Origin of the sequence: Streptomyces zaehneri (assembly GCF_032248645.1) — a bacterium.
GTDB lineage: Bacteria > Actinomycetota > Actinomycetes > Streptomycetales > Streptomycetaceae > Streptomyces > Streptomyces coriariae.
The window spans coordinates 57,672-144,692 of record NZ_JASTTJ010000026.1 but is presented as its reverse complement, the minus strand read 5'-3'; the positions used below and the strand labels follow the sequence as shown (position 1 = coordinate 144,692).

The 87,021-nt window shown below is 70.9% G+C and carries 71 protein-coding genes and 5 pseudogenes (1 of these 76 cut by a window edge); 36 read left to right on the top strand and 40 right to left on the bottom strand.

Annotation, left to right across the window (positions count from 1 at the left end):
• Positions 1 to 83: 83 nt before the first annotated feature.
• Positions 84 to 761, bottom strand: a complete 678-nt coding sequence (locus QQM72_RS33850) for a potassium channel family protein (RefSeq protein ID WP_314224646.1) — start codon at positions 759 to 761, stop codon at positions 84 to 86.
• Positions 761 to 1,429, bottom strand: a complete 669-nt coding sequence (locus tag QQM72_RS33845; protein WP_314224645.1) for a potassium channel family protein — start codon at positions 1,427 to 1,429, stop codon at positions 761 to 763. Before QQM72_RS33845 ends, QQM72_RS33850 begins: the two co-directional genes overlap by 1 nt.
• Before the next feature lie 413 nt (positions 1,430 to 1,842).
• Here QQM72_RS33845 and QQM72_RS33840 point away from each other — a divergent pair, with 413 nt between their 5' ends.
• Together QQM72_RS33840 and QQM72_RS33835 are read left to right on the top strand one after the other, a co-directional pair.
• Positions 1,843 to 3,936: an APC family permease gene (locus QQM72_RS33840; RefSeq protein ID WP_314224644.1), complete on the top strand. Its 2,094-nt coding sequence runs from the start codon at positions 1,843 to 1,845 to the stop codon at positions 3,934 to 3,936.
• Between the two features lie 138 nt (positions 3,937 to 4,074).
• Positions 4,075 to 5,415 carry a class I SAM-dependent RNA methyltransferase gene (locus QQM72_RS33835; protein WP_314224643.1) on the top strand — a complete coding sequence of 447 codons (1,341 nt, stop codon included), beginning with the start codon at positions 4,075 to 4,077 and terminating at the stop codon, positions 5,413 to 5,415.
• A 492-nt stretch (positions 5,416 to 5,907) separates the two neighbouring features.
• Here QQM72_RS33835 and QQM72_RS33830 read toward each other — a convergent pair whose 3' ends face one another.
• The 3 genes and pseudogenes from QQM72_RS33830 to QQM72_RS33820 all read right to left on the bottom strand — a co-directional run.
• Positions 5,908 to 6,084, bottom strand: coding sequence for an Hsp20/alpha crystallin family protein (locus QQM72_RS33830; RefSeq protein ID WP_314224656.1), 177 nt, complete (start codon positions 6,082 to 6,084; stop codon positions 5,908 to 5,910).
• Positions 6,081 to 6,470, bottom strand: a complete 390-nt coding sequence (locus QQM72_RS33825; RefSeq protein WP_399079638.1) for a TetR-like C-terminal domain-containing protein — start codon at positions 6,468 to 6,470, stop codon at positions 6,081 to 6,083. Before QQM72_RS33825 ends, QQM72_RS33830 begins: the two co-directional genes overlap by 4 nt.
• 106 nt (positions 6,471 to 6,576) lie before the next feature.
• A pseudogene (locus tag QQM72_RS33820) lies at positions 6,577 to 6,825 on the bottom strand (helix-turn-helix domain-containing protein); the annotation flags it as partial.
• Between the two features lie 149 nt (positions 6,826 to 6,974).
• Between QQM72_RS33820 and QQM72_RS33815 the strand changes: the two are divergent.
• Entirely contained in the window at positions 6,975 to 7,475 is a 501-nt protein-coding gene (locus tag QQM72_RS33815) for an SDR family NAD(P)-dependent oxidoreductase (RefSeq protein WP_314224654.1), read from the top strand.
• A gap of 113 nt (positions 7,476 to 7,588) precedes the next feature.
• Here QQM72_RS33815 and QQM72_RS33810 read toward each other — a convergent pair whose 3' ends face one another.
• The 12 genes from QQM72_RS33810 to QQM72_RS33755 form a co-directional block, all read right to left on the bottom strand.
• Positions 7,589 to 8,716, bottom strand: a complete 1,128-nt coding sequence (locus tag QQM72_RS33810; RefSeq protein WP_314224642.1) for an XdhC family protein — start codon at positions 8,714 to 8,716, stop codon at positions 7,589 to 7,591.
• A 170-nt stretch (positions 8,717 to 8,886) separates the two neighbouring features.
• Positions 8,887 to 11,082 (bottom strand): xanthine dehydrogenase family protein molybdopterin-binding subunit, encoded by a 2,196-nt coding sequence (locus tag QQM72_RS33805; protein ID WP_314224641.1) that lies wholly within the window; start codon positions 11,080 to 11,082, stop codon positions 8,887 to 8,889.
• On the bottom strand, positions 11,079 to 12,059 hold the full coding sequence (locus QQM72_RS33800) for an FAD binding domain-containing protein (protein WP_314224640.1): 981 nt from the start codon (positions 12,057 to 12,059) through the stop codon (positions 11,079 to 11,081). The genes QQM72_RS33805 and QQM72_RS33800 overlap by 4 nt, the downstream gene beginning before the upstream one ends.
• 12 nt (positions 12,060 to 12,071) lie before the next feature.
• A complete protein-coding gene (locus QQM72_RS33795; protein WP_314224639.1) occupies positions 12,072 to 12,722 on the bottom strand; it encodes a (2Fe-2S)-binding protein in 651 nt (216 codons plus the stop codon).
• 406 nt (positions 12,723 to 13,128) lie between these two features.
• A complete protein-coding gene (locus QQM72_RS33790) occupies positions 13,129 to 13,542 on the bottom strand; it encodes a (R)-mandelonitrile lyase (protein ID WP_314224638.1) in 414 nt (137 codons plus the stop codon).
• 36 nt (positions 13,543 to 13,578) lie between these two features.
• Entirely contained in the window at positions 13,579 to 14,346 is a 768-nt protein-coding gene (locus QQM72_RS33785; protein WP_314224637.1) for an SDR family NAD(P)-dependent oxidoreductase, read from the bottom strand.
• 96 nt (positions 14,347 to 14,442) lie between these two features.
• Positions 14,443 to 15,210 carry an SDR family oxidoreductase gene (locus QQM72_RS33780; protein ID WP_314224636.1) on the bottom strand — a complete coding sequence of 256 codons (768 nt, stop codon included), beginning with the start codon at positions 15,208 to 15,210 and terminating at the stop codon, positions 14,443 to 14,445.
• Positions 15,211 to 15,279: 69 nt separating this feature from the next.
• Complete coding sequence (locus QQM72_RS33775) at positions 15,280 to 16,536, bottom strand: MFS transporter (protein ID WP_314224635.1); 1,257 nt, start codon at positions 16,534 to 16,536, stop codon at positions 15,280 to 15,282.
• A 192-nt stretch (positions 16,537 to 16,728) separates the two neighbouring features.
• Positions 16,729 to 17,076, bottom strand: coding sequence for a cyclophilin-like fold protein (locus tag QQM72_RS33770; protein WP_314224634.1), 348 nt, complete (start codon positions 17,074 to 17,076; stop codon positions 16,729 to 16,731).
• Between the two features lie 164 nt (positions 17,077 to 17,240).
• Positions 17,241 to 17,924 carry an SDR family NAD(P)-dependent oxidoreductase gene (locus QQM72_RS33765; protein WP_314224633.1) on the bottom strand — a complete coding sequence of 228 codons (684 nt, stop codon included), beginning with the start codon at positions 17,922 to 17,924 and terminating at the stop codon, positions 17,241 to 17,243.
• Between the two features lie 112 nt (positions 17,925 to 18,036).
• Positions 18,037 to 18,933: an alpha/beta hydrolase gene (locus QQM72_RS33760; protein ID WP_314224632.1), complete on the bottom strand. Its 897-nt coding sequence runs from the start codon at positions 18,931 to 18,933 to the stop codon at positions 18,037 to 18,039.
• 111 nt (positions 18,934 to 19,044) lie between these two features.
• Positions 19,045 to 20,061 carry a zinc-dependent alcohol dehydrogenase family protein gene (locus QQM72_RS33755; RefSeq protein WP_314224631.1) on the bottom strand — a complete coding sequence of 339 codons (1,017 nt, stop codon included), beginning with the start codon at positions 20,059 to 20,061 and terminating at the stop codon, positions 19,045 to 19,047.
• 172 nt (positions 20,062 to 20,233) lie between these two features.
• Between QQM72_RS33755 and QQM72_RS33750 the strand changes: the two genes are divergently transcribed.
• Entirely contained in the window at positions 20,234 to 21,115 is an 882-nt protein-coding gene (locus QQM72_RS33750) for a helix-turn-helix domain-containing protein (protein ID WP_314224630.1), read from the top strand.
• Between the two features lie 653 nt (positions 21,116 to 21,768).
• Positions 21,769 to 21,909 (top strand): annotated as a pseudogene (locus QQM72_RS33745) (XdhC/CoxI family protein); the annotation flags it as partial.
• Positions 21,910 to 22,248: 339 nt separating this feature from the next.
• On the opposite strand, the gene QQM72_RS33740 reads toward QQM72_RS33745, so the two are convergent.
• The 4 genes and pseudogenes from QQM72_RS33740 to QQM72_RS33725 form a co-directional block, all read right to left on the bottom strand.
• A complete protein-coding gene (locus QQM72_RS33740; protein WP_314224629.1) occupies positions 22,249 to 23,409 on the bottom strand; it encodes a DUF418 domain-containing protein in 1,161 nt (386 codons plus the stop codon).
• A gap of 295 nt (positions 23,410 to 23,704) precedes the next feature.
• On the bottom strand, positions 23,705 to 24,823 hold the full coding sequence (locus QQM72_RS33735; RefSeq protein WP_314224628.1) for a sensor histidine kinase: 1,119 nt from the start codon (positions 24,821 to 24,823) through the stop codon (positions 23,705 to 23,707).
• Positions 24,820 to 25,362: pseudogene (locus QQM72_RS33730) on the bottom strand (response regulator); the annotation flags it as partial. The gene QQM72_RS33735 and the pseudogene QQM72_RS33730, both read right to left, overlap by 4 nt.
• Positions 25,342 to 26,152, bottom strand: a pseudogene (locus QQM72_RS33725) (helix-turn-helix domain-containing protein); the annotation flags it as partial. The pseudogenes QQM72_RS33725 and QQM72_RS33730, both read right to left, overlap by 21 nt.
• A gap of 180 nt (positions 26,153 to 26,332) precedes the next feature.
• Between QQM72_RS33725 and QQM72_RS33720 the strand changes: the two are divergent.
• From QQM72_RS33720 to QQM72_RS33700, 5 genes are read left to right on the top strand one after another with little or no spacing between them, the layout of a single operon-like run.
• A complete protein-coding gene (locus QQM72_RS33720) occupies positions 26,333 to 26,842 on the top strand; it encodes an ATP-binding protein (RefSeq protein WP_314224627.1) in 510 nt (169 codons plus the stop codon).
• Positions 26,843 to 26,873: 31 nt separating this feature from the next.
• Positions 26,874 to 28,484: a TIGR02677 family protein gene (locus QQM72_RS33715; RefSeq protein ID WP_314224626.1), complete on the top strand. Its 1,611-nt coding sequence runs from the start codon at positions 26,874 to 26,876 to the stop codon at positions 28,482 to 28,484.
• Positions 28,481 to 29,737, top strand: coding sequence for a TIGR02678 family protein (locus QQM72_RS33710; RefSeq protein WP_314224625.1), 1,257 nt, complete (start codon positions 28,481 to 28,483; stop codon positions 29,735 to 29,737). The genes QQM72_RS33715 and QQM72_RS33710 overlap by 4 nt, the downstream gene beginning before the upstream one ends.
• A gap of 8 nt (positions 29,738 to 29,745) precedes the next feature.
• A complete protein-coding gene (locus QQM72_RS33705) occupies positions 29,746 to 33,984 on the top strand; it encodes a TIGR02680 family protein (protein ID WP_314224624.1) in 4,239 nt (1,412 codons plus the stop codon).
• Positions 33,981 to 35,342, top strand: a complete 1,362-nt coding sequence (locus QQM72_RS33700; RefSeq protein ID WP_314224623.1) for a TIGR02679 family protein — start codon at positions 33,981 to 33,983, stop codon at positions 35,340 to 35,342. Before QQM72_RS33705 ends, QQM72_RS33700 begins: the two co-directional genes overlap by 4 nt.
• A 220-nt stretch (positions 35,343 to 35,562) precedes the next feature.
• Here the strand turns inward: QQM72_RS33700 and QQM72_RS33695 are convergent, their stop codons facing one another.
• Genes QQM72_RS33695 through QQM72_RS33680 form a run of 4 tightly spaced genes read right to left on the bottom strand, consistent with a single transcriptional unit; the run spans position 35,563 to position 42,167 of the window.
• Complete coding sequence (locus tag QQM72_RS33695) at positions 35,563 to 36,321, bottom strand: hypothetical protein (protein ID WP_314224622.1); 759 nt, start codon at positions 36,319 to 36,321, stop codon at positions 35,563 to 35,565.
• Between the two features lie 7 nt (positions 36,322 to 36,328).
• Positions 36,329 to 41,095 (bottom strand): putative T7SS-secreted protein, encoded by a 4,767-nt coding sequence (locus QQM72_RS33690; protein WP_314224621.1) that lies wholly within the window; start codon positions 41,093 to 41,095, stop codon positions 36,329 to 36,331.
• Between the two features lie 2 nt (positions 41,096 to 41,097).
• Positions 41,098 to 41,754: a hypothetical protein gene (locus QQM72_RS33685; protein ID WP_314224620.1), complete on the bottom strand. Its 657-nt coding sequence runs from the start codon at positions 41,752 to 41,754 to the stop codon at positions 41,098 to 41,100.
• Entirely contained in the window at positions 41,751 to 42,167 is a 417-nt protein-coding gene (locus tag QQM72_RS33680) for a hypothetical protein (RefSeq protein ID WP_314224619.1), read from the bottom strand. The genes QQM72_RS33685 and QQM72_RS33680 overlap by 4 nt, the downstream gene beginning before the upstream one ends.
• A gap of 472 nt (positions 42,168 to 42,639) precedes the next feature.
• On the opposite strand from QQM72_RS33680, the gene QQM72_RS33675 reads away from it, so the two are divergent.
• Entirely contained in the window at positions 42,640 to 43,287 is a 648-nt protein-coding gene (locus QQM72_RS33675; RefSeq protein ID WP_314224618.1) for a TetR/AcrR family transcriptional regulator, read from the top strand.
• Between the two features lie 391 nt (positions 43,288 to 43,678).
• On the top strand, positions 43,679 to 45,397 hold the full coding sequence (locus QQM72_RS33670; RefSeq protein ID WP_314224617.1) for an MFS transporter: 1,719 nt from the start codon (positions 43,679 to 43,681) through the stop codon (positions 45,395 to 45,397).
• A gap of 92 nt (positions 45,398 to 45,489) precedes the next feature.
• Here QQM72_RS33670 and QQM72_RS33665 read toward each other — a convergent pair whose 3' ends face one another.
• Positions 45,490 to 46,107, bottom strand: coding sequence for a MarR family transcriptional regulator (locus tag QQM72_RS33665; RefSeq protein ID WP_399079620.1), 618 nt, complete (start codon positions 46,105 to 46,107; stop codon positions 45,490 to 45,492).
• Between the two features lie 116 nt (positions 46,108 to 46,223).
• Here QQM72_RS33665 and QQM72_RS33660 point away from each other — a divergent pair, with 116 nt between their 5' ends.
• The 9 genes from QQM72_RS33660 (at position 46,224) to QQM72_RS33620 (ending at position 56,590) form a co-directional block, all read left to right on the top strand.
• Entirely contained in the window at positions 46,224 to 46,739 is a 516-nt protein-coding gene (locus QQM72_RS33660) for a YceI family protein (protein WP_314224616.1), read from the top strand.
• A 945-nt stretch (positions 46,740 to 47,684) separates the two neighbouring features.
• Complete coding sequence (locus tag QQM72_RS33655; RefSeq protein ID WP_199825100.1) at positions 47,685 to 48,074, top strand: cell division protein SepF; 390 nt, start codon at positions 47,685 to 47,687, stop codon at positions 48,072 to 48,074.
• 312 nt (positions 48,075 to 48,386) lie between these two features.
• Positions 48,387 to 49,706, top strand: a complete 1,320-nt coding sequence (locus QQM72_RS33650) for an ATP-binding protein (protein ID WP_399079615.1) — start codon at positions 48,387 to 48,389, stop codon at positions 49,704 to 49,706.
• A complete protein-coding gene (locus QQM72_RS33645; RefSeq protein ID WP_314224614.1) occupies positions 49,703 to 50,032 on the top strand; it encodes a nucleotide pyrophosphohydrolase in 330 nt (109 codons plus the stop codon). Before QQM72_RS33650 ends, QQM72_RS33645 begins: the two co-directional genes overlap by 4 nt.
• Positions 50,033 to 50,317: 285 nt before the next feature.
• Positions 50,318 to 50,797, top strand: coding sequence for a DUF6099 family protein (locus tag QQM72_RS33640; protein WP_314224613.1), 480 nt, complete (start codon positions 50,318 to 50,320; stop codon positions 50,795 to 50,797).
• 261 nt (positions 50,798 to 51,058) lie between these two features.
• Positions 51,059 to 51,982 carry an LLM class F420-dependent oxidoreductase gene (locus tag QQM72_RS33635; protein WP_314224612.1) on the top strand — a complete coding sequence of 308 codons (924 nt, stop codon included), beginning with the start codon at positions 51,059 to 51,061 and terminating at the stop codon, positions 51,980 to 51,982.
• 170 nt (positions 51,983 to 52,152) lie between these two features.
• Positions 52,153 to 52,341: a DUF4232 domain-containing protein gene (locus QQM72_RS33630; RefSeq protein WP_399079646.1), complete on the top strand. Its 189-nt coding sequence runs from the start codon at positions 52,153 to 52,155 to the stop codon at positions 52,339 to 52,341.
• A gap of 200 nt (positions 52,342 to 52,541) precedes the next feature.
• On the top strand, positions 52,542 to 54,011 hold the full coding sequence (locus QQM72_RS33625) for a 3' terminal RNA ribose 2'-O-methyltransferase Hen1 (protein WP_314224653.1): 1,470 nt from the start codon (positions 52,542 to 52,544) through the stop codon (positions 54,009 to 54,011).
• On the top strand, positions 54,008 to 56,590 hold the full coding sequence (locus tag QQM72_RS33620) for a polynucleotide kinase-phosphatase (protein ID WP_314224611.1): 2,583 nt from the start codon (positions 54,008 to 54,010) through the stop codon (positions 56,588 to 56,590). The genes QQM72_RS33625 and QQM72_RS33620 overlap by 4 nt, the downstream gene beginning before the upstream one ends.
• 98 nt (positions 56,591 to 56,688) lie before the next feature.
• Here the strand turns inward: QQM72_RS33620 and QQM72_RS33615 are convergent, their stop codons facing one another.
• Both QQM72_RS33615 and QQM72_RS33610 read right to left on the bottom strand, forming a co-directional pair.
• Positions 56,689 to 57,606 (bottom strand): hypothetical protein, encoded by a 918-nt coding sequence (locus QQM72_RS33615; protein WP_314224610.1) that lies wholly within the window; start codon positions 57,604 to 57,606, stop codon positions 56,689 to 56,691.
• On the bottom strand, positions 57,603 to 58,772 hold the full coding sequence (locus QQM72_RS33610; protein WP_314224609.1) for an SPFH domain-containing protein: 1,170 nt from the start codon (positions 58,770 to 58,772) through the stop codon (positions 57,603 to 57,605). Before QQM72_RS33610 ends, QQM72_RS33615 begins: the two co-directional genes overlap by 4 nt.
• Positions 58,773 to 58,958: 186 nt before the next feature.
• Between QQM72_RS33610 and QQM72_RS33605 the strand changes: the two genes are divergently transcribed.
• Both QQM72_RS33605 and argF read left to right on the top strand, forming a co-directional pair.
• Positions 58,959 to 60,182, top strand: coding sequence for an arginine deiminase (locus QQM72_RS33605; RefSeq protein ID WP_314224608.1), 1,224 nt, complete (start codon positions 58,959 to 58,961; stop codon positions 60,180 to 60,182).
• A gap of 224 nt (positions 60,183 to 60,406) precedes the next feature.
• A complete protein-coding gene (argF, locus tag QQM72_RS33600) occupies positions 60,407 to 61,420 on the top strand; it encodes an ornithine carbamoyltransferase (protein ID WP_314224607.1) in 1,014 nt (337 codons plus the stop codon).
• A gap of 152 nt (positions 61,421 to 61,572) precedes the next feature.
• Here argF and QQM72_RS33595 read toward each other — a convergent pair whose 3' ends face one another.
• Positions 61,573 to 62,034 (bottom strand): ATP-binding protein, encoded by a 462-nt coding sequence (locus QQM72_RS33595; protein ID WP_314224652.1) that lies wholly within the window; start codon positions 62,032 to 62,034, stop codon positions 61,573 to 61,575.
• A gap of 320 nt (positions 62,035 to 62,354) precedes the next feature.
• Between QQM72_RS33595 and QQM72_RS33590 the strand changes: the two genes are divergently transcribed.
• On the top strand, positions 62,355 to 63,182 hold the full coding sequence (locus QQM72_RS33590) for an enoyl-CoA hydratase family protein (protein ID WP_314224606.1): 828 nt from the start codon (positions 62,355 to 62,357) through the stop codon (positions 63,180 to 63,182).
• 2 nt (positions 63,183 to 63,184) lie between these two features.
• Positions 63,185 to 65,572 (top strand): bifunctional salicylyl-CoA 5-hydroxylase/oxidoreductase, encoded by a 2,388-nt coding sequence (locus tag QQM72_RS33585; RefSeq protein WP_314224605.1) that lies wholly within the window; start codon positions 63,185 to 63,187, stop codon positions 65,570 to 65,572.
• 135 nt (positions 65,573 to 65,707) lie between these two features.
• Here QQM72_RS33585 and QQM72_RS33580 read toward each other — a convergent pair whose 3' ends face one another.
• From QQM72_RS33580 to QQM72_RS33570, 3 genes are all read right to left on the bottom strand, one after another.
• On the bottom strand, positions 65,708 to 66,535 hold the full coding sequence (locus QQM72_RS33580; protein ID WP_314224604.1) for a PaaX family transcriptional regulator: 828 nt from the start codon (positions 66,533 to 66,535) through the stop codon (positions 65,708 to 65,710).
• Positions 66,532 to 68,289 (bottom strand): AMP-binding protein, encoded by a 1,758-nt coding sequence (locus tag QQM72_RS33575; protein ID WP_314224603.1) that lies wholly within the window; start codon positions 68,287 to 68,289, stop codon positions 66,532 to 66,534. The genes QQM72_RS33580 and QQM72_RS33575 overlap by 4 nt, the downstream gene beginning before the upstream one ends.
• A 241-nt stretch (positions 68,290 to 68,530) precedes the next feature.
• Positions 68,531 to 68,833: a hypothetical protein gene (locus tag QQM72_RS33570; RefSeq protein ID WP_314224602.1), complete on the bottom strand. Its 303-nt coding sequence runs from the start codon at positions 68,831 to 68,833 to the stop codon at positions 68,531 to 68,533.
• A gap of 32 nt (positions 68,834 to 68,865) precedes the next feature.
• Between QQM72_RS33570 and QQM72_RS33565 the strand changes: the two genes are divergently transcribed.
• Together QQM72_RS33565 and QQM72_RS33560 are read left to right on the top strand one after the other, a co-directional pair.
• A complete protein-coding gene (locus QQM72_RS33565; protein ID WP_314224601.1) occupies positions 68,866 to 70,029 on the top strand; it encodes an acyl-CoA dehydrogenase family protein in 1,164 nt (387 codons plus the stop codon).
• Positions 70,026 to 70,424, top strand: a complete 399-nt coding sequence (locus tag QQM72_RS33560; protein ID WP_314224600.1) for a RidA family protein — start codon at positions 70,026 to 70,028, stop codon at positions 70,422 to 70,424. Before QQM72_RS33565 ends, QQM72_RS33560 begins: the two co-directional genes overlap by 4 nt.
• A 264-nt stretch (positions 70,425 to 70,688) precedes the next feature.
• Here the strand turns inward: QQM72_RS33560 and QQM72_RS33555 are convergent, their stop codons facing one another.
• Positions 70,689 to 70,892: a DUF5999 family protein gene (locus QQM72_RS33555; RefSeq protein ID WP_314224599.1), complete on the bottom strand. Its 204-nt coding sequence runs from the start codon at positions 70,890 to 70,892 to the stop codon at positions 70,689 to 70,691.
• 230 nt (positions 70,893 to 71,122) lie between these two features.
• Between QQM72_RS33555 and QQM72_RS33550 the strand changes: the two genes are divergently transcribed.
• On the top strand, positions 71,123 to 71,551 hold the full coding sequence (locus QQM72_RS33550; RefSeq protein ID WP_314224598.1) for a DUF6299 family protein: 429 nt from the start codon (positions 71,123 to 71,125) through the stop codon (positions 71,549 to 71,551).
• Positions 71,552 to 72,040: 489 nt separating this feature from the next.
• Here the strand turns inward: QQM72_RS33550 and QQM72_RS33545 are convergent, their stop codons facing one another.
• The 4 genes and pseudogenes from QQM72_RS33545 to QQM72_RS33530 all read right to left on the bottom strand — a co-directional run bounded on the left by QQM72_RS33545 (position 72,041) and on the right by QQM72_RS33530 (position 75,378).
• Positions 72,041 to 73,249, bottom strand: coding sequence for an ABC transporter ATP-binding protein (locus QQM72_RS33545; protein ID WP_314224597.1), 1,209 nt, complete (start codon positions 73,247 to 73,249; stop codon positions 72,041 to 72,043).
• On the bottom strand, positions 73,246 to 74,106 hold the full coding sequence (gene modB, locus QQM72_RS33540) for a molybdate ABC transporter permease subunit (RefSeq protein ID WP_314224596.1): 861 nt from the start codon (positions 74,104 to 74,106) through the stop codon (positions 73,246 to 73,248). The genes QQM72_RS33545 and modB overlap by 4 nt, the downstream gene beginning before the upstream one ends.
• Positions 74,103 to 74,930, bottom strand: a complete 828-nt coding sequence (gene modA / locus QQM72_RS33535) for a molybdate ABC transporter substrate-binding protein (RefSeq protein WP_314224595.1) — start codon at positions 74,928 to 74,930, stop codon at positions 74,103 to 74,105. The genes modB and modA overlap by 4 nt, the downstream gene beginning before the upstream one ends.
• Positions 74,931 to 74,989: 59 nt before the next feature.
• Positions 74,990 to 75,378, bottom strand: a pseudogene (locus tag QQM72_RS33530) (TOBE domain-containing protein).
• A 276-nt stretch (positions 75,379 to 75,654) separates the two neighbouring features.
• On the opposite strand from QQM72_RS33530, the gene QQM72_RS33525 reads away from it, so the two are divergent.
• On the top strand, positions 75,655 to 76,095 hold the full coding sequence (locus QQM72_RS33525) for a molybdopterin-dependent oxidoreductase (RefSeq protein ID WP_314224594.1): 441 nt from the start codon (positions 75,655 to 75,657) through the stop codon (positions 76,093 to 76,095).
• Between the two features lie 40 nt (positions 76,096 to 76,135).
• Positions 76,136 to 76,261, top strand: coding sequence for a hypothetical protein (locus tag QQM72_RS33520; RefSeq protein ID WP_314224593.1), 126 nt, complete (start codon positions 76,136 to 76,138; stop codon positions 76,259 to 76,261).
• 233 nt (positions 76,262 to 76,494) lie between these two features.
• Here the strand turns inward: QQM72_RS33520 and QQM72_RS33515 are convergent, their stop codons facing one another.
• The 3 genes from QQM72_RS33515 to QQM72_RS33505 form a co-directional block, all read right to left on the bottom strand.
• Entirely contained in the window at positions 76,495 to 76,890 is a 396-nt protein-coding gene (locus QQM72_RS33515; protein ID WP_054243411.1) for a TOBE domain-containing protein, read from the bottom strand.
• 88 nt (positions 76,891 to 76,978) lie between these two features.
• Positions 76,979 to 78,508 (bottom strand): UDP-N-acetylglucosamine 1-carboxyvinyltransferase, encoded by a 1,530-nt coding sequence (locus QQM72_RS33510; RefSeq protein WP_314224592.1) that lies wholly within the window; start codon positions 78,506 to 78,508, stop codon positions 76,979 to 76,981.
• Positions 78,509 to 78,572: 64 nt separating this feature from the next.
• Positions 78,573 to 78,773 (bottom strand): DUF4236 domain-containing protein, encoded by a 201-nt coding sequence (locus QQM72_RS33505; RefSeq protein ID WP_314224591.1) that lies wholly within the window; start codon positions 78,771 to 78,773, stop codon positions 78,573 to 78,575.
• 343 nt (positions 78,774 to 79,116) lie between these two features.
• On the opposite strand from QQM72_RS33505, the gene QQM72_RS33500 reads away from it, so the two are divergent.
• The 6 genes from QQM72_RS33500 to QQM72_RS33475 form a co-directional block, all read left to right on the top strand.
• Entirely contained in the window at positions 79,117 to 79,374 is a 258-nt protein-coding gene (locus QQM72_RS33500) for a hypothetical protein (RefSeq protein WP_314224590.1), read from the top strand.
• 239 nt (positions 79,375 to 79,613) lie between these two features.
• Positions 79,614 to 82,331: an aconitate hydratase AcnA gene (gene acnA / locus QQM72_RS33495; RefSeq protein WP_314224589.1), complete on the top strand. Its 2,718-nt coding sequence runs from the start codon at positions 79,614 to 79,616 to the stop codon at positions 82,329 to 82,331.
• Between the two features lie 375 nt (positions 82,332 to 82,706).
• Positions 82,707 to 83,432: a response regulator transcription factor gene (locus QQM72_RS33490; RefSeq protein WP_314224588.1), complete on the top strand. Its 726-nt coding sequence runs from the start codon at positions 82,707 to 82,709 to the stop codon at positions 83,430 to 83,432.
• Positions 83,433 to 83,662: 230 nt separating this feature from the next.
• Positions 83,663 to 85,090: a HAMP domain-containing sensor histidine kinase gene (locus tag QQM72_RS33485; protein WP_314224587.1), complete on the top strand. Its 1,428-nt coding sequence runs from the start codon at positions 83,663 to 83,665 to the stop codon at positions 85,088 to 85,090.
• A gap of 485 nt (positions 85,091 to 85,575) precedes the next feature.
• Positions 85,576 to 85,806, top strand: a complete 231-nt coding sequence (locus QQM72_RS33480; RefSeq protein ID WP_314224586.1) for a DUF3500 domain-containing protein — start codon at positions 85,576 to 85,578, stop codon at positions 85,804 to 85,806.
• A gap of 239 nt (positions 85,807 to 86,045) precedes the next feature.
• Positions 86,046 to 87,021, top strand: the 5' portion of a protein-coding gene (locus QQM72_RS33475; RefSeq protein WP_314224585.1) for a lytic polysaccharide monooxygenase auxiliary activity family 9 protein. It continues 89 nt past the right edge of the window; 976 of the gene's 1,065 nt are visible here — the first part of the coding sequence; its start codon is at positions 86,046 to 86,048; the stop codon falls past the right edge of the window.

The window sequence follows — 87,021 nt, the reverse complement described above, 5'->3', positions numbered from 1 at the left end:
GGGGGGGGGGGTGGACCGAGCCACAGGGGCGGGGGCGCCCGGAGATCTCCGGGCGCCCCCTCACGTGTGTCTCGGACCGAAGGTCAGCTGCCGGTGTCCTCCTTGCGGACCGACAGCAGGTCCTCCAGCTGTTCCTCCCTCGCCTGGGCGGCCACGAAGAGCAGCTCGTCGCCCGGCTCGAGGGAGTCCTCGCGGGTCGGGGTCAGGACCCGGGTGCCGCGGATGATGGTGACCAGTGAGGTGTCCTCCGGCCACTCCACGTCGCCGACCTGGGTGCCGGCCAGGGCCGACTCCTCGGGGAGGGTCAGTTCGACGAGGTTGGCGTCGCCGTGGCTGAAGCGGAGCAGCCGGACCAGGTCGCCGACGCTCACCGCCTCCTCGACCAGGGCCGACATCAGACGCGGGGTGGAGACGGCCACGTCCACGCCCCAGGACTCGTTGAACAGCCACTCGTTCTTCGGGTTGTTCACCCGGGCGACGACGCGCGGGACGCCGTACTCCGTCTTGGCCAGCAACGACACGACCAGGTTGACCTTGTCGTCGCCGGTCGCGGCGATCACGACGTTGCAGCGCTGCAGGGCCGCCTCGTCGAGGGAGGTGATCTCACAGGCGTCGGCCAGCAGCCACTCGGCCTGCGGGACGCGCTCGACCGAGATGGCGGTCGGCGCCTTGTCCACGAGCAGGACCTCGTGGCCGTTCTCCAGCAGCTCGGCCGCGATCGAGCGGCCGACGGCGCCGGCTCCGGCAATGGCGACCCTCATCAGTGACCGTCCTCCTTGGGGCCCTCGGCGAACGAGGCCTCGACCTTCTCGACCTCGTCGCTCCGCAGCATCACGTGCACCAGGTCACCCTCCTGGAGCACCGTCTGGGAGGTGGGCAGGATCGCCTCGCCGAGGCGGGTGAGGAACGCGACGCGGACGCCCGTCTCCTCCTGAAGCCTGCTGATCTTGTGGCCGACCCAGGACGGGGCGGCGTGCACCTCGGCGAGCTCGACGCCCCCGGTGGGGTCGCGCCACAGCGGCTCGGCGCCCGAGGGGAGCAGCCGGCGCAGCATCTGGTCGGCCGTCCAGCGGACGGTGGCGACGGTGGGGATGCCGAGGCGCTGGTAGACCTCGGCGCGCCGGGGGTCGTAGATGCGCGCGGCGACGTTCTCGATGCCGAACATCTCACGGGCCACCCGGGCGGCGATGATGTTGGAGTTGTCGCCGCTGGACACGGCGGCGAAGGCGCCGGCCTCCTCGATGCCCGCCTCGCGCAGGGTGTCCTGGTCGAAGCCGACTCCGGTGACCCGCCGGCCACCGAAACCGGAGCCCAGTCGTCGGAAGGCGGTGGGGTCCTGGTCGATCACGGCGACCGTGTGCCCCTGTTGCTCCAGGGTCTGCGCGAGGGCGGAACCCACCCTGCCGCAGCCCATGATGACGATGTGCACGACCGTCCTTCCGAGGTCAAGAAGTCAAGAAGTCAATAAAAATTCTGGCTTGGCTTTGAACAGGGTCTCAGACCGTCGCCCAAGCTACACACGTGCGGTCGGCGCAGGGCACCCCCGTGCACGCTTTACGTGATCAGCGGCGGCTGATGCTCCAGAGACTGAGGAAGGTAAGGATTCCGAGGCCGACGAGGGTGCCGACGGCGCCGATGATCTCCGCGGTCGTGTGCATGGACCCTCCAAGGGGACGGCAGCGGGCGGGGATTGTCATATAGACATGGGGATCGGCACGGTCGCGGAATCCGCAGCACGGGCATGGCCGAATTCACCCGGGAGGCAGACGCGGCACGCCGTCACCCGGCTGAGCCCGGGGGAGGGTGGGCGGTCCCGTGTTCGAAGGCCTACGATCCTCTGTTGTGTCCAAACTGACCGACGTGCCCAAACGGATTCTGATCGGGCGCGCACTGCGCAGTGATCGGCTCGGAGAAACGCTCCTGCCGAAGCGCATCGCCCTGCCCGTCTTCGCTTCCGACCCGCTGTCCTCCGTGGCCTACGCGCCCGGGGAGGTGCTGCTGGTCCTGTCCATCGCGGGCGTGTCGGCCTACCACTTCAGCCCCTGGATCGCCCTCGCGGTCGTCGTGCTGATGTTCACGGTGGTCGCCTCCTACCGGCAGAACGTCCACGCCTACCCCAGTGGCGGCGGCGACTACGAGGTGGCCACCACCAACCTCGGTCCCAAGGCCGGCCTGACCGTCGCGAGCGCGCTGCTCGTCGACTACGTCCTGACCGTCGCGGTCTCCATCGCCTCCGGCATCGAGAACCTCGGCTCCGCGATCCCCTTCGTGGTCGAGCACAAGGTGGCCTGCGCGGTCGCCGTGATCGTGCTGCTGACGCTGATGAACCTGCGCGGCGTCAAGGAGTCCGGCAAGCTCTTCGCGATCCCGACCTACGTCTTCGTCGCGGGCGTCTTCATCATGATCGCCTGGGGTGCCTTCCGCGGGCTGGTGCTCGACGACACCCTGCGGGCCCCGACGGCCGAGTACACGATCAAGGCCGAGCACCAGGGCCTGGCCGGGTTCGCCCTGGTCTTCCTGCTGCTGCGCGCCTTCTCCTCCGGCTGTGCCGCGCTCACCGGCGTGGAGGCGATCTCCAACGGCGTCCCCGCCTTCCGCAAGCCCAAGTCGAAGAACGCGGCGAGCACGCTCGCGGCGATGGGCCTGCTGGCCGTCACCATGTTCTGCGGCATCATCGTGCTGGCCCTGTTCACCAAGGTCCGGATGGCCGAGAACCCGGCCGTCGACCTGCTGCACAACGGGGTCGCGGTCGGCGCCGACTACGTCCAGAACCCGGTGATCACCCAGGTCGCCGAGGCCGTCTTCGGCAAGGGCAGCTTCCTCTTCATCGTGCTCGCAGCGGCCACCGCCCTGGTGCTGTTCCTGGCGGCGAACACCGCCTACAACGGCTTCCCGGTACTCGGCTCGATCCTGGCCCAGGACCGCTATCTGCCCCGTCAGCTGCACACCCGCGGCGACCGCCTCGCCTTCTCCAACGGCATCGTGCTGCTCGCCGGCGCGGCCATGCTGCTGGTCATCATCTACGGCGCCGACTCCACGCGGCTGATCCAGCTGTACATCGTCGGTGTGTTCGTGTCGTTCACGCTCAGCCAGATCGGCATGGTCCGGCACTGGAACCGCCACCTGGCGACCGAGACCGACCAGGCCAAGCGCCGCCACATGGTCCGCTCCCGCGCGATCAACACCTTCGGCGCCTTCTTCACCGGCCTGGTCCTGATCGTCGTCCTGGTCACCAAGTTCACGCACGGCGCCTGGGTCGCCCTGCTCGGCATGGTGATCTTCTACGGGACGATGAGCGCGATCCGCCGTCACTACGACGGCGTCTCCGCGGAGATCGCCGCTCCCGAGGGCCCCAGCGACGACACCGTCCGGCCCTCGCGCGTCCACTCGGTGCTGCTGATCTCCAAGATCCACCGTCCGACGCTGCGCGCCCTCGCCTACGCCAAGCTGATGCGCTCCGACACCCTCGAGGCGCTCACCGTCAACGTCGACCCGGCCGAGACGAAGGCGCTGCGCGCAGAGTGGGAACGGCGCGGGATCGACGTACCGCTGAAGGTCCTGGACTCGCCCTACCGCGAGGTCACCCGGCCGGTCATCGAGTACGTCAAGAGCCTGCGCCAGGAGTCGCCGCGCGACGCGGTGTCGGTGATCATCCCGGAGTACGTGGTCGGCCACTGGTACGAGCACCTGCTGCACAACCAGAGCGCACTGCGGCTCAAGGGCCGGCTGCTGTTCACGCCGGGCGTGATGGTCACGTCCGTCCCGTACCAGCTCCAGTCGTCCGAGGCGGCCAAGAAGCGGGCCCGCAGGCGCTCGGAGTGGAACGCCCCGGGCTCGGTACGACGCGGTCCCGCGCAGCAGGGTCACCCGAAGGAACCGTCGGGCAGCGGCTCCGGCAGCGCCCCGGGCTCCTCGGGGCCCGACCCGAAGAAGTGACCCCCGCGCCGGGCGGGCCTTCGGGGCCTGCCCCTTGACCCTCGCCCCGGCGCATGGTGAACGGCCGGACGACAGCCACGTAGACTGGTGGGCTGTTGTCCGGCCGTTCCTCGTTCGACGTTGTGGAGTCACCCCGCCATGCAGGCAGAACCGAAGAAGTCGCAGGCGGTGTCGCTCGTGGGGCAGGAATACGAGGTCGAGATCGGCCCCGTCGCCCACGGCGGCCACTGCATCGCCCGGACGGAAGCCGGCCAGGTGCTGTTCGTCCGGCACACGCTGCCCGGCGAGCGGGTCGTGGCCCGGGTGACCGAGGGCGAGGAAGGGGCCCGGTACCTGCGCGCGGACGCCGTACAGGTGCTGGAGGCGTCCAAGGACCGCGTCGAGGCACCCTGCCCGTACGCCGGACCCGGCCGCTGCGGCGGCTGCGACTGGCAGCACGCCAAGCCGGGCGCCCAGCGCCGGCTCAAGGGCGAGGTGATCGCCGAGCAACTGCTGCGCCTCGCGGGCCTCACGCCCGAGGAGGCCGGCTGGGACGGCACCGTGATGCCGGCCGAGGGCGACAAGCTGCCGGCCGGCGAGGTGCCCGCATGGCGCACTCGCGTGCAGTACGCGGTCGACGCCGACGGCAACGCCGGGCTGCGGCGCCACCGCTCGCACGAGGTCGAGCCGATCGAACACTGCATGATCGCGGCGCCGGGCGTCAGCGAGCTGGGCATCGAGGACCGCGACTGGTCCGGGATGGCGTCCGTCGACGCGATCGCCGCGACGGGTTCCCAGGACCGCATGGTGATCCTCGAACCCCGCCCCGGCGCGCGCCTCCCCCTCGTCGAGCTCGACCGGCCCGTCTCGGTCATGCGCGTCGAGGAGCACGACGGCGGCATCCATCGCGTCCACGGCCGCGCCTTCGTGCGCGAGCGTGCCGACGGCCGGACGTACCGCGTCGGCAGCGGCGGCTTCTGGCAGGTCCATCCCCAGGCCGCCGACACCCTCGTCAAGGCGGTCATGCAGGGCCTGCTGCCGCGCAAGGGCGACATGGCGCTCGACCTGTACTGCGGCGTCGGCCTCTTCGCGGGCGCCCTCGCCGACCGCCTCGGCGACAAGGGCGCGGTGCTGGGTATCGAGTCCGGCAAGCGTGCCGTCGAGGACGCCCGGCACAACCTCGCCGGGTTCGAGCGGGTGCGGATCGAGCAGGGCAAGGTCGAGGCGGTGCTGCCGCGCACCGGGATCACCGAGGTCGACCTGATCGTCCTCGACCCGCCGCGCGCGGGCGCGGGCAAGAAGACCGTCGAGCACCTGGCTTCGCTGGGGGCCCGGAAGATCGCGTACGTGGCGTGCGACCCCGCGGCACTGGCCCGCGACCTGGCGTACTTCCGGGACGGCGGCTACAAGGTGCGGATGCTGCGGGCGTTCGATCTGTTTCCGATGACGCATCATGTGGAGTGTGTCGCGATCCTTGAACCGGCCGCAAAGGGCTCCTGACCTGCGGTTTTGCGCGTGCGCATTATGTGCGGTGTGGGCGTTACGGGCGATATCCTGACGCTGAAATGACGCTCGTGACGCTCATTTGACGCTCGTTCTGACGGGGTGGCACTGACTGATCGTGTAGCCCCCGGCGTGCCGCGGCCGGCGATGGTCGCGAACTCGCTCTGCGACTTCAAGGTCCTGGGCATCTCTCGGCTCGCCGCCCAGCACGACGAGATTGAGCGGTTGCGCCGACAGATCACAGAGAGTGGCACCGTGCGGCAGCTGCCGCACGGTGCGAGCCGAAAGGCGCCGTACGGTTCCTGCAGTTGACACAACCCCGGGCTTGAAGATCCCGAAGGATGATCCTGCGGGTGGCGCCGGAGCCAGCAGGCCAGTTCCGTTCCGAGCAGCAGCTGATGCGCAAGGAATCGGAACCGACGTTTTTCCTCTCGTCGGTCTGTTCTCGCTTCTCTACCGCCTCTGTGCCGCTTGCCTCGGGAGGCGCGTTCAACCGGTGACGTCCTTCGCGTCGCCTTCTCCTCTGCTGATCTCGATTCGGCGGGGCTTGGGTTCCTCCATCAGCGGGAGGCGCAGGGTGAGTACGTCCACGTCGCTCACCCTCGGGGCGACCGCCGCGACCCAGAGTTCGTTGGCCTGCCTGGCGTCCGGCGAGGGTGGGGTCATGAGCCGGATACGCGCAGGGCGGCCAGGGTGAGGTCCACGATCTGTTCGGCCCACTCGGGGCGGCTGCCGCGTCCGACCAGGTATTCGGAGAAGTATGAGCCGTGCAGCGCGGACGCGGCCGTTTCCAGGTCGGCGTCTTTCCGGATCTCTCCCCGGTCCTGAGCCTGTTCGAGTGCCTGGCGCAATAGGGCTCGGCGGGGTCCGATGGTGCGTTCGCGCAGCAGGGTGATGAGTTCGGGGGTGTGGGCTTCCTCGGCAAGGCAGGTGCCGATCAGGGCGATGCCGTTGACGCGCTCCATGTTGGCGGCGAAGTCCTTCAGGATGGCCACCAGGTCGGTGCGGATGTCGCCGGAGGGCGGTGGAGCGTACGAGGGCGGGGATGGCAAGAGCGTCCAGGACGCGCTGGACGGCGGGACGTACCTGTGCTCTGGCGGCCCGGCGTGGCCGGGTGGTGGCGTTCGCGGCGCGGACCAGGTCGAAGAGGTGGGTGCGTTCGGCCTCGGTGAGTTTGAGCGCTCGCGCGATGTTGTCCAGGACGTTGTCGGAGACCCCTCGGGCGTTGCCGCGTTCGAGCTGCGTGTAGTAGTCGACGCTGACTCCGGCCACGAGCGCGACCTCTTCGCGGCGAAGGCCCGGCACCCTCCGGGAGTCCTTGCCATAGACGGGCAGCCCTGCTTGGTCGGGCGTGATCCTGGCCCTGCGGGAGGTCAGGAATGCACGGATCTCTTTGCGCCTGTCCATTCTTCGAGGTTAGGTCCCCTGCCGACGCGCTGGGGGGTGCTGTCAGTGCCTGGGCCAGCAGGCTCTTCCTCGACTGCCGCCCCGCCTGTTGCATGACCGTGCACCGCAAGGGGTGCTGTCACCGCCAGGGATGCCACTTTCCGGTGTCGATGCCGACCCGTATCCGCATGCTGCGGGAGAACCTCCTCGACCCGGCCGACCTCCCCGTCGCCGAGGACCACGTCACCGTCAACCTGCTCGGCACGATCCGGATGACGTACGCCTTCCTGCCCCTGCTCGTCGGCAAGGACGACGCGGTCGTCATGAACGTCACCTCGTCGCTGGCGTTCGTGCCGCTGGCGGGCACCCCGGCCTACAGCGCGACCAAGGCCGCGCTGCACTCCTTCTCCGAGAGCCTGCGCGTGCAGCTCGCCGACAGCAGCGTCCAGGTGATCGAGGTGATCCCGCCGGGCGTGCGCACCACCCTCCTCGGCCAGCAGGACGACGAGAGGTCCATGCCGCTGGAGGACTACCTCACCGAGACCGCGGACCTTCTGCGGGAGAAGCCCGACGCCAGGGAGATCGCCGGCGAGCGTGCCCGGTTCTTTCGCGACGCAGTGGCGAACGGTACCTACGACGAAGTCCTGGCCATGCTCAGCGACTACCGCTGAGCGGCACCCGGTGCTGGCCGAACGGACTGATGCAGGTGACAGGTTGTTTCCAGGGAACGTTCAGGAACAACCCAGGCTCGATGTGAAACGAGTGCAGAGGTCATGAGTCGGGCCTACCGGTAGCTCGTCAACCTCGGCGGCCGGTGGATCGGGCCGGTGATCCGGGTCAGGGGCCGGCCCGTGCCCTGGTTGGCCTGAGCGATGATCTCCGCGGTGATGGAGACGGCGGTCTCCTCGGGTGTGCGGGCTCCGAGGTCGAGGCCGATCGGGGAACGCAGCCGCGCCAACCGCTCTTCCGGCACGCCCTTCTCGCGCAGGAGCCGCAGGCGCTCGTCGTGGGTACGCCGGGAGCCCATGGCTCCCACGTAGGCGACGGGCAGGTCCAGGGCCAGGCGCAACAGCGGGATGTCGAATTTGGCGTCGTGGGTGAGGACGCAGACGGCGGTACGGGCGTCCACGGTCGTGTGTTCCAGGTAGCGGTGGGGCCAGTCGACGACGACCTCGTCGGCGTACGGAAAACGAACGGGTGTGGCGAAGACGGGGCGGGCGTCACACACGGTGACCCGGTAGCCGAGGAAGCGGCCGGCCCGGCTGAGCGCGGCGGCGAAGTCGACCGCGCCGAAGATCAGCATGCGGGGGCTGGACGCGTGGACGTGGACCAGCACGGAGAGCCGTTCCGGGCAGGTGTCGGCATCCCCGCCGACCTCCGACCTGGCCGTGCGTCCGGCCCGCAGCAGTGCCCACGCCTGTGCGCCGACCTCCCGTCGCACCGCTCCGGCCAGAGTGCCGGGATGGATGCCTCCCGCCGCGTCGACGTACAGCATTCCGCCCATCAGCTCTTCGGGACCGTCGACGACCTGGGCCACAGCGGCGGGCCGGCCCTCCGCGATGTCGGTGAGGGCGGTGGTGAGGTGCGGTTGTGCGGTGGGGTCGATGCGCTGGACAAGGACGTCGAGTTCGCCGCCGCAGGTCAGCCCTACGGCGAAGGCATCGTCGTCGGAGTAGCCGAACCAGGCGCGCTGCGGGGCGCCCCGGTCGCTGAGTAGCTGTCGGCACAGTTCGTAGACCGCGCCCTCGACACAGCCGCCGGAGATGCTGCCGATCGCGTTGCCGTCCTCGTCCACCGCGACCGAGGTGCCGACGGGCAGGGGTGCGCTGCCGGTGACGTCGACCACGGTGGCCAGGGCGAAGGGGCGGGCTTCGCGGCACCAGCGGTGCAGTGCGCCCGCGATGTTCAGCATGAGCGGGTCCTTCGTCCAAGGGGTGTGGGGTGGGCCGCCGCCACGCCGCCGGAAGAGCGGCTCCGCGTGGCAGCGGCCCCGGGAGGTCCGGCAGCGGAGCGGGGGATCGCTGCCGGACGGCTCGGTGGGCGCTCCGGTCGGTGGGCCGCTCGCCGGCCGGAGCGCGGGCGTCAGAGCAACGCCTCTGCCGTGATGGGGATTTCGCGGACGCGGCGGCCGGTGGCGTTGAAGACCGCGTTGCCGATGGCGGGCGCCACGCCGACGATCACGAGTTCGGCGAGGCCCTTCACGCCGAGGGGGTCGGCGTCGTAGTCCTCCCCGTCGAGGTAGATCGCCCGGAGATCAGGGACGTCGGCGTTGACCGGGACGAGGTAGTCGGCGAGGTTGGCGTTGACGATCCGGCCGTCGCGGTGGTCCGTGGCCGTGTGCTCCAGCAGAGCCGCGCCGATGCCGCCCACCATGCCGCCCAGGGCCTGGCTGTCGGCGAGCTTGGGGCTGATGATCCGGCCCGCGTCGTACACGGCGAGCATCCGCCGTACCCGCACCAGACCCAGCGTCGAGTCCACCGCCACCTCGGCGAACACAGCGCTGTAGGCACTGATGGAGCGCCGCTCCCCCTGCGGCGGGGAGAAGGAGGTGCTCGCTTCGAGCCGGGCGCGGCCGTTGCGGGTCAGCAGTCGCCGGTACGTCTCACCACGTGCCGGATCGCTCTGCACGTGCAGTCGGCCGCCCCGGACCACGATCTCGTCGGCCCGCACCCCGTACAGCGGCGATTCCTCGTCCTCGACGGCCAGTTGGATCGCCTGCCGGCGGAGCTGATCGCAGACGTCGAGGGTGGCGGAGCCGACGCTCGCCATGGTCATCGAGCCGCCGTGCGGCGGGGTCTGGGGATACAGGGAGTCGCCGAGCCGGTATGCGACCGCGTGCATGGCCAGCCCGAGCGCGTCGGCGGCGACCTGTGTCTGGGCGGTGTATGTGCCCGGGCCCATGTCGCTGGTGGCGGACTCGACCACCGCCGTGCCGTCGGCGTTCAGACGGGCCCGGGACTGGGCCGGTGCGACTCCGGTGTGGTAGACGCCCGCGGCCATGCCCATGCCGATCAGCCAGTCGCCGTCCCGCCTCGATCGCGGCTTCTGCTTGCGCCGCTGCCAGCCGAACTCGCGGGCACCGACCGTGTAGCACTCGAGCAGCCGACGCGTGGAGAACGGCGTGTTGTTCGACGGATCCTGGGCCGGCTCGTTGCGCCGGCGCAGTTCGATCGGGTCCATGCCGAGTTCATGGGCGAGTTCGTCCATGGCCGACTCCACGGCGTAGACCCCTGTGGCAGCACCGGGACCACGCATCCAGATCGGGCTGTTCACATCCAGCGGCACCGTCCGGTACGCCTGGCGGACGCCGGGCGTGGTGTAGAGCATCTGCCCGGGTGCCATGACGGCCTCGGTGAACGTCTCGTACGACGAGGTCTCCGCGTCGATCCCGTGGTCGGCGGCGGCCAGGCGGCCGCGCCGGTCGCTGCCGAGGCGCAGCCGGTACTCGTACGAGGGCCGGAAGCCGGTGCCGAAGTACATCTGCCTGCGGGTCAGGACCAGTTTGACCGGACGGCCCGTCTCCCGCGCGGCCAGCGCGGCGACCACGGTGTGCGGCCAGCAGCGCAGCCCGCTGCCGAAAGCGCCCCCGACGAACGGGTTGATGACGCGCACGGAGTCCAGCGGCACGTCGAACACCGTGGAGAGCTCCGTCTGCGTGCCGCCCGCCACCCACTGGGACTTGTCCCACACGGTGAGCCGGTTGCCCTCCCAACGGGCGATGGTGGCGTGCGGCTCCATCGGGTTGTGATGATTGCGCGCCAGCTGGTACGTCAGGTCCAGCAGTACGGCCGCGTCCCGCAGCCCGGCTTCCACGTCGCCGCGCGCGTAGTTGACCGGCGGGCCCGGTTCGGCCTCGTGCAGTTCGGTCGAGGAGTCTTCAGCGTCGTAGCCGACCTTCACCAGGCTCGCGCCGTGCTGCGCGGCCTCCAGGGTGGTGGCCACCACGACGGCGACCGGCTGACCGTGGAAGAGCACCCGGTCGTCCTGGAACACACGCAACTTGCGGCCGGGCAGGTTGTTCGATCCCGGATTGTCGCGGTACGGAAGCGTCGGCGCGTTGCCGTGGTGGATCACCCGCAGCACCCCCGGGTGGGCGAGCGCGGCATCCGTGTCGACGCCGGTGACACGGCCGCGTCCGATGCTCGCGTCCACGATGACGGCGTGCACCACCCCGTCGACCTCGTGCTCGGCGGCGTACGTCGCCTGGCCGGTGACCTTCAGCCGGCCGTCCACCCTCGACAGCGGCGCGCCCACGGATGCCTGCGGCTGGGGACTCACTTGGTACCTCCTACGACGCGCAGCTGGCGCTCGACGGTCCGCTTGAGCAGCTCGACCTTGAACCGGTTGTGGGCGAGCGGCCGGGCGCCCTCGGCGGCCTTCGCGGCCGCCGCCGCCCACAACGACTCCGAGGGGCGCTCGCCGACGAGGTGCTGCTCGACTGCCGACAGCTTCCACGGCACCGTGCCCACCCCGCCGGCGGCGACCTTCGCCTCCCGGATCAACCCACCGCGTACGTGCAGCGCGACGGCCGCCGAGGTCAGGGCGAACTCGTACGACTGCCGGTCGCGCACCTTCAGATAGCCCGACCTCAGCGGGCGCGGAAGTGCGGGGATCTCCACCGCCGCGATCAACTCGCCGCGCCGCAATGCCTGTTCACGGTGGGGCGAGTTGCCCGGTCGCAGCAGGAAGTCTGCGAAGGGGACTTGGCGCTCCCCGTCCGGGCCCAGCAGGTGCACCCGCGCTTCCAGCGCCGCGAACGCCACGGCGACGTCGGAAGGGTGGGTGGCCACGCAGGCGTCCGAGGTGCCCAGGATGGCGTGCGTACGGTTGACGCCCTCCAGCGCGGCACAACCGGAGCCCGGTTCGCGCTTGTTGCAGGCAGCGGTCACGTCACGGAAGTACGTGCAGCGGGTGCGCTGCATGATGTTGCCGCCGATGGTCGCCATGTTGCGGAGCTGGGCCGAAGCGCTCAGCTCCAGTGCCTGCGAGACGACCGGGTACAGGGTGCGGATCTTGGGATGGGCGGCAGCCTCGGACATGGTGACCAGCGCACCGATCCGCAAGCCCCCGCGCTCGGTGACGGTCACGTCGTGCAGGGGCAGGCCGACGATGTCGACCAGCGTCTCGGGGCGCTCGACGGCCTCACGCATCAGGTCGACCAGGGTGGTGCCGCCGGCGATGTAACGTCCGCCTCTGCGACCGGCGTTGAGGGCTTCGCGCGTATCGGAGACGCGGGTGTAGGAGAAGGGATGCACAGCGGCCGATCCTCACTTCCGGGCCGCGGTCTGCTCGACCGCGCGCACGATCTTGACGTAACAGCCGCAGCGGCAGATGTTGCCGCTCATCCACTCCCGGATCTCCTCCGGCGAGCCGGTGTGCCCCTCCTGAATACAGCCGACACCGGAGACGATCTGGCCGGGGGTGCAGTAGCCGCACTGGAAGGCGTCCTCGTCGATGAACGCCTGCTGCAACGGGTGGAGTTGGTCGCCCTTGGCCAGGCCCTCGATCGTGGTGACCTTGGCGCCCTCCAGCCGGACGGCGAGCGTCAGGCAGGAGTTGACCCGGTGGCCGTCGACCAGCACGGTGCACGCCCCGCAGGCCCCGGCGTTGCAGCCCTTCTTGGAGCCGGTCAGCTCGAAGTGCTCGCGCAGCAGGTCCAGCAGCGAGGTCCGGTTGTCCACCGTCACCGTCCGCCGGGTGCCGTTGACCGTCAGGGAGACACGGCTGGAGGGCGGCCGCTCGGCGGCCGTCGCCTCCTCCGGGCCGAGGAGGGAGGTCCCTCCGATCACTCCCCCCGCGACGACAACGCCGCCGACCGCGGTACTCGTGGCGATGAACGTGCGGCGACTGGGCACCGGGGAGGGCTCGCCGGCTCCGGTGGAGGGCGGAACGGCAGACTCAGGGAGTTCAGTGGACATACGTACGCCTTCGTATCGCGGACGGATCGGCCGTACACACAGCGGGACGGAAGACTGGATCGTCGTCACCGCGGGGAACTGGGCCACTGCGCGCTTCGGCAGCGGCGACTGGTCACCTGGGGAGTCTTGCACCACCGGCGACGTCGTGGCAGGGAGACTTTCCTCCCCCCCTTACGCTCCGTCAGGAGCGGGTGGCCGACATCATCGGGGGCACTTTCGCGCGAGGCGGGACAGAGCCGCGTCGACTCGCCGGTTGTGGGTGCGTCCGCGTCGCTCACCACTTCGGCGTGCGTTGCGGACTGATCGTCCGCTTCGAGAAGGTCGCCGGCACGGTCCTGGCACGGCCCTCCTCCGGGACGCTCTGACGTCCTGGGTGAGCCCGGGTGGCGTGATCGATGGGCCGGGGCTACTGGTTGCGGGTGCGGGGGCCGTTGTACTGCTGGTCGGTGACCGGTTCGGCCCAGGTGGTCTCGGGGGTGCCGTCGCCGGTGCCCTCCCACATGGCGAGGTGCTCCATGAACCGGTCGGGGGCGGCGCCGTGCCAGTGTTCCTCGTGCGGCGGGCAGGTGACGGTCTCGCCGGGGTGGGCCTCGAAGACGGTGCCGTCCCGTGTGCCGATCAGCGCGATGCCGGAAACGATGTGCAGGCTCTGGCCCAGGGCGTGGGAGTGCCAGTCGGTGCGGGCGCCCGGTGAGAAGCGGACCAGGTTGACGCGCATCCGGGACGGCTCCTGGCCGGCCACGATGACGTCCCACCACACGTCGCCGGTGAACCAGTCCGCCGGGGCCTTGCTGCTGGGCTGCTGCTCGATGAATTCCATGGTGTCTCTCCTGTGTTGTGGGTGCGTGGGCTGTCCCTAGCGGGCGACGTAGCCGCCGTCGACGGGCAGGGCGACGCCGACGACGAAGGCCGCCCCGGGGCTGCACAGCCACAGAACCGCCTGGGCGATCTCCTCGGCGGTGCCGAGCCGGTTGACGGGCTGGTTGGCCTCGGCCTCGGCGCGGTCGAGTTCGCCCTTGGCGATCATGTCGCTGACCATCGGGGTGTCGATGGTGCCGGGGCAGACGGCGTTGACGCGGATGCCGCGCGGGGCGTGTTCGAGGGCGGCGCTGGCGGTCAGGCCGATGACTCCGTGCTTGGAGGCGTGGTAGGAAGCGCGGCCGGGGAGGCCGACGAGGCCTCCGAGGGAGGAGCAGTTGACGATGGCGCCGCTGCCACGGGCGCGCATGTGGCGCAGTTCGTGCTTCATGCAGGCCCAGACTCCGCGGAGGTTGATGGCGTTGACGCGGTCGAAGCGTTCGGCGGGTTCGTCGGCGGCGTCGCTGGGCGGGATCTGGATGCCGGCGTTGTTGTAGGCCATGTCGAGGCGGCCGAAGGTCTCCACGGTGCGGTCGACCGCGGCGGCGACCTGGTCCTCGTCGCTGACGTCACAGGTGAGGGCGAGGACCTGGTGGCCGGCGTCGGTGAGTTCCGTCGCGGCCGCGTTCAGGGCCGCTTCGTCGATGTCGGTGAGGGCGACGGCGGCTCCGGACGCGGCGAACGCGCGAGCGGTCGCCAGGCCCATACCGGCGCCGGCGCCGGTGACGAGCGCGACCCGGCCGGTGAAGTCGTACGTGGGGTTCACGTCGTGTTGTCCCTTCGGGCGCGGTGGTGTGGCGGCGCGAGCGGTGTCGGGGCTGCCCGGAGGAGCTGCGGCGGCCGGGCGTCTGCCGCGCCGCCGTCAGACGGTTTGGCCGCCGTCGACGACCAGGGCGTGGCCGGTGGCGAAGGAGGCGGCGTCCGAGCAGAGCCAGAGCACGGCGGCGGCGATCTCGTCCGGTGTCCCGAGGCGTCCGATGGGCTCGTCCGCGATCAGGGCGTCCCGTCCGCCGGGTGTGCTTTCGGCGAAGCGCTGGATCATCTCGGTGTCGATGATGCCGGGGCAGACGGCGTTGACGCGGATCCCGGATGCCGCGTAGTCGAGGGCGGTCGAGCGGGTCAGGCCGATGACGCCGTGCTTGGCCGCGGCGTAGGCCGCCTGTCCCTTGAAGCCCTTGACGCCGGCGCCGGAGGAGGCGTTGACGATCGCGCCGCCTGCCTGCTGGAGCATCAGGGGGATCTGGTGCTTCATGCACAGGAACATCCCGGTCAGGCTGACGCCGATGACGCGGTCCCACTCGTCCTTCGCGATGTCCGCGGCCGGCTTGACCGGCTGCTCGACGCCGGCGTTGTTGAAGGCGGCGTCCAGTCGTCCGAACGCCTTAATGGTCGCGTCCAGGGCGGACCGCACGTCCTCTTCGCTGGTGACGTCACAGGCCAGGGCCAGAGCCTGCCCGCCCGCTTCCTCGATGAGCCGTGCGGTCTCCCGCAGGCCGTCCGGGGACCGGTCGGCGAGGGCGACGCGGGCGCCCGCGCGGGCGAAGGCGACGGCGGTGGTGCGGCCGATGCCGGAGCCGGCTCCGGTCACGAAGGCCACCTTGCCGGTGAAGGCCGCGTTGTTCACAGTCACGTGCGGAGTCCTCTCGCTTGCTGGTACGTCGTCGGGTCCGTATCGCCACTGCGCGGATCCGGGCTTGCGTCAGTGCCGCGAGGGCACCTGCGCGGGTTCCTCGTGTCGTGACTTCGTGGGCGCGCCGCTCCGGGCCACGATCCGGCCCCTGCGGGAGGTGCCGTGGACGGCGAGGGCGATCAGGGGCAGCAGCGTGAGGGCTGCGATGACGGTGCCGACCAGGGGCGGTCCGGTCAGGCCGAGGGAGGAGTCCAGGGCCGTACCGGCGATCAGCGAACCGGCGGCGACGCCGGTGTTGAAGGCGGAGGTGGTCAGCGCCGAGGTGAGGGTGGGGGCATCGCCCGCGAAGCGCATGGCGAGGGCGGTGACGACCGGGTTGACCGTGAAGCCGGTCAGACCCATGAGGAAGACCAGGAGGGTGGCTGTCACCGGGTTGCCGGACAGCGGGATCATCAGGAGCAGGACCAGGGCGGTGGCCGCGGCGGCCGTGATGGTGGTGACCATCGGCCGTCGGTCACCCAGACGGCCTCCGATGGTGGTTCCGCCCAGCGCGCCGACTCCGAACGCGATCAGGACGAGCGAGACGGCGCCCGCGGGGATGCCTGCACGGTCGGTCAGCAGCGGCGTGATGTAGGTGTACGTCGCCAGCACACCGCCCATGATCAGCATCGCGGCGCCGAGCGCCAGCCACAGCCGGCCCTGCCGCAGAGCGCGGACCTCGGCCCGGAGGGACACCTCGGCGCGCTGCTCCTGGGCCGGGATGAAGCGGCCGATGAACACGGCGGCGAGTCCGGAGAGGACGGCCAGGGCCCAGAAGGGGCCGCGCCAGCCGGTGAACTGTCCGGCGAAGGAGCCGACCGGCACACCGACGACGTTCGCCAGGGTCAGCCCGCCGATCATGACACCCGTGGCACGGGTGGCGTTGCGCGGTCCAGCGGCGGTGGTGGCGACGACGAAGCCGACGGACCAGAACGCTCCGGTGGCCAGGGCCGTGACGACACGGGCGGTGACGACGACCGTGAAGGATGTGCTGAGGGCCGCGACCAGATGTCCGAGGCAGAAGACCGACAGGGCCAGGATCAGCGTCTGGCGCTGCGGCAGGCGCAGCGTCGCCATGGCCATGGTCGGCGCCCCGATGATCATGCCGATGGCGAAGGCGGTGATCAGCAGGCCGGCGTGGGAGACGCTGACTCCGAGGTCACCGGCCAGTTCCGGCAGCAGGCCGGCGACGACGAACTCGGTGGTCCCCATCAGGAACGTGCCGGCGGCGAGCACCCAGACGACGCAGGGAAGCTTGCCGGGGGTGGTCCCGGATGCGGATGGCATACGTGTGATCTCTCCTTGCGTGGAAGTCGGCGGATCAGGGGGCGGCTGGGGCCGTCGCGGCGGCCGGCGGACTGCCCGGCCACGCCTTCGACGGTTCCATGGACCGGACCGGTCGAAAAGGGGAGAATCTCCTCCCCCCTTCGTGCGGGGCACCCGTCAGGTGCGCCCGCGCGGGGCGAGCGCTGGGGCGGATCAGGGCGCGACTTCGATGGTGATCTCGTCGGCGGTGGCGAGCTGCTCGGCGCCGCCGTCGGCCATGTGCCCGAGGAGGACCAGGCCGGCCGCATGGGGGGCGTCGCGGTAGTAGGTGGCGAGCTGGTTCCAGGGCGCGTAGTACGCCAGGTCTCCGACCTCGGGGTCGGCGCCTTCCGGCGCGCCGGAGGTGGACAGCTTGCGCGGCAGGTCGGCGATCTTCTCGGCCTCGTTGAAGTCGCGCAGCGACAGGGTGAGCGGGAGCTGTGCGGCGAAGTCGCGGGCGGTGTCGTTGTCGTTCAGGGTGGCGTCGAAGCGGTGGCCGTTGATGGTGAGCCGGATGTTCATGGCGGGTGTCCTGCCGGTTGATGCGGTGGCGGCCGAGGCTGTCGAAGCCTGAGGCGACGCTGGCTCGGAGGCGGAGGACGGGGAATCGCTGGCACAGGCGGTCACGACCAGCAGCAGGGCGGTGGCCGGGACCACACGGGCGAGAGTGCGAAGGAGCGCCGGGTTCACGGGTTGTCCAGTGGCTGGTCTGGCAGAGGCTCGGCGTAGTGGCGGAAGCCGTCCCGCTTGGCGTGGATGTCGTACAGACGCTGGGCCAGGACGCCGGGGCTGCTGTGCTCGGCGTCGGGCCGGATGGCTCCGGGAATGATCAGCTGGGCGGCGTGGATGTTCTCCCCCGCGAGCGCGTCGTGCAGCAAGCGGGCGTACGCGCTCTCGGCGGCGAAGGCGATCGAGGTCCCGGCCACGTTCGGATTGGGGCGTACGGCGCTGGAGCCGTTGACGAACAGCAGGGTGCCGCGGCCGAGGGCGCGCATACCGGGCAGAACGGCGTTCACGGCGGTGACCGCACCTTTGACGGAGAAGGCGAACGGGGCGTCGAGGTCGTCGGCGCCGGTGTCGAGGACCGGCTTCATGAAGTCGGCGCGCGGGACGGGGCTGTACTGGAGGATCTCGATGGGCCCCAGAGCGGATGCGGCCGCGTACAGGGCGTCGGTCAGGGACTCGATGTCGAGAACGTCGGCGGTGAAGCCGTGGGCCCGAATGCTGTCGCGGGCCAGCTCGGCGGTCATCTCCTTCAGGCGCTCGGCGTTGCGTGCGATGAGGGCGACGGTGTGGCCGGCGGCTCCGAAGCGGCGGGCCGTGGCCAGCCCGAGCCCGGGGCCGGCGCCGATGAGCGCGAAGGTCGTCATGGGGTTCGTCGTTTCTTGGGTGAGGTGGGACGGGGTGGGCTCCCGCCCACGTCCGCGCTGCCGGTGATGTGGCCCGGACCGTGCGGAGGCGGGTGCGGGGCCAGGCGTGCGCTCAGGCCAGGCTCTTGGTGAAGAACTCGTCCAGTTTGTCGAACGGGATCAGGTCCGTCCTGTCGTAGAGATCGACGTGTCCGGCCTTCGGGACGACGTGGAACTCCTTCGGTTCGGCCGCGAGTTCGTAGGCGTCCTCGCTGAAGTACCGCGAGTGGGCGTTCTCGCCGACGACGAACAGAACGGGCCGCGGCGAGATCCACTCGATCTTCGACAGCAGCGGGAAGTTCATCAACGACATGCCACTCGTCAACGTGAACTGGGTGATGGAGTTCGGGTGGTAGCCACGGGGAGTGGAGTAGAACTCGCCGAACTCGCGGCCGACGGGGTTGGTGTTCTCGTCGAATCCGATGGGCGCGCCGCGCGGGGTCAGGGCGGGGGCGTGGGCCTCGAAGTCCGCGTACCGCTGCTCGGCGATCGCGTCGAGCATGGCGCCTCGTTCCTCCGCGGTGAGGGAGCCCTGCCAGCCCTCCGAGGCGATCCGGGCGATGTCGTACATGACGACCGTGGCGACCGCTTTGATGCGCCGGTCGACCTGGGCCGCGCTGAGCGCGAAGCCGCCGCTGCCGCACATGCCGACGACGCCGATGCGGTCCCGGCTCACGAAGTCACGGGTGCCCAGGTAGTCGACGGCCGCATGGAAGTCCTCGGTGAAGACGTCGGCGGAGGAGACGTGTCGAGGGTCGCCGCCGCTGTAGCCGTTGTAGGAGGGGTCGAAGGCGAGGGCCACGAAGCCGCGCTTGGCCAGGTTCTGGGCGTAGATGCCCGGGCCCTGCTCCTTCACGCCGCCGTACGGTGCGCCGAGGATGAGCGCGGGGTGTTCCTGGGAGGCGTCGAAGTCCTTCGGCCGGTAGAGGTCCGCGGAGATGGTGATCCCGTACCGGTTCTTGTACGACACCGGGATAGGGTGACGTTCTCGTCCAGGTCGAAGATGTAGTTGTCTGCTGCAGGCATTTCTTCGTCTCTTTTCTGCGGTGCTTGCCCAGGGCAGCCGGTTACCGGCCGAGGGTCAGGGCTTGAGCAGGGTCTTGATGGCGCGGCGTTCGTCCATGGCTCGGTAGCCCTCGGCGACCTGGTCCAGGGGCAGGGCGAGGTCGAAGACCTTGCCCGGGTTGATCCGGCCGGTCAGGACCCGGTCGATCAGGTCGGGCAGGTAGCGGCGTACGGGGGCGGGGCCGCCGCGCAGGCCGACGTGGGAGAAGAACAGCTCCTGGCCGTCGATCGCCACCTCGTGCGGGACGCCGACGAAGCCGACGTTGCCGCCGGGCCGGGTCGAGTGCAGGGCCTGCCGCATCGATTCGGCCATGCCGACGCACTCCAGCACGGAGTCGGCGCCGATGCCGTCGGTGAGGTCCTTGACGCGGGCGATGCCTTCGTCTCCGCGCTCGGCGATGATGTCGGTGGCACCGAACTCCAGGGCCAGCTGCTGTCGGGACTCATGACGGCTCATGGCGATGATCCGCTCGGCCCCCAGCTCCTTGGCGGCGATGACGCCGCACAGGCCGACCGCGCCGTCGCCGACGACCACGGCCGTCGAGCCAGGCTTCACCTCGGCGGCGAGGGCGGCGTACCAGCCGGTGCCCATCACGTCGGAGACGGCCAGCAGGCCGGGCACCGCCTCGGCGTCAGGGTGTTCCTCGGTGGCGACGAGGGTGCCGTGGGCGTTGGGGATACGGACGTAGTCGGCCTGGCAGGTGGACATGAACTCGCGGTGCAGGCAGTTGGACTGCCAGCCGTTGCGGCAGTTCGCGCAGGTGTTGTCCGAGGTGGCGAAGGAGCCGACCACGAACTGGCCCGGCTTGACGTTGGCGACCTCGCTGCCGACCTCCTCGACGATGCCGACGTACTCGTGGCCCATCGGGTGCGGGTCGCCGATGGGTTCCGCGCCGCGGTAGGGCCACAGGTCCGAGCCGCACACACAGGTGGCGACCGTGCGGATGATCGCGTCGGTCGGCTGGATGATCTTCGGGTCGTCGAGGTTCTCGAAGCGCACGTCGCCGGGGGCGTAGATGACTGCTCCGCGCATGGGGATGCTTCCTTCGGTGCGAGGATCGGTGAGCCGCAGCCGATGATCTCGATCGGCTGCTCGATAGCGAGCCTCACACGCGAGGGCAGGCGCGAAAAGCGGAGAGATTCATCCTGGGAAGGGAACATCCTGGGAGTAAATCCTCCCCCCTTTCCCGGGTGGAATCGGTGTCATGCTGGGAAGCATGACCGCCAACATCCCCCTCAATGAGCTGGGAGAATTCCTCAAGAAGCGCCGCTCGGAGCTGAGCCCGCGCACGGTCGGACTGCCCGAGACCGACAGGCCCCGCCGGGTGGCCGGGCTGCGCCGCGAGGAGGTCGCCCAGCTCGCCAGCATCAGCACCGACTACTACACCCGTCTCGAACAGGGCCGTATGCAGGCATCGGCGCCCGTGCTGGACGTACTGGCCCGGGTACTCCATCTGGACGACGACGAGCGGGGCTACCTCTTCCAGCTCGCCGGCAAGACCACCACCCGCACCCGGCCACGCAGCAGGCAGAAGGTCCAGCCGCAACTGCAACGGGTCCTGGACGACCTCACCGCCACCCCGGCCATCGTGCAGGGCAGGCGCGGCGACATCCTGGCCTGGAACGCGCTGGCCGCCGCCCTGGTCACCGACTTCTCCCGCATCCCGGAGAAGCACCGCAACTATCCCCGGATCCAGTTCACCGACCACGCCATGCGCACCCTGTACGTCGACTGGGAGACCTCCGCGCACATCTCCGTCGCCCAACTGCGCATGGAGGCCGCGAAATACCCCGAGGATCCCCGCCTGATCGAGCTGGTCGGTGAACTGTCCATGCGCGACAAGCAGTTCGCCCGCTGGTGGGGCGATCACCGCGTAGCGGCCCGCACCGTGGGCACCAAGACCCTCAACCATCCGGTCGTCGGCGAGCTCGTCCTGGACTGGGACACCCTCACCGCCAACACCGACCCCGACCAGCACCTGACCGTCTGGACCGCCGCCCCGGGCTCCCCCACCCACGAACGGCTCCGCATCCTCGCCTCCTGGGCCGCCGACCAGAACCTGCCGGCCTCCTCCCCCCTCACCTGACCGCGACGGGCCGCCGCTGCAGGAGCGGCCGGTGGACCGTGCCGGTAGCCTGTCGCAGCGGTAGACCCGTGACCTGGTCGGTGTGGGCGATGATCTCCGCGGGGATGGACACCTCCCCGTCCCCGGCTGTGCGCGCACCCGAGATCAAGGCCGATCGGCGAGCGCCGCATCAGAGGCACCGTCCAACGGCAGGCGGCGGCCGGCCCCGAAAACAGGAGGTACGGCTGTTCCGACGCGGAACAGCGGAACACTGGGGAGAGAGCTCCTCCGCGATGTCGTCAGGAGATGTCCTGACGGCCGGCCGCGACCGTCTGGGCTACGCCTGTTCCTGGCGTTCCTGACGTTCCTGACGTTCCTGACCTGGCTTGGGAAGCGGTGCGCCGGAACGGGTGGCGCGCACGGGTCCACGCCTGGGACAGGGAGTTGAGGCTGCCGATCGTCACCGTCCGCTCGTCGATCACCGCGATCCTCTGGTGCATGACGTTGACGGGGACGACCGTGTGGACGACGGCCCGCAGGTCCGCGATGAGGCTCTGGCTGTCCGGGCGGGCCTGGAGCTGGTCCTGTCGTCGCGGATGAACACGGTCACTCGCATGCCGCGTCCGGCCGCGGCGTGCAGCGATGGCTGGATGCCGCGCACCCGGTTCGCGACCCTCGGAGCCCGCACGCCCGAGGAGACGGCCGTCTCCATCGCCGCGGAGATCATCGCCCGGGTCCACCAGGGCACGGGCCGACCTCTGACGCGGCTGAGCGGCCCGATCCACCGGCTGCCGAGGCCGACGAGCTACCGGTAGGCACAATCCGTCCGGCAAGCACCAGGTGCCGCTCAGCCGTGCCCGAGTGGGCAGGACGGGCAATCGGTCGTGACGCCCGTTTGCCGCTCTGGGCGTCCGCACGCCTCGCGATGAGCCGAGAAAGCGGCTCTGAACTGGTTCTTTCCCTCAGTCGCGGGTTCAGCGCCCCTGCCGCACCACCCGGGGTAGGGCACCCCGCTCGCACTGATCGTGCCCAGCCCCTCGGCGCGGGAGATGCTGCGGGTCACCGGCGTAGCTCGGGTTGTCGACGCCTTCGCTTCGCTGGACGCCGTCCCCAACCGCTGGGGCGGAGTGTGGAGGCGTCCCACCCCCCGGGTCTCATCGGATGTGCTTCGCCGGCTTGGTGGCGGTGTTGAGCAGGTACTCCAGGGGGCCGCGGCGGAAGAAGCGGGACCAGACGGCGGCGAACAGGATCGCACCGAGGACGAACATGGTCACCGGCGCCCATGACTGCTGGGTGCCCGTTCCGCCGGCCAGGGGCAACGCGGACTGCACGAGGAAGTGGCCGACGTAGGCGGTCAGCGACATGGTGCCCACGGCGACGACCGGTTTCGCCAGGCGGTGCAGTCGCGGGAGGCGGTCCATCGCCGCCGTCGCGCCCACGATCACGAGGATCGCGACTCCGACGCTGCCGATGATGTCGAACGTGGTGCCGCTGTGCGGTCCGGCCGTCAGGAACGACGACGCCGGTGTGTCCGGGAACGAACCGCTGTCGAGGGGCACGGACCCGCTGCCGGGGGGAAGCGACCCGGAGCTGCCGGACGGCGGCCCGTCTTCGGCCGTGCTCCGCAACGCGTCCTTGCCGGCGAGCAGCAGGGACATGCCGTACGCGGCCACGGTGAGGGCGGCGCCGAGGGCGGCCAGGCGCCACTGGACGGCGGTCGCGGACAGGTCGAGGCGGGCCAGCGCCATGCCGGCGATCACGAACGGAATCCAGGTGATCGTCGGGTAGAAGCCGGTGAGCAGCAGATCGAGCACGCCCACGTCGCTGAGCCGGTGGAGCGGATCGTAGGCGTTGACGCTCTGCTGGACCGACTCGGTCAGCAGCGAGTTCAGGGCGAACGCCAGCTGGGGTGTGACCAGGGCGAGTGCGGCCGCGATGATCGCGAGCGTTCTGGCCGACAGTCGCACCAGGGGCAGGGCGAGAAGGAAGTAGACGCCGTGGAAGCCGAGGATGATCACTCCGCCGTACTCCATGGCCATCGCGGTGCCCAGTGCCAGCAGGATCACGGCGCGGATCGCGATGCGAGCCTTCGCCTGGCGGCCGGCCGGCCCGGTCTTCGGCTCCCGGCGGCCGGCGATCAACATCAGCGAGAATCCGGCGAGGGTGGCGAACAGGACCGACGAGTGACCGTCCGCCATGTACCGGACCCAGCTGCCGAGGCCGTGGGTGCCCGACAGCGGGGGGCCGATGTGCACGACGTACATGCCGAACACCGCCAGCGCTCGGGCCAGGTCCACCCCGACGAGGCGTCCCATCGACGGGTCCGGAGAGGCCGGCACGGCGGACTCGGGGGAGGTTCGGGGCTGCGGAGGCGAGTTCTCCTGCGGAGCTGACGTCCCCCGCGGCGGTTGTGTCTGTGTCATATGGAGAATCTCGCGTCGACGTCAGGGGACGGACCATCCGTCAGGCTTCGGTAACGGCCCCGCCGGTCGGCGGGTACCGCCCTGCCGACCGGCTGAGTCCCGTCCCGACCGGTCCGGGGCGACCGGACGGCTGATGCTCCAGCCACTTGGGCGCAAACCGACTGGGCCGGCGGCAGGTCCTGGGCGGTCAGTCCCCGCTGAGGGGAATCCGCAGCCGCACCCGGTAGCCGCCCTCCGTGGTCGGGCCCGCCTCCAGTGTCCCGTGCAGGATGTCAGCCCGTTCCCGCAGGCCGACCAAACCGTGCTGTGATCCGGGGAGGGACAGAGAAGGGCGCATGGGCGGGGTGTTGGCGACGGTCACGCCGACGTGGTCGCCGTCCTGCCAGACCTCGACGCGGGCCGTGGCGCCGGGGGCGTGCTTGCGGACATTGGTCAGCGCCTCCTGGACCGTGCGGTAAAGAGCCCGTTGGGCCGGTGTGCCCACCGTGGGCGGAAGTTGGCCCTTCAGCTGTGCTTGAGTGCCGCTTGACTCCACGAGCTTGTGCAGGTCGGCCAGGGTGGGCTGAGGTGTCAGCTCGGTGGCTCGGCCGCCGGAGGCACGCAGCAGCGTGACCATGGTGCGCAGTTCGTCGAGTGTGGTGACGCTCAGCGAACGGATCGCACGGGCGGCCTCTTTGGCGTTCGGGTCCTTGGCGGCGACCTGCATGGCTCCGGCCTGTACGGCGATCAGGCTGACCTGGTGGGAGACCACGTCGTGCATCTCACGGGCCAGCTGGGCGCGTTCGCGGGCGAGTACGGCCTGGGCATGCAGGGCCCGCTCGTGCTCCCTGGCCTCCTCGATCTCCGCCAGCCGCCGCGCCAAGTCCCGGTGCGCCTGTAGGAGTTGCCCGAAAAGAACCGGGGCGACAGCGGTGGCCAGGCTGTACACGAAGTCGATCAGCGTCATGGTCCGGCCGGCCTCGGCGAAACTGGACAGGGGCCACGGAACGCTGCTCGCCACGGCGGTCACAGCGACGCACCCCGAGAGGAGAGGACGGCTGCGGGAGCGTTCGGCCAGGGTGAACAGCGCCACGAGCGGGGCGAGGGCGACCTCTTGCGTCAGTGCGATGGGCAGGGTGAGCAGGAAGACGCCGAGCGGGAACCTGCGACGGAAGACCAACGCGGCACAGCCGAGCGTGGCCAGCGCGACGCCGAGGCGCGTGTGGTCCCACATGGTCAGCCATACGTCCTCGGCTGCCACCGCCACCAGGACGATGTCGACGACCGGCGCGGGCACCCGCTCCCACAGGGCGCGTGCCCGGCTCATCGTGTGGCCTCGGGCTGCGGGCGCTCGTCGAGCAGCCCGGCCCGCTGCGCCAGCAGCGCGGCCTGCACCCGGCTGGTCACCCGCAACTTGGTGAGGATCGAGCTGACATGGTCCTTGACCGTGCTGGTACCCAGGTGGATGCGCGCCCCGACTTCGGCGTTCGACAACCCCTCGGCCACCAGGACGAGGACGTCGCGCTCGCGGGCGGTGAGCAGCCGGACGCGGGCGGCCTCCTCGTCGACGGCCGCCTCGGTGCCGGGGTGGCTGTGCAGCAGGCTCCGGGACGCCTTGGGGGACAGCACCACACCGCCCGCGGCCAGAGTACGCACCAAGTGGGCGAGCTGCTCCGGCTCGGTGTCCTTGAGCAGGAAACCGGCCGCGCCGGAGTTGAGCGCGGTCAGGATGTACTCGTCGGCGTCGAACGTGGTCAGCATCGCCACGACCGGGGAGTCCGGCATCGTCCGCAGTTCGCGCAGGACGGTCAGCCCGTCGACGTCCGGCATCCGGATGTCCAGCAGCACCACGTCCAGCGACTCTCGCGGAGTGAGAGCCTGCGATCGGATGATCCCATAGCGGGCGGCGGCGAGAACCGTCTGCTCCGAGTCGGTGTCGAGGGTGCTGGTCGCATGCGCCTCGGAGTACACGAACCTCTTGCTGTCCTTATGCGTGAGGACCGTGAACGGACAATTCACGCCCGCGTTGTCCTCGCAGTCGACCGGCATGACTTGAAGCTCCACGTTCCGCTTGTCGCCGATCAGCAGAAGGTGCTCCAACTGCCCCCGTAGTACGTCCTTGCCGCCGTAGCGGTGTCGCAACACTGCCTCGTCCATCACGAAGCTCAGCAAGGGTGCGGGCCGACGGTCGAAGATCTCCTGCCGGGCCAGTCGGGCGGTCACCCGCTGCTCGATCGTCTCCTGGTCAAGGGGCGGACACCGCATGGCGAGCAGGGCCCTCATGTACTCCTCGGTCTGCAGCAGGCCGTTGACCACATGGGTGTCGTACATGAGCAGCTCCAGAGCCCCCTTCTCCAAGGCCGCCATGCCCTGGAAGAAACACCGGATACTGAGCCCGCTCCACCTGCTCCTTCCACACCGTCAGCAACCCGCCGGCGTCCAGGACGTCGTCCGCCCGCTCGATGGTCCTGGGTGCGGGGATCCGCCGGCCCTGCTCGTACGACGCGACCGTGGACGCCGAGTATCCGATCCGCCGTCCGAACTCCTCGCGCTCCAGGTCCGCCCGCACCCGCAGCGTCTTCATCGTCTGCCCGAACGCGATGACCACGGCCTGGCCGGACGTGTCCGCTGTCGCCTGTCCCGCGTCGCCTGCCATCACGGTCTCGGACCCGTCGTCCGCGCCCTCGGTCATCGCTACCGCCTCCCTGGCTCAACGCCGTCCCGGTGGCCTCGTCACGCCGCGCATCTCGTACTCGTTCCGGCGCGATGCGTACAACGGGCCGTGTCGGTGCGTCACTGCTGGTCACGCTACGCCACCAACGGGACCGTTGTCGGTATGACGAGCAAGCCCGGCAGTCCCAGCCGTACCACCCAACGCATGCGCCCCACCGACTACTTGGCCGCCCCACACGACCTGCTCGATCACACCTTCGAGATGCGCTTCACCTCCACGCCCCGGGGCGCCCGCCTCGCCCGGAGACTGGCCGCGCACCGACTGGACGTGTGGGGGATCCCGTACGACACCTACGCGCACGACGTGATCGTGCTGGTCGTCGCAGAGTTGACCGCCAACGCCGTACGGCACGGCCACGTCCCCGGCCGGGACTTCCATCTGCTCCTGCGCACGAGCGAATCCGCCGACACGGTCAGGATCGAGGTCACCGACACCCGTACCGATCGCACGCCGCCTCAGCCGGAAGCGCTGCCCGCCCCCGGCTCAGAAACCACCAGCGGCCGAGGGTTGCTGCTGGTGGCGGGTCTCGCCACCAGCTGGGGCTGGCATCTGCGGCCCGGAGGCCCGGGCAAGACCGTCTGGGCGGAGTACGTGTTCGCAACTCCGACGTGAGCCCGTGAACGCGGTGGAAGAATGTGCCGAGATGACCTCCAGCGACTACAGTCCGTTCGCCCACCTCACCGCCCCCAACGCCCTCCTCTACCGTCAGGTCATGCGGGCCTTCCTTGTCGCCAAGGAGAGGTTCGCGGTGCATCTGCGGCCGGAGGACGTGTACGCCGCCCTGGACGCGGGGAACCGGCCCGCCGACCTCGAGGCGGTGACGCAGGCGCTGGACAAGCTCGTGGACTGGGGGAACCTGCGGGCCGACCCGGACCATGCGCGGGTGACGGCGGTCGAGGACTTCTACCGCAGGCGGTTCATCTACCAGCTCACCCGGGCCGGTGAGGCGGCCGAGGCGGCGCTGGGGACGTACGACGAGGTGCTGGGGCGGCGCGGGGAACTCCAGGCGGTCGCGCTGCACGACATCGTCACCCAGCTGCGGGCACTCCTGGTGATCGCCGCGGAGGACGAGCCGGACCCGGCCAAGACGTACGTGGCCCTGTCCGTGCTGACGGCACGGTTCGCCGATCTCGCCGACAACGCCCGTGCTTTCATGGGCTCGCTGCAGCGCACCATCGACCTGCACGACATCGAGGTCGAGGCGTTCCTCGCCTACAAGGACCGGCTGATCCAATACCTGGAGCGCTTCATCCAGGACCTCATCACCCTCGGCGGGCGGATCGCCCTGCTGATCGGGGAGCTGGAGGAGCGGGAGCGAGTCGGTCCGCTGCTGCGGTGCGCCGCGGCCCGTGAGGCCGCCGACGCCGCTCCGGAGGAGGCCGAGCGGGCGGAGGCGGTGGCGTACGAGCGGTGGGCCGCGCGATGGTCCGGGCTCGCCGAATGGTTCGTGTCGGGGGAGGGGCGGGAGTCGCAGGCCAGGCTGCTGCGCGGGCGGGCGCTCAACTCGATCCCGCAGCTCCTGGCCGTCGTACGGCAGCTCAACGAGCGGCGGGCCGGACGCTCGGACCGCTCGGCCGACTTCCGCACCCTGGCGCGCTGGTTCGCCCAAGCGCCGGACGACGCGGCACGGCACCGGCTGTGGCGGGTGGCGTTCGGGCTGCACTCCGCCCGGCACCTCACCGTCGACGCCGACACCCTCGCCGAACGGACGGCTTCCCCGGAGCCGGCCTCCACTCCCTGGAGCGAGGCGCGGCCGCTGAGGATCAGCCCTCAGCTGCGCCGCACCGGCAGTTACGAACGGCGTGGCAAGCCGCGCAAGGTGGCCGACCGGGGGGAGGCGAAGCGCCGGCTCGCCGAGATCGCCGCCCGGCAGACCGACGAGACCAGGCGGGCACGGGACCGGCTCGTGACGGGCGGGCCGGTGCGGTTGTCCCGGATCGGTGAACTCGACCCGCTCGCCTTCCAGTTGTTCCTGCGGCTGCTCGGCGACGCGCTCGCCACCTGGCGGCCAGGTACGACCACCACCGCGGCCACCAGCGGGGACGGTTCGATGGAGATCCGGCTGACCGCCCTCGACGACGGATCGACGGCCGAAGTGCGCACCCCCGACGGTGTGTTCAGCGGTCCCGACCACCTGATCGACATCGTCGACCTCACAGTGGGGCACGATGACCGCGCCGCACCGGCGTCGGCACCCGTCCCCATCCCTGTTCCCCGACGGGCCACCGCTCGCCAGCTCACGGAGGACCGATGAGCGGCCCCCTCGCCGAGGTCCTCGACGGCCAGCGGCAGGCCGACCTCCGGAAAGCCGCCCGCGCCCTGCTGAAGGAGCCGCTGCTCACCGCTGACGGGCCGTACGCCGACGAGTTCCGGCTGGTGCGCCGGCACGCCGCCGAGCTGCGGGAGTGGTTCGAACGCAACGTCGGCTGGACGCTGCGCACGGACGCCGACGCCGCACGGCTGCGCAAGACGCCGGGCACTCTCACCGACGCCACGCACCCGGCGCGCGAGGCCGCCCGCAGTGCCCTGCCCTTCACGCGCCGCCGCTACGTCCTGCTCTGCCTGGCCCTGGCCGCGCTGGAACGGGGCGAGTCGCAGGTGGCACTCGGACGCCTCGCCGAGCAGGTCGTCCTGGCCGCCGCCGATCCCGAACTCGTCGCCGCCGGGATCACGTTCACGCTGGAGCGGCGCGATGAGCGCCTCGACCTCGCGGCCGTCGTCCGCCTACTGCTGCGGCTCGGGGTGCTGCGGCGGGTGGCCGGCGACGAGGACGCCTACGTCAGCGGAGCGGGTGACGTGCTGTACGACGTGCGGCGGCGCGTGCTGGCCGGGATGCCGGCGTCCCTGCGGGGTCCCTCCATGGTCGAGGCCGAGGGCTTCGAGGAGCGCCTGGTGGAGATGACGGCCTGGACCGCCCTCGACAGCGACGAGCTCAGGTTCCGGGCGGTCCGCTGGAAGCTGACCCGCATCCTCTTGGACGACCCGGTGCTGTACTACGACGACCTGGCCGACGACGAACTGGCCTACCTCACCCGCCAGCGCGGCTTCATCACCGCCCGCATCAACGAGCTGACGGGACTCGTCCCGGAGGTCCGGGCCGAGGGCATCGCCATGGTCGACCCGATGGACGACCTCACGGACGCGCGCATGCCGGAACAAGGCACCCACGGTCACATCACGCTGCTGCTGGCGGGGCACCTGGCACAGGCGGGCGGGCCCCTGGAACCGGCGGAGCTGGCGGCCCGCGTACGGGAACTGGCCGCGGAGCACGGCGGGTTCTGGTCCAAGTCGGCGAGGGAACCGGGAGCCGAGCCCGAACTCGTCGAGCAGGCACTGACCAAGCTGGTGGCGCTGGGACTGGCCGAGCGCACCGAACGGGACGTCGTACCGCGGCCCGCCCTCGCGCGGTACGCGGTCGGCGAGCCTGTCGTCAGGGAAGCCGGACGGGTCCGCAGACCCCCCGCCACGACCGTGCAGCCCGCGCGGCCCGTGCAGGACGAAAGGTGAACCGTTCCGTGACCGCGCTCCCCGGCCCCGAGTCGCCCGGCCCCGCGCTCCCCGCTCCCGCCCCCGGCCGGTGGCGGCCCCTGCGCATCGGGCTCGTCGATCTCTTCCACTACGACGTCGAGGAGTTCTGGTTCCGCGACGGCCGACTGCTGCTGCGCGGCAACAACGGCACCGGCAAGTCGAAGGTGCTCGCCCTCACCCTGCCGTTCCTCCTGGACGGCGACCTCTCCGCCCGCCGCGTCGAACCCGACGGCGACCCGGGCAAGCGCATGGAGTGGAACCTGCTCCTGGGCGGCGCCCACCCGCATCCCGAACGGCTCGGCTACACCTGGATCGAGTTCGGACGGCTCGACGGCGCCACGGGCGAGGCGCACTTCCGCACGCTGCTGTGCGGACTGAAGGCGGTCGCCGGACGAGGCATCGCCCGCCACTGGTTCGCGGTCACCGACCAGCGGATCGGCGCCGGCCTCGACCTGCTGGACGCGACCGGGACGGCACTGTCCCGGGACCGGCTCGCCGAGGCCGTCGGCAGCCACGGCATGGTGTACGACACGGCGAAGGCCTACCGCAGAGCGGTCGACGAAACCCTGTTCGGGCTCGGGGAGCGGCGCTACGGCGCCCTCGTCGACCTCCTGATCCAGCTGCGCCAGCCCCAGCTGTCCAAGCGCCCCAGCGAGGCCGCCCTGTCCCGGGCGCTGACCGAGGCGCTGCCGCCGATGGACCAGGCGGTCGTCGCCGACGCCGCGGAGGCGTTCCGGTCGCTGGACGAGGAGAAGGAGGAACTGCGGGCGGCCCGCGAGGCCGAACAGGCGTCCTCGGCGTTCCTCGACCACTACCGCCGCTACGCCCGCCTCGCCTCCCGGCGCCGCGCCCGCCTGCCCCGCCGCGAACACGCCCGGTACGAGAACCTGCAACGGGAACTCGCCAGGGCACAGGCGGACCGGGACCGGGCCTCGGCGGAACGCGAGGAGGCCGCGACGAGGGGCGCCGCCCTCGACGAGCGGGCCGCGCGGCTGGCCGCCCAGGAAGCCGCGCTGCGGTCCCGTCCTGAGATGCGTGACGCCCGTGCGCTCGATCGGGCCGCGTACGACGCCTCCCGCACGGCCGCGGAGCTGAAGCGGGCCGAGGCCGACCGGCGTACGGCGGCCGAGGCGCACACCCGGGCCCTGGGCCGGCTCGCCACCGCGGACAACCGGCTCACGGCAGCCCGGGAGGCGCTGGACGGCATCAGGGACCGGGTGGCCGAGAGCGCCGCGGCCGCCCGGCTCGACCTCCCCAGGACCGAGGGAGCCCCCGACGCGGTCCTGCGCCGGGAGGCGGACGAGGCGACCGCGAGCAGGCGGCGCGCCGTCGAGCACATGGCGGAACTCGTCACGCGCGCCGAGCAGGCCGAGGAGCGCCACCGTGCCGCTCGGCTGCGCGTCGACGAGGCCGACGAGGAGGTCGTGCACGGGGAGGAGCGGCTGGCCGAGGCGGACGAGGACGTCGCCCTGGCAGGGCGGGCCCTGGTCACAGCCGTGCGTGAGCGTCTTTCCGGGTGCGTCGAGCTGCGGGTGCCCGGGCTGCCCGCGGTCCTGGACGCAGTACAGGACTGGGCGAGCTCACTGGACGGCCCACTGCCGGCCCGTACGGCCGCGAGCGAGGCGCATCGCGCCGCCGCCTCCCGCCTGGCCGACCGGGCGGCCGGACTGGCCCACCGCGAGGCGGCGACGGCGGAGCGGCAGCGGTCGGCGGTGGAGGAACTGACCGCCCTCGAAACGGGTGGGGAGCGCGGCCCCGCGGCTCCCCCGACGCGCACACCCGGCGTGCGGGACCGGGGCCCCGGTGCTCCGTTGTGGCGGCTGGTCGACTTCCGTCCGCACCTCACCGAGGCCGACCGCGCGGGACTGGAAGCCGCGCTGGAGGCGTCCGGACTCCTCGACGCCTGGGTGCGGCCGGACGGCTCCTCGGTCGCGGCGGACGGCCATGACCTACTGCTCGACCCGGTCGGGCTGCTCGGCGGAACCGGCCTGGACCGCGCGCTGTGGCCGGCGGTCGACCCCGCCGACGCGGGGGCCGCAGCCGTGGGGGAGGAGACGGTCGCGCGCCTGCTCGCCTCGATCGGGCTGGCCGCGGACGACGGCGACGGGCCCGGCGAGGCCTCGTGGGAGGCCGGCGGCCACGACACCTGGGTCTGCGCGGACGGGCGCTTCCGGGTCGGGGCGCTCACGGGAAGCTGGGCCAAGGACAGCGCCCAGTACGTGGGGGAAGGAGCGCGGGAGCAGGCGCGTCGCGTCCGTATCGGGGAACTGCGCGCCGAGATCGACGGCTTGGCGGCGGAGCGGGAACGACTGGCCGAGGAGTCCCGCGCCGTGGCCGGGCGCCGTGCCGTGCTGGACGCCGAACTCGCCGCACTGCCCGGCGACGACGACCTGCGGCACGCCCACGCACGCGTCACCGCCGCGACCGAAGCGGTCCGTCGCGCCCGCGCCCGGCGGGACGAACGGGCCGCGGAACTGGCTCCGGCGGCGCGATGGGCCGAGCGTGCCGCGGCCGAACTCGCCGGCACCGCGGCCGCCCTGAACCTTGCCACCGACCACACGGCACTCGGCGCCGTTCGCCAGGCGCTCGCCGACCACACCGCCCTCCTGGCGGGCCTGTGGCCCGCACTGCGCGAACGCGCGGAGGCCGAGCGCGCGGTGACCGGCGAACAGGAGGAGACCCACCGGGCCCAACTCCTCGTGTCCGAACTCGCGGAGCGCGCCACGGAGGCGGCCCGGGTGGCCGCGGCGGCGGACGAGCATCTCTCGACGCTCCGCTCCACTGTCGGAGCGGCCGTAGCCGAGCTTCAGCGGCAGCTGGAGGAGACGGCCGAGGCGGCCCGGGTCTGCGAACAGGAACAGCAGCAGGCCCGGGCGGAGTACAGCGACGCCGACCGACGGGCCGGCCGCGCCGAGGGACGCATCGAGCGGCTCGCCGAGGACGTCACCGAGGCGACCGCCGCGCGGGAGGAAGCCGTCGCGGCGCTCCAGCGGTTCGCCGCGACGGGACTGCTCACCGTCGCGCTGCCCGACATCGATGTACCGGACGACGGCGCAGGGACATGGGCGGCGACCCCCGCGATCGCCCTCGCGCGGGCCGTGGAGTCACGCCTCTCCTCGATCGACGACACCGACGCGGCCTGGGAGCGCGTGCAGAAGCGGCTGAGCGAGGAGTTCGGCAGGCTCCAGGACGCGCTGTCGCGGCACGGCCACACCGCCACCGCCCGCCCGAGCGAGGACGGCATGCGGGTCGACATCGTCTACCAGGGCCGGGAACGGGCCGTGCCCGAACTCGCGGAGGCACTGGCCGTGGAGGTGGCGGAACTGACCCGCATCCTGTCCGCACGCGAGCGTGAGATCCTCCAGACCCATCTGATCACCGAGGTCGCCGGGACGCTCCAGGAACTGATCGGGGCGGCCGAACGGCAGGTGGCCGCCATGAACAGGGAGCTGGAGGAGCGCCCGACCTCCACGGGCATGAAGCTGCGGCTGGTGTGGAGAGCGTCCCGCCGGGCCCCGCAGGGACTGGCCCAGGCCCGCGAACGGCTGCGTCAGTCCGCCGACGCGTGGTCGCCCGAGGACCGGGCCGCGGTCGGCGCGTTCCTCCAGGAGCAGATCGCCCACCGGCAGGCCGACGACAGCGCCGGCAGCTGGCTGGAGGACCTCACCGCCGCCCTCGACTACCGGTCCTGGCACGAGTTCGGCGTCGAACGCCACCAGCACGGCAAGTGGGTGCCGGCCACCGGCCCCGCCTCGGGCGGGGAGCGGGTCCTGGCCGCGTCCGTGCCCCTGTTCGCCGCCGCATCCTCGCACTATGCGAGCGCGGGCGGCGCGCACGCCCCGCGCCTGGTCACCCTGGACGAGGCGTTCGCCGGCGTCGACGACGACTCGCGCGCCAAGTGCCTCGGCCTGCTGCGCGCCTTCGACCTCGATGTCGTCATGACCAGCGAACGCGAGTGGGCCTGCTACCCCCAGGTGCCGGGCATCGCCATCGCCCAGCTCTCCCGCGTCGACGACATCGACGCCGTACTGGTGACGCGGTGGGAATGGGACGGCGGCGAACGCAGGCGCGGCACGGAGCCCGGTGCCCCGCCGGACGCGCTCGGGTCGGCTGCCGGTGCCGGCGACTTCGGCGAGGGGGCCGACGGGCCGGTGAGTCCTTTCGGTGAGCCAGGGCGGACCGCCTCCGTCGACAACGCCGGCGGACAGGGGGCCCTGTGGGGGTGAACCATTCGACGACCTCGTCCGACCGCGACGGAGTCCGGGCGGCGGCCGGACGCATGACACCGCCGGACGCCACCCCGGACGCGGTGCCGACCGGGCCGCCACCGGCGGAAGCCCGGACCGACATCGATACCGAGCGCCTCGGACGTCTGCTCGGCGATCCCGGCCTCGCCTGGTTCGTGGACCGCGTGCGGCAACGCATGGCACGCGGCCGGCCGCTCACCAGGTCCGTCACCTTGTCCGACCCCGACGAATCCCAACGGCGCGCCGCCGATCGCCTGCTGGGACGAGCACCGCGACCCAGTGGCTCCCTCAGCATCCGCCTCGCCACCGTGGACGAAATCCTGCGGCGCTCCGGTGTCAGCCCCGACGGACTGGCGGTGGCCGTCGTCGCCCTCACCGGTCCGGTCGTACTCCACGCCGAGACACGGAACAGAGAGGAAAGGGCCTGGCAGGAGGCGTACGCCCCGCTCGGCATCCTCGACGCGGAGCTGGCCCGCTGGGCCGAGCGGATCCGCAGTGACGGTCTCGTACGGCGCCTCGCCCGCACACCGGAGGCGGCGGGCCCCCTGGTGGAGGCCGCCGTGCGCACGTTGCGTGCGCTGCCCGCGTCACCCCCGACATCGAGGGCGACGTTCGCGGCACAGAACCTGGCGGGCGCCCATGCCCTGGACGAGGGGACTCCGCTCGCCACTCTCGTGCTGTCCGGCATCCGTTGCCTCACCGGCTTCCCCGACGGCTCCGGTGCGCAGTGGCGGCGGGAGGCGTGGGCCTCGGCGGGCTTGCTCAAGGACGACCTGTCATCGACGGTTCTCACCCTCAACCTGCGCGGTACTCCACCCCTCGACTGGTTGGCCGACGCGGGGGAGCCGACGGTGCTGACGCTCCGCTCCCTCACCTGTCACGCACCGGTTGTCTCCGTTCCGACGACGGGAACCGTTCACATCTGTGAGAACCCGGCCGTGCTGTCCGCCGCCGCCGACACCCTCGGCCCGGCGTGCCCACCCATGGTGTGCCTCCAGGGGCAACCGTCGGCCGCCGCGCTCACCTTGCTGCGCGAGCTGTCCATGCGCGGAGCCCGCCTCCTCTACCACGGCGATTTCGACTGGGGCGGAGTGCGCATCGGCGCAGCACTGGCGCGAAGCGTCCCTTGGCGACCATGGCGCTACACGGCCGCCGATTACCGAGCCGCAGTGACCGCGGTGACCGAAGTGACCGCAGCCTCGCACCTGACGGGCCCGCCCGCCGCAACTCCTTGGGACCCTGCCCTGGCCGTCGCTCTCGCCGAGCGCGGTCTTCGGGTCGAGGAGGAATCGGTGCTGGACGACCTGCTCAGGGATCTTGGGCGGGGGTTTCGCTGAGGCGCGTCCGCAGAGGTCCGCATCAGCCGGCCTTGGTGACGTTGTGAGCCGGCGGCCTTGCTGGGGTGATCGCTCCGGCCCGGCCAGGACGGCCCTGACGCCCGGGCTCGGTCGTCAACGTGGCCTGCGTCGAAGTGCCATGGGCCGCCCCCGCCATGGCGGAGCGGTGGGGGACCTGCCCTCGCCCTCGGAGGTGTACTCGCCGATGGTCGGGGCTTCGTCACCCCTTCCCGTAGTCCTCGACCAGTGTGGCGATCAGCGCGAGCAGCGCGTCCGCCCGGTGCCGGTCCTCGCGCTGGTCGCGCAGGGACTCGTCGGCGGCCCGGAGCCGGGCCAGGGCGAGCGGTTCGCCGTCCACCACGTCGTCGACCAGCGGCATGGTGAGCAGGTCCAGGCACTCGGTGAGCAGACGGCGGGTGGCGGGCGAGGGCGGGCCGGGGGCGGGGTCGGCGTACGTGGTGGTCAGGTACCGCGCCGGGTCGGTGAGGCTCCAACCGGCGACGGTGCCGTGCTGGACGAGGAGCGCCACGTCGGGGGCGACGCCGATGCGGGCCTCCAGGGGTTCGTCGAGGACGCCGAGGTCGCGCAGACAGATCAGTTCGGCGTCCCCCGGAGCACGGCACAGCACCGTGCACGTCTCGTGCCGGAAGTCCCGGACCTCGTCCGCGCGGAGCCCGCCCCGGCGTACGGCGGGCAGGACGGGAAGGCGGGTGGAGGTCTCGGCGTCGGCGGACACGTACGGCAGCTGGAGTTCGACCCCGACCAGCTTCCGGCTGTCCGGGTCGAACCGGAAGACGTCAGGTGTGTCCCACAGCCGGTCCCGGCTGCCGAAGGTCTGCGCGAGGAACCGCTCACGCTCCTGCACGTCCGCGTACCGCGTGACATCCACGGAGTCGCCCGTGAAGCGGGGGGTCATGGGCAGCGGATCGTCCGTCACCGTTGCGCGCCAGTCGCCGTCGAACGACAGTCTCGTGGTCATTCCTGCCTCATCTGATCTGCTTCGCCGGGGCCAAGTAGCCGTCCTCGGTGGGAATCCTGCCCTGCACGATGTCCTCGTGGGTCACCGGAGCGCCGGGGTCGCTCGGACTGCCACCGAGCGCGTCCGCGCCGGAAGGACCCTTGATGCCCGAGTCTCCGTAGGCCGTGATGGCCTGACCCTGCTTGGAGCCGGGACCGTAGACCACGGCGATGTCGTCGTCCTTGCGGAAGATGAAGTTTCCGGCCTGGCCCTGTGACTGGTACACGGCATCGGGGTTCTTCAGGATGTCCAGGACCTGTTCGTCGGTGAAGCCGTGCATCGTGTCGCCGTGGTACTTGGGATGCTTGTTGATCTCACCGTTGCGCGCCCTCTCGGCGATGTCGTCCAGGATCTTGTCGACCCGTTTCTGCGCCTTCTCCTCCTTCGTGTACTTGGGCATGAGGCCCAGCGGGTCGCACCCGCTGTGCGGGTTGTCCACGTACGCGAGGGGGTTCGGGGCGGGAGCCAGGCCGAGGGGGTCCGGCGAGGTGTAGCGGCCGGTCCCGGGGTCGTAGTGGCGGAAGCAGTTGTGGTGCAGGCCGGTTTCGGGGTCGTAGTACTGGCCGGGGAAGCGGAGCGGGGTGTAGGCACTGCTGTCGCGGGACCAGGCCGTGGTGCCCCAGAGCGTGCTCCGGGTGCGCCAGGCGATGCCGCCCGTCTCGTCGATGAGTTCGGTCGGTGTGCCGACGAGGTCCGTGGCGATGGCGAAGAACCGCCGGTCGATCTCCTCCTGGCGGTCGTCGGCCGTGAGGATCCGCTCGGTCTGGGCGAGGGGGACGACATCACGGTGGTCCCAGGTGAGGGCGACCGTGTTCGGGGCGTCCGGCCGGTGGCTCGTCTGTTCGCACAGGGTCAGGCCGTCCCAGGTGAACCGGACCTCCTCGGCCACGCTCTCGCCGTCGGCCGCCAGGCGCTGTTTCGCGGTGCGACGGCCGAGGGGGTCGTAGCGGTACCTCCACCGGGTTCCGTCGGGGGTGGTCACGGAGGTGAGGCGGTTCTCCGGGTCCCAGGAGTAGCGCCAGGTGTCCGGCTTGCGGGACAGGCGGGTCCGCTGCCGCAGGACGACCCGGCCGAGGGCGTCGTGCTCGAAGCGGACGTCTCCGGCGCGGGTGAGGGTGGTGCCGGTGTAGGCGCGCGATCCGGTGGCCTCGTGGCCGGGGTGGCCGGAGGGCCAGGACGCCGAGGTCTGGTTGCCGGCGTCGTCGTAGGCGTACCGCTCCGTCCATCCCCGGGCGTGGACGGCGGTGACGCGGCCCACCCGGTCGAGATCGAAGGTGCGGGAGCCCGACAGCCGGTCCACGACCGAGGTCAGCCGACCATCGGCACGGTAGGAGTAGGCACGGCCGTTGACGAAGCGGCCTTTGGCGGTGATCCGCTGTGTGGCGAGCCGTCCGGCTTCGTCCCAGGCGGACGTCATGGTGATCGCGTCGCCGAAGACGCGGGCGACCTCCCGGCCTGCGGCGTCGTGCGTGAAGTCGATGCGGTGACCGCCGCTGGTCAGGCGTTGGGGCAGTCCGTCGGCGCCGTAGGAGCAGGAGGTCACGTGACCGGTGGGCGTGGTGCGGCGCGTGCGGCGGCCCAGGACGTCGTAGGCGTACAGGACGGCCCGGCCGTCGACGAGTTCCGCCTTGGTGAGTCCGCGGCGGTCGTACTGGTAGCGCAGTTCGCCGTCCGGTCCGGCCGCTTCCAGCAGGCGCCCGGCCCGGTCGTAGACGTAGGTCGTCACCCGGCCGTCGACGTCCTTGGTGACCACCTGGCCGAGTCGGTCGCGCTCGAACGAGACGGTCCCGCCGAGCGCGTCGACGCGGGCGGCCAGCCGGCCCGCCGCGTCCGTCCGGTAGGTGAGGGTGCGGCCGTCGAAGTCCGTCTCGGAGACGATGTTGTCGGCGGCGTCGTACTCGTAGGTCCAGGCCAGCCCCTGCGGGTTCGTGACGCGGGTGAGGCGCAGCCCGGCGTCGTGCTCGAACTCGTAGCGCGCGCCGTCGGGTCGGACATGGGCAGCCGCCAGGTCGAAATGGGTGTACTCGAAGCGGGAGACGCCACCGGACGGGTCGGTGCGGGTGAGCAGGTTGCCCTCGCCGTCATAGGTCCACGACTCGGTGGAGCCGTCGGGACCGGTGCGCCGGGCGAGTTGCCCGTCGGCGTCCCACTCCAGGCGGGTGACGCCGCCCGCCGGATCGGTGACGCGGATCGGCCTGCCGAGGGCGTCCCGCTCCGTGCGGGTGAGGGCGCCGACCGGGTCGGTCACCTCCACGGGCAGGCCCGCCGCGTCACACACCACGTGTGTCGTGGAACCGAGAGGGTCCGTGATCGAGGTGAGCCGGCCGGTGTGGTCGTACGTATAGCGGGTGGTTGCGCCGGCCTGGTCGGTGACCGCCGTGCGGTTGCCGCGTTCGTCGTACGCGTGGACCATGCGGGTGCCGTCGGGGCCGATGACCTCCACCGGCAGGCCGAACGGCCCGCGCACGGTGCGCAGTTCGCTGCCGTCAGGGCGGACGGCCGAGACGACCCGCCCCTCCTCGTCGTAGGAGAAGACGGTGGTGAGGCCCAGCGGGTCGGTCCGGGTCACGAGGTTGCCGCCGCCGTCGTAGCCGAACCGGGTGGTGTGGCCGAGCGGGTCGGTGAGGGCGAGCCGACGGCAGCCGGGGCCGTACAGGTGGCGGGTGACCCGCCCGTCCGCGGTGGTCAGGACCGTCGTGCGGTGACCGGTCTCGGCGTCCGGTTCGGTGTAGGACAGGGTGATCTGGACGTGGCCGGCCTCGCCGCCCTCCGCCACGACGCGGTCGCGGTCGTCGTAGACGTAGTCGTAGCGACTCGAGTTGGAGTCGATCCAGGCGATGACGCGGCGGCGGTCGTCGTAGACGAAGGTGGTGACGGCGCCCGACGGTTTGGTGACCGTGGTGAGGTCGCGGTCCCGGTAGCCGTAGCGCATCAGCGGCAGATCCGCCCCGCCCTCGCCCGCGCCGGCCAGGGACAGGCCGGTCACCAGGCTGTCGGCGACGGACAGGGTCACCCGATGACCCGCCGAGTGGACCAGGGCCAGCGGCAGTCCGTCCGCGCCGCGGTCGACCTCGACGGCGTGGCCGTTGCGTTCGGTGACGGCCGACAGCCAGGCGACGCCGTCGGCCCCCGGTTCGCCGCCGGACGGGGCGGCGAAGTGGAAGGTCAGACCGCTGTCGAGGGCGGTGACCGTGTAGCCGCCGTCGGTGTCGCGGGCCAGGAGCGTGCGGGCCCGCTCCGTCTCCGGCCGGGTGGGGGAGCCCGGAACGGGGTGCGGATACGGCACCAGAAGTCCCTCGGCGGTGACGTGGACGACACCGATCGCGTCGATCTCCAGACGCTCGTCGACCGTGGACGTCCACGCGGGCCCCAGGAAGCGGCCGGTCGCGGTGCCGGACTCGGTGCGGCGGGTGAAGACCAGCGGGAGGACACCGGGGATCTCGAGGTCGGTCTGGGGCAGGAACATCCGGCCCGAGGCGAGGTCCACCGGGTCGGTGCCGTCGGTGGGGCGTTCGCCGTCCGGGCGGCTGTGGGTCCCCTCCGGGGCGTCGTCGATCAGCCGGCGCAGCCGCGCGGCGTCGGCGGCCTCCTCGGCGATCCGCACGCCCTTCACCGCGGCGCCGCCGCCCCCGGTGGCCACGGTCAGCGCGACGTCGGGCAGCAGCCGGCCGAAGCCCTCGGCCGGGTCCTTCATGAAGTCGCTGATCATCTGCTTGCCGGTGCCGACCGGGTCGTTGGCGGCCACCACCAGGCCTGCGGCCAGGCTGTTGAGGGACGTGGCGTACTCGGCCGGGTGCGTGATGTTGTACGGGTCCAGGGGGTTGACGCCGCGGACGAAGTTCAGCAGCCCCGCCGTGCCCTTGACGACACCGCCGCCGACGTGGTCGCCCATGAGCTGGAGTTCCTGCATCCCGTCGCCCAACTGCTCGGCGTAGGACGGCTTCTGCGGAGCCATGTCGCGGGCGGCGCGCACCGCCGTGCGCGCGGTCTCCGCCGCCGAGTTGCGCTGCTTGCGGGCCTCGGCGAGGAGGTCCTGAGCGTCCTGCATCAGCTTCCTGCCGGGATCGTCGAACGTCGCCGCGGGCTTCGGCGGCAGCGAGGCCGGGTCGCGCTTGTCCGCGGGCTGGGCGTTGTAGCGATCGACGGCGCCGTTGTAGTCGTCGACCTTCTTGCGGTGGGCGTCGGCGGCGTCCTCGGAGGCCTTGACGCCCTCCTTCCACTTGTCGATCGCGGTCTGCGCCTGCCCCTGTGCCCAGGTGACGGTGCCGGCGAACGCGTCCAGCGCACCGACCGCCTTCGCGCAGGCGTCGGCGGCGGCGTACCACTTGGGCGGCTGGGTGCTCACCGCGGTACGCAGCGCCTCGGCCGTCTCACCCTCGAGCCGGGACGAGTCGAGCCCCTTGAGCCCGTCGCCTGCGTCGTCGAAGGCCGACTGGAAGGCGCGGAGCTTCGTGGCGGTGGCGTTGATCTCGCTCGGGCTGCCGTAGACCAGCTTGGTCTTGTCCTCGGTCTGCCCGAGGTCCATCTCGTCGACCTCGGCGCCCAACCGGTCGGCGACCGAACGGGACTGTTCACGCACCCAGTCCGCGCCGGACTCCCAGCCGACGTCGTCCAACCGGTCGGCGGTCCAGTCGCCCGCGTCCTCGACCCGGTTGCCCACCCACTCGACGCCGTCCTCGACCGCGTCCTCGACCGAGTCGGGCGTGATGTCACTGATGAAGTCGCCGATGCCCACCGTCAGTTCCCCCCGGACTCACCCTGCTGCTGCTCCTGCCGGGCGCGTTCCTCCGGCGACGGGCCGAAGGTGTCGTCCAGCGCCTGGTTCCACCGGTCGTCGGAGATGCCGAGAGCGTCGTTGAGCACCTGCGACTGCTGACCGCCGTGGCCCTCGGTGAGAACGGTGCGGCCGGTGTCCTTCCAGGTCTGTTCCATGTCCTGACCGGCCTTGTCGAAGGACTCGGCGCTCCAGTCCGGGTTGAGGTAGTCCGGCGTGAAGATGTCGCCCCAGTTCTGCCGGGCGATCTCCTCCTCACTGGCGTGCGGGTTCCCGCCGAACAGGGAGTTGGCGCCCACCTTGAGCGTGGCCGCGACGTACTGGTCGTGCTCCCACTGGGTGCCCGCCGCCAGCCCGAGACGGTTCGCGAGCGCACTGGCGTCGTGCACCAGGGCGCGCACACCCCACTCCCAGCGCTCGCAGAAGTCCTCGAAGTCGACCGCGAGGCCGTGGTGCCCGGCCTCCATCGCGGTCATCGCCAGCTCCGAGAAGCCCTTTCCCAGCACCGATCCGGTGGCGCCGCCGAGTTCACCGAGCTGGTCGATGGTCGCGCCCACACCCTGGGTGAACTTGGCGACGGACGCCTTGTCGAGCCGCAGGTCCGGTCCGTCACCGCTCATGACCGCGGCCCCTCTCCCGCCGCACCGGCGTCGACGGCGACGGACTCCGGCACGATGCCGACGACCGGCGGGAAGAACATCGACCCGTCCTCGGTGGCGATGTCGACGGCGAGACCGGCGGGCTCGCCGAGGGCGGGCACGAGCTCGTCGACGATGCGCGCGCCCAGCAGCGCCGCGTAGTCCATGGGCTGCTCACCGCGCGCGTGGCGCAGGGCGAACCGGGCCAGGGCGGCCTCGTCGGTGAACCCGCAGATCCACCGCACCCCGCCCGAACGCACCGACCAGAGACCTCCGTCGGCCATCGGCACGAGGAGGACCGAGCGGCGCATCTCGCCGACCAGAGCACGCGGGTCGTCGCCTCCGCCTCTCCGCTCGGCGATGCGTTCGGCGAGCGCCGCCTTCGGCTGCTGCACGGTTCCTCCCCGGTCGTAGGTGACTGATGGCACCGTAGAGCAGGACGCGCGCGAAGAAGCGGGCGGTTCTGGTGAGCCCCGCCCTGTCCGACAGGCGCCTTGCGAGGACGGGATCCCGCCGATCGCCGATCGCCGGCGTCCGGCGTCCGACGTCCGGCGTCCGACGTCCGACGTCCGGCGTCCGGCGTCCGATCTCCTGGCCGGGCTGGCCCGGCCGTGGCAGGGACACGGGGAACCGGCCGCTTCGGTCTGGCGAGGCTGTCGGTGGGACGGTGTTCTCGATGTGACGGTGCTCTCGGTGCTCTCGGTGTGACGGTTTTGTGGTGACGGTGCTTTCGGTGAGGCGCTCCCTCGTTTCGGGTCGTACCCGAGTCGCCCCCGCGGAGAGGATCGGCCACAATGGGCGCCCGTCGTCCGTTCGTCCGTTCGTCCGATCGTCCCTTCGTCCGTACCGAACCACCCGAGGTTTCCCGTGACCCACTCCGTGGCCCGCGAGCCGCAGCGGCGTAATTCGCGGTCCAACCGGGCGCGCATTCTGGCCACGGCCCGGCAGGAGCTCGGCCGGAACCCGGACGTCACCCTGGAGGAGATCGCGCGGGCCTCCGGCGTCGTACGGCGGACGCTCTTCGGCCACTTTCCCGGGCGGGCGGCGTTGCTGGAGGCGCTCGCGGAGGAAGCGTCCGAGGCGTTGCGCGGCGCGCTGGCGGTCGCGACGGCCCCGCGGGAGCCGGCCGAGCGGGCGCTCGCGCACTTCGTGCACACGATCTGGCCGGTGGGCGACCGCTACCGGCTGCTCCTGGCGTTGGCCCGGCGTGACCTGGGCGACGAGCGCGTCACCGAGATCCTCGCCCCCGCCCGCGACGAGGTCACCGCCATCCTGGCGCGCGGGCAGCGCGACGGTGTCTTCCACACGCAGCTGCCGCCCGCCGTGCTGAGCGCGGGGCTCGAGGCGATGCAGGTCGCGCTGCTGGAGGAGGTCAACACCGGGGCGCTCGAGGACGACGGGACCCGGACGGCCGTCGTGACGCTCGTCGCGGCCGGGGTGCCGGAGGAACGGGCCCGGGCCGTGGTCGGCGAGGTCGTGTCCGGCGGCGACAGCGGTAGCGACAGAGGGTGCTGAGCCGGGGGCCTGAGCCTGAGGTGTCCGGATCGCCATAGCTTCCTGGTTCCCCGGTCCCCTCGTTTCTCAGTTCCCAAGGGGCCGGTACGGGACGGCCATGTCCCTTGCCGTGGTGAGGAGTTCACCGAGCCGGGCGACGTCGAGGTCCTGAGCCCGACGAACGAGAGGCGGTGAGCGAGCCCGGTGAGCGAGCCCGGTGAGCGAGCCCGATGAGCGAGCCCGATGACGAGCCCGATGAGCGTGCGAAAGCGGTCGTTCACCGTGCACAAGGTGAGGGCGGAGCGTGCTCGGGGCGGGGAGCAGTGCGCCGTCGAAATATTTGCACACTAATGGGCAATAAATTAGTCTGCACATCAACGGGCAATTAAATCGTCTTCTGAGGAGCCCTCCCATGCCCTTCCCCGTCAACACACCCGTCGAGAAGATGACCGGGCCGTACGCCAAGCGCTGGTCGGCGCTGATCGTGCTCTGCCTGAGCCTGTTGATCGTGGTCATGGCGAACACCTCACTGATCGTGGCCGCGCCGGCCATGACCACGGACCTGGGCCTGAGCAGCAGTGACCTCCAGTGGGTCATCGACGGCTACACCGTCCCGTATGCGGCGCTGATGCTGGTGTTGGGGTCCATCGGCGACAAGTACAGCCGTCGTGGCGCCCTCGTCACCGGGCTGTTGGTCTTCGCGGGCGGTTCGGTGATGGGCAGCCTGGTGGACGAGACCGGGCTGGTCATCACGGCCCGCGCGATCATGGGTGTCGGTGCCGCGGTCGTCATGCCGGCCACGCTGTCGTTGCTGGTCGCGATCTTCCCGCGGCGTGAGCGGGCCAAGGCCATCACGGCCTGGACGGCCACCTCGGGGCTGGCCATCGCCGTCGGTCCGCTGGTCGCGGGCTGGCTGCTGAAGGACCACGCGTGGGGCTCGACCTTCCTGATCAACGTCCCCATCGCGGTCGTCGCCGTCTTCGGCGCGCTCGCGCTGGTCCCGCCGTCCAAGGCGGCGGGCATGGGACGGATCGATTTCGTCGGTGGACTGCTGTCGATCGTCTCCGTCGGCTCGCTGGTGTACGCGACCATCGAGGGCCCGCACTTCGGCTGGGGCACCGGCCCGATCGCCGCAGCCGTGGCCGCAGGAGTGGGTCTGGTGGGGTTCGTGGCCTGGGAGCTGCGCCATCCGCACCCGATGCTGGACGTCCGCAAGTTCCGGCTGCGGCCCTTCAGCGGCTCGATGCTGGCGGTGCTGTTCTTCTTCTTCGGCACCTTCGGCGCCATCTACTACGCCACCCAGTTCCTCCAGTTCGTCCTGGACTACGACGCGTTGGAGACGGGTGTACGACTGCTGCCGCTGGCCGGTGCGGTCTTCGTCGGCGCCGCGGTGACCGGGCGGCTGACCCCGAAGCTGGGCGTGCGGGCGATGGTCGTGTCCGGCATGGTGATCGGCACCGCGGGCGTGTTCCTGCTCACCAGGGTCGACACGGGCTCGACGTACGCGGACTTCCTCGCGCCGATGATGATGCTGGGCTTCGCGATCGGCCTGAGCGTCTCCCCGGCCACCGACACGATCATGGGTTCGTTCCCGGAGAGTGAGCTGGGTGTCGGCGGCGGCGCCAACGACACCGCACTGGAGCTGGGCGGCTCGCTCGGCATCGCGATCCTCGGCTCGCTCCTCGGCACCGCGTACCGTGACGAGCTGACCGACCTGGTCGGCGGCAACCTGCCGGCCGCCGCGCTGGAGACCGCCAAGGACTCGGTGGGCGGTGGCCTTGCGGTCGCAGGGCAGGTCGCGAAGGACCCCGCAGGCGGTGCGCAGCAGGCGCGGGCGCTGGTCGAGGCGGTGCACGAGGCCTTCGCGCACGGGGTCGTCCAGACCAGCCTGGTCGGCGGGATCATCATGGCCGCCGGCACGCTGATCGTCTTCGCGGTCCTGCCCGGCCGTAAGTCCTCGGCGGACGCGGCGGACGCGGCGGACGCGGCGGACGCGGCGGACGCGGAGGGGGCGGAGCGGTCGGAAGGGACGGAAGGGTCGCAGGGGTCTGATGAGTCGGCGGGGTCGGCGGGGTCGGCGGGGTCGGAGAAGGCCGCGCCACTGGAGGAGTACTCCGACGCCTCCCGGTAGGACGACCCGCTTCGCTGCCCTGCTGCCCGCTCGCCCCGCCGTGCCGTGGTGTTCCTCGGAACCCCGCCGGTGGGGCGTCCGGCGTCCGGACTTCAGCCGGAGAGGGTGGAGTGCTCCGGATCCCACTCCGACTCCGACTCCGGTGTCGGTGCCGGTGCCGGTGCCGGTGCCGGTGCCGGTTTCGGGCCCGGCACCGGAGCCGTGGCTGTAGCTGTAGCTGTAGCTGTGGCAGTCGTCGGTATCAGCCCGCTCATCGCGGCGCACTGCTCGGGACCCATGACATGGGCCAGCGCCCCCGTCACCGTCTCGGCCAGGGTGCCGGACGCCTCCCGGAGCATGTCCCGGGCCTTGTCGGTGAGGGCCACCTCCACGCCGCGCTTGTCGCCGCAGACCGACTTTCGGGTCACGAGGCCGGCGTGCTGAAGGCAGGCGATCTGGTAGGTCAGCCGCGTCTTGGGTCGCCCCAGCAACTCCGCGATACGGGTCATGCGGAGGCCTTCCCGGGGCTGCTCCGCCAGCAGGCACAGGACCAGGAACTCGTCGTGCGACACATCGAGCCGTTCCTTGACCACCGAGCGCAGCCGCTGTTCCACCGCGCCGGTCGCGGCCAGCAGCAGCATCCAGCCGCGCAGTTCGGCCGGCAGCAGGCCCGCGCCCTGCGCGGACGGGCATGAGGGCAGGTCGGTGGGGTGTTCAGCGGGGTCTGCCATAGCTACGAGTGTATCCGTTGTCCAAATTTGCACCACTGGGTTGTTCAGCTTTGGATTACCGGCTAGCGTGAGTCGCCCCGGCTTCATCCAAATTTGGATTATCAAGGAGAACGGCCATGACCGTCGCCGTGCAAACCGGACTGTGGCAGCTCGACTCGGGCGCCTCCACCGTCGCCCTGAAGCACAAGGCGATGTGGGGCCTGGTCACCGCCAAGGGTGTCTTCGCCATCGTCAGCGGCGGGGGTGAGGTGGCCGCCGACGGAAGCGTCACCGGCACTCTGGTCCTGGACGCGGCCTCCATCGACACCAAGAACGCCAAGCGGGACACGCACCTGCGTAGTGCGGACTTCTTCGACGTCGAGAAGTACCCCGAGATCACCTTCGCGGTGCGCGCCGCCGAACTCGGCGGCGACGGGGTCGTGAAGGTGTCCGGCCAGCTGACGGTGCACGGCATCAGCCGGCCGCAGAACTTCACCGCCCGCCTGAGCCAGGCGGACGCCGACGCGGTCACCCTGGACGCCACATTCACCGTGGACCGGAACGAGTTCGGGATCACCATGAACCAGCTCGGCATGATGGGCGGCCTGACGACGATCACCACCACGCTCCGCTTCACGCGCACGGTCGCCTGAGATATCGAGCCAAAGGCATTGCCTGACGCGTGGTCAGTTGGCCCTCGTGTGAATGGCTTTGCGTGAGAAAGTGAACTGTCTTGCGAAGTGGTGCCCGAGGGCGTCGACTTCGGTGTTGTTCATCTCATGTCGTCATGCGTGACACGGCAGTTGTCGAGGCGCGGCAGGCCGAAGCGACCCCCATGCGCAGCGGGGGCGTCATCCCGCAGCGGCAACTGTCTTACGCGCCAGGGGCCGGGGCGACGATCAGCGCGTCCGCTGTGAGTCGACGCGCGGATCCGCCCAGGGATCCGGCGCGGGGGTCCGGCGCGGGGGTCCGGCGCGGTGAGTCGACGCTGTGTACCCGGTAGCGCTCGCGCCGCGAACAGTCGACGCGGGCATCCGGGTCGGCAGGCCGGGTCGGCCGCCGGTGCGCCCCCGCCGGCCGGCCGGGGCGAGGCTGCCCGGTGGGTGCACACTCCGGCGGGAGCGTGGTGATCGTGGCGCCCACCCGCAGCGGTGTCATCAACAGGCTGTGGCAGCCCTGAGGTCGTGTCGCCACGAAGGGAATCGACCGGGCGGATCGGTAACCGTCGGACCGAGCGCCGTACGAACTCCGACGCCGGCAGTACCGACGGCGTCAGCGCCGCCGCTGCCGCTGCCGGAATGCTCGCGTGCACACACCGCGAGCCGCTCGTTGCTGTCTGGTGGACGTCACAGGATCTCGCTTTCGGCGTGGGTTAGGTGTTACCAGCGCGGTTTCTGCCGAGCAAGCGGTTTCACAACGTTATCGGGGCTGGTGAGCGGGGTGCGCCTGGACGTGAGGATTCCGGTGCGGCCGCGATGGGAAGCCGTTGCGCGGCACCGGAGGCGGTGGCGGACCGTGTCGCTGTTGGGCTGAACGGGTGACTTGGCGTAAGAATGGCTGGTGCAGGCATTGAAGGCGAGTCAGTTCGGGGGGTGCCGGTGAACCGTTACGACGTCACCGATGAACAGTGGGAAGGGCTCGCTCAGGTTGTTCCGCTGCGGGGCCGGGACGCTTGGCCGTCGGCGGTGAGCCACCGCTCGCTCCCCGACGCGGAGACGGAGACCCGGCGCCGTTTCGTCGTGCTGCGGGTCAACGTCTTCGCGGATGCCCGCGAGGTCGCCGAGACGCTGATGGCGGGCATCCCGGTGCTGCTCGACCTGACGGGCGCGGAGACCGACACCGCCAAGCGTGTCCTGGACTTCTCCACCGGAGTCGTCTTCGGCCTGGCCAGCGGCATGCACCGGGTCGACCGCAACGTCTTCCTGCTGACCCCACCGGGCACCGAGGTCAGCGGGATCATGGAAGGCGCGGGGATTCCCGGAGTCTGAGCGGTGCTCGGTGCTCGGTGCTCGGTGCGTCGAGCGGCCGCACCGGGCACGGCGCTCGGCGATATCCGGGCGCGTCGGCTCGCCGATGCGCCCGCCCCCGCCGCTGTCGCTGTCGCACTCCGCGACGATCGTCGGAGCTGTCGGAGCTGTCGGAGCTGTCGGAGCCGCCGGAGGCGTACCGGGTCCTCGGGCGCCTCCGGCTTGTCCGGATCGGCGTGGTCGTCGGGTGGGCGTGGTCGTCGGGTCGCTCGATCGTAGGAAGCTTTTCGGGGCGGAACGGTTCGTCTGGTGACGGAGTCCTACGGTCCGGATATGCCCTCGCCATTTGCGTCCTCCGCTGCCTCCGCCGCTGCTTCCTCCGCCACGCCCGTACCTCACCCGGCCTTACCGCAACCGGTATCCGACCAGCCACCGCCGGGGGACGTCTCCCGTACCGTGCCCGCGCAGGCGCCGTCCGTGGCGGAGCGACATGGTCCGTCCCCCGCGCCGGCTCTCCGTACGGCGTCCGCCCAGGTGCGGTACGTCCGGCCCTGTGTCACCGAGCTGCGGCTCTCCGCCTTCGCGGGGCATCGGCGGGCCCGGTTTCCGCTGGGGCCGGTCACGCTGTTCGTCGGGGCCAGCGGGAGTGGCAAGAGCAGCGCGCTGCGGGCCTACGAGGCGCTGGCCCGCCTGGGGGGCGGGGCCCCGCTGGGGGAGGTGTTCGCCGACCCGGCCGCGTGTGTGCCGCAGGGGGCGCGGCCCGATGCCGAGCGTCGTCGGGGGTTCCGCATCGGATGCACGGCCGACGGTCCCGGCGGCCCGGTTCTGCTCGACGTCGCGGTGCAGGCCGAACCCGAGCTGCGCATCGTGGGGGAGCGGCTGAGCGCGGCGGGCGTCGTGCTGCTGGAGACTGCGCTGCGCGATCCCGGCCGCCGCGCGGTGCAGGCGGCCTGGCACACCGGCGGCGCCGCACCCGTGACGCGCGCCCCCCTGCCCGACGACCGGCTGGGCACCGCATTGCTGCCGCTGCGCGTGGCCGGCAAGACCGACGGACAGCGTCAGGTGCTCGCCGCCGCCGAACAGATGGTCGTCGCCCTGCGGTCCGTCTTCGCCTGCGATCCGCAACCCGACTGGATGGGGGTCCCCGTCCCCACCGGCTCCGGCCGACTGCTCACCGGCTGCGACAACCTCGCCGACGTCCTCTGGCGCACCCGCGAGGAGTGCGGAAGGCGGCACGCGCAACTGGTGGCCGCGCTGTCCGCCGGATCCACCGGACCGGTCGTGGACCTGCGCGCCGAACCGCTGGCCGACGGCACGGTCCGCGCACTGCTCCACCGCGCCGACGGCAGCCGCACGGAGCTCGCCCGGCTGGGATACGGCGAACTGCGCTACGTCGCCCTCGCGCTGGTGCTGCTCACCGGACCGGGCGTCCTCGACGTGGACCCGGCCGGCGAGGTGCCCGCCGCGATGCAGACCCTCACCCTGCTCGCGGACGGCCTCGACCGCGGCCTCGACGTACGGCAGCGCGCCGAACTGCTGCGGCTGGCGGTGCGCATGGCGGAGCGCGGGCACATCCGCTGCGTCGGCGCGGTCGGCGACGGGTACGGGGCCACCCGGACCGAGGGGGTGACGGTGGTACACCTGGGTCCGTGACAGAACAACATCTCGACGTGGCGAAGCTCCAGCGCAGACTCGCCGAGTTCGCGGCCGCGCGGAACTGGCAGCCCTTCCACACCCCCAAGAACCTCGTCGCCGCGCTCAGTGTGGAGGCGTCGGAACTGGTCGAGATCTTCCAGTGGTTGACGCCTGAGGAGTCGGAGAACGTGATGGAGGACCCGGAGACCGCCCACCGGGTGACGGACGAGGTCGCCGACGTGCTCGCCTATCTGCTCCAGCTCTGCGAAGTGCTCGGTGTCGATCCGCTGGCGGCGCTGAACGCGAAGATCGACCGTAACGAGCACAGGTTCCCGGCGCCGTAGCCCGTGCCCCCGGGGGCGGCCTGGAGGTGGCCTGGGGCGGTCCGGAGGTGGCCTGGGGCGGCCCGGCAGCGACGTAACGGCGCCGTGGCGGCTTCCCGGAGGGAGCCGAGCAGTCCGTTTTCACTCTCCGCAGTCAACGAGCGGGCCGAAATCGATTTGTTGTCCACAGATTTCGGTCTTCCTCTGGCTTTTCGTCCCACAGGCCCTCACTCTGGGTAGTGGACTGGTGGACACGGGTGTTCGGACGGACGTGCGGGCAGCACGTCGGGCAGACGGGGGCAGCGCATGGACGCGGTGCGGCTCATCCTGACGAGCAGGCGCGCGCTCGCGGGCAGCGGCGAGGGAGCGGGGATCCTCGAGGAGGTGTGGCAGGCACAGGCCCTGGCGCAGGCGATCGGCAGTCGCCTCGCCGTCTCCGGCCCGCCCGAACTGCGTGGCGAGGCACTGGGGCTGACCGAGCTGGCGGGCAGAGGCTGCGGTGTGCTGGGCGCGCCGGACCTCGATCCCGGGGACCTGCTCGCCGCCCGGCTCACCGAACTGGACGACGCCCGCCGGGCGCTGCTCGACCTGAGCGGCCTGCTCGGAGAGGTCGGCATCGCCCTGGTCGGCCTCGCGAGTTCGGCGGACGACCAGGGCACTTACTGGAAGTGCATGGAGGCCATCGACGCGGCGGACGAGTCCAGGGACCGGGTCCTGGAGATGCTGCGCAAGCTGGCGGCGAGAGAGGAACGGGAGGAGAGAGAGGGCGCGTTGCCGGAGAGGTGAGGAGAGCGGACCTGTCCGGCGCTCGGCCCTGGGCGGCCCCCCGTGAGGAGGGCCGATGGGGGTGACATCCCGGCGCTGACCGGCCGGGCACGGGCACCGGGCGGTCCGGCTCCGCCCGCCCAACGATCACCAGGGGGGCGGTTCACCGGCCCGGACACACGCCCCCCACGCACGGCACAGACGATTCTCCCCCGACCGAGGACGGCCGGGGGAGAGGGGACCGGTGGGGTTGACGAGACGGCCGGAGTGCAGGATGGAGGTATGGATCTGCGTATCTTCACCGAGCCCCAGCAGGGGGCGACCTACGACACCCTCCTCGCCGTGGCGAAGGCCACCGAGGACCTCGGGTTCGACGCCTTTTTCCGGTCCGACCACTATCTGAAGATGGGCGACGCGAGCGGCCTCCCGGGCCCCACGGACGCCTGGATCACCCTCGCCGGGCTCGCCCGCGAGACCAAGCGCATCCGCCTCGGCACGCTGATGACCGCCGGCACGTTCCGGCTGCCGGGCGTCCTCGCCATCCAGGTCGCGCAGGTGGACCAGATGTCCGGCGGGCGGATCGAACTGGGCCTGGGCGCGGGCTGGTTCGAGGAGGAGCACACGGCGTACGGGATCCCCTTCCCGAAGGAGAAGATCGGTCGGCTGGAGGAGCAGCTGGAGATCGTCACGGGCCTGTGGGCGACGGAGCTCGGCAAGACGTACGACTTCCACGGCACGTACTACGACCTCACCGACTCGCCCGCGCTGCCCAAGCCCGCGCAGGCGAGGATCCCGGTGCTGATCGGCGGCACCGGCGCGACCCGCACGCCGCGGCTGGCCGCACGGTTCGCCGACGAGTTCAACATGCCGTTCGGCTCGATCGAGGACAGTGAGCGCCAGTTCGGCCGGGTGCGGGCCGCCGCGCAGGAGGCAGGCCGCGCAGCCGACGCCATCACCTTCTCCAACGCCCTCGTCGTCTGCGTAGGCAAGGACGACCAGGAACTCGCCCGGCGCGCCGCCGCGATCGGCCGTGAGGTCGACGAGCTGAAGGCCAACGGACTGGCCGGTTCTCCGGCCGAGGTCGTCGACAAGATCGGCCGTTACGCCGAGGCCGGCTCCCGGCGGTTCTACCTCCAGGTCCTCGACCTGCACGACCTGGACCACCTGGAGCTGATCTCCGCGCAGGTGCAGGCGCAGCTGAAGTAGCACGGCGATCGGGGACGTGCCCGGCGGCGCGCCCGGCCCGGCTTGGACTTCGCCCGCTTCGCCCGCTTCGTTGTAGTCGTTGTAGTCGTTGTAGTCGTTGTAGTCGTTGTCTTCGATGTCCGGACGGCCGGGACGCGCCGCCGATCACCTGTGACACGGCTGTGACCGCGATGGGGCTGCGCGTCGTGGGACTCGTCCTGGAGAACTGCGGCGAACGGGACTACACGCTGGACGGCTACCCACAGGTGAGCCTCCTGGACGAGGACCACGAGCCGACCGACGGCGTCAAGATCTTCAAGGGAAGCGGCGGCATCTCCACCGTCACCGGCTTCGACGACCCGCCCCGGCCCGTCACCTGAAGCCCGGCGAACGCGCGAACGCCGGCCTGATGTGGCGCAACACCACCGCCCCCGGCGCCCGGTGTCTGACCAGCGCGGACGGCCGTCGGCCGGCTGGGAAAATGGCGAGTGGCGCGGAAGCGTTCTCTGTACGTTGTAGGGGTGCGCGAGCGCACGATCAGCGCTTCCGCTCCTTTTTCCGAACCCACCGAGGCACCCACGTGTTCCTGACGATCAGCACCACCGGCACCCCTGAACGCCCCGCCACCGATCTGGGCTTCCTGCTGCACAAGCATCCCGACAACGCGCAGGCGTTCTCCACCTCGTACGGCAAGGCCCACGTCCTCTATCCCGAGGCCGATGCCGAGCGCTGCACGGCGGCGCTGCTGCTGGAGGTGGACGCCGTGGCGCTGGTCCGGCGCGGCAAGGGCAAGGGCCGGGGCGGTGCTCCGGACGCGGCCCTCGCCCAGTACGTCAACGACCGCCCCTACGCGGCCTCCTCGCTGCTCGCGGTCGCGCTGAGCGGCGTGTTCTCCAGCGCGATGCGCGGCGTGTGCGCGGCGAAGCCCGAACTCCCGCAGCAGGCGAGGCCGTTGCGTGTCGAGGTACCCGCACTGCCCGCCCGCGGTGGCGTCGACCTCGTCCGCGGTCTCTTCGAGCCGCTCGGCTGGGCCGTGAGCGCCGAACCGGTGGCCCTCGACACGGAGTTCGAGGAATGGGGGGACTCGCGGTATGTGAGCCTGGTCCTGGAGGCCGAGACGCTCACCGTCGCCGAGGCCCTGCGTCACCTGTACGTCCTGCTGCCCGTCCTCGACGACGCCAAGCACTACTGGGTCTCCTCCGACGAGGTCGACAAGCTGCTGCGCGCCGGTGAGGGCTGGCTGTCGGATCACCCCCAGCAGAAACTGATCACCAGCCGTTACCTCTCCCGCCGCTGGTCGCTGACCCGCCAGGCGATGGAGCGGCTGGAGCTGGTCCGGCTCGCCGAGGCCGACGACAGCGAGGTCGAGGAGATCGACAACGCGGTCGCGGCGGAGGCCGAGACGGAGGAGCGCCCGACCCCGCTGGCCGTGCTGCGCCGCGAGGCGATCGTCACGGCGCTGACGGAGTCCGGGGCCGCCCGGGTCCTCGACCTCGGCTGTGGACAGGGCCAGTTGGTGCAGGCACTGCTGAAGGACCCGCGCTTCACCGAGATCCTCGGCGTCGACGTCTCGATGCGCGCGCTTACCATCGCCTCCCGGCGGCTGAAGCTGGACCGCATGGGCGAGCGGCAGGCCTCCCGCGTCCAGCTCCTCCAGGGCTCGCTCGCCTACACCGACACCCGGCTCAAGGGCTATGACGCCGCCGTGCTCAGCGAGGTGATCGAGCACCTCGACCTGCGCAGGCTGCCCGCCCTGGAGTACGCGGTGTTCGGTTCGGCCCGCCCGCGCACGGTCCTGGTGACCACCCCGAACGTCGAGTACAACGTCCGCTGGGAGAGCCTCCCGGCAGGACACGTCAGGCACGGCGACCACCGCTTCGAGTGGACCCGCGAGGAGTTCCGCGGCTGGGCCGCCACCGTAGCCGAACGGCACGGCTACGCCGTCGAGTTCGTCCCGGTCGGCTTGGACGACCCGGAGGTCGGCCCGCCCACCCAGATGGCCGTTTTCACCATGACCAGCGTGAACGAGAAGGAGGCGAAGGCAGCATGACCGAGACTCAGGTTTCCGCGAGGCAGGGCCGTGTACTGCCCGTCACCGACCTCTCCCTCGTCGTCCTGATCGGCGCGTCCGGATCCGGCAAGTCCACGTTCGCCCGCCGCAACTTCAAGCCCACCGAGGTCATCTCCTCCGACTTCTGCCGAGGTCTGGTCTCCGACGACGAGAACGACCAGAGCGCGACACGGGACGCCTTCGACGTCCTGCACTACATCGCGGGCAAGCGGCTCGCGGCCGGCCGTCGCACGGTGGTCGACGCCACCAGCGTGCAGCAGGACTCCCGCCGCCAGCTGATCGAGCTGGCGAAGCAGTACGACGTGCTGCCCATCGCCATCGTGCTGGACGTACCGGAGGAGGTGTGCGCCGAACGCAACGCGGCCCGCACCGACCGCGCCGACATGCCCCGCCGGGTCATCCAGCGCCACACCCGCGAACTCCGGCGCTCGCTGCGCCACCTGGAGCGCGAGGGCTTCCGCAAGGTGCACGTCCTGCGGGGCGTCGAGGACATCGAGAACGCCTCGGTCGTCACCGAGAAGCGCTACAACGACCTGACCCACCTCACCGGCCCGTTCGACATCATCGGCGACATCCACGGCTGCGCCTTCGAACTCGAATCCCTCCTGGGCAGGTTGGGCTATGTGGACGGCGTCCACCCCGAGGGCAGGCAGGCCGTGTTCGTCGGTGACCTGGTCGACCGGGGCCCGGACAGCCCGGGCGTGCTGCGTCGCGTGATGTCGATGGTCAAGTCGGGCAACGCCCTCTGCGTGCCCGGCAACCACGAGAACAAGTACGGCCGTCACCTGCGCGGCCGCAAGGTCCAGCACACCCACGGCCTGGCCGAGACCATCGAGCAGATGGAGAGCGAGAGCGAGGATTTCCGCACCGAGGTAAGGGAGTTCATCGACGGCCTCGTCAGCCACTACGTCCTCGACGGCGGCAGGCTCGTGGTCTGCCACGCGGGTCTGCCGGAGAAGTACCACGGCCGCACCTCCGGGCGCGTCCGCTCGCACGCGCTGTACGGCGACACCACCGGCGAGACCGACGAGTTCGGCCTGCCGGTGCGCTACCCGTGGGCGGAGGACTACCGGGGCCGCGCGGCGGTCGTCTACGGCCACACGCCCGTCCCGGAGGCCACCTGGCTGAACAACACCATCTGCCTGGACACCGGCGCCGTCTTCGGCGGCAAGCTGACCGCGCTGCGCTGGCCGGAGCGCGAGCTGGTCGACGTGCCGGCGGAGCAGGTCTGGTACGAGCCGACGAAGCCGCTGCGCTCCGAGGCGCCCGGCGGGCACGACGGCCGCCCGCTGGACCTGGCGGACGTATACGGCCGACGCATTGTCGAAACCCGTTACGAGGGTCAGAACCGTGTCTCGATCCGCGAGGAGAACGCGGCCGCGGCCCTGGAGGTCATGAGCCGTTTCGCGGTGGACCCGCGGCTGCTGCCGTACCTGCCGCCGACGATGGCCCCCACGGCCACCTCGCACGTAGAGGGCTACCTGGAGCACCCGGCGGAGGCGTTCGCGCAGTACGCGCAGGACGGCGTCGCGCGGGTCGTGTGCGAGGAGAAGCACATGGGCTCGAGGGCGGTGGCCCTGGTGTGCCGGGACGCGGAAACGGCGCGTAGGCGTTTCGGAGTGGACGGCCCCACCGGGTCCCTCTACACCCGCACGGGCCGGCCGTTCTTCGACGACGAGGGTGTGACGGAGGAGATCCTCGGCCGGATACGGGCGGCGGTGGACGAGGCGGGCCTCTGGACGGAGCTGGCCGCACCCGACAGCTCCTCCGGCGCGGTGGACTGGCTGCTGCTGGACGCCGAGCTGATGCCCTGGTCGCTGAAGGCCTCTGGGCTGCTCCGCTCGCAGTACGCGGCCGTGGGCGCCGCGTCCCGCGCGGTCTTTCCGGGCACCCTGTCCGCCCTGGAAGGCGCGGCGGCACGCGGTGTCGACGTCGGGGACCTCCTCGCCCGCCAGCGCGAACGAGCCTCGGACGCGGCCGCGTTCACCGAGGCGTACCGCCGCTACTGCTGGACGACGGACGGCCTGGACGGCGTACGGCTGGCCCCGTTCCAGATTCTCGCGGTCCAGGGCCGCAGCCTCGCCGACCTGCCGCACGACGTACAGCTGTCGCTCCTCGACCGGCTGGTGGAACACGACAACACGGGTCTGCTCCAGACGACCAGACGCCTCTACGTCGACACGGGCGACCCCGAGTCGGTCCAGGCCGGTGTCGACTGGTGGCTGGAGATGACGGGCCGAGGCGGCGAGGGCATGGTCGTCAAGCCGCTGGGCGCCCTGGTCCGCGGCGGCGAGGGCCGCCTGGTCCAGCCCGGCATCAAGTGCCGGGGCCGCGAGTACCTCCGGATCATCTACGGCCCGGAGTACACCCGTCCCGACAACCTCACCCGACTGCGCGGGCGCTTCCTCAACCACAAAAGGTCGTTGGCGATCCGCGAGTACGCCCTCGGCCTGGAGGCCCTGTGCCGCCTGACCGAGGGCGAGCCCCTGTGGCGCGTCCACGAGGCGGTCTTCGGCGTGCTGGCCCTGGAGTCGGAGCCGGTGGATCCGCGGTTGTGAGCGCCGCGTCGGTGTGCGACGCGGCGGCGCTGCCCGCACGGTGAAAGCCGGCGGAGGAACGGCCCGTCGTGACCGGCGGGCGGAGGCGGCGCTGTGGCTCAGCCGACGAGCCGCAGTGCCGTCTCCGCCCGCCCCACCCGTACCCGCTGCCCCCACGTCAGTTCCACCGCGTCGCTCTCGATCCCGTCGCCGAAGGCGATGAGGCGTTCCGACTCGACCGTGAGCGTCAGCCGGCCGCCCGCCGCGAGTTCCCCCGCTACCAGCGAGGTGCCGGTCGCGGGGGACGGCCAGGCCTCCCGCACGAACCACACCAGCCTGTCCTCCGTCGGGCCGGGGAGGCGCGGGCCCCTGTCGCCCCCGTCCCCGCCGCCCCGCTCCTGCCACACGGAACGGATCCAGCCGGTCGCCCCGGTGCCGGTGCCCACCAGCACCCCTGAGGAGGCCTGGGCCTCGACGGCACCCCCGTCGTCGTCGAGGCCCAGGCGGTAGCGGGCGGTCTGGTGGCCCGCCGCGCCCAGATAGATCTCGTTCAGGGCCAGCAGCCGCTGGGTGTCGTCGGCCACCGCCTCGACCATGGTCAGCCCGTCCGTGCCGGTGCCCGCGGCGAACACGGAGGGCAGGAGCAGCCGGGCGTCCGCCGGACGGTGGCGGACCAGGACGCCCGGGTTGCGCCCGGGGTCGGTGTCGATGCCCACCACCGGCTGACCGGCGAGGTACTTGGCGACGTTCGCCACCAGTCCGTCCTGGCCGACCACGACCACCACGTCCTCGGGGGCGAAGAGGAAGCGGTCCAAGTCCGCCCTTTCCACGCGGGTCTGACGCCAAATCAGGGGAATCGCCGCCGTCACCTCCGCCATGGCCCGCCTGGTCCGCCGGTGGCGTTCGGCGACCTCCTCGATGTCCCGGCCCCGCGAGGAGAGGAAGAAGGCGGCCTGGCCGTGGGTGCCGTGCCGGGCCACCAACTCCTCGTACTCCGTGGTGCGGTGGACCAGCACGGCCCGCGGGGCGAGACTCATTCCCGTTCCCCGGCGCCGAGCCTCGACAGGAGCCCGGTGAGCACGTCCGGCGAGATCGTCACGCTGTCGATGTGCGGCAGGTTCTCGGCCAGCCGCGTCCCGGTGAGGGCGTGCAGGGTCGCCACGTCGACGTCCGCGTGCACGCGCAGCCAGGCCGCCTGCGCCTGGGCCCGTGCCTCGCCGACTTCACGCGCCGCCTGGGCCTCCGCGTGGGCGAGCTGGACCGAGCGGGCCGCCTCCGCCTCCGCGAGCCGGACCGTACGCGCCGCCTCCGCCAGGGTCAGCCGCTCCGAGCGCTGTGCCTCGGCGTCCGCCAGCCGCACCTGCTTGTCGGCCTCCGCCTCCGCCAGCTTGACCGACCGCGCGGCCTCCGCCTCCGCGAGCCGCACGGACCGGGAGGCTTCCGCCTCCGCCCGTACCTTGTCCGCCGCCGCGTTCTCCTCCGCCTCACGACGGGTGTTCGTACCGCGCTGCTCGACCAACTGCTCCTCACGGCGGGCCAGTTCGATCTTGCTGGCCAGTTCGTTCTCGGCGATCGTCCGCTCCCGCTCGACGGCCACCGCCCGCCGCTCGTACGTCGCCCGGTCGGCCTCCTGCTGGATCTGCTCGCGCGCCGGGGTGCGCAGCGCCCGCTCCACCTCCGGTTCCGGACGCAGCGAGACGACCCGCACGGCCACGATCTCGATGCCCGTGGCCGGCAGTCGCGGCTCCGCCGCCAGCCCCGCCGCGACCCGCTCCCGTACCGATTTCACTCCGTCCACCAGCGCCGACGCCAGTGACGTACGCGCGAGGACGTCCAGCGCGTGCTGCTGTGCCGTCTCCGTCAGCAGGGTGCCGAGCTGCTCCAGGGGCGCACTGCGCCAGATCCCGGTGTCGGGGTCGATGGAGAAGTCGAGGCGGGCGGCGGCGACAGCCGGGTCGCTGATCCGGTACGTCACGGTCGCCTGCACCGCCACGTCCTGGAAGTCGACCGTGCGGGCGTGGAAGGTCATCGCCAACTCGCGGTCGTCCACCGGCACTTCAGAGAGCGCCGCGCTCAGCGAACGGAACCAGAAGCTGAGCCCGGGACCGTCGTGCGCCAGCTTGCCCGAGCGGTGGTGGCGCACATGCGCCGTCGGGGCGCCGCGCAGATGGCGCCAGCCCAGGCGCCTGGTGATGTCGGCCATGAGAGACCCCCCTCGTTCCGTTTCTCGTCAGGGCGACGATAAGAAAACGATAGCCGCGCGTTCCTCTTGTCGTCAAGGGGACGAGAACGGGTGGGAGGTGGCAGGGTGCGGCGAGGGCGGGAACAAGCTCGTGCGGAAACGGTCCAGTAGGGGGTGAAGCCGGTCCTCGATGGTCAGGATGGAGGCATGGGATTCCATGTCGACTCCGAGGCCGGGCGGCTGCGCCGCGTCATCCTTCACCGGCCGGATCTCGAGCTCAAAAGGCTCACCCCCAGCAACAAGGACGCACTTCTCTTCGACGACGTGCTGTGGGTGCGCCGGGCGCGCGCCGAGCACGACGGGTTCGCCGACGTGCTGCGCGACCGCGGTGTCGCCGTACACCTCTTCGGCGACCTGCTCACCGAGGCCCTGGAGATCCCGGCGGCCAGAGCGCTCGTCCTGGACCGCGTCTTCGACGAGAAGGAGTACGGGGTGCTCGCCACCGACCACCTCCGCGCCGCCTTCGAGACGCTTCCCGCCCCGGAACTGGTGGAAGCGCTCGTCGGCGGCATGACCAAGAGGGAGTTTCTGCAAGCGCATCCCGAACCGACCTCCGTGCGCTTCCACGTCATGGACCTCGACGACTTCCTCCTCGACCCGCTCCCCAACCACCTCTTCACCCGGGACACCTCCGCCTGGATCTACGACGGTGTCGCGATCAACGCCATGCGCTGGCCGGCCCGGCAGCGCGAGACCGTCCACTTCGAGGCGATCTACCGGCACCACCCCCTGTTCGGCGGCGAGACGTTCCGTGTCTGGTCCGAGGGGCAGGCGGACTATCCGTCCACCATCGAGGGCGGCGACGTCCTCGTCATCGGCAACGGCGCCGTGCTGATCGGCATGAGCGAGCGCACCACCGCGCAGGCCGTCGAGATGCTCGCCCACAAGCTGTTCGCGGCGGGCTCGGCCGAGACCATCGTGGCCCTCGACATGCCGAAGCGGCGCGCCTTCATGCACCTCGACACCGTGATGACGATGGTCGACGGCGACACCTTCACCCAGTACGCGGGCCTCGGCATGCTCCGCTCGTACACCATCGAACCGGGCGTCGGCGAGAAGGAGCTGAAGGTCACCGACCATCCGCCGGAGCACATGCACCGCGCGATCGCCGCCGCCCTCGGTCTGAGCGAGATCCGGGTGCTCACCGCCACCCAGGACGTCCACGCGGCCGAGCGTGAGCAGTGGGACGACGGCTGCAACGTCCTCGCCGTGGAGCCGGGCGTCGTCGTCGCGTACGAGCGCAACGTCACCACCAACACCCATCTGCGCAAACAGGGCATCGAAGTGATCGAGATCCCCGGCAGCGAACTGGGCCGTGGGAGGGGCGGACCGCGCTGTATGAGCTGCCCGGTCGAACGGAGTGCCGTATAGGTGTGCTTATCCGGCGCGCTGTGTCGGCGTGCTGCGTCGGCGCGCTGTGCAGGCGTGCCGTACGGGCGTGCCGTGTCCGCGTGCTGTGCCGGCGTGTCGTGTGGGTGTGCGGGAGGCGCTCGGGCGTCTGTATAAAAATGTCGAGTGTCGTATAGACTTCCGAGGGTCCTTGCCACCGCAGTCCGTGCACTGCATCTCTTCACCGCACTTCTGGAGCGACCCCCATGGCGACAGTCCCGACCGCCCTCGCCGGCCGCCACTTCCTCAAGGAGCTGGACTTCACCGAGGAGGAGTTCCGCGGCCTGATCGAGCTGGCCGCCGAGCTGAAGGCCGCCAAGAAGGCCGGGACCGAGATCCAGCACCTGCGCGGCAGGAACATCGCCCTGATCTTCGAGAAGACCTCGACGCGCACCCGCTGCGCGTTCGAGGTCGCCGCCGCCGACCAGGGAGCCTCCACCACCTACCTCGACCCCTCCGGCTCCCAGATCGGCCACAAGGAGTCGGTCAAGGACACCGCCCGGGTGCTGGGCCGGATGTTCGACGGCATCGAGTACCGCGGGTCCAGCCAGCACCAGGTCGAGGAACTCGCCGCCCACGCGGGCGTGCCCGTCTTCAATGGCCTCACCGACGACTGGCACCCCACCCAGATGCTCGCCGACGTGCTCACGATGACCGAGCACTGCGCCAAGAACCTCGGGGACGACCGTTTCGTCCTCGCCTACCTCGGCGACGCCCGCTTCAACATGGGCAACTCCTACCTGGTCACCGGCGCCCTGCTCGGCATGGACGTGCGTATCGTCGCGCCGAAGGAGTACTGGCCGGCCGACGAGGTGATCGCGCAGGCCCGCAGGCTGGCCGAGGGCTCCGGCGCCGCGATCCTGCTCACCGAGAGCCTCGCCGAGGGAGTCGCGGGCGCCGACTTCGTCGCCACCGACGTGTGGGTCTCCATGGGTGAGCCCAAGGAGGTCTGGGGCGAGCGGATCGCCGCCCTCGGGCCGTACGCCGTGACCATGGACGTCCTGCGCGCCACCGGAAACCCGGACGTCAAGTTCCTGCACTGCCTGCCGGCCTTCCACGACCTCGGCACCAAGGTCGGCCGCGAGATCCACGAGGCCCACGGCCTGGACTCCCTGGAGGTGACGGACGAGGTGTTCGAGTCGGCCCACTCGGTCGTCTTCGACGAGGCGGAGAACCGCCTGCACACGATCAAGGCCGTACTGGTGGCGACCCTCGCCTGAGCGGGCGGCCCGGACGCACTCACGCGCCACGCCTGCCACGGGCCGCACGCCCGTCACCGGCACCCCGACGTGTGGGCGACGGCTCACGGGTGACGCGGGGCGCGCCCGTCGCGGCCCGGGTGCGGCCGACGTCTGGCCGGGTGCGGGCGACGTCAGGCCGGGTGCGGGCGCCACTGCGCCGGGACGGCGGCCAGCCTGAACCACACCGCCTTGCCCTGCTCGGTGGGCCGGTGTCCGCAGGAGGAGCTGAGGGTGCGGATGAGCAACAGCCCGCGCCCGTGCTCCTGCCAGGGGTCGGGCTCCTCCCCGGAAGGCCGGGTGAGGTCGCCGGGCGGCACCGGGTCGGCGTCGTGCACCTCGATCTGGCAGCCGGTCGGTTGCAGCTCCACCACCAGCTCTATCGGTGCGTCCCCGGCGGTGTGCTCCACGGCGTTGGCCACCAGCTCGGCGGTGAGCAGCTCCGCGGTGTCGCTGTCCGCCCCGTGCTTCAGCTCGGCCAGCGCCGTTCGGACCAGCGCGCGGGCCACCGGCACGGCCGCGGCGGAGTGCGGCAGCGCGATACGCCAGGAGGCGGGCGGCTCGGAGGGGCGTTCGTACAAGGCGAGTCCGTTCATGGCGCAGGTTCCGGTGATCGACATCAGGCGGCCCTGCTTTCAGCTTCGGGAATGGTACGGCGGCCTCCGGCAGAGGCGCTCGTCGGGCGCCGTACGGGGCCGTCGGCCCCTGCCCGGCGACTTACCCGGGTCAACGGTTCCTCTCGCGCACCTGATCCCGTTGTTACCGCGTTATTGACGACCGGTGACGTGTGTGACGAGAACATGCCGCGCGGTGACACGGCGGCACAGCGATTCTTCCCGAGCCTCTATCGCGTACTCATGACGACAGTCACAGGAAAGTGATAAATTCCGGAGTGACTGTCGAGGAGGCCGCCCTCATGAGTCCCTTCACCGGCTCCGCCGCCCGCACCTCCGACTGGCACCACCTGCGCGTCGAGCGCACCGACGGCATCGCCACCGTCACCCTGGCCCGACCCGAGAAACTCAACGCCCTCACCTTCGGCGCCTACGCCGACCTGCGCGATCTGCTCGCCGAGCTGTCCCGGGAGCGGTCGGTCCGCGCCCTGGTGCTGGCCGGCGAGGGCCGCGGCTTCTGCTCCGGCGGAGACGTGGACGAGATCATCGGCGCCACCCTCGGCATGGACACCGCCCGGCTCCTCGACTTCAACCGGATGACCGGCCAGGTCGTGCGCGCCGTACGGGAGTGCCCGTTCCCGGTCATCGCGGCCGTGCACGGCGTCGCGGCCGGTGCCGGCGCGGTCCTCGCCCTGGCCGCCGACTTCCGGATCGCCGACCCCAGCGCCCGCTTCGCGTTCCTCTTCACCCGCGTCGGCCTCTCCGGCGGCGACATGGGCGCCGCCTATCTGCTGCCCCGGGTCGTGGGCCTCGGCCACGCCACCCGGCTGCTCATGCTCGGAGAGCCGGTCCGAGCCCCCGAGGCCGAGCGCATCGGCCTGATCAGCGAACTGACGGACGAGGGCCGCTCCGACGAGGCCGCCCAGGCACTGGCCCGCCGCCTTGCCGACGGACCCGCACTGGCGTACGCCCAGACCAAGGCGCTCCTCACCGCGGAACTGGACATGCCGCTCGCCGCGTCCGTCGAACTGGACGCCTCCACCCAGGCCCTGCTCATGAACGGCGAGGACTACGCCGAGTTCCACCAGGCGTTCACACAGAAGCGACCGCCGAAGTGGCGGGGGCGGTGACCATGACGACCGACGCGCGGACACCGGCGTCCACGGCACCGGGCGGAGCCGACCCGCGCCTCCACGGCGGGCCGCGACCGGCAGCGGGCGGCCCGCCCTCGCACGACGGCACCGGCCACCTCCGGCGCATCGCGGTCATCGGCGGCGGCCCCGGCGGTCTCTACGCCGCGGCCCTGCTGAAACGCCTCGACCCCGCCCGCGAGATCACCCTCTGGGAACGCAACGCCCCCGACGACACCTTCGGCTTCGGGGTCGTCCTCTCCGACGAGACCCTCGGCGGCATCGAACACGCCGACCCGCAGGTCTACGCCGCCCTCCAGCAGGACTTCGTCCGCTGGGACGACATCGACATCGTGCGCCGCAACACCCGGCACACCTCCACCGGACACGGCTTCGCCGCCCTCGGCCGGCGCAGACTCCTGGAGATCCTGCACGCACGCTGCCGCTCCCTCGGCGTCGACCTGCGCTTCCGCGCCGAGGCTCCGGACCCGGCCCGGCTGGCGGAGGAGCACGACCTCGTCATCGCCGCCGACGGTGTGCACAGCACCACCCGCGAGGCGTACGCCCAGGTGTTCCGCCCCCGGGTGACCGGCCACCGCTGCCGCTACATCTGGCTCGCCGCGGACTTCGCCTTCGACGCCTTCCGCTTCGAGATCGCCGAGACCCCGCACGGAGTGATGCAACTGCACGGATACCCCTACGCGCCCGACGCCTCGACCGTGATCGTCGAGATGCGCGAGGAGGTATGGCGGGCAACCGGTTTCGACGAACTCGACGAACAGGAGTCGGTCGAGCGCTGCGCCAAGATCTTCGCGGACGCCCTCGGCGGACGTTCGCTGGGGTCCAACCACTCCGCCTGGACCACGTTCCGGACGGTCGTCAACGAGCGCTGGTCGCACGGCAACATCGTCCTGCTGGGCGATGCCGCCCACACCGCCCACTTCTCCATCGGTTCCGGCACCAAGCTCGCCGTCGAGGACGCCCTGGCGCTCGCGGCCTGCCTGCACGAACACCCCGATCTGCGAACCGCGTTGACCGCCTATGAGGAGGAGCGCAGGCCCGTCGTCGCCTCCACCCAGCGGGCCGCCCGCGCCAGCCTGGAGTGGTTCGAGAACATCGGCCTCTACCTCGACCAGCCGCCCCGCCGATTCGCCTTCAACCTGCTCACCCGCAGCCGCCGCGTCACCCACGACAACCTGCGTCTGCGCGACCCCCGCTTCACCGACGCCGTCGAGCGCGAGTTCGGCTGTCCGCCCGGCACGCCCCCGATGTTCACCCCGTTCCGGCTGCGCGGCCTGACCCTGCGCAACCGGGTCGTCGTCTCGCCCATGGACATGTACTCGGCCGCCGACGGACTCCCCGGCGACTTCCACCTCGTCCACCTCGGCGCCCGCGCCCTGGGCGGAGCCGCACTGGTGATGACCGAGATGGTGTGCGTGTCCCCCGAGGGACGCATCACGCCCGGCTGCACCGGCCTCTACACCGGCCGCCAGGCCGACGCATGGCGCCGAGTCACCGACTTCGTGCACGACCGGGCGCCCGGCACCGCTGTCGGCGTCCAACTCGGCCACTCCGGGCGGAAGGGCTCGACGAGGCTGATGTGGGAGGGGATGGACGAACCACTGCCCGAAGGCAACTGGCCGCTGGTGGCCGCATCCCCGCTGCCGTACAAGCCGGCCGGTCAACTTCCCCGCGCGCTCACCCGAGCCCAACTCACCGACCTTCGACAGGAGTTCGTGGCAGCTGCCGTACGCGCCGCCCGGTCCGGCTTCGACTTGCTCGAACTGCACTGCGCCCACGGCTACTTGCTGTCCGGCTTCCTCTCCCCGCTGACCAACCTCCGGACCGACGCCTACGGAGGCTCGCTCGCCAGGCGGCTGCGCTTCCCACTGGAGGTCTTCGACGCGGTCCGCGCGGTATGGCCCGCGGAACGACCGATGACCGTCCGCATCTCCGCCACCGACTGGGCCGAGGGCGGCACTTCGGCCGACGACGCCGTCGAGATCGCCCGAGCCTTCGCCGCGCACGGCGTCGACGCGATCGATGTGTCGACCGGCCAGGTGGTGGCCGAGGAACGGCCCGAGTTCGGCCGCTCGTACCAGACACCGTTCGCGGACCGGATACGGCACGAGGTGCGCGTGCCCGTGATCGCGGTCGGCGCGATCTCCTCCTGGGACGACGTCAACTCACTGATCCTGGCGGGCCGAACGGACCTCTGCGCCCTCGCCCGACCGCACCTCTACGACCCGAACTGGACCCTGCACGCGGCCGCCGAGCAGGGCTACACCGGCCCGGGCGCCGACTGGCCCGCCCCCTATCGTGCGGGCAGCAGGCCACCGCGCACCGGACGCACGGACGCACCCAAACCACGTCTGACGATGACGAGTTGAGGTGCCTGGGGTGTCCGGGGTGCCTGGGGTGCCTGGGGTGTCCGGGGTGCCGGAGGGGGCCGTCGTCCACCCGTGGAACGGTAGGTAGGGAATCTGAGAGGACCGGTCAAAGAGGCTGAGGTTCGACTGAGTGACTCATGGCGCGTGCGGGGTCACTCCCGCGAACTGTGCCCCCGCGTCCCGCAGCCGCTCGTGCAGTCCCCGGAACACGGCCGCCGAACGGGTGCCCGGCCAGCCCTCGGGCAGCAGGTCGGCGGGCAGGCCGGGGTCGGTGTAGGGCAGGTGACGCCAGGAGTCCAGGGCGAGGAGGTAGTCCCGGTAGGCCTCCTCCGGCGGCGTGTCAGGACGCTGCCGCCAGGCGTGCAGCACGCGCTCGTGGCCGTCGAGGAACGTCTCGTGCTCCTTGGCGATGGCCGCCAGGTCCCACCAGCGGGCGACGGACTCGACGGTCGGCGAGAAGCCGAGATGCTCGCCGCGGAAGAGGTCGACGTACGGATCGAGGCGCAGCCGTCGGAGGGTGTGCCGGGCCTCGTCGTGCAGCCGCGCCGGCGCGATCCACACCCCCGGTGCGGCGGTGCCGAACCCCAGGCCCGCGAGCCGCGACCGCAGCACGTGCCGCTTCTGCCGCTCCGACTCCGGCACGGAGAACACCGCCAGCACCCAGCCCTCGTCCGCCGGCGGGGCCGTGGCATAGATGCGCCGGTCGCCGTCGTCGAGCAACTGTCTTGCCTCGTCAGACAGTTCGTATCCCGCCGCGCCCTGCGCCGTGCGGGCCGGCAGCAGCAGTCCGCGCCGCTTCAGCCGGGACACCGAGGAGCGTACGGAGGGCGCGTCGACACCGACCGCGGCTAGCAGCCGGATGAGCTCGGCAACGGGCACCGGGCCCGGTGCGAAGCGGCCGTAGGCGCCGTAGAGCGTGACGATGAGAGACCGGGGGGCGGGCTGGTCGGACACGTTGATCATCTTAGGTCTTCGGTATCAGTGCTGGTCACTATTGGTGTGATCACCGACGTGATCTTCGCTGTGGTTGTCGTGGTGGTTGTCGCCGTGGTTGTCGTGTGGTTGTCGCTGTGGCCTTCGGCGCGCAGCCTGAATCTCTGGAGTTTTCCGGTCGCCGTGCGCGGCAGCGCGGCCAGGAAGACGAACTCGCGCGGGCACTTGTACGGTGCCAACTCCTCCTTGAGGAAGGCGCGCAGTGCCTCCGCGTCGCGCCGCGCGCCCGTGCGCAGGACGGCGAACGCGACGACCACCTGCCCCCGTTGCTCGTCGGGCCGTCCCACGACCGCCGCCTCGACCACGTCCGGGTGCCGCAGCAGCGCCTCCTCGACCTCGGGCCCCGCGATGTTGTACCCGGCCGAGATGATCATGTCGTCGGCGCGGGCGACGTACCGGAAGTAGCCGTCGGCCTCACGGACATAGGTGTCGCCGGTGACGTTCCAGCCGTCGCGCACGTACTGCTGCTGACGCGGGTCGGCGAGGTAGCGGCAGCCGACCGGGCCGCGCACGGCGAGCAGTCCGGGCTCGTCGTCGGGCACGGGCCTTCCGCCGGGGTCCTGCACGCGCGCGTGCCAGCCGGGGACGGGGACACCGGTCGTGCCGGGCCGGATGTCTTCGTCGGCGGCCGAGATGAAGATGTGCAGCAGTTCGGTGGCGCCGATGCCGTTGATCAGTCGGAGCCCGGTCCGCTCGTGCCAGGCCCGCCAGGTGGCGGCGGGGAGGTTCTCGCCGGCGGAGACGCAACGGCGCAGCGAGGAGAGGTCCTGCGTCTCGGTGCGTGCCGGCCCGTTCGGGCCGTTCGGGTCGTTCGGGCCGATCAGGTCGTTCAGGCTGTTCAGGTCGTCGAGCATTGCGCGATAGGCGGTGGGAGCTGTGAACAGCACGGTAACCCGATGCGCGGCGATCGCGGGCAACAGCTGCCGGGGGCCCGCCTGTTCGAGCAGCAGCGAGCTGGCGCCGGCCCGCATCGGGAAGACGACCAGCCCGCCGAGGCCGAAGGTGAAACCGAGCGGGGGACTGCCGGCGAAGACATCGTCCGGAAGCGGTTTCAGTATGTGCCGTGAGAAGGTGTCGGCGATCGCCAGTACGTCCCGGTGAAAGTGCAGACAGCCTTTCGGGCGGCCGGTGGTGCCGGAGGTGAAGGCGATCAGCGCCACGTCGTCGGAAGCGGTTTCGACAGCCTGATACCGCTCTTGCGGCGCCGACCGGTTCAGCAGGTCGTCGGGTGCGTCACCGCCGTACGTCGTGATCCGGAGCCCGGGTATCGCCGCCCTGGCGAGGTCGTCCACGGCCCTGATGTCGCAGAGTGCGTGCTCCACCCGGGCGATCTCGCACATGGTGCGCAGCTCGTTCGGCCGTTGCTGGGCCAGAACCGTGACCGCGATCGCGCCCGCCTTCAGCACCGCCAGCCAGCAGGCCGCCAGCCAGGGCGTCGTGGGACCGCGCAGCAGCACACGGTTGCCGGGGACGACTCCGAGATCGCCGCTGAGCAGATGCGCGATCCGGTCGACGCGGGCCCGCAGCTCGCCATACGTCCAGGACGGCCCGGAGCCGGTGTGGAACACGGGCCGGTCCGGGGCGGTGTGGTCGAGCAGCTCGGCGGCGCAGTTCACCCGATCGGGGTAGGCCAGCTCGGGCAGATCGAAACGGAGGTCGGGCCAGTGGCCGGGCGGTGGAAGGTGGTCGCGCGCGAAGGTGTCGACGTGGGCCGAGACGTTCATGGGCGTTCGCCCCCTTGCCTGGATGGACTGTCCGGCTGGGCTGCCCGGGCGGGCGTCGTCTTGGGGTCGCGCAAGGAGCGTAGCGCGTTGGTGACGACAGTCAACAGTACGCGATACCGTCGGGGGGGGGGAGAGACGTAACCGGCCGGGCGGGAGGTGCGAGACACGAACCCGCCAGGAGCAGACACGACAGGGCCGGTCCGGCAGCCCGGTCCGGACCGGCAGAAACGGTTGCGGAAAGTCAGACGCAGTTGCGGCAAGTCAGGCGCAGCGGAAACAGCAGAGCAGAAACAGGCGGAGCAGAAACAGGCGGAGCAGAAACAGGCGGAGCAGAAACAGGCGGAGCAGAGACCGCGAACGGCAGGGACAAGCGCAGCGGAAACAAGCAAGCGGAATCGGCAACGCCGGAAACAGCAGCGCCGGAAACAGCAAGGACAGAAACAGCAGCGCCGGAAACAGCAAGGACAGAAACAGGAACAGCAGAAACAGGAACAGCAGGGAAAAGAACAGCGAACAGCAGTAACAGAAGAGGAAGTAACAGCAACAGCAGGTCACGTACGCCAGAGGGGACAGGCGATGTCCGCATTCTCGCTCGAACCGGCACAGGCCGCCTGGTGCGCCGAACTGCGTGCCCTTGCCGCCGAACGGCTGCGCCCACTCGCCGACAAGGGTGAGCCGGGTCGCGTCAACCGTCCGCTCGTCGCCGCACTCGGTCGGCTCGGTCTGCTGCCGCGACTGTTCACCTCCGGTGCCGTCGACCTCTGTCTGATGCGCGAGTCCCTCGCCTATGCCTGCACGGAGGCGGAGACCGCGCTCGCGCTGCAAGGGCTGGGCGCGCATCCGGTCCACGCCCACGGCAGCCCCGCCCAGCGGCAGCACTGGCTGCCCCGCGTCACCGACGGCACCGCGATCGCCGCCTTCGCCCTGAGCGAGCCGGGCGCGGGCTCGGACGCGGCGGCCCTGTCCCTGGCCGCCGAGCGGGACGGACCGCACGGCTGGCGGCTCACCGGGGAGAAATGCTGGATCTCCAATGCTCCTGAGGCCGACTTCTACACCGTCTTCGCCCGTACGACCCTGGGAGCAGGCGCCCGGGGCGTGACCGCTTTCCTCGTCCCCGCCGATCGCGTCGGACTCACCGGCTCCGCCCTCGACATGCTCTCCCCGCACCCCGTCGGCGCTCTCGGCTTCGATGCCGTTCCGGTCACGGCGGACGACGTGCTCGGCGAACCCGACCGTGGTTTCCGGGTCGCCATGGGCACCCTCAACCTGTTCCGGCCCAGCGTCGGTGCCTTCGCCGTCGGTATGGCACAGGCCGCCCTCGACGCGACCCTGGAACACACCGTCCGGCGGGATGCCTTCGGCGGCAAGTTGAGCGACCTTCAGACGGTGGCGCACCAGGTCGCCGAGATGGCCCTGCGTACGGAGGCCGCGCGTCTGATGGTCCACGCCGCGGCGTCGGCGTACGACAGCGGAGCCCCGGACGTCCCGAAGCGTGTCGCGATGGCCAAACTGTTCGCCACCGAGACCGCGCAGTACGTCGTCGACACGGCCGTCCAACTCCATGGCGCACGGGCCCTGCGCCGCGGCCACCTGCTCGAGCACCTCTACCGGGAGGTGCGCGCGCCGCGGATCTACGAGGGTGCAAGTGAGGTCCAACGCGGCATCATCGCAAGGGAGTTGTACGCGGAACTCGCCGAACTCGCCGAACTCACGGAACTCGCCGACCTGGAGGCCAGGTGACCGTCGAACGCGTCAACCCGCCCGAACTCTCCCCGCCCCTCGGCTTCTCCCATGCCGTCGTCGCCGCCGGCGAGCGGATCGTCTTCCTGGCCGGCCAGACCGCACTCGACGCCGACGGGAAGATCGTGGGGGAGTCGCTGCCGGAACAGTTCACCCGGGCGCTGACGAATCTGCTGGCCGCGCTGACGGCGGCGGGCGGTTCGGCGTCGGACCTGGCGCGCGTCACGGTCTACGTCACGGATGTCGCCGCGTATCGCGAGAGGGCTGCTGAACTGGGCGCGATCTGGCGGGAGTTGGCGGGTCGCGACTATCCGGCGATGGCGGTCGTCGGGATCGTACGACTCTGGGACGAGCAGGCGCTCGTCGAACTGGACGGGTTCGCGGTAATCGAGTGAACCGGGCCAGTGACCGGTATCAGAGACGCGTTTCCCTAACGGGTATCAGCGACCCGATTTCGTGACCCGTTTCCGTAACCGGTATCAGCAACCCGGCTCGGTAACCGGTATCAGCAACCCGGCCCGGTAACCGGTATCAGCAACCCGGCTCGGTATCCGGGTTCGGTAACCGGCATCAGCAACCGGCTTCGGTGGAGGGCATGGCCGAGATCACCCGACGCCTGGGCTGGCGGCTGGTCGCCGGGCGCGCCCCGATGATCAAGGTCAGGCAGCGACGGCCAGGGCTCCTGCGGTCACCCGGTGCGGGTCCACGATCCGGCCGTCGGGCAGCAGTTCGCCCGAGTCGTCGAAGACGATGGTGCCGTCGCACAGCAGGTTCCACCCCTGCTCGGGGTGGGCGGCGACGATGTGCGCGAGGTGGACCGGCCGGGCGTCGGCAGAAGCGCTGGGAAGCTGGTGAGAACACATGGAGCACCTCCACGTCGGTGGGGTCGGCCGTCCGGTCGGCCCCCATGGACAGACCATGCGCCCGTCCCGCCCGCATCGCCAGAGAGTGCCCGCAAGCGTGACAGCGCCAGGACAACTCCAGGACCGTTCGCCGACGACAGGTGCGGACTCGCCACCGAAGGAGTGACGATCACCGCACCGGACGCGCCCGCCCGGTACCTGTGGAGGCCCCCACAACAGGAGGTTCTCCCATGTCGTCGCGTCCCGCCCTCTCCGCGGCCGTCGGTGCCGTACTGCTCCTGCTCGCCGCCCCGACGGTCACGGCCACCGCCGATCCGTCGGAGTCCGTCACCGTCGACCGGGTCGGCAGCATCGCCTCGGACGGCACCATCACCCTCTCGGGCACCTACCGCTGTCTCGGCAACACGGGTCCCGTCTTCGTCAGCTCCTCCGTCGGCCAGGGATCCGGCAAGGTACGGCACGGCATCGGCGGCACCCGTGCCGTGTGCGACGGCGCCGAGCACGCCTGGAAGAACAGTGGCAAGGCCAGTCCGACCGGCCTCGAACCCGGTGCGGCCCACGTCGAGGCCACGCTGCTGGAGCTCCGCCCCCAGGGCAGCCTGCCGCTGCCCCGCTTCCACGCGGCGCAGGAGCGGGACGTCGCGCTGATCGCCCGCTGAGCGGCCGGTCCTGGGTGGCGGGCCCCTTGACGGGCACCGCGCCGTGAGCGGCGGGCCTGTCACAAGGCCCGAAGCTTCTGGCGTCGTAGGTCCGCGGAGGCCGCCCGCCAAGGCGGGGCCCGGAAATTTCGATCGAGCCGGCCCGCGCGGTCAGCGCCACTGGTTCCACCCGGTTCACCCGGCCGAACCGGGCCACCCGGCCGAACCGGGCCACCCGGCCGAACCGGGCCCACCTTCGGAACTCGGCTTGGCTCGGTCCGGACCGGTCCCGGTAGGTGCGGCCCGGCAGGTTCGGTCCGGCAGATGCAGGCCGGGCAGATGCGGGCCGGGCAGATGCGGACCGGGCAGATCGGTCCCGGCGGATACGGACCGGACCCGACCGCGTCCGACCGACGTGGACTGCTCCCGACCGCCTCCGGCCGACCAGGACTGCTCCCCAAACGCGTCCGATCGCTTCCGGCCCTGGACGAGCCCGCTCCCGGCGTCGTGTCAGACCGGGTAAGCGTGGGTCTGTGTGGCCTTCACCGCCGCCCAGACCCGTGCCCCCGGGTGCAGATCGAGTTCGGCCGCGGCGACCGTCGTGAGGTCCGCGGCGAGCGGGAGTTCGCCGGTGAGGTCGGCACGGATCTGGTCGCCGTGGGTCTCCAGGCCGGCGACCTCGCAGTGCCACAGGTTGCGGGCGCTGGCGCCGGTCGGGCGGTCGCGGTAGAGGGTGACCGCGCTCGGAGGGAACGCCACGAACACCGGGCCGGACAGGACCTCGGTGGTGGTGATGGGCGGGCCGGCGTCGAGGCGGACGGTGTGACCGTCGGCCTCGCCTCGGTAGAGGTTCAGGCCGACCAGCTGGGCGATGTAGTCCGTACGGGGATGGCGTGCGATGTCGGACGGCGCGCCCTCCTGGACGACCCGCCCGTGCTCGACGACGACGAGTCGGTCGGCGAGCACCATGGCGTCCAGCGGATCGTGCGTGACCAGGACGGCGACGGCCTCGAACTCGGCCAGGTGGCGGCGGAGTTGGGCGCGAACCTCCAGTCGGGTGCGGGCGTCCAGGGCCGCCAGTGGCTCGTCCAGGAGCAACAGCCGCGGTCGGGTCGCCAGTGCACGGGCCAGGGCGACCCGCTGGGCCTGGCCCCCGGACAGCCTGCGCGGCTTGGCGCCGGCGTGCGCCGCCAGACCCAGCCGGTCCAGCCACTCGGCGGCCTGGGCACGGGCCTCCGCCTTCGTGGCGCCCTGGCAGCGCGGCCCGAAGGCCACGTTGTCCAGGGCGGTCAGATGCGGGAAGAGCAGGTAGTCCTGGAAGACGACACCGACCGGGCGGGACTCCGGCGGCGTACCGTCCAACGTGCTGCCGTCCAGCCGTAGCCGGCCTCCGGTGAGCGGTGTCAGACCGGCGAGGGCGCGCAGCGCGGTGGTCTTCCCCGCGCCGTTCGGACCGAGCAGGGCGACCACCTCACCCGGCGCCACGCTCAGCGCCACGTCGAGCCGGAACGCGCCGCGCTGCACGACCAGATGGGCGTCGAGCCCGTCCGCGGGCGCGTCGGCGCGGCGGACATCGAGTCCGTCCGTGAACGTACCGGCGGGGCGGACCCCGTGTACGTCGCGGACGCCGTGTACGTCGCGGACGGCCCGGGAGTCGGCGGCGGCTTCCTCGGGCTCGGGCTCGCGCTCGGGCTTGGGCTTGGGCTTGGGCTCGGTCATCCCGCTGTCATCCAACGGTCGCGCAGGCCCGCCAGCACCGCGACGGACACGGCCAGCAGGACCAGGCTGAGGGCGATAGCGGCCTCCGGGTCGCTCTGAAGGGCCAGATACACGGCCAACGGCATGGTCTGGGTGCGGCCGGGGAAGTTGCCGGCGAAGGTGATCGTCGCACCGAACTCGCCCAGCGCCCGGGCCCACGCAAGGACCGCGCCGGCCGCGATGCCCGGCGCGATCAACGGCAGCGTGACCCGGCGGAACGCGGTGAAACGGGAGGCGCCGAGGGTGGCGGCCGCCTCCTCGTAGCGCGGGTCGGCGGCGCGCAGGGTGCCCTCGACGCTGATGACGAGGAACGGCATGGCGACGAACGCCTCGGCGACCACGACCCCGGCGGTGGTGAACGGCAGCGTGACGCCGAACCAGGAATCCAGCGTCTTGCCCACGATGCCGTTGCGGCCCAGCGCCATCAGCAGGGCCACACCGCCGACCACCGGCGGCAGGACGAGTGGCAGGGTGACGAGCGCCCGGACGAGGCCGCGCCCGGGGAACTCGACGCGGGCCAGCAACCAGGCCAGCGGGACACCGACGACCAGACTCACGGCGGTGGCGGCGGTGGCGCAGACCAGCGACAACCGGAGCGCCTGCCACACCTCGGCGCTGGTCAGCAGCTCGGGCAGGCTGCGCCACGGGGCCCGTACCAGCAGGGCGATCAGCGGCACGACCAGAAACGCCACACCGATCAGCGCGGGTACCAGCAGGGGCAGCGGCACGCCGCGCACCTCGGCCCGGACACGCCGACGCCGCGGCCCACCCCGGACGGTGTCGGCCGCGACGTCGGACTTGCCGGCAGGGAGGGTCACGGCTGGAGGAACCCGGCCTCGGTCAGGACCTTCTGGCCCTCGACGGACTGCACCAGCGCGATGAACGCCTTGGCGGCGTCAGCGTTCTTGGTGTCCTTGAGCTGGACGATCGGGTAGTCGTTGATGGCATCGGCCGATTCGGGGAACTCCACGCCCTCCACCTTGTCACCCGCGGCGTGCACATCCGTCTTGTAGACGACGGCCGCGTCGGCCTCCTTCAGCTCCACCTTGGTCAGGGCGGCCTTGACGTCCTGCTCGTAGGAGACGGGGGTGAGCTTCAGCTTGCTCGCCTCAAGGGCCTTCTGGGCGGCGGCGCCGCAGGGCACCGTCTTGTCGCACAGCACGACCTTGAGACTCGACTTGGTGAGGTCCTCGAGGGAGGCGATCTTGTCGGGGTTGCCCGGCAGGGTGGCGATCTCCAGCTGGTTGCGGACGAAGGTGGCGGGCGTCCCCGAGGCGTCCCCCGCGTCCGTCACGATCGCCATCGTCTTGGGGCTGGCGGACGCGAACACGTCCGCCGGGGCACCGCCGGTGATACTCGCGGCGAGGGAGTCGCTGCCGCCGAAGCTGAAGGTGACCTTCGTGCCGGGGTGCGCCTCCTCGAACTCCCTGCCCAGCGCCGTGAAGCTCTCTTTGAGGGAGGCCGCGGCGAACACGGTGACCGTGCCGGACAACTGGTCCGACGCGGACGCGGACGCGGAGGAGCCGGAGTCCGTCGACGAGGAGTCGTCGGACGACGAACAGGCGCTCAGGGCCAGCAGCGCGCTGACTCCCAGGGCGGCCACCTGCATCGGCCGGCCGGTCCGGCGCGCGGTACGGGTCATCACGGGTCCACTCCCTCTGGTCCTGACGGACACAATCACGTGTGGTCCTGGCGGACCATTCACGGTCTCTCGACGACCACGTCGGTCGACTTGATCACGGCAACCGCCGGAACACCGGGCTCCAGCTTCAGTTCATCGGCCGACCCGCGGCTGACCAGCGCCACCACCCGGAAGGGTCCGGGCCTGGATCTCCACCTGCGCCGGCACGTCCCCGAGGAGGCACGTCGGTGACGATGCCGGAAAGACGGTTGCGGGCCGAGGAGCCGGTGGACCCCCATCCCGCGCGGTTCACCTGGCGGGCGTAGGCCGCGAGGGCCGTCCCCGGGATGATCCGGCGGCCCAGCTCGTCGCGTTCGGCGGTGAGTTTCCCGCCGTCGACCAGGCGCCTCAGGGTGTCGGCGGTGACACCGAGCAAGGCGGCAGCGTCCCCGATCCGGTAGGTGTGCATGCGCTGATGATACTTCCGCAGATGCGAGGTGAAAGCTTCCTGTCGCTTCGCATGAGCCGGAGATCGGATCGGGGCGGGTGGCATGTGCGTTTGCACGACAGGCGTGCCCGGGTACGGTCATCCAGGAGGTGGTAGCCCGTGCCCCAGTCCCTCGCAGCCGCCGGTACGACCGCCGGCACAGTCGCTGAAACAACTGCTGAAACAACTGCTGAAACAGCCGCCGGTACGGCTGTCAGTACGGCTGTCGGTCCGGCCGCCGGTACGGCTGTCGGTCCGGTGGCGGAAGTGGTCCTCGCCGGCGACCTGACCCGGCCGGCCAGACTCACCGTGCCCGATCTGCTCGGCTGGCCGCAGCACCGGGCCGAGGTGGCCTTCGAGTGCGCCACCCGTGGCGTCCGGCACCACCGCTTCACCGGACCGCTGCTGCACGAGGTCCTCGCTGACGCCGGCCCCGGCTTCGACGCGGCCCGGCGCAAGGACCGTCTGCGCTTCCTGATCGCGGTGTCCGGCGCGGACGGTCACCACGCCCTGCTGTCCTGGGCGGAGATCGACCCCGACTTCGGGCGTGCGCCCGTCCTCCTCGCGGTCACCATCGACGACACCCCGCTCGACCGCGCCGGACCCCAGCTCGTCCTTCCGCAGGACCGCTGCGGTGCCCGGCACATCAGCGGCGTCAGCGCGATCCACGTGGACGGCGGCTACACCTCGTGGACGTGACGCCGACCGGCACCAGCGCGGCGACGACGGAGGGCACCCCGTGAGCCGGGCGGAGCCGACGGACGTCCTGATCGTCCAGCACCGGCCCCACCAGGTGCCGTACGCCCTCGGCTACGGCACCGGAGACAGCCGGACTGCACTGCCGGTCCAGGCGGGCCGCACCTGACGCACCTGCCGCATCTGGGCGGGAGACGGGAGACGGGAGACGGTGTCACCGCCGTCGCCGTCGCCGTCGCCGTCGCGGTCGCGACAACGACGGCGAGGATCTCGAGGGGCCGAGGTACTGGCCGAGCGCGCTGCGACGGGCGGCACCGGGGTGGGCCTGTCACTGCGCGGCGGTCGCCGTCCGTCCGGTCACCGCCACGCGCGAACGGTGGCGGCCACGGCTGTGCCGCGCTCTCAGGTCCGGTCGATGTGCACGTTCGTCGACTTCACCCGGGCGGTGGCCTCCACTCCGACCTCCAGCCCCAGTTCCTCCACGGCCTCCCGCGTCAGCAGGGAAACCAGCCGATGCGGCCCGGCCTGGATCTCCACCTGGGCGGCTACATCACCGAGTTTCACGGCCGTGACGATGCCGGGAAAGGCGTTGCGGACCGAGGTGTACGAGGCACCCTCCTCGCCGCCACCGCCCTTGGCCAGCTCCACCGAGAAGGCAGCCAGATCCCTGCCGTCGATGAGGCGTCGCCCGCCCTCGTCCCGGTGGGTGGCCACCCGGCCCGCGTCCGCCCACCGCCGCGCGGTATCCGGACTCACCCCGAGCAGACGCGCCGCCTGGCCGATCGTGTAGGACTGCATAGGCGCCAAGATAGGCGATCAACAGCCACCCGACCGTGCCCAGGGGTGCGCTCGTGCGGGTCGAAGAAGATGCGGCGGCACTCGCCGGTCAGATGTCCCGGAAGATCTCGATCTGCGCGCCGACGGAGTTCAGCCGCTCGGCGAGGTCCTCGTAACCGCGGTTGATGACGTACACGTTGCGCAGCACCGACGTGCCCTCCGCCGCCATCATCGCCAGCAGCACGACCACCGCGGGACGCAGGGCCGGCGGGCACATCATCTCGGCGGCCCGCCAGCGCGTCGGGCCCTCGACCAACACCCGGTGCGGGTCGAGGAGTTGGAGTCGTCCGCCGAGCCGGTTCAGGTCGGTCAGGTAGATCGCGCGGTTGTCGTAGACCCAGTCGTGGATGAGGGTCTTGCCCTGCGCGACGGCCGCGATGGCCGCGAAGAACGGGACGTTGTCGATGTTCAGCCCGGGGAAGGGCATCGGGTGGATCTTGTCGATCGGCGCCTCCAGCTTGGAGGGCCGGACGGTGAGGTCGATAAGCCGGGTGCGGCCGTTGTCGGCCGGGTACTCCGGCGTACGGTCGTGGTCGAGCCCCATCTCCTCCAGGACCGCGAGCTCGATCTCCAGGAACTCGATGGGGACCCGGCGCACCGTCAGCTCCGACTCCGTGACGACGGCGGCGGCCAGCAGGCTCATCGCCTCCACCGGGTCCTCGGACGGCGAGTAGTCGACGTCGACGTTGATGTTCGGCACGCCGTGCACGGTGAGCGTGGTGCTGCCGATGCCCTCGACCCGCACCCCGAGCGCCTCCAGGAAGAAACACAGGTCCTGGACCATGTAGTTGGAAGAGGCGTTGCGGATAACGGTTACACCGTCGTACCGGGAGGCGGCCAGCAGAGCGTTTTCGGTAACCGTGTCCCCGCGCTCGGTCAGCACGATCGGCCGGTCCGGGCGGACGGCGCGGTCGACGACGGCGTGGTACTGCCCCTCCGTCGCCGCGACCTCCAGCCCGAACCGGCGCAGCGCGATCATGTGCGGCTCGATGGTCCGCGTCCCGAGGTCGCAGCCACCGGCGTACGGCAACTTGAAGTGGTTCATCCGGTGCAGCAGCGGACCGAGGAACATGATGATGGAACGGGTGCGTACGGCGGCCTCGGCATCGATCGCGGCCATGTCCAGCTCGGCCGGCGGAACGATCTCCAGGTCGACACCGTCGTTGATCCAACGGGTCCGTACGCCGATGGAGTTCAGGACCTCGAGGAGGCGGTAGACCTCCTCGATCCGGGCGACCCGGCGCAGCACCGTGCGCCCCTGGTTGAGCAGCGAGGCGCACAGCAGGGCCACGCAGGCGTTCTTGCTGGTTTTCACGTCGATCGCGCCGGACAGCCGACGGCCGCCCACGACCCGCAGGTGCATCGGTCCCGCGTAGCCCAGAGAGACGATTTCACTGTCCAGGGCTTCACCGATTCGAGCGATCATCTCAAGGCTGATGTTTTGGTTGCCTCGCTCGATGCGGTTGACGGCACTCTGGCTGGTTGCGAGCGCCTCGGCCAGCTGCGCTTGTGTCCAGCCCCGATGCTGCCGGGCGTCACGGATGAGCTTGCCGATGCGTACGAGGTAGTCGTCTGCCATGAGGTTGAGGTTATCTCAGATATGAGATGGCGCCTCTCGGGTGGTCCGTTCGGGTGACGTCTCGTCAATGGTGCCTGTCCTTACGGGTGCGCCGCCATCCGAAAGGTCCGGGCAAATCGACAGATGTCGTACGACGTCCGGTGCTGCTGTGTGTGTGACGCGGTCCGTGCTTGCCGCCTCCGGTCGTGATCGACCAGGAATGGCGATTGATGTTCAGTCGCACCCCGGGGAGGATGCGGAAACTCTTGCGGACAGTGAGGGGCATCGAGCCTCCTTCGTCGCGTGCCGTCTGTTCGCACACGTCTACCCCGACTCGGCGGGCCCATGACCGGTGCGCCTCCAATGCCCGTCACCCTGAAGCTCGTTCAGGCGTCGATGTCCGCACCGCCGTCACCGCCACCGTCGCGCACCGGGCGGTGAAGCTGCCGCCCCTCGCGTCGATCGCGGCTCCGATCCTGGCCAGCACCTCCGCCACCTGGTCGGAGGGAAGAGGGGTGAGGATGCCGTGGGGAGCCTGCCTTCCGGAAGGCCGGTTCGGATCCTTCGCGGCCGGGACGGGCCGGGCTGGGGTGGGCCGGATCGGAGCGGCTGGGACGGAAACTGATTCCGTGAGGGAGCAGGAGTACGCGCGAAGCGAGCGGGAGAAACGGTTTCTGCTGGCCGATCCTCCGAAACCTTCGGCGATAGCGGTTACCCGGCTGATCCGGGACCGCTTGATCCGGGACCGCTCTCTGGAGGGAACGCGGTTGCCGCTCAGGCGGAGCGAGCGCCGGACGCCGGATCTGCCGCCCGCGCGGTGCGTGGCCGAGGTCACGGACGACGTGCGCTTCACCGGCGGCATACTCGTCAGCGCTTCCCGGCGGTAGCTGTCGGCCGGGCCGGCCGAGTACGGCATCCGGCTTTCCCCGGGGGCCGTCAGCGAGCCCGGGCATGACCATTCAGCCCCCATGTACTAGAGTTATCTCGACATCGAGATATCTGCCGAGGCGCCCCGCAGCCGCCACCCTGGTAAGGGTTGCCTAACTTAGCCTGACCTTAGCGGATCGGCCAAGTCTGCGTGGCGGCAGGATGCGGTGGTAAGCGCACATCAATGAAGGAGACTGTCGTGTCGGCGAACAGCTTCGACGCCCGCAGCACGCTGCAGGTGGGCGACGAGTCGTACGAGATCTTCCGGCTGGACAAGGTGGAAGGCTCGGCTCGCCTTCCGTACAGCCTGAAGGTGCTGCTGGAGAACCTGCTCCGTACCGAGGACGGCGCGAACATCACCGCCGACCACATCCGTGCGCTCGGCAACTGGGACTCCCAGGCCCAGCCGTCGCAGGAGATCCAGTTCACGCCGGCCCGCGTGATCATGCAGGACTTCACCGGCGTGCCCTGTGTCGTCGACCTCGCCACCATGCGTGAGGCCGTCAAGGAGCTCGGCGGCGACGCGGCGAAGATCAACCCGCTGGCCCCGGCCGAGCTGGTCATCGACCACTCCGTCATCGCCGACAAGTTCGGCACCAACGAGGCCTTCGCCCAGAACGTCGAGCTGGAGTACGGCCGCAACAAGGAGCGCTACCAGTTCCTGCGCTGGGGCCAGACCGCGTTCGACGAGTTCAAGGTCGTCCCGCCGGGCACCGGCATCGTCCACCAGGTGAACATCGAGCACCTCGCTCGCACGGTCATGGTCCGTAACGGGCAGGCCTACCCCGACACCCTGGTCGGCACCGACTCGCACACCACCATGGTCAACGGCCTCGGCGTCCTCGGCTGGGGCGTCGGCGGCATCGAGGCCGAGGCCGCGATGCTCGGGCAACCGGTTTCGATGCTGATCCCGCGCGTCGTGGGCTTCAAGCTCACCGGTGAGCTCCCCCCCGGCACCACCGCCACCGACCTCGTGTTGACCATCACCGAGATGCTCCGCAAGCACGGTGTCGTCGGCAAGTTCGTCGAGTTCTACGGCGAGGGCGTCGCCGCCACCTCGCTCGCGAACCGCGCCACCATCGGCAACATGTCGCCGGAGTTCGGCTCCACCGCCGCGATCTTCCCGATCGACGACGAGACGCTGAAGTACCTCAAGCTCACCGGCCGCTCCGAGCAGCAGGTCGCGCTCGTCGAGGCGTACGCCAAGCAGCAGGGCCTCTGGCTGGACCCGCAGGCCGAGCCGGACTTCTCCGAGAAGCTCGAGCTGGACCTCTCCACGGTGGTCCCGTCCATCGCCGGCCCGAAGCGTCCGCAGGACCGCATCGTCCTCGCGAACGCCGCCGAGCAGTTCAAGACGGACGTACGCAACTACGTCGACACCGCCGACGAGGCGGGCAAGGAGTCCTTCCCGGCCTCCGACGCCCCGGCCAACCACCCCAACGGCGCCCCGTCCAACCCGGTCACCGTGACCGCCCCCGACGGCTCGACGTACGAGATCGACCACGGTGCGGTGACGGTCGCGGCCATCACCTCCTGCACCAACACCTCCAACCCGTACGTCATGGTCGCCGCCGCGCTCGTCGCGAAGAAGGCCGTGGAGAAGGGCCTGACCCGCAAGCCGTGGGTCAAGACCACGCTCGCCCCGGGTTCGAAGGTCGTAACCGATTACTTCGACAAGGCCGGCCTCACCCCGTACCTCGACAAGGTCGGCTTCAACCTCGTCGGCTACGGCTGCACCACCTGCATCGGAAACTCCGGCCCGCTGCCGGAGGAGGTCTCCAAGGCCGTCAACGACCACGACCTCGCGGTCACCTCGGTCCTCTCCGGCAACCGGAACTTCGAGGGCCGGATCAACCCCGACGTCAAGATGAACTACCTGGCCTCCCCGCCGCTGGTCGTCGCGTACGCCCTCGCGGGCTCCATGAAGGTGGACATCACGCGCGACGCGCTCGGTGTCGACCAGGAGGGCAAGCCGGTCTTCCTGGCCGACATCTGGCCCTCCGAGGCCGAGGTCAACGACGTCGTGGCGAACGCCATCGGCGAGGACATGTTCAACAAGTCCTACCAGGACGTCTTCGCGGGCGACGCCCAGTGGCAGGCGCTGCCGATCCCGACCGGCAACACCTTCGAGTGGGACGCCGAGTCGACCTACGTCCGCAAGCCCCCCTACTTCGAGGGCATGACGATGGAGACCACCCCGGTCTCCGACATCGCCGACGCGCGCGTCCTGGCCAAGCTGGGCGACTCGGTCACCACCGACCACATCTCCCCGGCCGGCGCCATCAAGGCCGACACCCCGGCGGGCAAGTACCTCACCGAGCACGGCATCGAGCGACGTGACTTCAACTCCTACGGCTCGCGCCGAGGCAACCACGAGGTCATGATCCGCGGCACCTTCGCCAACATCCGCCTGCGCAACCAGGTCGCGCCGGGGACGGAAGGCGGTTACACCCGCGACTTCACCCAGGCCGACGCGCCGGTGTCGTTCATCTACGACGCCTCGCGCAATTACATCGAGCAGGGCATCCCGCTGGTCATCCTGGCCGGCAAGGAGTACGGCTCCGGCTCGTCCCGCGACTGGGCCGCCAAGGGCACCGCACTGCTCGGCGTCAAGGCCGTCATCGCCGAGTCCTACGAGCGCATCCACCGCTCGAACCTCATCGGCATGGGCGTCATCCCGCTGCAGTACCCGGCGGGCCAGTCCGCCGAGACCCTCGGCCTGACCGGCGAGGAGGCCTTCTCCATCGCCGGCATCACCGAGCTGAACGACGGCACCACCCCCGCTACGGTCAAGGTCACCACCGACACCGGCGTGGAGTTCGACGCGGTCGTCCGCATCGACACCCCCGGTGAGGCGGACTACTACCGCAACGGCGGCATCCTGCAGTACGTGCTGCGCAGCCTGATCCGTAAGTAAGCGATCGGGCAAGCGGTTCCGCAACCGATCTTGGCAAGCGGTTCCGCAACGGATCGAGCAGCGGTTCAGCAAGCGGTAGGGCAAGCAGCACGGCCCGGTAGTGGAGGGCCGCATCCCCGTCGGCGGGGGTGCGGCCCTCCGCCGTGCCGCCCGGACGCCGGACCCTGTAGCCGCCCGGTGCCGATGCCCCTTTGGGTCGTGGCATCTGGCATCTGGCATCTGGCAGTCGGCGGGCCTGTCCGGGGCCCGGGAAGGGAAACCGTGCGCCGTCAAGGGCCGGCCCAGGTGGGAAGAAACCCGAAGAACCCCGGTTCACACGGCTTCGGCTCAGTCGGAGCACAGGGTTCCCCCAGCCAACCGGGACAGGATCAGGACATGGCTGGCATCTCCGGTACCCGAAGCGGACGGGTCCGTGTTCTGATCGTCGACGACGAGCCCGCGCTCACCGAAGTGCTCTCCGTGGCCGTCACCGAGGCGGGCTGGCGCCCCTACCCGGCCGCCGACGGACACAGCGCGCTCAGGATCGCGCGCGGCTGCGCTCCGCACGCCGTCGTCCTCGACGGCATGCTGCCCGACCTCGACGGCATCCAGGTGCTGCGCCGTCTGCGCTACGAGAACCCCGAGCTGCCCATCCTCATGCTCACCGCCCGCGACGCCCTGGAGTTCCGCATCGACGGGTTGGCGAACGGGGCCGACGACTACGTCACGAAACCGTTCTCGCTGGAGGAGGTCGTGCTGCGACTGCGAGGGCTGTTGCGCCGGTCTGGTGCCGAACGGAGCCGCACCGACCACTCCGTACGCGTTCTTGGCGACCTGGTGGTGACCGGCGAGTCCCGCGAGGTACATCGGGACGGTTCGCGGATCGCCCTGACCGCCAAGGAGTTCGAGCTGCTCAGCCTGCTGATGGCGCACCCGCGGCAGGTCCTGAGCAAGACACAGATCCTCGACCACGTCTGGACCAGCTCCTTCGACGGCGGCGGAAACCTCGTCGAGGTGTACATCTCGAGCCTGCGCCGCAAGCTCGACCGAGGCCGCCCACCCATGATCCACACCGTGCGGGGGCTCGGGTACGCCATCAGGCCGGTGGAGGACGGAAGATGAGGATTCGTCCGAGCAACCTCCGCCCGCAGGGTGCCGGTTCGAGGGAGGTTCGGTCTGCCGGTGCCCGTCCGGCAAACGCCCCTCCGAGCGATGCCCGCCCTGGGGATGCCCGTCCAGGGAGTGTCCGACGGTGGGATTTCCGTAGGGCGGAAGCCCGTTCGCGGGGTGGATCCCTGCGCACCCGTCTCCTGATCTTCATCAGCGTCGTTCTCGTCGCCGTGTGCGCAGTGATGGCACTCACCACCGTTTTCGCCCAGCGTGCCTACCTGCTGGGCAATCTGGACGACCGTGTCACCAACGCGGCAGAACGCAGTCTGGGTGGCGCCTCCCTCCACCCCGACCTGACGCAGGACCTCACCTTCCTCAACGAGAGCGGCCATCCGGCCGGGATGCTCGCCGCCCGTCTGGACGCGGACGGCACCGTTCTCGCGGCGGCGACGGTGGGCCAGGACGCTCCGCCGCAGAACCTCACGGAAACCCAGATCGCGTCCCTGAAAGGCATCGCGACCGACGGCGGCCTGCACACCCGGACGCTCCCGGGCCTGGGCACCTACCGCTTCACCGCGCTCGACAACGACGGTGTACGCGTTCTCACCGGACTTCCGATGGACGACGTCCAGGACATGATCAGCGGCCTGGTGGTCGTGGAGGCGGTCGTCGCCGCGGCGGGCCTGACCGTGGCCGGCTGTGTCTGCGCGGTGGTCATACGACGACAGCTGCGCCCCCTCGGCAGGGTCGCCGCCACCGCCGTCGAGGTCTCGCACGCCCCGCTCTGCCGCGGCGAGGTAACCGGTCTCACCAGGGTTCCGGAACGGGACACCTACCCCGGAAGCGAGGCCGGTCAGGTGGGCGCCGCCCTGAACCGCATGATCGACCACGTGGAGTCCTCGCTCGCCGAACGCCAGCGCAGCGAGGAGCGGATGCGCCGCAGCGAGGAACGCATGCGCCGCTTCCTGGCCGACGCCAGCCACGAACTGCGCACCCCCCTCGCCTCCATCGCCGGATACGCGGAGCTGATGAACCGGGGAACGGACCGCATCGAACCGGGACTGGCCTGGCGCCGGGTGACGGCCGAGTCGGCGCGGATGACGGGTCTGGTGGAGGACCTGCTGCTGCTCGCGCGGCTGGACGAGGGCAGGCCGCTGCAGTCCACCGAGGTGGACCTCGCGGCGCTCGTCGCCGAGACGGTGTGGGACGCCCGGGCCGCGGGCAGCGGTCACGACTGGCAACTGGAGCTCTGCCTCGACGAGGCGCCCCTGGTCCTCGGTGACGAGGCACGCCTTCACCAGGTGGTCGCCAACCTGTTGGCCAACGCACGGGTGCACACACCTGCTGGCACGAGTGTCGTGGCGGTGGTGGAGGCACGGCGGGGGAGGTGCGCGGTGCGCGTGCGGGACGACGGCCCCGGCATCCCGCCCGACCTCCTCCCGACGGTCTTCGAACGCTTCACCCGCGCCGACGCGTCACGGGCCCGCGCCACCGCGGGCAGCGGCGCCGGCCTCGGCCTCGCCATCGTCGCGGCGATCACGTCGGCCCATGGCGGTCACATCGGCGTGCACAGCGAACCGGGCCGCACGGAGTTCACGGTGGAGCTGCCGCTTGCGGCGGAGACCGGCGCGGACACCCTGACCTGGAGTCCACGGGTGTCGGTGCGATGAGCTGAAGCGCCGCCGAGGGGATCGAGTCGGCAAGCCCCGCCACACCATGCGGGGACATCCCGCGGCTTGATCACCACGCGCAAGCCGACCCGTGCCGCTCGGCCGCCCCGGTTCGGAAGGCTTCGGCTGACACCGGTCAGGCGCCAAGAAGCCGCTGTCCACGACGACGATTCGACAGCGCCGACCACACCGATCGCATCGACAGCGTCGGCCACATCGGTCGTCTCGTCGCGGCGGGCCACCACAGCGGTTCGCACAGGGAAAACGGCAGAAACAGACGATCAGCCCTGTTCCAGTCGACAACGCGCCCGACGAACCGTCGCGGTTCCCGTGTTTCCTCGTGCTCCAAAAGCCACCTCTTCAGTTTCCCTCAGTTTCCGCACCCAAAGTCGTCCCCGGCCCGGCACTCCGTCACGGACGTGCCAACGACGAAGGGAGCCAGCGGAGATGACCGGAAGCATCTCGCCGAGACCTACTTCGCCTGAATGGGAGGTACGGCCGCCGAATCCGCTTTCTACTGCCGGATCCAGAGCCCGGTCATCTGGATCGAGGTCGACTGCCAGTCGCCGTTCGCGTTCGGCTCGCTGTACGGCGAGACCAACGGCGGGGCCCCGACGCAGCAGCATCTGCATTGCGTGGTCCGCACGCCCAACGGCAACGACTACGGCAAGGAACATCTGCGCCGGCACCTCCAGACGTCGCCGCACCACCACTGACCGCCGACGTTTCTCAGCAGCGCCGTACGCGCCCGTTTACAAGTGGGCCGTACGGCGCTACCTTCCGCCACAGGTGAAGTGGGAGCGCTCCCACATCTGCTCGAGTCCGGCGGACCGGAACCTGTCGGGCTCGGGTCCGGGAGGCTCCCACTTCACGCCCCCACACCCGCATCCGCAGTGCACCCCATGCACGCACGGTCCGTACACGGAAGGCGGACTCATTTGCCATGCAAACTGTCATGATCACGCCAGAATCGCGGTCGAGGTTACGCACCCGGGCCCTCCTCCTCGTCCTCCTCGCCCTGCTGGCCACCGTCCCCGCCCTGGGCCTGATCGTCACGACCGGCGGCAAGGCCGAGGCTCACGGCACCCCCATGAAACCCGGCAGCCGCACGTTCCTGTGCTGGCAGGACGCGCTGACCGACACCGGTGAGATCAAGCCGGTCAACCCCGCCTGCAAGAACGCGCAGCAGGTAAGCGGTACCACGCCGTTCTACAACTGGTTCTCGGTGCTGCGTTCAGACGGGGCCGGCCGTACCCGCGGCTTCGTGCCGGACGGCGAGTTGTGCAGCGGCGGCAACACCAACTTCACCGGGTTCAACGCGGCCCGCAGCGACTGGCCGCTCACCCATCTCACGTCGGGCGCGAGCGTCGACTTCTCCTACAACGCCTGGGCCGCGCACCCGGGTTGGTTCTACGTCTATGTGACCAAGGACGGCTTCGACCCGACTCAGACCCTCACCTGGGACGCGATGGAGAGCCAGCCCTTCCTCTCCGTCGACCACCCGCCGCTCAACGGCAGTCCGGGCACGGTCGAGGCCAACTACTCCTGGACCGGCCAACTCCCGGCGAACAAGTCCGGACGGCACATCATCTACATGGTCTGGCAGCGCTCGGACAGTGCCGAGACCTTCTACTCCTGTTCCGACGTCGTCTTCGACGGCGGAAACGGCGAGGTAACCGGCATACATGAACCGGGCAACCCGACCGAGCCCGTTCCCGGTACCTGCACGGCCACTCGGCGGACCACCAACAGCTGGACCGGTGGCTACCAGTCCGAGGTGACCGTCACCAACTCCGGTGACGTTGCGATGCTCGGCTGGATGGTCGACTGGACGCTGCCCAGTGGTCAGTCGGTGGCCAGTCTGTGGAGCGGCAACGCGACGTACAACGGGCAGGCGGTGATGGTCCACAACGCCGACTGGAACGGCTCGT

Excerpts from the sequence above, each read along its gene's own strand:
- QQM72_RS33635 (WP_314224612.1), top strand. The coding sequence starts at position 51,059 with ATGGATCTGCGTATCTTCACCGAGCCCCAGCAGGGGGCGACCTACGAC.
- QQM72_RS33665 (WP_399079620.1), bottom strand. The coding sequence starts at position 46,107 with ATGGCAGACCCCGCTGAACACCCCACCGACCTGCCCTCATGCCCGTCC.
- QQM72_RS33765 (WP_314224633.1), bottom strand. The coding sequence starts at position 17,924 with ATGACGACCTTCGCGCTCATCGGCGCCGGCCCCGGGCTCGGGCTGGCC.
- QQM72_RS33710 (WP_314224625.1), top strand. The coding sequence starts at position 28,481 with ATGAGCGGCCCCCTCGCCGAGGTCCTCGACGGCCAGCGGCAGGCCGAC.
- QQM72_RS33585 (WP_314224605.1), top strand. The coding sequence starts at position 63,185 with ATGACGACCGACGCGCGGACACCGGCGTCCACGGCACCGGGCGGAGCC.
- QQM72_RS33790 (WP_314224638.1), bottom strand. The coding sequence starts at position 13,542 with ATGGAATTCATCGAGCAGCAGCCCAGCAGCAAGGCCCCGGCGGACTGG.
- QQM72_RS33835 (WP_314224643.1), top strand. The coding sequence starts at position 4,075 with ATGCAGGCAGAACCGAAGAAGTCGCAGGCGGTGTCGCTCGTGGGGCAG.
- QQM72_RS33735 (WP_314224628.1), bottom strand. The coding sequence starts at position 24,823 with ATGAGCCGGGCACGCGCCCTGTGGGAGCGGGTGCCCGCGCCGGTCGTC.
- QQM72_RS33630 (WP_399079646.1), top strand. The coding sequence starts at position 52,153 with ATGGGGCTGCGCGTCGTGGGACTCGTCCTGGAGAACTGCGGCGAACGG.
- QQM72_RS33485 (WP_314224587.1), top strand. The coding sequence starts at position 83,663 with ATGGCACTCACCACCGTTTTCGCCCAGCGTGCCTACCTGCTGGGCAAT.
- QQM72_RS33565 (WP_314224601.1), top strand. The coding sequence starts at position 68,866 with ATGTCCGCATTCTCGCTCGAACCGGCACAGGCCGCCTGGTGCGCCGAA.
- argF (WP_314224607.1), top strand. The coding sequence starts at position 60,407 with ATGGCGACAGTCCCGACCGCCCTCGCCGGCCGCCACTTCCTCAAGGAG.
- QQM72_RS33580 (WP_314224604.1), bottom strand. The coding sequence starts at position 66,535 with ATGATCAACGTGTCCGACCAGCCCGCCCCCCGGTCTCTCATCGTCACG.
- QQM72_RS33795 (WP_314224639.1), bottom strand. The coding sequence starts at position 12,722 with ATGTCCACTGAACTCCCTGAGTCTGCCGTTCCGCCCTCCACCGGAGCC.
- QQM72_RS33755 (WP_314224631.1), bottom strand. The coding sequence starts at position 20,061 with ATGCGCGGAGCAGTCATCTACGCCCCCGGCGACGTGCGCTTCGAGAAC.
- QQM72_RS33640 (WP_314224613.1), top strand. The coding sequence starts at position 50,318 with ATGGACGCGGTGCGGCTCATCCTGACGAGCAGGCGCGCGCTCGCGGGC.
- QQM72_RS33480 (WP_314224586.1), top strand. The coding sequence starts at position 85,576 with ATGGGAGGTACGGCCGCCGAATCCGCTTTCTACTGCCGGATCCAGAGC.
- QQM72_RS33670 (WP_314224617.1), top strand. The coding sequence starts at position 43,679 with ATGCCCTTCCCCGTCAACACACCCGTCGAGAAGATGACCGGGCCGTAC.
- QQM72_RS33610 (WP_314224609.1), bottom strand. The coding sequence starts at position 58,772 with ATGGCCGACATCACCAGGCGCCTGGGCTGGCGCCATCTGCGCGGCGCC.
- QQM72_RS33490 (WP_314224588.1), top strand. The coding sequence starts at position 82,707 with ATGGCTGGCATCTCCGGTACCCGAAGCGGACGGGTCCGTGTTCTGATC.
- QQM72_RS33575 (WP_314224603.1), bottom strand. The coding sequence starts at position 68,289 with ATGAACGTCTCGGCCCACGTCGACACCTTCGCGCGCGACCACCTTCCA.
- QQM72_RS33650 (WP_399079615.1), top strand. The coding sequence starts at position 48,387 with ATGCCCTCGCCATTTGCGTCCTCCGCTGCCTCCGCCGCTGCTTCCTCC.
- QQM72_RS33850 (WP_314224646.1), bottom strand. The coding sequence starts at position 761 with ATGAGGGTCGCCATTGCCGGAGCCGGCGCCGTCGGCCGCTCGATCGCG.
- QQM72_RS33750 (WP_314224630.1), top strand. The coding sequence starts at position 20,234 with ATGCTGGGAAGCATGACCGCCAACATCCCCCTCAATGAGCTGGGAGAA.
- QQM72_RS33770 (WP_314224634.1), bottom strand. The coding sequence starts at position 17,076 with ATGAACATCCGGCTCACCATCAACGGCCACCGCTTCGACGCCACCCTG.
- QQM72_RS33605 (WP_314224608.1), top strand. The coding sequence starts at position 58,959 with ATGGGATTCCATGTCGACTCCGAGGCCGGGCGGCTGCGCCGCGTCATC.
- QQM72_RS33515 (WP_054243411.1), bottom strand. The coding sequence starts at position 76,890 with ATGCAGTCCTACACGATCGGCCAGGCGGCGCGTCTGCTCGGGGTGAGT.
- QQM72_RS33810 (WP_314224642.1), bottom strand. The coding sequence starts at position 8,716 with ATGCTGAACATCGCGGGCGCACTGCACCGCTGGTGCCGCGAAGCCCGC.
- QQM72_RS33505 (WP_314224591.1), bottom strand. The coding sequence starts at position 78,773 with ATGCCCCTCACTGTCCGCAAGAGTTTCCGCATCCTCCCCGGGGTGCGA.
- QQM72_RS33775 (WP_314224635.1), bottom strand. The coding sequence starts at position 16,536 with ATGCCATCCGCATCCGGGACCACCCCCGGCAAGCTTCCCTGCGTCGTC.
- QQM72_RS33615 (WP_314224610.1), bottom strand. The coding sequence starts at position 57,606 with ATGAGTCTCGCCCCGCGGGCCGTGCTGGTCCACCGCACCACGGAGTAC.
- QQM72_RS33555 (WP_314224599.1), bottom strand. The coding sequence starts at position 70,892 with ATGTGTTCTCACCAGCTTCCCAGCGCTTCTGCCGACGCCCGGCCGGTC.
- QQM72_RS33695 (WP_314224622.1), bottom strand. The coding sequence starts at position 36,321 with ATGACCACGAGACTGTCGTTCGACGGCGACTGGCGCGCAACGGTGACG.
- QQM72_RS33815 (WP_314224654.1), top strand. The coding sequence starts at position 6,975 with ATGCCGACCCGTATCCGCATGCTGCGGGAGAACCTCCTCGACCCGGCC.
- QQM72_RS33595 (WP_314224652.1), bottom strand. The coding sequence starts at position 62,034 with ATGAACGGACTCGCCTTGTACGAACGCCCCTCCGAGCCGCCCGCCTCC.
- QQM72_RS33740 (WP_314224629.1), bottom strand. The coding sequence starts at position 23,409 with ATGGGACGCCTCGTCGGGGTGGACCTGGCCCGAGCGCTGGCGGTGTTC.
- QQM72_RS33550 (WP_314224598.1), top strand. The coding sequence starts at position 71,123 with ATGTCGTCGCGTCCCGCCCTCTCCGCGGCCGTCGGTGCCGTACTGCTC.
- modA (WP_314224595.1), bottom strand. The coding sequence starts at position 74,930 with ATGACCCGTACCGCGCGCCGGACCGGCCGGCCGATGCAGGTGGCCGCC.
- QQM72_RS33590 (WP_314224606.1), top strand. The coding sequence starts at position 62,355 with ATGAGTCCCTTCACCGGCTCCGCCGCCCGCACCTCCGACTGGCACCAC.
- QQM72_RS33830 (WP_314224656.1), bottom strand. The coding sequence starts at position 6,084 with ATGACCCCACCCTCGCCGGACGCCAGGCAGGCCAACGAACTCTGGGTC.
- QQM72_RS33720 (WP_314224627.1), top strand. The coding sequence starts at position 26,333 with ATGACGAGCAAGCCCGGCAGTCCCAGCCGTACCACCCAACGCATGCGC.
- QQM72_RS33660 (WP_314224616.1), top strand. The coding sequence starts at position 46,224 with ATGACCGTCGCCGTGCAAACCGGACTGTGGCAGCTCGACTCGGGCGCC.
- QQM72_RS33715 (WP_314224626.1), top strand. The coding sequence starts at position 26,874 with ATGACCTCCAGCGACTACAGTCCGTTCGCCCACCTCACCGCCCCCAAC.
- QQM72_RS33545 (WP_314224597.1), bottom strand. The coding sequence starts at position 73,249 with ATGACCGAGCCCAAGCCCAAGCCCAAGCCCGAGCGCGAGCCCGAGCCC.
- QQM72_RS33510 (WP_314224592.1), bottom strand. The coding sequence starts at position 78,508 with ATGGCAGACGACTACCTCGTACGCATCGGCAAGCTCATCCGTGACGCC.
- QQM72_RS33620 (WP_314224611.1), top strand. The coding sequence starts at position 54,008 with ATGACCGAGACTCAGGTTTCCGCGAGGCAGGGCCGTGTACTGCCCGTC.
- QQM72_RS33685 (WP_314224620.1), bottom strand. The coding sequence starts at position 41,754 with ATGAGCGGTGACGGACCGGACCTGCGGCTCGACAAGGCGTCCGTCGCC.